This is a genomic window from Hymenobacter crusticola (assembly GCF_002154225.1).
GTDB lineage: Bacteria > Bacteroidota > Bacteroidia > Cytophagales > Hymenobacteraceae > Hymenobacter > Hymenobacter crusticola.
Genome location: NZ_MTSE01000017.1, coordinates 1 through 101,388, shown reverse-complemented (window position 1 = coordinate 101,388; position 101,388 = coordinate 1). Strand labels below are relative to the sequence as shown.

General features: G+C 51.6%; 85 protein-coding genes, 2 tRNA genes and 1 pseudogene. 49 read left to right on the top strand and 39 right to left on the bottom strand.

What is annotated here, in order from left to right:
- The coding region (locus tag BXP70_RS22455) for a phosphate acyltransferase (RefSeq protein WP_262490759.1) at positions 1-1,259 on the top strand (1,259 nt) is incomplete at its 5' end.
- Between the two features lie 65 nt (positions 1,260-1,324).
- On the opposite strand, the gene BXP70_RS22450 is transcribed toward BXP70_RS22455, so the two are convergent.
- Together BXP70_RS22450 and BXP70_RS22445 are read right to left on the bottom strand one after the other, a co-directional pair.
- A complete protein-coding gene (locus tag BXP70_RS22450; RefSeq protein ID WP_086596360.1) occupies positions 1,325-1,546 on the bottom strand; it encodes a hypothetical protein in 222 nt (73 codons plus the stop codon).
- Positions 1,547-1,808: 262 nt separating this feature from the next.
- A complete protein-coding gene (locus BXP70_RS22445; protein ID WP_086596359.1) occupies positions 1,809-2,681 on the bottom strand; it encodes a helix-turn-helix domain-containing protein in 873 nt (290 codons plus the stop codon).
- A gap of 99 nt (positions 2,682-2,780) precedes the next feature.
- Here BXP70_RS22445 and BXP70_RS22440 point away from each other — a divergent pair, with 99 nt between their 5' ends.
- Positions 2,781-3,839, top strand: a complete 1,059-nt coding sequence (locus BXP70_RS22440) for an SDR family oxidoreductase (protein ID WP_086596358.1) — start codon at positions 2,781-2,783, stop codon at positions 3,837-3,839.
- 32 nt (positions 3,840-3,871) lie between these two features.
- Here BXP70_RS22440 and BXP70_RS22435 read toward each other — a convergent pair whose 3' ends face one another.
- Entirely contained in the window at positions 3,872-4,540 is a 669-nt protein-coding gene (locus tag BXP70_RS22435; protein ID WP_086596357.1) for an NAD(P)H-dependent oxidoreductase, read from the bottom strand.
- A 96-nt stretch (positions 4,541-4,636) separates the two neighbouring features.
- Here BXP70_RS22435 and BXP70_RS22430 point away from each other — a divergent pair, with 96 nt between their 5' ends.
- On the top strand, positions 4,637-5,017 hold the full coding sequence (locus BXP70_RS22430) for a winged helix-turn-helix transcriptional regulator (protein ID WP_086596356.1): 381 nt from the start codon (positions 4,637-4,639) through the stop codon (positions 5,015-5,017).
- Positions 5,018-5,123: 106 nt separating this feature from the next.
- On the opposite strand, the gene BXP70_RS22425 is transcribed toward BXP70_RS22430, so the two are convergent.
- Positions 5,124-5,200, bottom strand: a tRNA-Ile gene (locus BXP70_RS22425).
- Positions 5,201-5,383: 183 nt separating this feature from the next.
- Between BXP70_RS22425 and BXP70_RS22420 the strand changes: the two genes are divergently transcribed.
- From BXP70_RS22420 to BXP70_RS22410, 3 genes are read left to right on the top strand one after another with little or no spacing between them, the layout of a single operon-like run.
- Positions 5,384-6,040 carry an HAD family hydrolase gene (locus tag BXP70_RS22420; RefSeq protein ID WP_086596355.1) on the top strand — a complete coding sequence of 219 codons (657 nt, stop codon included), beginning with the start codon at positions 5,384-5,386 and terminating at the stop codon, positions 6,038-6,040.
- Entirely contained in the window at positions 6,015-7,220 is a 1,206-nt protein-coding gene (locus BXP70_RS22415) for a site-2 protease family protein (RefSeq protein ID WP_245849719.1), read from the top strand. Before BXP70_RS22420 ends, BXP70_RS22415 begins: the two co-directional genes overlap by 26 nt.
- A gap of 60 nt (positions 7,221-7,280) precedes the next feature.
- A complete protein-coding gene (locus BXP70_RS22410; RefSeq protein WP_086596353.1) occupies positions 7,281-7,619 on the top strand; it encodes a hypothetical protein in 339 nt (112 codons plus the stop codon).
- 183 nt (positions 7,620-7,802) lie between these two features.
- Here the strand turns inward: BXP70_RS22410 and BXP70_RS22405 are convergent, their stop codons facing one another.
- Positions 7,803-8,996 (bottom strand): phosphoglycerate kinase, encoded by a 1,194-nt coding sequence (locus BXP70_RS22405; RefSeq protein WP_086596352.1) that lies wholly within the window; start codon positions 8,994-8,996, stop codon positions 7,803-7,805.
- 177 nt (positions 8,997-9,173) lie between these two features.
- On the opposite strand from BXP70_RS22405, the gene BXP70_RS22400 reads away from it, so the two are divergent.
- The 7 genes from BXP70_RS22400 to BXP70_RS22370 all read left to right on the top strand — a co-directional run bounded on the left by BXP70_RS22400 (position 9,174) and on the right by BXP70_RS22370 (position 17,012).
- Positions 9,174-9,791 carry a porin family protein gene (locus tag BXP70_RS22400; protein ID WP_086596351.1) on the top strand — a complete coding sequence of 206 codons (618 nt, stop codon included), beginning with the start codon at positions 9,174-9,176 and terminating at the stop codon, positions 9,789-9,791.
- Between the two features lie 69 nt (positions 9,792-9,860).
- Entirely contained in the window at positions 9,861-12,611 is a 2,751-nt protein-coding gene (locus BXP70_RS22395) for a D-alanine--D-alanine ligase family protein (protein ID WP_086596350.1), read from the top strand.
- A gap of 131 nt (positions 12,612-12,742) precedes the next feature.
- Positions 12,743-13,528 carry a PASTA domain-containing protein gene (locus tag BXP70_RS22390; RefSeq protein WP_086596349.1) on the top strand — a complete coding sequence of 262 codons (786 nt, stop codon included), beginning with the start codon at positions 12,743-12,745 and terminating at the stop codon, positions 13,526-13,528.
- A gap of 193 nt (positions 13,529-13,721) precedes the next feature.
- Complete coding sequence (locus tag BXP70_RS22385) at positions 13,722-15,560, top strand: T9SS type A sorting domain-containing protein (protein ID WP_143436631.1); 1,839 nt, start codon at positions 13,722-13,724, stop codon at positions 15,558-15,560.
- Between the two features lie 76 nt (positions 15,561-15,636).
- On the top strand, positions 15,637-15,933 hold the full coding sequence (locus BXP70_RS22380) for a rhodanese-like domain-containing protein (protein ID WP_086596347.1): 297 nt from the start codon (positions 15,637-15,639) through the stop codon (positions 15,931-15,933).
- Positions 15,934-16,099: 166 nt separating this feature from the next.
- Positions 16,100-16,549, top strand: a complete 450-nt coding sequence (locus BXP70_RS22375) for a MarR family winged helix-turn-helix transcriptional regulator (protein ID WP_086596346.1) — start codon at positions 16,100-16,102, stop codon at positions 16,547-16,549.
- 25 nt (positions 16,550-16,574) lie between these two features.
- Positions 16,575-17,012 (top strand): organic hydroperoxide resistance protein, encoded by a 438-nt coding sequence (locus BXP70_RS22370; RefSeq protein ID WP_086596345.1) that lies wholly within the window; start codon positions 16,575-16,577, stop codon positions 17,010-17,012.
- 60 nt (positions 17,013-17,072) lie between these two features.
- Here BXP70_RS22370 and BXP70_RS22365 read toward each other — a convergent pair whose 3' ends face one another.
- Positions 17,073-18,992 (bottom strand): RecQ family ATP-dependent DNA helicase, encoded by a 1,920-nt coding sequence (locus BXP70_RS22365; protein ID WP_245849718.1) that lies wholly within the window; start codon positions 18,990-18,992, stop codon positions 17,073-17,075.
- A 308-nt stretch (positions 18,993-19,300) separates the two neighbouring features.
- Between BXP70_RS22365 and BXP70_RS22360 the strand changes: the two genes are divergently transcribed.
- A complete protein-coding gene (locus BXP70_RS22360; protein WP_143436630.1) occupies positions 19,301-19,804 on the top strand; it encodes a hypothetical protein in 504 nt (167 codons plus the stop codon).
- A 76-nt stretch (positions 19,805-19,880) separates the two neighbouring features.
- On the opposite strand, the gene BXP70_RS22355 is transcribed toward BXP70_RS22360, so the two are convergent.
- Positions 19,881-20,693 (bottom strand): hypothetical protein, encoded by an 813-nt coding sequence (locus BXP70_RS22355; protein WP_245849717.1) that lies wholly within the window; start codon positions 20,691-20,693, stop codon positions 19,881-19,883.
- Between the two features lie 379 nt (positions 20,694-21,072).
- Entirely contained in the window at positions 21,073-21,726 is a 654-nt protein-coding gene (locus tag BXP70_RS22350) for an ABC transporter ATP-binding protein (protein WP_086596343.1), read from the bottom strand.
- Positions 21,727-21,953: 227 nt separating this feature from the next.
- On the opposite strand from BXP70_RS22350, the gene sucC reads away from it, so the two are divergent.
- A complete protein-coding gene (gene sucC / locus BXP70_RS22345) occupies positions 21,954-23,156 on the top strand; it encodes an ADP-forming succinate--CoA ligase subunit beta (protein WP_086596342.1) in 1,203 nt (400 codons plus the stop codon).
- Between the two features lie 98 nt (positions 23,157-23,254).
- Here sucC and BXP70_RS22340 read toward each other — a convergent pair whose 3' ends face one another.
- Positions 23,255-23,734, bottom strand: a complete 480-nt coding sequence (locus BXP70_RS22340; protein ID WP_086596341.1) for an organic hydroperoxide resistance protein — start codon at positions 23,732-23,734, stop codon at positions 23,255-23,257.
- Between the two features lie 164 nt (positions 23,735-23,898).
- Here BXP70_RS22340 and BXP70_RS22335 point away from each other — a divergent pair.
- From BXP70_RS22335 to BXP70_RS22325, 3 genes are all read left to right on the top strand, one after another.
- Positions 23,899-23,970 (top strand) — tRNA-Arg (locus BXP70_RS22335).
- 643 nt (positions 23,971-24,613) lie between these two features.
- Positions 24,614-25,105: a Panacea domain-containing protein gene (locus BXP70_RS22330; protein WP_086596340.1), complete on the top strand. Its 492-nt coding sequence runs from the start codon at positions 24,614-24,616 to the stop codon at positions 25,103-25,105.
- Complete coding sequence (locus BXP70_RS22325; RefSeq protein WP_086596339.1) at positions 25,089-25,463, top strand: hypothetical protein; 375 nt, start codon at positions 25,089-25,091, stop codon at positions 25,461-25,463. The genes BXP70_RS22330 and BXP70_RS22325 overlap by 17 nt, the downstream gene beginning before the upstream one ends.
- A 206-nt stretch (positions 25,464-25,669) precedes the next feature.
- Here BXP70_RS22325 and BXP70_RS22320 read toward each other — a convergent pair whose 3' ends face one another.
- Positions 25,670-27,343: a catalase gene (locus BXP70_RS22320; RefSeq protein WP_086596338.1), complete on the bottom strand. Its 1,674-nt coding sequence runs from the start codon at positions 27,341-27,343 to the stop codon at positions 25,670-25,672.
- A 349-nt stretch (positions 27,344-27,692) separates the two neighbouring features.
- Between BXP70_RS22320 and BXP70_RS22315 the strand changes: the two genes are divergently transcribed.
- From BXP70_RS22315 to BXP70_RS22290, 6 genes are all read left to right on the top strand, one after another.
- Positions 27,693-28,181, top strand: a complete 489-nt coding sequence (locus BXP70_RS22315) for a TlpA disulfide reductase family protein (RefSeq protein WP_086596337.1) — start codon at positions 27,693-27,695, stop codon at positions 28,179-28,181.
- Between the two features lie 865 nt (positions 28,182-29,046).
- The gene (locus BXP70_RS22310; protein ID WP_179197784.1) at positions 29,047-30,036 is read left to right on the top strand and encodes a T9SS type A sorting domain-containing protein; all 990 of its coding nucleotides are present in this window, start codon (positions 29,047-29,049) and stop codon (positions 30,034-30,036) included.
- A gap of 678 nt (positions 30,037-30,714) precedes the next feature.
- The gene (locus tag BXP70_RS22305; protein ID WP_179197783.1) at positions 30,715-31,623 is read left to right on the top strand and encodes a T9SS type A sorting domain-containing protein; all 909 of its coding nucleotides are present in this window, start codon (positions 30,715-30,717) and stop codon (positions 31,621-31,623) included.
- A 234-nt stretch (positions 31,624-31,857) separates the two neighbouring features.
- Positions 31,858-32,067 (top strand): hypothetical protein, encoded by a 210-nt coding sequence (locus BXP70_RS22300; RefSeq protein WP_143436629.1) that lies wholly within the window; start codon positions 31,858-31,860, stop codon positions 32,065-32,067.
- Positions 32,068-32,281: 214 nt separating this feature from the next.
- Positions 32,282-33,013 (top strand): fasciclin domain-containing protein, encoded by a 732-nt coding sequence (locus BXP70_RS22295; RefSeq protein ID WP_086596333.1) that lies wholly within the window; start codon positions 32,282-32,284, stop codon positions 33,011-33,013.
- Between the two features lie 106 nt (positions 33,014-33,119).
- Entirely contained in the window at positions 33,120-33,500 is a 381-nt protein-coding gene (locus tag BXP70_RS22290; protein ID WP_086596332.1) for a hypothetical protein, read from the top strand.
- Between the two features lie 66 nt (positions 33,501-33,566).
- Here the strand turns inward: BXP70_RS22290 and BXP70_RS22285 are convergent, their stop codons facing one another.
- Positions 33,567-33,848 carry a GNAT family N-acetyltransferase gene (locus tag BXP70_RS22285; RefSeq protein ID WP_086596331.1) on the bottom strand — a complete coding sequence of 94 codons (282 nt, stop codon included), beginning with the start codon at positions 33,846-33,848 and terminating at the stop codon, positions 33,567-33,569.
- Positions 33,849-34,028: 180 nt separating this feature from the next.
- Here BXP70_RS22285 and BXP70_RS22280 point away from each other — a divergent pair, with 180 nt between their 5' ends.
- From BXP70_RS22280 to BXP70_RS22270, 4 genes are all read left to right on the top strand, one after another.
- Positions 34,029-34,496 carry a hypothetical protein gene (locus tag BXP70_RS22280; protein WP_086596330.1) on the top strand — a complete coding sequence of 156 codons (468 nt, stop codon included), beginning with the start codon at positions 34,029-34,031 and terminating at the stop codon, positions 34,494-34,496.
- A 438-nt stretch (positions 34,497-34,934) separates the two neighbouring features.
- A complete protein-coding gene (locus tag BXP70_RS29570) occupies positions 34,935-35,171 on the top strand; it encodes a PID-CTERM protein-sorting domain-containing protein (protein ID WP_143436628.1) in 237 nt (78 codons plus the stop codon).
- Between the two features lie 70 nt (positions 35,172-35,241).
- Positions 35,242-35,796 carry an exosortase X gene (gene xrtX, locus BXP70_RS22275; RefSeq protein WP_086596329.1) on the top strand — a complete coding sequence of 185 codons (555 nt, stop codon included), beginning with the start codon at positions 35,242-35,244 and terminating at the stop codon, positions 35,794-35,796.
- Between the two features lie 19 nt (positions 35,797-35,815).
- A complete protein-coding gene (locus BXP70_RS22270; RefSeq protein ID WP_143436627.1) occupies positions 35,816-36,310 on the top strand; it encodes an XrtX-associated membrane protein in 495 nt (164 codons plus the stop codon).
- An 80-nt stretch (positions 36,311-36,390) separates the two neighbouring features.
- Here BXP70_RS22270 and BXP70_RS22265 read toward each other — a convergent pair whose 3' ends face one another.
- Entirely contained in the window at positions 36,391-40,761 is a 4,371-nt protein-coding gene (locus BXP70_RS22265; protein ID WP_086596327.1) for a PA14 domain-containing protein, read from the bottom strand.
- A gap of 968 nt (positions 40,762-41,729) precedes the next feature.
- Here BXP70_RS22265 and BXP70_RS22260 point away from each other — a divergent pair.
- Genes BXP70_RS22260 through BXP70_RS22240 form a run of 5 tightly spaced genes read left to right on the top strand, consistent with a single transcriptional unit; the run spans position 41,730 to position 47,496 of the window.
- Positions 41,730-42,704: a glycosyltransferase family 2 protein gene (locus BXP70_RS22260; RefSeq protein ID WP_218779842.1), complete on the top strand. Its 975-nt coding sequence runs from the start codon at positions 41,730-41,732 to the stop codon at positions 42,702-42,704.
- Between the two features lie 12 nt (positions 42,705-42,716).
- Positions 42,717-43,574 carry an ABC transporter permease gene (locus BXP70_RS22255; RefSeq protein ID WP_086596326.1) on the top strand — a complete coding sequence of 286 codons (858 nt, stop codon included), beginning with the start codon at positions 42,717-42,719 and terminating at the stop codon, positions 43,572-43,574.
- A gap of 6 nt (positions 43,575-43,580) precedes the next feature.
- A complete protein-coding gene (locus BXP70_RS22250; protein WP_086596325.1) occupies positions 43,581-44,858 on the top strand; it encodes an ABC transporter ATP-binding protein in 1,278 nt (425 codons plus the stop codon).
- A 6-nt stretch (positions 44,859-44,864) separates the two neighbouring features.
- The gene (locus tag BXP70_RS30620) at positions 44,865-46,484 is read left to right on the top strand and encodes a glycosyltransferase (RefSeq protein WP_086596324.1); all 1,620 of its coding nucleotides are present in this window, start codon (positions 44,865-44,867) and stop codon (positions 46,482-46,484) included.
- Positions 46,477-47,496 (top strand): polysaccharide deacetylase family protein, encoded by a 1,020-nt coding sequence (locus BXP70_RS22240; RefSeq protein ID WP_086596323.1) that lies wholly within the window; start codon positions 46,477-46,479, stop codon positions 47,494-47,496. The genes BXP70_RS30620 and BXP70_RS22240 overlap by 8 nt, the downstream gene beginning before the upstream one ends.
- 93 nt (positions 47,497-47,589) lie before the next feature.
- On the opposite strand, the gene BXP70_RS22235 is transcribed toward BXP70_RS22240, so the two are convergent.
- From BXP70_RS22235 to BXP70_RS22140, 20 genes and pseudogenes are all read right to left on the bottom strand, one after another.
- Entirely contained in the window at positions 47,590-48,705 is a 1,116-nt protein-coding gene (locus BXP70_RS22235) for an acyltransferase family protein (protein ID WP_179197781.1), read from the bottom strand.
- Positions 48,706-49,045: 340 nt separating this feature from the next.
- On the bottom strand, positions 49,046-49,474 hold the full coding sequence (locus BXP70_RS22230; RefSeq protein ID WP_179197780.1) for a VanZ family protein: 429 nt from the start codon (positions 49,472-49,474) through the stop codon (positions 49,046-49,048).
- A gap of 3 nt (positions 49,475-49,477) precedes the next feature.
- Positions 49,478-50,473, bottom strand: coding sequence for a glycosyltransferase family 2 protein (locus tag BXP70_RS22225; RefSeq protein ID WP_245849716.1), 996 nt, complete (start codon positions 50,471-50,473; stop codon positions 49,478-49,480).
- Positions 50,430-50,954 (bottom strand): DapH/DapD/GlmU-related protein, encoded by a 525-nt coding sequence (locus BXP70_RS30960; RefSeq protein WP_086596319.1) that lies wholly within the window; start codon positions 50,952-50,954, stop codon positions 50,430-50,432. The genes BXP70_RS22225 and BXP70_RS30960 overlap by 44 nt, the downstream gene beginning before the upstream one ends.
- Complete coding sequence (locus BXP70_RS22215; RefSeq protein WP_179197779.1) at positions 50,951-51,721, bottom strand: glycosyltransferase family 4 protein; 771 nt, start codon at positions 51,719-51,721, stop codon at positions 50,951-50,953. Before BXP70_RS22215 ends, BXP70_RS30960 begins: the two co-directional genes overlap by 4 nt.
- Positions 51,722-52,531: 810 nt before the next feature.
- Complete coding sequence (locus BXP70_RS22210; RefSeq protein ID WP_245849715.1) at positions 52,532-53,938, bottom strand: hypothetical protein; 1,407 nt, start codon at positions 53,936-53,938, stop codon at positions 52,532-52,534.
- 58 nt (positions 53,939-53,996) lie between these two features.
- Positions 53,997-55,244: a glycosyltransferase family 4 protein gene (locus tag BXP70_RS22205; protein ID WP_086596317.1), complete on the bottom strand. Its 1,248-nt coding sequence runs from the start codon at positions 55,242-55,244 to the stop codon at positions 53,997-53,999.
- Between the two features lie 64 nt (positions 55,245-55,308).
- Positions 55,309-56,175, bottom strand: coding sequence for a hypothetical protein (locus tag BXP70_RS22200; RefSeq protein ID WP_086596316.1), 867 nt, complete (start codon positions 56,173-56,175; stop codon positions 55,309-55,311).
- Positions 56,176-56,250: 75 nt separating this feature from the next.
- On the bottom strand, positions 56,251-57,378 hold the full coding sequence (locus tag BXP70_RS22195) for a glycosyltransferase family 4 protein (RefSeq protein ID WP_086596315.1): 1,128 nt from the start codon (positions 57,376-57,378) through the stop codon (positions 56,251-56,253).
- On the bottom strand, positions 57,375-58,505 hold the full coding sequence (locus tag BXP70_RS22190) for an acyltransferase family protein (RefSeq protein ID WP_086596314.1): 1,131 nt from the start codon (positions 58,503-58,505) through the stop codon (positions 57,375-57,377). The genes BXP70_RS22195 and BXP70_RS22190 overlap by 4 nt, the downstream gene beginning before the upstream one ends.
- Complete coding sequence (locus tag BXP70_RS22185) at positions 58,498-59,472, bottom strand: glycosyltransferase family 2 protein (RefSeq protein WP_086596313.1); 975 nt, start codon at positions 59,470-59,472, stop codon at positions 58,498-58,500. The genes BXP70_RS22190 and BXP70_RS22185 overlap by 8 nt, the downstream gene beginning before the upstream one ends.
- Before the next feature lies 1 nt (position 59,473).
- Positions 59,474-60,604 (bottom strand): glycosyltransferase, encoded by a 1,131-nt coding sequence (locus tag BXP70_RS22180; protein ID WP_086596312.1) that lies wholly within the window; start codon positions 60,602-60,604, stop codon positions 59,474-59,476.
- A gap of 235 nt (positions 60,605-60,839) precedes the next feature.
- Positions 60,840-61,004, bottom strand: a pseudogene (locus BXP70_RS31075) (DapH/DapD/GlmU-related protein); the annotation flags it as partial.
- A gap of 325 nt (positions 61,005-61,329) precedes the next feature.
- Positions 61,330-62,277, bottom strand: a complete 948-nt coding sequence (locus BXP70_RS22170) for a hypothetical protein (protein ID WP_086596310.1) — start codon at positions 62,275-62,277, stop codon at positions 61,330-61,332.
- Between the two features lie 65 nt (positions 62,278-62,342).
- Positions 62,343-63,647 (bottom strand): MATE family efflux transporter, encoded by a 1,305-nt coding sequence (locus tag BXP70_RS22165; protein WP_086596365.1) that lies wholly within the window; start codon positions 63,645-63,647, stop codon positions 62,343-62,345.
- Between the two features lie 94 nt (positions 63,648-63,741).
- Positions 63,742-66,045 carry a GumC family protein gene (locus BXP70_RS22160; RefSeq protein ID WP_245849714.1) on the bottom strand — a complete coding sequence of 768 codons (2,304 nt, stop codon included), beginning with the start codon at positions 66,043-66,045 and terminating at the stop codon, positions 63,742-63,744.
- An 87-nt stretch (positions 66,046-66,132) separates the two neighbouring features.
- A complete protein-coding gene (locus BXP70_RS22155) occupies positions 66,133-66,837 on the bottom strand; it encodes a polysaccharide biosynthesis/export family protein (protein ID WP_317044481.1) in 705 nt (234 codons plus the stop codon).
- An 818-nt stretch (positions 66,838-67,655) separates the two neighbouring features.
- Positions 67,656-69,767, bottom strand: coding sequence for a TonB-dependent receptor family protein (locus tag BXP70_RS22150; RefSeq protein WP_086596308.1), 2,112 nt, complete (start codon positions 69,765-69,767; stop codon positions 67,656-67,658).
- Between the two features lie 180 nt (positions 69,768-69,947).
- Positions 69,948-71,558 carry a SusD/RagB family nutrient-binding outer membrane lipoprotein gene (locus BXP70_RS22145; protein WP_086596307.1) on the bottom strand — a complete coding sequence of 537 codons (1,611 nt, stop codon included), beginning with the start codon at positions 71,556-71,558 and terminating at the stop codon, positions 69,948-69,950.
- A 12-nt stretch (positions 71,559-71,570) separates the two neighbouring features.
- Positions 71,571-74,756: a SusC/RagA family TonB-linked outer membrane protein gene (locus BXP70_RS22140; protein WP_086596306.1), complete on the bottom strand. Its 3,186-nt coding sequence runs from the start codon at positions 74,754-74,756 to the stop codon at positions 71,571-71,573.
- Positions 74,757-75,245: 489 nt separating this feature from the next.
- On the opposite strand from BXP70_RS22140, the gene BXP70_RS22135 reads away from it, so the two are divergent.
- The 11 genes from BXP70_RS22135 to BXP70_RS22085 all read left to right on the top strand — a co-directional run bounded on the left by BXP70_RS22135 (position 75,246) and on the right by BXP70_RS22085 (position 85,608).
- Positions 75,246-75,530, top strand: coding sequence for an aminoglycoside phosphotransferase family protein (locus tag BXP70_RS22135; protein WP_086596305.1), 285 nt, complete (start codon positions 75,246-75,248; stop codon positions 75,528-75,530).
- A 127-nt stretch (positions 75,531-75,657) separates the two neighbouring features.
- A complete protein-coding gene (locus BXP70_RS22130; RefSeq protein WP_086596304.1) occupies positions 75,658-76,344 on the top strand; it encodes a hypothetical protein in 687 nt (228 codons plus the stop codon).
- A 64-nt stretch (positions 76,345-76,408) separates the two neighbouring features.
- Positions 76,409-77,605, top strand: a complete 1,197-nt coding sequence (locus tag BXP70_RS22125) for a PQQ-dependent sugar dehydrogenase (RefSeq protein ID WP_086596303.1) — start codon at positions 76,409-76,411, stop codon at positions 77,603-77,605.
- Between the two features lie 131 nt (positions 77,606-77,736).
- On the top strand, positions 77,737-79,095 hold the full coding sequence (locus BXP70_RS22120; protein ID WP_086596302.1) for a dicarboxylate/amino acid:cation symporter: 1,359 nt from the start codon (positions 77,737-77,739) through the stop codon (positions 79,093-79,095).
- Positions 79,096-79,246: 151 nt separating this feature from the next.
- Positions 79,247-79,801 carry a hypothetical protein gene (locus BXP70_RS22115; protein ID WP_086596301.1) on the top strand — a complete coding sequence of 185 codons (555 nt, stop codon included), beginning with the start codon at positions 79,247-79,249 and terminating at the stop codon, positions 79,799-79,801.
- A 118-nt stretch (positions 79,802-79,919) separates the two neighbouring features.
- Positions 79,920-80,231, top strand: coding sequence for a sll1863 family stress response protein (locus BXP70_RS22110; protein WP_086596300.1), 312 nt, complete (start codon positions 79,920-79,922; stop codon positions 80,229-80,231).
- Positions 80,232-80,241: 10 nt separating this feature from the next.
- Positions 80,242-80,556 (top strand): outer membrane protein assembly factor BamE, encoded by a 315-nt coding sequence (locus BXP70_RS22105; RefSeq protein ID WP_086596299.1) that lies wholly within the window; start codon positions 80,242-80,244, stop codon positions 80,554-80,556.
- 473 nt (positions 80,557-81,029) lie between these two features.
- Entirely contained in the window at positions 81,030-83,849 is a 2,820-nt protein-coding gene (locus BXP70_RS22100) for a S8 family peptidase (RefSeq protein WP_179197778.1), read from the top strand.
- A 416-nt stretch (positions 83,850-84,265) separates the two neighbouring features.
- Positions 84,266-84,514 carry a hypothetical protein gene (locus BXP70_RS22095; RefSeq protein WP_086596297.1) on the top strand — a complete coding sequence of 83 codons (249 nt, stop codon included), beginning with the start codon at positions 84,266-84,268 and terminating at the stop codon, positions 84,512-84,514.
- Between the two features lie 120 nt (positions 84,515-84,634).
- Complete coding sequence (locus BXP70_RS22090) at positions 84,635-85,051, top strand: hypothetical protein (RefSeq protein ID WP_218779841.1); 417 nt, start codon at positions 84,635-84,637, stop codon at positions 85,049-85,051.
- 167 nt (positions 85,052-85,218) lie between these two features.
- Complete coding sequence (locus BXP70_RS22085) at positions 85,219-85,608, top strand: hypothetical protein (RefSeq protein ID WP_086596296.1); 390 nt, start codon at positions 85,219-85,221, stop codon at positions 85,606-85,608.
- 122 nt (positions 85,609-85,730) lie between these two features.
- Here BXP70_RS22085 and BXP70_RS22080 read toward each other — a convergent pair whose 3' ends face one another.
- The 4 genes from BXP70_RS22080 to BXP70_RS22070 form a co-directional block, all read right to left on the bottom strand.
- On the bottom strand, positions 85,731-87,026 hold the full coding sequence (locus BXP70_RS22080; protein ID WP_086596295.1) for a chloride channel protein: 1,296 nt from the start codon (positions 87,024-87,026) through the stop codon (positions 85,731-85,733).
- A 177-nt stretch (positions 87,027-87,203) separates the two neighbouring features.
- Complete coding sequence (locus tag BXP70_RS22075) at positions 87,204-87,509, bottom strand: hypothetical protein (protein WP_086596294.1); 306 nt, start codon at positions 87,507-87,509, stop codon at positions 87,204-87,206.
- A 256-nt stretch (positions 87,510-87,765) separates the two neighbouring features.
- Positions 87,766-88,014 carry a hypothetical protein gene (locus BXP70_RS29565; protein WP_143436626.1) on the bottom strand — a complete coding sequence of 83 codons (249 nt, stop codon included), beginning with the start codon at positions 88,012-88,014 and terminating at the stop codon, positions 87,766-87,768.
- A gap of 313 nt (positions 88,015-88,327) precedes the next feature.
- Complete coding sequence (locus tag BXP70_RS22070; protein ID WP_086596293.1) at positions 88,328-90,622, bottom strand: aconitate hydratase; 2,295 nt, start codon at positions 90,620-90,622, stop codon at positions 88,328-88,330.
- Positions 90,623-90,783: 161 nt separating this feature from the next.
- On the opposite strand from BXP70_RS22070, the gene BXP70_RS22065 reads away from it, so the two are divergent.
- Positions 90,784-92,094 (top strand): peroxiredoxin family protein, encoded by a 1,311-nt coding sequence (locus BXP70_RS22065; protein WP_245849713.1) that lies wholly within the window; start codon positions 90,784-90,786, stop codon positions 92,092-92,094.
- 79 nt (positions 92,095-92,173) lie between these two features.
- Here BXP70_RS22065 and BXP70_RS22060 read toward each other — a convergent pair whose 3' ends face one another.
- Positions 92,174-93,556 (bottom strand): cytochrome P450, encoded by a 1,383-nt coding sequence (locus BXP70_RS22060; RefSeq protein WP_086596292.1) that lies wholly within the window; start codon positions 93,554-93,556, stop codon positions 92,174-92,176.
- A gap of 262 nt (positions 93,557-93,818) precedes the next feature.
- On the opposite strand from BXP70_RS22060, the gene BXP70_RS22055 reads away from it, so the two are divergent.
- On the top strand, positions 93,819-94,130 hold the full coding sequence (locus tag BXP70_RS22055) for a hypothetical protein (RefSeq protein ID WP_086596291.1): 312 nt from the start codon (positions 93,819-93,821) through the stop codon (positions 94,128-94,130).
- A 184-nt stretch (positions 94,131-94,314) separates the two neighbouring features.
- On the opposite strand, the gene BXP70_RS22050 is transcribed toward BXP70_RS22055, so the two are convergent.
- Positions 94,315-95,295 (bottom strand): polyprenyl synthetase family protein, encoded by a 981-nt coding sequence (locus BXP70_RS22050; RefSeq protein WP_086596290.1) that lies wholly within the window; start codon positions 95,293-95,295, stop codon positions 94,315-94,317.
- A 189-nt stretch (positions 95,296-95,484) separates the two neighbouring features.
- Between BXP70_RS22050 and BXP70_RS22045 the strand changes: the two genes are divergently transcribed.
- The 3 genes from BXP70_RS22045 (at position 95,485) to BXP70_RS22035 (ending at position 100,000) form a co-directional block, all read left to right on the top strand.
- On the top strand, positions 95,485-96,354 hold the full coding sequence (locus tag BXP70_RS22045) for an alpha/beta hydrolase family protein (protein ID WP_086596289.1): 870 nt from the start codon (positions 95,485-95,487) through the stop codon (positions 96,352-96,354).
- A gap of 78 nt (positions 96,355-96,432) precedes the next feature.
- Positions 96,433-96,930: a 2-amino-4-hydroxy-6-hydroxymethyldihydropteridine diphosphokinase gene (gene folK, locus BXP70_RS22040; protein WP_086596361.1), complete on the top strand. Its 498-nt coding sequence runs from the start codon at positions 96,433-96,435 to the stop codon at positions 96,928-96,930.
- A gap of 727 nt (positions 96,931-97,657) precedes the next feature.
- Entirely contained in the window at positions 97,658-100,000 is a 2,343-nt protein-coding gene (locus BXP70_RS22035) for a T9SS type A sorting domain-containing protein (protein WP_245849720.1), read from the top strand.
- 131 nt (positions 100,001-100,131) lie between these two features.
- Here the strand turns inward: BXP70_RS22035 and fabD are convergent, their stop codons facing one another.
- Positions 100,132-101,019, bottom strand: coding sequence for an ACP S-malonyltransferase (gene fabD / locus BXP70_RS22030; RefSeq protein WP_086596287.1), 888 nt, complete (start codon positions 101,017-101,019; stop codon positions 100,132-100,134).
- Positions 101,020-101,388: the final 369 nt, after the last annotated feature.

Here is a 101,388-nt window from a genome sequence, read left to right as displayed (position 1 = left end):
AAATCAACGAGGCCATGAAGCTAGCCGCCGTGCACGCGCTGGCCGAGCTAGCCAAGGACACCGTGCCCGACCTCGTGAACAACGCCTACGGCGACAACACCCTCGCTTTTGGCCGCACCTACCTCATTCCCAAGCCCCTCGACCCGCGCCTGATTCTGAGCATCAGTCCGGCCGTGGCACGGGCAGCCATGGAAAGCGGCGTCGCGCGGCGCCCCATCACCGACTGGCTAGCCTACGACGAGGAACTGCGCGCCCGCCTAGGTGTCAACCAGAAAATTTTGAACCGCATCACCTCGGGCGCTAAGGCCAGCCCCAAGCGGGTCGTTTTTGCGGAGGGCGACAACTACAAGATTCTCAAAGCCGCCCAAATTTTGGTGGAAGAAGGCATTGCCCACCCCATTCTGCTCGGCAACAAAGAGAAAGTAGCCGCCTTGGCTCAGGCAAATAATCTCGACCTAGCCGGGTGCGAAGTCATTGACATTCTGCAACAAAACGAGCAACGCCAAGCCTTTGCGGAACACTTATTCCAAAAGCGGCAACGCAAGGGCGTCACGCTCTACGAAGCGCAGCGCCTATTGCGCGAACGGGACTACTACGGCGCCTTGATGCTCGAAACGGGCCAGGCGGACGCCTTTATCACGGGCTTGGCCAAGGATTACAGCAAGAGCATTTCGCCAGCTTTGCGCGTCATTGGGGCCGAACCTGGACTACAACGGGTAGCGAGTATGTACCTGATTCTGCACAAGAAAGGCCCGTTCTTCTTCGCCGATACCACCGTAAACATCAACCCCACGGCCGAAGATCTGGTGGATATTGTGGGGCTGACGGCGCGCAGCGTGCGCGCCTTCGGCATTGAGCCCCGGGTAGCAATGATCAGCTACTCCAACTTCGGCTCCAACGTGGGTGAGTTGCCGGAGAAGATGCGCCGCGCCACTGACCTAGCCCAGCAGCGCTACCCCGACCTCTTGCTCGACGGCGAGATGCAGGCCAACACGGCACTCAACCGCGACTTGTTGCGCGAGCAATATCCCTTCAGCCGCCTAGCCGACGCCGGTGCTAACACGCTGATTTTCCCCAATGTAGAGTCGGGCAACATTGCCTACAAAGTGCTCCAGGAAATTGGCGGCGCGGAAGTCGTAGGACCGATCTTGATGGGCATGCGCAAGCCCGTGCACATCCTCCAGATCGGGGCTTCGGTGCGCGAAATCGTGAACATGACTGCTATTGCCGTCATTGATGCCCAGAACGCTCAGAAATAGCAATACCAGAACAGGTTAAGTAAACACTTTCTGACAACCCGTATTTTGCCCTGGTGAGGGCCAGTTTACATAAACCTGTTGATGCGGCGGCCTACGCTAGAGCGAACGGTAACGGGTGCGGGGGCCGTGAAGTGGTAGTGCCCCGAGCCAACACGAACGGGAACGTAGCCGGCTTGGGGCGTATCCGTTTGCACACCTTTGGCGGCGGTTAGCAGCGGGTTTCCTTCGCGTACCTGGTCAGGGCTCCTGGCTGGCATGTACACGGTGGCCGTTGCGTTGGGTGGCACTGTTACGTCGAGGGCGAGCTGCTAGCTCACGCGGGTGGGCCTATAGTTGGTTTCGAGCTGCGCCTCAGCCCGGGTGAGGCCGCCTAGCTGCGGGCGCACCACCGCTGGTAGTGCCGGGCGCCGCTGCGTCGAGGCCCGCCACGGTGGTGTAGAGTCAGTCGCCGATGGCCCCGTAGGCGTAGTGGTTGAACGAGGTCATGGAGGGCGGGGCGAGCGTACTATCGGGGCGCACCATTGCGAACGTAAGCTCCGGCCATCCTGCTTATTTGCCTTTATCGCTAGTTTCCACCGGCTGCGACGGTCTGCGGTGGGCGCGGTACTGGCTGGGGGTTTCGGCGAGTTGGGCCCGGAAGGCTTTTGTCAGGTGGCTTTCGTCGGTGTAGCCATACTCAAAGGCCAGTTGCGACACCGTTTTGTCGCTAAACTCCAACTGTAGCTGAATGGCCCGGATGCGGCTTTTCTGGATGAACGTCTTGAGCGTCTGGCCCGTGTGGCGGCGAAAATACTGCCCGATATAGCTTGGGCTAAGATGAAAGTGCGCAGCCACGACCTCCACGGCCAGCGCGGCGGGCTCCCGCAAATGAGCGTGCAAGTAGTGAATGATGGCGGGCACCAAGTTATCAGCCGACGCGGCGAGTTGGCTAGGATATGCCTGCTGCTGACGACGCACCCTAGCCAGCAGCACCAAAATGCTCAGGACGCTGGCGTGAATGGTATTGGCGTACAGAAACTGCCGCTGCTCAAACTCACGCATGCAAAACTCTACTTGGCTACGCAGATAAGCGCGAGTGGCCGCATCGAAAGCGAAAGGGGCCGGGGCAGCGTCGGCCTCCAATAGGGGCTGCACCAGGGCAAACGTGTCGTTGGCCGCCAGCAAAAACGAGAGGTTCAGCTTGATGATACAGAAGCGGGTGGACTGGGCAATGTCGAAGCGATGCGCGTCGCGGGGGCTGCACAAGAATAGGTCGTCGGCTTGGTAAGGGTAGTGCTGCCCGTTGAGGTGGTGAGTGCCCGCGCCGTGGAGGATGTAAATCAGCTCGTAGTGTGTATGCCGGTGCAGGGGATAGCGCCACTCGTCGGCCTCCAACACGCTCACGAAAAACGGACACACCTGCGAAAAGACCTCCATCCTCATTTTTTACCGGATTATCTCAAAGTTCTACAAGGTACCACTTTGGCCCGGCCAAGACCTTTGCTGCCGAACTCACCGGGCTAGCTTAGGCCCTCGAAACACATGAAAACGAATCGTAAAGTAGCCCTCGTCGTGGGGGGCCAGGGCATCATCGGCCGCAACCTTATCGACCACCTAGCGACGCTTGATGATTGGGAAGTCATTGGCTTATCCCGGCGCGGGGGCGAAGCCAGCGGCCGCGTCCGGCACCTAGCCGTGGACCTGCTCGACCCCGCCGATTGCCAAGCCAACCTCCACGACCTGACGCACGTCACGCATCTGTTCTACGCTGCTTACCAAGACCGCCCCACCTGGGCCGAGTTGGTGCCGCCGAACCTAGCCATGCTCGTTAACGTGGTAGAGGCCGTGGAGCCAGTCGCGACTGGGCTACAGCACATCAACCTGATGCAGGGCTACAAAGTGTACGGTGCGCACCTAGGTCCTTTCAAAACGCCGGCCCGCGAAACCGACGCCGACCACATGCCGCCCGAATTTAACGTGGACCAGCAGCGCTTTTTGACGCAACGCCAAGTGGGCAAGGCGTGGAGCTGGTCGGCGCTGCGCCCCTCGGTGGTAGGCGGTTTTGCCCTCGGCAACCCGATGAACCTAGCTATGGCCATCGCCGTGTACGCATCAATGTCCAAGGAGCTGGGGCTGCCGTTGCGGTTTCCGGGCAAGCCGGGGGCGTACGATAAGCTGCTAGAAATGACCGATGCTGGCCTACTAGCGCGGGCCACCGTGTGGGCCGCCACCGACTCGCGCTGCGCCAACCAAGCCTTCAACATCAACAATGGCGACCTATTCCGCTGGAACGAGATGTGGCCGCTGCTGGCCCGCTTTTTTGAGCTGGAAGTAGCGCCGCCCCTCCCCTTACCGCTCAGCGTAGTGATGGCTGATAAGGAGCCGCTCTGGCAAACAATAGTGGCCAAATACAACCTAGCGCCGCACACCTACCAGGAAGTTTCCTGCTGGAGCTTCGCCGACTTTGTCTTTTCCTGGGACTACGACCTGTTTGCCGATGGTTCGAAAGCCCGCCGCTTCGGCTTCCATGAGTTTGTCGACACCGAGGCCATGTTTACGGACATTTTTGAGGACTTGCGCCGGCGCAAGGTTATTCCTTAACAGACGCTCACCCGTTAGCAAGGGGCGCCTTCTTAATAAGTACCTACTTCGAACGGAGCCTCGTGGGCTAGGTCTATCAAGCGGGCCGCCCAGGCCGCCAGCACCGCCTCCCGCTCTTCGTCCGACTGCCGGGCGGGTCCGTACACGACGTGGGGCGCCAGCACCGTGAAGCCCGTAAACTGCAACATGCCCCGGTGAATAGGCCGCAGAATACCAGCCACATCGCCCTGCAAACCGCCAGGCTGGTAAGCCCCTGCGGGGCCACCGGTAGTGAGCGAGAGCAGCGCCCGTTTCCCCCGAAAAAAACCAGTTTCGTAAATGTGGCCGCTCCCGTAGGCCCGGCCCATGGCAAACACCCGGTCGACCCAACCCTTGAGCACGGCCGGCACGCTGAACCACCAAAGCGGGAACTGCCAAATCATGACATCACACCAAGCTAGCTTTTGCAGCTCCGCTTCTATATCGCCCGCAAAGCCCTGATGCTTCGTCGCGTACAGCTCTTCGGCCTGCTGTTTGAAATAGGCCGCGTCGTGGGCGGCGGTAAAATTGCGGCGGTCCGAAACGGGCTCGAACGACTGGGCATACAGGTCCGACAGCTGTACGGTGTGCCCTGCCGCTTCGAGTGCAGCAACGGCCGTGCGTAGCAGCGCGCCATTAAAACTCTGAGGTTCGGGATGGGCAAAAACAAGAAGGACGTTCATTGGGTTAGTAGCTTTTTAGGTCGGCAAAACTACTTTTGTTCCTACCCCAAATGCTAGTTAGCAGCCAGTTGTGAGGTACACACAAAAAAGGAAGTAATGGCCGCCCGCAAAGAAACCTCGACCAACAACCGTAACCGCGAAGTCCTCGGCGATTTCTGCGGCATCAATTACGCCCTGAACCTGCTGGGCGGCCGCTGGAAACTGCTCATCCTGCGTAAGCTGGAATCGCATACGCTGCGCTTCAGCGAGTTGAAGCGGACGCTGCCCCACATCACCGACCGCATGCTGACCTTGCAGCTACGGGAGCTTGAGCAGGACGGATTGATTTCCCGCACCGTCTTTGCCGAAGTGCCTCCGCGCGTTGAGTACGCCCTGACGGCCAGCGGCCAGGCCCTAGCCCCTACCTGGCAGAGCCTGGAAGTCTGGGGCAATGCTCACCGGCAAGCCGCCGAAATGACGTTGACAGATAAGCAGTAGAATACTAGATGCTTATCTTCTTATTTGTCCAAAATACCAGCTCACTTGCGGGCATTGCTGCGGGCAAAAAACAAAAAACCCCTTCTACATACTGTAGAAGGGGTTTTGGTGGGCCCACTTGGAATCGAACCAAGGACCTACTGATTATGAGTCAGTTGCTCTAACCGATTGAGCTATGGGCCCGGCGCAAAACTGACCTAGGTGGTTGGTTTCGGCGCTGCAAACTACGAAGTTTGTCGGCGAATTTCCAACTAAATGGTTAAATGGCTGAGTGGTTAATTGGCTAGCTGTTGATCGTTGCGAACTTTGATTTAGCAATCTGATCAGTTGACCACTCAGTTATTTACCTATTCAACGAATTACTTCATGCCCAAAAAGCTTCCTAACCTGCTTTTCGACTTCGGTGGTGTTATTATCAACATCGATTACCAACGCACTCTGGATGCCATGCAGTTACTCAGTGGCGAAGGCAATACCATTGGCTTCACACAAGCAGCACAAGCCGAACTCTTTGACTTGCTCGAAACGGGCAAGCTGACGAGCGAGCAGTTTCGGACCGGTTTGCGCAGCGGCTACGGTCTGCAAGCTACCGACGATCAACTGGATGCCGCCTGGAATGCTATGCTATTGGATGTACCCGCCGAACGCCTTGCCCTCATTGCGGAGTTGCGAGAGCTAGGTCACGAAACGGCATTGCTCAGCAATACGAATCATATGCACATCAACGTCATCAATCAGCAACTGCAGACGCAGTACGGCTTTGAGCACGGTATTGCCGATGCCCTCGACCGGGTGTTCTACTCCCAGGAAGTAGGCTTGCGCAAACCTGGCGAGGAGATTTTTCGGCACGTATTGCGCGAAATGAACTGGAAAGCGGAGGAAACTCTTTTCATTGAAGACAGTATTCAACACATCGAGACGGCTCGTGGCCTAGGGCTGCACACGCTGTTCTTAGCCCCACCCCTTACGCTTACCGAAGCTCTTCCCGCCGCCATCCGTGCCTTCTCCCCTACCACTTCCTGAGGCGTCAGAATTCACCTCTGACGACGCCAGCTTTTTTTTACCTGAACCTGCTCCTGCGCCTCGCTGGCGTACCTATGCCTTGCATTTATTCTTGTTTATCATCACGCTCGGCACCACTACGCTAGCGGGGGCAGAGTGGATAACGGGAAAGACTTTCTTTGGACAGGTTAGCGCATGGCCCTTTACCGTTCAGCTTTCCGAGGCAGAGATGCTCAGCGGGCTGTGGTTTTCGGTGCCATTCCTGGGGGTGCTGACGGTGCATGAGTTTGGCCACTACTTTACGGCGCGCCACTACCAGGTGCGGGCTACGCTGCCATTCTATATTCCGTTTTTCACGGGCGTCTTTAACACGATTGGTACGTTTGGGGCAGTTATCCGCATCAAGGACCGTATTTTCTCGCGCAAGGAGTTCTTTGATATTGGCTTGGCTGGCCCATTAGCAGGCTTCTTGGTGGCAGTGCCGGTGCTCATCTACGGCTTTACGCATTTGCCACCCCTGGATTATCTCTTCCAGATTCATCCGGGCTACCGTTTCTACGGGGCACAGTACGCGCAATATGTGTACCGCGGCGGCGACGCACTAGCCCTAGCTAGGCCGCTCATCTACCGTTTGTTAGAAGCGTGGCTAGCGGATCCGGCCCGTCTTCCTCATCCGAACGAGCTCATGCACTATCCGGTGCTGATGGCCGGGCTGATGGCCTTGTTCTTCACTGCGCTCAACTTACTTCCCATCGGGCAGCTCGACGGGGGGCATATTCTGTATGGATTGCTCGGCTATCGGCGCTTCAACCGAATTTCGTTGGGTCTATTCATTGTTTTCATCTTTTACGCGGGCCTCGGGCTGTTTACTTTTCACAGTGGCCGCGACACGTGGCTGTACTGGAGCGTGCCGTATTTGCTCTACTTATTCCTGGTGTTCCAGCGGGCCTTGCCAACGCCGCAACGAGGTTTGTTACTTGCCCTGGGCGTATGGGCAGCGCAACTAGCTGTTGCGGTTGCCATTCCGGGTATTCAGGGGAATCCTGGCTGGCTCGTATTTGGGTTGCTGCTAGGCCGCGTAACGGGTATTTTTCATCCTCCCGCTCCCGATGAACGCCCGTTGAGCACCGGCCGCAAGGTGCTCGGTTGGGTGATGCTGGCCATCTTCGTACTGTGTTTTAGCCCGTCGCCGTTCGGCTAAAAGCGGCTAGGTTGCGTACACAGGTTGGTTTGTTTGCTTTAAGTTCTTCTTTCTGTTCGTATGCCTACTGACTGCAACACGCCCGAATACCGCTGGGAGCTAGCCGCCCGCATTGCCAACAGCATGCTCGGCGCGGGTCTTAGCCATCGTGATATCAACGAAGCCACTACCTGCGACGACCTGCTGGAGCTAGGAGAATTGCCGAAGCCGGAAGTCACCTATTTGCGTAGCCTCATCTTGCTCGCCGACCACGAAGCACGTGAGCTGTTCACGCGCCACGCCCGCGGTAAGGCCACTCCGGAAGACCCCGCCGAGTGTACCACATTCAACTTCTTCCGTCAGCTCGTCTGGATTAGCCTGTACAGCCGCCCCGATGGCGAAGATGGCCTCCCAGTGTAAAAGAACTGCACGCTACCCCGAGCAAACCTAGCCTCAGCAGGGTGCTCTGTTGGCAGCGATAATCAGTAAAAACGACAGCTCCCCAGCGAACCACACCTGACCTAGGTGTCGTCCGCTGAGGAGCTGTGCATCTATAGAAGCTGGAGTCACTACTAGTGTAGCACCCCGCTATAACTAGCTTTTCTAGCCTTCCAGTGCTGCTACGCCAGGCAAGGTTTTGCCTTCCATATACTCCAGCAGCGCGCCGCCACCGGTCGAGATGTATGATACTTTGCTGGTGTACCCTAGCTGGTTCACTGCCGCGGCTGAGTCGCCACCGCCGATAAGCGAGAAGGCGCCGTTTTGGGTAGCCTCCGCGATGGCGCGGGCTACGAACTCTGTGCCTACCGAGAAGTTCGACATCTCAAACACCCCCATTGGGCCATTCCACAGAATGGTTTTTGACTCACGGATGATAGCGGCGAACATTTCACGCGACTCTGGTCCGATGTCGAGGCCCATCCAGGTAGCGGGAATATCGAGGTTACCGGCAATATCTACGTCGGCATCATTCGCAAATCGGTTGGCAATAACGCTGTCCACTGGTAGCACCAAATTCACACCTTTATCCTTCGCCTTCTGAATCAACTCCTTGGCTAAGTCTACCTTATCGGCTTCCAGCAGCGAATTGCCGATGGTGCCGCCCTGGGCCACGGCGAAGGTGTACGCCATACCACCGCCGATGAGCAGGTTGTCCACTTTATCGAGCAACTTCTCAATGATCAGGATCTTATCCGAAATCTTAGCGCCGCCCATGATGGCAGTGAAGGGCCGGTCGGCGTTGGCTAGCACGCGGTGAGCGTTTTCCAGCTCATTTTGCATCACGTAGCCCGCTACGCGGTTTTCGGGAGCAAAATATTGCGCAATAACCGCCGTGGAAGCGTGGCTACGGTGGGCTGCCCCAAACGCATCGTTCACGTATACGTCGCCGAGCTTGGCTAGCTTTTCAGCAAAAGCCGGATCCCCTTTCTCTTCTTCGGGGTGGAAGCGCACGTTGTCGAGCAACAGGATTTCGCCGGGCTTGAGCGCGGCGGCAGCAGCTGTGGCTTCCTCACCAATCACATCGCCACCGAACTTCACTTCCTGCCCGTATTCGTGTTGCAGCGCCAACACGAGGTTGCGCAACGAGTTTTTCTTATCGGGTCCGCCCTTCGGCCGACCTAGGTGCGAGAGCAGCACTACGCTGCCGCCGTCAGTCAGAATTTTCTTGATGGTGGGCGTCGCGGCGTGAATGCGGGTGTAGTCGGTGATACGCAGCTCCTCGTCGAGGGGCACGTTGAAATCCACGCGTACCACGGCTCTTTTGCCGGCGAAGTTGTACTGATCGAGGGTTCTCATGGAATCGAAAATGGGTTGAAGGAAGTCTGTATACGGCGTTATGGCGCGTAGTTCGCCTTTTTTTGGTAGGATACAAAAAGCAAGTGCCTCAGGTTAGGTAGCGACTAGCGTTGGCTTTTTACCTTTACTACCCGTTATAACTCCTTAGACGACAAACATAGCCAACTGGCTGTTTTCATGAAACGTGAAGGTTTTTGTCTGCTTTACGCGTTGCTCATGGCGCACATGGCACTCGGTCAACAATTACGCTTCGGCGTAAAAGGCGGCCTCAACTACGCCAACTTCCGAATCAAAAACGTCGTGGGCCCCGACCGCCTAGCAGGCGTCAACGTCGGCGTAATGGCACGCTACTCTTTCGGCCCAAGCAACTTCTGGAACATCCAGTCTGAGCTGCTCTACTCGGCCAAAGGCAGCACCGATAAGTATGGCTTAACGTCTCTAGGCGGCCGTGCTATCTATAAATACCGCCGCAACTACCTGGATTTACCAATTTTGGCAAAAATTAACCTTCAGGGCCTCACCTTCGAAGCCGGCCCGCAGCTCAGCTACTTAGTGAGCGTCAGTGATACCAACGATAACCCGCTCTTCCAGCACCCCGCACGGCGCGATTATAATAGCCTACAGCTCGGCTATGCCGCTGGGCTAGGGTACGAAATACCGGTCGGCCTGAGCCTGACGGTGCGGTATGCGGGCGATGTTACCGACGTCTACAACGGCGGGGGCGCTCGAAACTCCGTGTTTCAGGCGCAGCTAGGCTATCTGTTCCAGACAAAAAGTAACGTTTCAGCGAACTAAGCTGTTAGAGGGCGAGCGATTAATCGGCAGCGCCGAGCCGCTCGAAATTCGGCTACCTTTGCGTTCCATATGAAAATAGGCATCTTCTTCGGCGGCCCGTCGCGCGAGCGGGAAATCTCCTTCGCGGGCGGCCGCACCGTATACGACAACCTCGACAAGTCGCTGTTTCAGGCCGTCCCGATCTTCGTGGACAGCCTCGGCAACTTTATCCAGCTCGACTGGCAATACATCTACAAGGGCACCATCCGTGACTTTTACCCGCCGGTATCGGCGCTGCCGGCTTCTGAGCATAAGCTGCAAGTGTACCTAGAAAGCCTGGGCGAGCTGAGCGTGGCCGAGCAAGACCAGATCATCGGCGAGGTAGGCCGGCGCGTATTGCCCCATGAGCTAGCCTCACTGATGGACTTTGCGTTCCTAGCTTTGCACGGCCCCGGCGGCGAAGACGGCGCCATTCAGGGCGTGCTCGAATGGTACGGCATCCCCTTCTCTGGCTCTGGCATTCTCCCTTCGGCGTTTGGCATTGATAAGATTGCCCAGAAAAAGCTGCTGAAAGCGCTGGGACGCCCTACGCCCGATTTCCGAGTGATAACTGCGGCGGAGTGGGACGCCGCTAGCCCCGAAGCGACCCTCGCCTACCTAGTGCGGGAGCTAGGATTGCCGCTCGTATTCAAGGCGCCGCGCCAGGGTTCTAGCATCGGCGTGAGTATTCTGCGCGAGCAAGATGTAACCAAGTTCACGGCAGCAATAGAGCGCAGCCTGTTCCGTAAAACCATGAGCCGCACCGAATGGCAAGACATAGGTGCGCACGGCCAACTTGCTTGGCTACAACAGCTTACTGATATTCGCGAGGGTATCGGCTTGCCGGTGCAGCTAGCCGTAACCAGTGACCAGCTAACTCCTGATACTGAGCTAGCTACTACCGGGCAAGCCGGTATCATCTACCACCCGGAGGTGCTGCTCAACAAGCTTAACGAGCTTTTTCAGACGGTAGAAGCCGTGCGCCTGACCAACGTGGATGGCGAGACACAGGTATTGGTAGAGAGCTTTGTGGCAGGCCGCGAGTTCTCGTGCATCGTGGTGGAAGACCCGAACGGGGAGCCCCTCGCTTTGCCGCCCACCGAAATTGTGAAAGGAGACGAGTTGTTCGACTACCGCTCGAAATACTTGCCCGGCCTAAGCCGCAAAATAACCCCGATTGACTTGCCAGAAGCGGAGATTCAGCGCATCCGGGAGGCTTGCCAGGAGATGTTTACCACGTTTGGCTTCCAGGTGTACGCACGCCTAGACGGCTTTTTGGGCAAAGACAACCAGTTGTTCCTCAACGACCCAAACACCACATCGGGCATGCTGCCGGCCTCGTTCTTCTTCCACCAAGCGGCGGAAATTGGGCTGAACCCCTCGCAGTTTCTCACTTACCTGATTCGTACGTCGTTGGCGGCGCGGCGCCGGGCAGGCATGCGGCCGGTGAAGCTAGCTTCGCTGTTGCAGCAACTCGACGCGACCGTAGCTTCGCGTCAGCAAGAAGAAAAACAACGCACCAAAGTAGCCGTGATTATGGGCGGTTACTCCTCGGAGCGCCACATTTCGGTGGAGAGCGGGCGCAACATTTACGAGAAGCTTAGCTCGTCGGTGAAGTACGAGCCGGTGCCGGTATTCCTAACGGGTTCGGCCCAAGAGCATAAGCTCTACGTACTCCCCATCAACGTGATGCTCAAGGATAACGCCGACGATATTCGCGAGAAGATCGAGTACGCCGAAGCCGGCCACGATCTGCATCCTATCCTGCAACGCATCCGCCGCGAAGCCGAGCCAATTACCAGCACCTACGCTGGCCAGCCCACGGCCCAGCCCCGTCGTATCTCGTTTGCAGAGTTAGCCGAAATGGTGGATGAGGTGTTCATCGCCCTACATGGCCGCCCCGGCGAAGATGGCGCGTTGCAGCGGGAGCTGGAGCAATACGGGCTACCCTACAATGGCTCGGGCGTAGCATCAAGCAGCGTCACCATCAATAAGTTCGAGACGAACAAGCACCTGCGCGAAGCGGGCCTGCGCGTAGCAGAGCACCGCATGGCTAACCGCCTGGAGTGGGAAGCCGATGCCGAAAGTTTCTACCGCAGCCTCGAAACGCAGTTTGCGTACCCTTTCATTGCCAAGCCCGCCGACGATGGCTGCTCATCGGCCGTGAAAAAAATTAAGAATCGGACGGAGTTGGAAGCTTTTTGCCGCCTCATGTTCCGCGACCAGGAAGACCTAGAAACAACGGCTGCGGAAACGCTACACCTAGGTTTCAAAGAAGAATTTCCCCAAAAGGACGCGTTCTTGGTTGAGACCCTGATTGAGCGCGACGGCGCCAAGCACTTCCTCGAAATCACCGGCGGCCTGCTCACCCACTGGCGCCCCGATGGCACCTACGATGTAGAAGTGTTCGAGGCGTCGGAGGCGCTGGCGACGGGCGAAGTGCTGAGCCTGGAAGAAAAGTTTTTGGCCGGGGAAGGGCAGAACATCACCCCTGCCCGCTACGCCCCCGACGTGCAGGAGCGGCAGCGTATATCAGAGGAAGTGAAGCAGGAACTGCGCCGCGTGGCCGAGGTGCTAAACATCCAGGGCTATGCCCGTATTGACGCCTTTGTGCGGGTGCGCGAAACGGGTGCGGTGGAGGTCATCATCATCGAGGTAAACTCCTTGCCCGGCATGACGCCAGCTACTTGCATCTTCCACCAAACTGCTCTCAACGGCTACACGCCCTACGACTTCATCGACCGGATTCTGGAGTTTGGGAAAGAGCGCACCAACCGCTTGCAGCTAGAAACGAAAAGCTAGACGAAAGCTAGGCTCCCTTCCCTTATTAAGGAAGGGAGCTTAGTCCTAGCTCTGCTTCTCGACAATCTAGCTTTTAGCGCTAATTTCGCCTTCTAGCTCCGTATTCCCAGCTTCTAGCTCCTTCCTAAAAAATGGCCTTTCTTAAATCAGACACCCCCTTCGACGTTGTGAAGCACCTGCTGGTGATGCTGGTGGTGGGGGCGCTGCTGTTATTTGCCTTCTTCTTTGTCTACTTGCCTATTACCACGCACCACGGCGAAACCATTGTCGTACCGAAAATAACCGGGATGCGGCTCGAAGCCTTGGAAAACTATCTGGATGAACATGATCTACGCTATTTCGTAGATGACTCCAGCTATAACCCTCGCATACAGCCTTTTACGGTACTCACGCAGGACCCCGCACCGGGCGAGCGGGTGAAGGAAGACCGCAAAATCTACATCTCGGTAAGCATGAAACGCCCACCAGTGATTAAGATGCCGAATCTCACGGAAGGCACCGAGAAAACGGCTTACATGATCCTGGAAAGCTATGGGCTAGCACTAGGCAAGCTAATAAAAGTGCCCGATCTGCGGCAAAATCAGGTGCTTCGCCAACTCGTTGATGGCAAAGAAATAGCTCCTGGCGCTCCAATTGCCAAAGGCACCCGCGTCGACTTAGAGGTGGGCGACGGCCTAGGCAACCAGGAGTTTCCGGTGCCGAATGTGGTAAACATGCCGGCCGACGAAGCGACCACACTGCTGGTGGGTCAAGGCTTGCAAGTAGGCGAGATTTTTTACCAGGCAGCTGAAGAAGGACAAACGGACGGTACCGTTGTGAAACAGCGTCCCACGGCAGGCCCCGGCGCCACCATCCGCATGGGGCAACTAGTCGACTTATGGATAGCTGGCCAGGAGCCGGTTAAGCCCGTGCGCTAAGTAATCTAATACTCTGCTTTCCTGTTAATCTTAGCTCATTAGAAGCCGTGCTACTCGCACGGCTTCTTTGCTGAAATTGCGTTTTGCGAACCTAGGTGCCATACTAAATCGTACCTCTCTGCGGTTAGGCTTAAGGGCCAAAGACACAGGTTCCGCGGCCGTCGTACAAGCTCAGCTATTCAACCACCAATTTATGCGCTATTCCAAACGACTACACCGCGTTTTCTGCCTCCTTTTCCTGTTGCCGCTGCTTAGCCAAGCACAAACAGTAACGCCGTTGACCGCTGATCCGGGTCGGACTGCGCCAACTGCTAGTCGTGAGATTCGTACGCGCGCGGCGGCCCTTGGTCTGCCTGTGTTTGATGATTTCTCGGGACGCGAGGGGCAACCCAACACGCAGGTATGGCTCGCGCGGGGCGGCACGCTGGTCAACAACCGCTTCCCGGTGGCGCCACCTTCCCGGGGCGTCGCCACGTTCGACGGCCTCAAAGCAGACGGCCAGCCTTATGGTTCGGCCGTTAGCGATACTGATACGCTCACCTCGCAGCCCATCAACCTAGGTGGCCTTGCAGCTAGTGCCCAGGTGTACCTGAGCTTTTTCTGGCAGGCGGGCAGCGTTGTCGGGGCGCCTTCCCTAAACACCAGTAGCCGCCCCGTATACTTGTCGCTGGATTTCCTGGATAATACGGGCATCTGGCGTCAGGTCTGGATTGAACGGAGCACCAGGGTACAAACAGCATTTCAGCAGCAGCTTATCCCAGTGACGGACAGCCGCTACTTACACGGAGCTTTTCAGTTCCGCTTTCACTCGTCCGGCAACCAGGCCAATACCAACGACGCTTGGAGCATCGACTACGTGTACCTGAACCGCGACCGATCGGGCACCAGTAATTCTTACCGCGACATTGCTACTAGCGCCCCGCTTTCCAGCTTGCTAAAGCGGTACACGGCCATGCCAGTGTGGCAATACAACGCAAGTTCTTCGCCGGCCAACGAGCTGAATGACAACACCGCTACGACAATCAACAACTTCGACGTAGGCCCGGCCAACACCCCCGTTACCTGGACGGGCACGCTGCAAGTGCTACTAGGCGGAGCGGCCGCCACGTATCTGAATGGCACCTCTTCCCTGCAACCTAGCCAGCAGCAGTTCGCCGTGGCAGGCAGCGTGCGCAGCATTCCCTTGCCTATTTCCGACGCGGGCAAGCGCGTGCGGCACACCATTACCCTGCTCACCAACGAATCCAATCCTCAGACGCTGCCCAACGATACGATCAGCCGTATCACCGAGCTAACGGATTACTACGCCTACGACGATGGCACGCCCGAAGCCATGGCCACGAACAGTGCTCTCAGCTATCTGGTCTACCGCTTCGATCTTAACAAGGCCGATCAGGTGAAAGGCTTACGCCTATACATGCTGCCTTCACCCACGGCGACCAGCCGCGTGCTCACCATTGGCATTTGGGATGAAAAGGATGGCAAGCCCTCGGGAGTAGCCAAGGCCACCCAAGCGTACACCGTGCCCGCGTCGCCGCCAGCTAACTACGTAGATGTCAATTTTCCTGCTCCCGTGCCCGTAAGCGGCTCGTTCTATATTGGCTACGCAGCTAGCGGCAACTTTCTTCAAGCTGGGCTGGACTACAACAGCACTGTTCCGGCCAACTACACGCTCATTTCGCAAGGACCCGTTACGGCTACCAGCAACAACTGGTCGGCGTCTACATTGCAAGGGGCTATTATGATGCGTCCGGTTCTCACCAACAGCATCGTGACAGGAACGGCAGATCCGGCTACAGCCGCCACTTTTAGCGTGTACCCTAACCCGAGCGCCGGCCTAGTGCACGTGCAGGGCACTTACCGGCGCGCTACGGTGCTCGATGCTGTGGGGCGGACGGCTTGGGTACAGCCCACTGCTCAAGCTGGGCAAAAAAGCTTAGATCTAAGTGCTTTACCAGCTGGCGTGTATGTTATCCAGCTAACGCTCCCAAATGGCTTGCTCGTAACCAAACGATTGATCTTGGCGGAATAAGGCAGAGAAGAAACGCTTCCTTCTTTCATTTTTTACGAAATTGCGTACTTAACGCTCCTTTTCTTTCCATCATTCCATGCCCGATATTACTCCTGCTGAACTCAAACAGCGCCAACAAGCTGGTGAGCAACTAACGATTATTGACGTACGCGAGCCGTGGGAAAACGCTGAAGGCCGCATCGAAGGCAGCCAGAATATTCCCCTAGGTTCTTTAGGCGAAAAGCTAGATGACCTAGAGGAGCTAAAAGGCCAAGAAGTGATTGTACACTGCAAAGGTGGTGGGCGCTCTGCTTCGGCCAAAGCCTTCTTAGCACAGCAAGGTTTCACCAACGTACGCAACTTAATCGGCGGCTTCTCTGCGTATCAGCAATAATCCTTCGACTCCCCTTCAGCGCCCGGTCACTACTTAATTGTTAGTGACCGGGCTTTTTTGTGAGCTTTTTATTTTTGTCAATCAACGACTTACGGAATTATTTTAAGCCATTAAATTGTATACAACTAAATCTTGCAAAACATACCTATCTTTGCTCACGAAGATTATGAATACGCCTGCTGCCAACAACGCCAACGAACTCCTGAAACTGGATAACCAGCTGTGTTTTCCACTTTACGCGTTGTCGCGCATGTTTACGAAGGCGTACCAGCCGTATTTGCAGGCCTTGGATATCACCTACCCGCAATACCTTGTGCTGATGCTTCTTTGGGAGCATCGGGAGCTCACGGTGAAAGAGCTAGGTGAGAAGCTATTGCTCGATTCGGGCACCCTTACACCCTTGCTTAAGCGGATGGAACAACGCCAGTGGCTTAGCCGTCGCCGCGACCCACGCGATGAGCGGTCGGTGATTATTACCTTACTCCCCACCGGCCACGAGCTCCAAGCGCAAGCTTGTAGCATTCCGGTACATCTGCTGGAAAAGCTTCAGCTCTCCCCTACCGAATTTGAAACCCTGCGCACGCAGCTTCAGCAGTTGCTGACGGTGCTGCGCTAATTTTTACTTTCCCCTACTTTTCGCCATGAAAATTGAAAAGGTGTTCACCGCACAAGCGCTTGCCAAAGGCGGCCGCGATGGTCATGTTACCACTGCCAACAATGTGCTAGACGTAGCACTTAGCACTCCGAAAGAGATGGGCGGCCCTGGCAAAGCGGGCGCTACAAATCCCGAGCAGTTATTTGCTGCCGGCTACGCAGCCTGCTTCGAAGGCGCCCTAGGTGTAGCAGCCCGGCAGGCAAAAGTGAAGCTGGAAGACGTAACGGTAGAAGCCTTCATTGGCTTCGGCAAGGCCGAAGATGGCGGCTACGGTATTTCTGCGGACCTGCACGTCAACATTCCGAACATCGAGCAGACGCAAGCAGAACAGCTTGTAGAAGCTGCGCACGGCATCTGCCCATATTCGCGTGCTACCCGCGGCAACATCGAGGTTACGCTGAGCACTACTACCAACCCTGCTTAAGTAACCTAGAGTGCAAACCAACAAGGCCAACCATCCCAGCGATGGTTGGCCTTGTTGGTTTTACGTCAACTTCCCATCGGCGGCGTAGCGCAACTCGCCCCGATCTATGAGTTCTCGCAAGAGTTCTGTAACGGTGCTTGCTTGGGCCGGGGCAAACTGACTCACCACCTGGCGGGGCGTCTGCGGCGTGGTGCGTACTAACTGCAATAGCTGCTGGCGCAAGGCCGGCGAGGCACCTGTTACATTTTGCTGCTTTTTTTGCTCCAGGCAGTAGTCGCACACCTTGCATACGGGAGCATCCAGCTCGCCGAAGTACTCAAGCAGCAGTTGCTGACGACAGCGCCCACCCGCGGCATAGCGCACCACAGCGGCCGCTTTTTGCTGCGCCAGGGCCCGCATTTCCCGCAGGTGCTTCTGGTCGAGTGGCAGCTTATCGGCGTCGTAGCGGGGCGTGGTAAACAGGGCCTGGGGCGAGTCGTGCTTCGGCTGATACTGAATGATACCCGAGCGGTGCAGGAATAGTAGCATTTTGCGCACGTCCACCACGCTCAGGCGTAAGTACTGAGCTAGGCTGTTCTCCGAGATACGCTGGAAGCTGGTGAAGATTTCTCCACCGTTAAGCCGAAGCAGGGCTTTAATCAGCTTATCGTGCTGGGCATTGGCTACCTGAAAGCGGTACAGATCATTGTGATCGATGGGAATGTGCACGCGAGCCGGATTGTTCACGGCTTCATTTACCTGGGCAAACCCTTCCCGCTCTAGCGTCCGAAGAGCGTTGTGCGCATCCACGGCCTTAAGACGATATGTTTCGGCAAATTGCTGAATGTCAAAATCAAACGCTACCAGCTCTCCTCCTCCTACGGCTGTGCGGGAGAAATTAGCCAGCGCCTGGTAGACGCGCCGCACCGTGTCGAGCGGAGGGTACGCTAGCTCGGTGCGGCGCCGTAGGTCATCGGCATCATTCGGTCCAGTGAGCAGCACAGCGAAGGCGTATTTCTCGTCGCGCCCAGCGCGGCCCGCTTCCTGATAATATGCTTCTAAGTTATCGGGCGCATCGAGGTGCACAACTAAGCGCACGTCGGGTTTGTCGATGCCCATCCCAAACGCGTTGGTCGCAACTATAATGCGCGTGCGGTCTTGCATCCAGTCCTGCTGGGTACGGTGACGCTGCTCGGCGGGCAAGCCTGCGTGGTAAGCGGCGGCGGGCAGCTGATGCTGCTGTAAGAAAGCCGCGGCGTCCTCGGTCTGCCGCCGCGTGCGGGCGTACACAATGCTGGTTTTTCCTGGCCCAACGCCGCGAACAATCTCCAGCAAGCGCCGCAGCTTATCTTCCGTTTGAAAAACCGAGTAAGAAAGATTGGGGCGGGCAAAGCTCTGCTGAAAAACCTGACTGCCGGGCCGGAAAGCCAGCTTCTCGACAATGTCCTGCTTCACCTGGGTTGTAGCTGTGGCCGTTAGGGCAATGACGGGTACCGTGGGCAGCAGTTCGCGCAAAGCGGCAATTTGCAAGTACGGTGGCCGGAAGTCATATCCCCACTGAGATAAGCAGTGCGCTTCGTCGATGGCCAACAGGTTAACGCGCATCCGGGCCACACGGGCCCGAAATAGATCGGTGAGCAGGCGCTCGGGCGATACATACAGGAACTTGACCGGACCGTACACGCAATTGTCGAGTGTTTGGTCGATTTCTTGGTGGCTCATCCCCGCGTAAATGGCCTCGGCGCGAATATCGCGGCTGCGTAGGCGCTCCACCTGATCTTTCATGAGCGCAATCAGTGGCGACACTACCACACAAATACCATCGCGGGCCAAAGCGGGCACTTGAAAACAGACACTTTTTCCTCCTCCCGTCGGCAATAAGGCGAGTGTGTCCTTTCCCGCTAATACCGAACGGATAATATCTTCTTGCAACGGACGAAATGCCGCGTGTCCCCAATGTTGGCGGAGCAGGTGTAGAATATCATCGGTCGGCGCAGGCACAGGCAGAAAAGCAGTAGCGGAACCACGAAGATAATACCAAGGCCCAGGAAAGTGGATAAGCAAGCTTCACGGATGCTAGCAGTCGGCTTCAACACCCTGAAGCCGACCTAGGCCACCTAGGGGTTCAACGCCACTAACTGCTTTTTCGAGGGATCTTACTCCTTGTTCACCGAATCAATATATAATTGGCTTAATATTTAGTAATTCAGCAGGTATTCTATCCATTACTCTTTCACAGTGAGGTAAGTAAATCCGCTCGGCATTTTTTACTCACATCGGCTTTGTCGTCTATCCCCTCCTTTTGCTACATGTCAACCCCCGACTTAAAATTATTGCTTACGACTCCAAACGTTAGCGCCTATTATGACTCTAGTAACGACTGGCTTTATTTAAACTGGCATGGCGAATTAGACCTAGATCGGCTCCGCAAGAGTTGTCTCCAAATTGTGCTGTGCCTAGTAGCAAGGCGGTACAAACGCATTCTGAATGACAACACCGACCTCACCAAAGCTACCCCCGACGTAGTACCCTGGCTGGCGACAGAGTTACTGCCCTATATGAAGCTGGTGGGCATAGAGTACATGGCGTGGATATTATCGCCAAACCTAGACGTGCAGAATGAAGCGGAAGCCGCCCTCGAAGAAATCACCAAGCCTGTCGTGGCAGTTTTCGAGGACATGGCCTCGGCGTACGAATGGCTAAGCTCTGTCAACTTTCAACCACCTGGGATGCTCACATCTTCGGGCGGCCTCGACCAGATTATGTCTGTGTTGAAGAACCGGATCATGCACCTAGGTGGTAAGATGTGGTAAGGCCAAGCAATAGGGTAAAAGAAAAGCCCGGTTCTGGATAGAACCGGGCTTTTTAGGTAGTATGATGAATGGCAACTTATGCGGCAGCCGATTCGCCGTTCTCACGGTCGTCGATGGCTTTGCGCAGCTTAGCAATGGCTTGCGTAGCACGCTCCTCGTCCAGACGGTTGATGTTCAAGAGCATCTTGGTCTTCTCCTGGCGCGTAATCACCGGATGGTTTAACAAACGGATAATCTCTTCCTTTTGCGAAGCCGTGGCGTACGTAACGGCAGGCGTTTCAACCGGAGCAGCTTCAGCAGGCACTGCCTTCATAGGGGCAGGAGCTTCGGCGGCTACCGTCACTGGTGCGGCTTCGGGCGCAACTACTAATGCTGGCTTTACCTCAGTAGTATTGCCTGCATAATCCATCTCTTCGGCTGGCGTGGGCTCGTAACCTGCTGCTCGGATGATCCAAGCGAGGATGTTGCGATATGCCTTACCGATAGCACGCGTTTGCGCCATGCTCATGATGGCAAACTCTTGGTAGAACTTCTTGCCGTTCTCTTTATTCGAGCACACGGCAAAACCGGCTCCTACTGTGTGACCTGAGCGCAGGTCAAATAGCGTCACCTTAGCCTGGTACTTCAACTCCGTTTCGGTGCTGACGTTGATGACGTGGTCAACGATCGGCACGATGCCGAGGCGCGAGCCGGCGTACTGCCAGCCTTCCACGTTCACAAACTCTTTGCCCTGCACCGTCGTCGAGAGCTTGTTGTCCTTGATGAACTTGGCTAGGTCCGTAGCCAAGTGCAGCGTCTCGTCGGAACGGGAGATGTCGTAGCTCTCAACTTTGTTCTTGCGAGCTGGCTCCTTGGTGGTTTTAATAGCTTCGTTCATGGCGGTTTCCATAAGTGTCCTGTAGTACGTTGTGATGTTCAGATATAGAACTAAAGATACTCTTGAAAGGTGCAAAAATCCATGCCTTTTTTAGTAAATTTTATCTCTGATAATCAGTCGTTTATAAATCTATACAAAAACAAACTTACTAAATTCCTTAGACAAACATCTTAAAAGTGCTGTTCTCTTCAAAAAATTGATTTAGTTGCCTTTATCAAGTAGTCAGTTAGCAAGCAAAGCTTTAGAAAAACAACAGCCGACCGCCAGGTTGCGCACCCAAGCAGTCGGCCACAGCGCCGGTCCGTTGCCATTTCGGACGCGTTCCGAAAAAGAATAAGCCTGCCAGAACCGAGATCCTGGCAGGCTTATTAACGCATTTCGTTTCAACAGGTTACTCTGAAATGTAGCCGTCCTTCATAATGATTTTGCGGTCGGCCATTTCGGCCAGCTGATCGTTGTGGGTGACAATCACGAATGTCTGCCCTAGTTCTTTGCGCAGCAAGAAGAAAATCTGGTGTAGTTCCTGCGCATTCTGCGAATCGAGGTTGCCACTAGGTTCGTCGGCGAAGATGATTTCGGGCGAGTTGATGAGGGCGCGCGCTACAGCCGTGCGTTGTTGCTCGCCCCCGCTCATCTCACTGGGCTTGTGGTCGGCGCGGCGCTCTAGGTTAAGCATACCGAGCAGTTCACGGGCCCGCACGCGGGTTTCCTTCTCCGACCGTCCTGCTAAATACGCTGGCAAGCACACGTTCTCGAGGGCCGTAAACTCGGGCAGTAGGTTGTGAAACTGAAAGATGAACCCAATATGACGGTTACGGAACCGGGCTAGGTCGGAGCGCTTGAGTGAGCTCACCGATTCTCCATCAAAGAGCACCTCCCCCGAATCGGGATTGTCGAGCGTGCCGAGGATGTGCAGCAGCGTGCTTTTGCCGGCGCCTGACGAACCAACAATGGAAACGATTTCCGACTTTTCAATAGTCAGGTCGATGCCTTTGAGTACTTCCAGCGTGTTATAGCGCTTACGAATGTTGATGGCCTGCAGCAAAGGTAGGTCAAAGTTGAATGAGCGGGACGAGACAAATCTACGGATTGTAGATGGTTGTGGGGGTAGTAGTTGCGGGATAATTGTCGGGCTGACGTGCTAATCCTTACGTTCGCACGACCATTAGGGTCGCAACCTAGCCAAACTCCGACCCCATTTTTACACTTCCGTGCTCCGTTATTATTACCTACTTTCGTGCCTAGTTACCACTTTCCACTGATTGACCCCCTATGAACATTCACGAGTATCAGGGTAAAGAAATTTTAAAAAGCTACGGCGTCCGGGTGCAAGAAGGCATCGTGGCCGACACGCCAGAAGAAGCCGTAGCAGCTGCTAAGCGCTTGACGGAGGAAACCGGCACGAGCTGGCACGTAATTAAAGCCCAAATCCACGCCGGTGGCCGCGGCAAAGGGGGCGGCGTGAAGCTGGCAAAAAACCTGGAGCAAGTAAAAGACATTGCCGGCCAGATCATCGGCATGCAGCTCGTAACCAAGCAGACGGGACCCGAGGGTCGTAAAGTGCACAAAATCTTGGTAGCCCAAGACGTGTACTATCCCGGCGAATCGGAAACGAAAGAGTACTACATGAGCGTGCTGCTCGACCGCGCAACGGGTCAGAACGTTATCATCTACACCACCGAGGGTGGCATGGACATCGAGGAAGTAGCCGAGGCGCATCCTGAGAAAATCCACCGCGAGCATGTAGACCCACGCGTAGGCCTGCAAGCGTTTCAGGCCCGCAAGATTGCCTTCAACCTAGGTTTGTCGGGGGAGGCCTTCAAAGAGATGGTGAAGTTCGTGACGGCTCTTTATAAGGCCTACGACGAAACTGACTCGGCCATGTTCGAAATCAACCCCGTGTTGAAGACGTCGGACAACAAGATCCTAGCCGTTGACGCCAAAGTAAACCTCGACGACAACGCCTTGTATCGTCATAAAGCATTTGCCGATCTGCGCGACACTAACGAGGAAGACCCCTTGGAAGTAGAAGCTTCGGAGTCGCACCTGAACTACGTGAAGCTCGACGGCAACGTGGGCTGCATGGTAAATGGTGCGGGTCTAGCTATGGCGACCATGGACATCATCAAGCTGAGCGGTGGTGAGCCGGCCAACTTCCTCGACGTAGGAGGTGGAGCCAACGCTCAAACCGTAGAAGCCGGTTTCCGCATCATCCTGAAAGACCCGAACGTGAAGGCCATCCTGATCAACATCTTCGGGGGTATCGTGCGTTGCGACCGGGTTGCCAACGGTGTGGTAGAAGCCTACAAGAACATTGGCGACATCAAAGTACCGATCATCGTGCGTCTTCAAGGCACCAACGCTGAAGAAGGCGCCCGCATCATCGACGAATCAGGTCTGAAAGTATTCTCGGCGGTGCTGTTGAAAGACGCCGCCCAGAAAGTGAAAGAAGTATTAGCTGGCCAAACGGCTTAGTCTGCCCAAAGCTAGCTCCGCAAAAAAGCCCGTCTGACGTGTCAGACGGGCTTTTTTATGCTTAAGGCCAAGCAAAGCTAGGTCTCAGAAGCAACTTATTATTGTACGCCGCCTTTTTCGGCTACGCCGGCGTTTTCTTCGGCCTCAACCGGAATACCCTCACCTTGCACACGAAGCTCTACTTCCATGTTGCCGCGCGTACCTACCGAGTAAGGACAGATTTTGTGGGCCTGACGCACCATGTCAATGGTCTTATCACGGTCGAAGGATTTTAGGTCGACGTCTAGTATGGCGGCTAGACCATAGCCTTCTCCTTCTTGGAAAAGGGTCACAGAGCACTGTACGGTTGTTTCGGGGTCAAGCTTGTCGCCAGCACGCTGTGCAATTACGAGCAGCGCTTGTTGGAAACACGATGAGTAGCCAGCAGCAAATAGTTCTTCAGGGTTAGTCGCGCCTTTTTTGCCGCCTAGCCCTTCTGGCACCGACATATCGAGGTCAATAATACCCGTTGCAGAGCGTACGTGGCCGCTGCGGCCGCCAATGGCCGTTGCATCGGCCGTATACAGATTCTTTTTCATGGTGTAGGTGGTGATATATGCAGAAGTAATTTTCTGATAAGCTTAACTGGCTTTTGCCCATTTAGGTTACCTGTTCTTTCAGGACGAATACGCAGCAGAAGTTTAAGCAAATGCGCATAGGGTTTGGCAGCACACATTTTTCTCTCTACTTTTGCGCCACTCTAGGTCGCGTCGTACAACGGATAGTATTAGAGTTTCCGAAGCTCTCGATCTAGGTTCGATTCCTAGCGCGACCACTAGCACACCATCAAAAACGCCTTCTACACTACGTAGAAGGCGTTTTTAGCTTTAGCGGGTAAAACACTGGCAAAACATCGCTTCGAGAACCCCCTCTCCTACCCTGTTGCGTGGTCAATATCAACCGCCTCGGATCCACTACTGCGTTGTAGCTCTAACTCTTGGGTAGCGATCTTTGCTACCCTATGCTTCCACCAATATTCCTAATATCACACTATACCGGTGCAGCGTGCGAACTCGCATTTCACAGAGAAGAATACGGTGGTAAAGAAATGCAGAATACGGCATTTGCGGTACAATTACTCTTTGCTAACACAATAATACCCACCATAGCGCCATCTGGCAGCATATCGAAACTTTAGTATAGATTGAAATTACAGGTGTGCTGTAGAAGTCAGTTCGTGCGCTGTTCAGCACGAATTCTACATACCTAGCCAAGCTATGCTGGTACTTGACTTTGTCCTAAGACTAGCTTTCTTGGTTTGGCATATCTAGTTCTACATCCAACTAAGCACTTCAATAATGTAGAGCCAGTGCTCTTGGTTTATTCAGCATTTGTATTTCTTCGTACATACGCTATACTTTACCGTACTTTCGTCTTGCCTAAGAGTTGCAGCACGTTAGCTTTAGAATAATCTGAATATGGAAAACGCAGTAGCCGTTGCGAATTACTTCGTGCGGAAGTCGTTGGACACCGGCGTTCCGGTGACACCGATGAAGCTGGTGAAGCTGGTGTATGCGGCGCACGGGTGGTACCTAGGCCTGACGGGTGAGCCACTCATTGCCGAGGGGGTGCAAGCGTGGAAATATGGCCCCGTAGTACCTTCCGTGTACGACAGCTTCAAGACTTATGGCGGCAGCCCCATCACAGAGCCAGCTGGCACACTGGAGCCAAATGGGCATGTGGTCTACTATGCACTTAATACCCCGAGCCTTACTAGTTTTCTGGATAAGATCTGGGACGTGTACAAAGATTATTCGGCGGTTGAGCTTTCGGCGCTCACGCACCAGGAAAATACGCCATGGTTTGAGACCTGGCACCAAAAGGGTGGGCGCGATAACCGCTCTGTAGTTATTCCCAACGACGCCATTCAAACTTATTACCAGGAGCTAGCGAGTGCCAACGCCGCCTGATACCCCGCGCCTACCCGACCTGAGCGCTATTCGAGGAGAGAAGCGCCCGGCCCGCAAAACAAACCTAGCTACTGCCGAACAGGATTGGTTTGAGCAAGACAAGCGCAAAGGGGCCCACAGACGTGACCAACGCGCCAAAAATGTAATTCATTACACGGTGCTTAGTCTCGTTGTAGTGGCAGGTATCTGCTTGGCTGTAGGCATCGTTATCCGAGTTTGCCACCTCATTTTACCCGCCGACCAACTTTGGCTCACCAAGGAGCAAACTGATTTCATCGACCACCTAGCCCAATTAGCGGGCTCTGGTGTGCTAGGTGGATTATTAACCAAGTATCTGAGCCGCAATATCGAAGCTTGAACTCTCAGTTGGCATGTATGATCGTAGCCTATGTTATTATTCTGTACTTGGCTTGTGTCACGGCTCAGCGCCCAAAGTCTACGCTATACAAGAGCTAGGTTACCTTTTACTTCAGTGGAGCTTGAAAATAAATAACCCCATACCTACACTCTATCGAGGTAGATACGGGGTTATTTAGTAGCTAGAATTGCTTCTAATACCTAGCCTTAATAAGGCTTCGCGTCGTGAGCAACTTCTTCAGCTTGCTCTACAGCGGCGTCGGCTTGGCGCTCGTTGTATTGATTGCCACCTTCAGCTTCAGTATTGGCGTTTGCAGCTTTGATGCCGTCGGCCAAACGCTTGCCCCAATCTGGGTCGCAATTGGTGCAAAGCTCGATCATCTTGTCCTGAATTACCTTTTCGGCATCGGCTAGCGCACCCACCATATTGTTGATGAGGTCGTCGCGTTCCCAATCTTCGTGCAGACGATACCGCTCGCCAGCTTGGCCGAAGTTATTGGTACGGTCGATGGTCTGGCGTACCAGACGGCCCGTGTAGGCAGGCTGGTGGTCAGGACCAGGAGCCGGCGATTCTTTCAACCCATTCAGGCTGCTCGGCTCGTAGTTTACGTGCGGGTTTTGGCCCGGCGCCGCGTCTACGTGATACGTCATCTGGCCATCGCGCTGGTTTGTAGCTACGTGCTTTTTAGGCGCGTTGATGGGCAGCTGCAAGTAATTAGCGCCTACGCGGTAACGCTGGGTATCGGAGTACGAGAACGTACGGCCTTGCAGCATTTTGTCGTCGGAGAAATCGAGACCGTCTACAAGTACGCCTGTTCCGAAAGCAGATTGCTCTACTTCGGCGAAGTAGTTCTCGGGGTTCTTGTTCAGCGTCATCATACCCACGGGCAGGTGAGGGAACTTGTCTTCGGGCCAAATCTTGGTGTCGTCAAGCGGATCGAAGTCGAGCTCAGGATGTTCGTCGTCCGACATGATCTGCACGCGCAACTCCCACTTGGGGAAATTGCCCTTCTTGATGTTGTCGAACAGGTCTTGGGTAGCGTGGTTGAAGTTTTTGGCCTGAATGGCTTCGGCTTCAGCAGCAGTTAGGTTTTTAACGCCTTGTTGCGGCTCCCAGTGGTATTTTACCAGCACGGCTTCGCCTTGCGCGTTCACCCACTTGTAGGTATTCACGCCTGAGCCTTGCATCTGGCGGTAGTTAGCCGGAATGCCCCAAGGCGAAAATAGGAAGCTCACCATGTGCATGGCTTCCGGCGTGTTGGCGATGAAGTCGAAGATACGCTGGCCGGTCTGGCGGTTAAACACCGGATCGGGCTTCTGCGAGTGAATTAGGTCGGGGAACTTGATGGCGTCGCGGATAAAGAACACCTTCAGGTTGTTACCTACTAGGTCCCAGTTGCCATCTTCGGTGTAGAATTTCACCGCGAAGCCGCGTGGGTCGCGCAGAGTCTCAGGCGAGTGACCACCATGGCCTACCGTGGAGAAGCGCACGAACACTGGCGTTTCTTTGCCTTTGGTGTTGAACAGCTTCGCGCGTGTGTACTTCTCAATAGGCTCGTCGCCTACCTTGCCGTACGCCTCGAATACGCCGTGCGCCCCAGCACCCCGGGCGTGTACCACCCGCTCCGGCACCCGCTCACGATCGAAGTGGCTGATTTTCTCAATGAACTGGTAATTTTCGAGCGTAGCTGGTCCGCGGTTGCCCACAGTACGCAGGTTCTGGTTGTTCGATACGGGGTGGCCTTGGCGGGTGGTCAGAGTTTGCGCACCTTCGCCGGCAGCCGTACGCTGATCTTGGGAGGTACCGGCGCCGGTTACGGCCGTACCAGTGCCGTCGCCCGAAACGGGTTGGGCGCCATTCTGATTCTGATCTTGGCTCATAAGGATGGGGACTTTGATTGTTGATGTTTTGCTGCTTATACCCAGTAGCTAGCACAAGCGTTTCTCAAATTAACGCTGCTTTCGGCAGATTATGCAAACACCTTGTAGCAAACGGAAGGTAAGGGAGTAAGCACGGAAGCTTGCTTTTTGTTTGTACCTAGGTCGCTTTTCCACGCCAAAAACGGCTTAAAAGCCGCTGCCAGTTTGTAAGATACGTACTTCCGATGCCCAGCTTCATTGGAAGGACTGCGAGCAACGACAACCTCCATTTAAACTAACGCCACTATTTTACACGTATTCGCAGCAACCTCGGTCGATAACAAAGAACCTAGGGTACCGTTTTATAAGCATGCATTATCTAAAAGTCCTCGCCCTGGGCTGCTGTTTGGCGGCCGCTAGTACCACCTATGCTCAGCAAGTAGCTGTTATCAAGCTGCCTGATTTGCAGAAGCGCCTCGCGCGGCCTAGCGACACTACATACGTTGTGAACTTCTGGGCAACCTGGTGCGCTCCGTGCGTGAAGGAGTTACCCAACTTTGAGCAGCTAAATACTACCTACGCGAAGCAAAAGGTGAAGGTGCTACTTGTGAGTATGGATAACGCCTCACAGCTTGACAAAAAGGTTAAGCCCTTCGTGGCTAAACGCGGCCTGAAGTCGGAGGTGGTATTGCTCAACGAGCCCGACCCGAACTCCTGGCTCAGCCAGATCGACTCGAAATGGACGGGGGCCATCCCCTACACGCTTATAGTGAACAACCAGAAGAAAAAGCGGACCGGCTTTGAGAAAGAATTCACGCAAGCCGAGCTGACGGCCCAAGTACAGAGCTTCTTGAAGTAAGTTGGTAAATGGCGAGCATGGGCGCTTTACGTCAACTCGCCCTCGTTTTGTCATTTCATCTAGGTCAAGCATTCTTGAGCCGGACCAAGCGTCCGGCTCTTTTGTTTCTGGTAGCTTGTCATCCAACGACTTTCGCCTAGGTTTCCGCCCTGCACTTGCTGAGCCTTATTAGGGCTGACTGCTACTACCAGCTAGCTCATCATGTGTGATCACCTCAATTCTATTAATATATAACAAATTATATTTTATTCAATCATAATTATATTAATTCAATAATTATATAATAATTCCTGTAATTTTTAGTATTAAATTTTATTAATATTGCATTACACTCCATGGAATGAGTTACTTTTGGGCATTAACTAAATAAGTCCTACTCATTCCTATTAAAGTTATGCAGTATTCTGCGGCGCTCCGTTTTCTTCAGCCTTATTTGCCCTCTCGTTTATTGGCAGTCACCCTGCTTTCCATTCTGCTCAACCTCCCAGTAATCGGTTGGGCTCAGTGCGGAACGTGTAATAGAACTATCAACTCGAATGCAAACGATATTACCATAGGCTCTAACGAGACGGTTTGTATTGCGGCTGGGGTGGTATTCACCAGAAACATCAATTGGAATGGCTCTGGCAGCACTCTTTGCAACAGTGGTACTATTACTTCTAGTTTTAACATCAACAGTACAGGCAACACCTTTATTAATAATGGCACCGTCGACGCTAGAAGCTTCTCAGTTAATAGCGGCACCAGATTCATTAACGCCCAAGGAGCAAGAGTTACGCTTGAAGATTTAAGTTTAAATGGTGGCGGCATCGTCAACAACAGCGGTACTATAGATATAAATCCAGGTAATAACCGGAACATACCTTTGAGCGGCACCATTACGAACGCTGTTGGTGCTACATTTACCATTGCTGCGTCTGTTAACTTTAACTCTGGCGGGCAGTTAAATAACTTAGGCACGTTCACGGTTAGTGATATTAATAATAATGCAACGATTATCACTTGCGGTACTTTTCGGCAAAGTGTGGCAGGAGGCACCTTCCAGAACAACGGCAATGGTCTAGTCTCAAACTATGGCCTTTTCGATATCATTGGCAGCTTTGTGAATAACGGGGTTTTTGACGGGGCTACGCAAGGCGGCGTGGGTATTTTACGGGTGACACGGAATAGTGTACAAAATGGTGGTGGTTCATTTGCGCCTACCGGCCGACTAAACTTTTGCAGAGGATTTGATAGGGACAATGGCACAACTAACACAGCTAACGTTACTTGCTCAACCAGCCAAGCAACTGCCGGTTGCGCCAACAGCCCCCTGCCAGTAGAACTGACCAGCTTTGAGGCAAAGCTTAGCAAAGGCAGCGTATTCCTAACGTGGACCACGGCCTCGGAAAAAGACAACGAGAAATTTGTAGTGGAGCGTAGCGCCAATGGCGAGTCGTTTGAAGCCTTCACGGAAGTAGCAGGCCACGGCACCAGTTCGAGTGGCTTCTCGTACAGTGCTACCGACCTAGCACCGTTGCCAGGCACCAGCTACTACCGCCTGCGTCAAACTGACTTTGATGGCACAACGGCTTATTCACCGGTTATCACCATCCAGCATGCTAGCACGAACGCAACCAACAAGCTAGGTGTGTACCCTAACCCCGCCACCGATTACATCACCCTAGACCTGCCTAAGGGAGTTAAAGAAACGTACGAGGTGCGCATCAGCACAGTAAATGGCAAGCTTGTACGCCGCTTGAACTTGAGCGGCAGCAACCCTCAGCTTGATTTGCACGCTTTACCCGCAGGCACGTATCTGTTGGAAGTACGCGGCGCAAACACCCAAACCGTGCAACGCCTCATCAAGCAGTAATTGGCAACGTAACACAGCAGCTTGCCTAAGTGCAAAGCTAGCTATCCGCTAAAATTTGTAAGCGCGACCAGATCATGGATCTGGTCGCGCTTTTTTGTTAGCATTTTGACTATCAAATAGTTACCCTAAGCTTATTAAACAAGGTTTTTTTGATAGCCTTACAATCAAGTAAGCCATATATAAAAATATCTACCTTTTTTTGTCTTACACCTTGACATATTACAAAAAGATAGTAAGTTTATACCAAAATAGAATTGTCCATTTTTTTCTCTGCTATATCCAAACCGACCTCTACCCATGCGTTTTTCCTTACACTCTCATATTGGCAGAAAGCTAGCTTCTGCCCGAGTCCTAGTCGGGGCCTCCTTGCTGGCATTAAGCCCCGTGTTAGGCTGGGCCCAGACTGCCACTCCCTATACCACATCACAGAATTTTGAGGCTGCTAACCGAGGAGGAAATCTACACTATACTGCAACTAACACAGGCAACAATCCTGGTTCAGCTAGGCTGTACAACTTGTCGTCAGACAATAATGACTCTCCTGCTGAAAGCCCGCAATACGTTGGCGCAACAGGCAATTCATTTGGTATTGAGAATCCTTCTGCTAGCAATAGCTTGAGGACAACTCAGATAACATTTGACAATGTGCAGCTTTCCAGTTCAGCTATTACGAGCACTATGGTCTTTCGCTTTGCTGCTTTTGCAACAGGTAAGAACGGCGGACTTGACAACACAGGTTCACTAGTCGTGAGCATCAATCCAGATAGTGCTAAAAGTGAGAATGCACCTAGCGCTTACCAGGATGTATTGACGGTGCGTGGTAGTGCTGATAATAGCGGAACATATTGGAGCTTCAATAACAATAACGCTCTGATTCCTGCAAGTGGTGGTTATAATAACCCTCAAGTTTATACCGCGACCAGCCAACTCGCCACGCACTACACCGAAATACGAGTAAATCTCAACTCCGGCTTGCTATCACAAGCTAAAGTGCGTATAACTTTGAATGCTAATGCGAAAACTAGGCTTCTGATTGATGAAGTAAGAATCTCCAGCTCTAGCCCGCTTCCTGTTGAGCTGGTCCGCTTTACTGGCGAAGCCCAGGAAAAGAACGTAGCGCTGCACTGGATTACGGCTTCTGAAAAAAACAGTGACTATTTTGAGGTGCAGCGCAGCACCAACGGTGAAACGTTTGCCGCTATTGGCAAGGTGCAAGGCGAAGGCACCACATCCAGCATTTCCAACTACCTCTTCACCGACCGCGCGCCAGTAGCAGGCCTAGCTTACTATCGCCTACGTCAAGTAGACCTAGATGGCACGGAAAGCTACTCGCCCGTGGCAGCCGTGGAGTGGAAAGGAGCCGCGCTAGCTTCCTTCTATCCCAACCCAAGTGCCGAATCCATCACGTTTACGGGCCCCGACGGTGTGTTGCAGTATCGTATCTATAACGCCAAAGGTCAGCAAGTGACGATGGGCGAAGCAGCAAGCGGCAGCACCGTAAACCTGAGTGCCGTACCGGCTGGCATGTACTTACTAGAGTTGAGCAACAAAGGCCAGCGCAGCGTACAGCGCTTTGTGCGACTCTAGGCTCCTACCCACAACCGCACCACTCCTGAGGAACTTCACTATTACTTTCAGCAAACGGCACCCTAGCTAGGGTGCCGTTTGTCGTTGGTAGCCAGAGGGTAACTAATTGGCGAAAAAGCCGCAAGACCACATATAGTCAACCTTAACGAATAGATGTACGTACTGGAAACCGACAATGCTCGAGCTATGAGCTAGGTTGAGCAACGTCTCTCTCCAACTTTCACTGCTACTCTCATGATGAAGCGAATGTTTTCTGCGGCCCTGCTAGCCCTAGCGCTGACGGCCGCTGCTGCACCTGCTGTGCTAGCCCAAGGTGACACCACCAAAGTAAAATCGAATAAGAAGCACGCCAAGGTGAAAACCGAAGACGGCAAAGCGAAAATTGATAAGAAAGACAAGAAAGCCAAGATAAAGGGCGACCAAGTACAGTCGGTAACCCCATAGTTTGCTGCTTAAGCTATTTTAAAAGCCTTTGCTAACCGCAAAGGCTTTTTTTATATTGAAGCTGTAAGAGAAAGCCATAAGCCTTCGTGTGCTTATACAAAAGCAGTAATTCTGTTACGGAATACTGATCCTTACCCGCTTTGCGTTCGTATACACAGCAGCGCGGCACCGTTGAGTTTGCCAAGCGCCCTACGTTCCCTCCCACCTGACGATCATGACCAAATACTTTTTCTCTGCGCTTACCCTAGCCCTAGCCCTGAACCTAGGTACCGCTCCTGCGACGCTTGCCCAAAACAAGACCAAGGAAAAATCGGATGACGAGAAGACCAAGGTTAAAGAAGACGGCGTGATGACTAAAACAAAAGTCTCGAAAGACGGCAAGATCAAAGTAAAAGGCAAAACCGATGATGGCACCAAGGTAAAAGGCAAAACGCAGCAGCCAGCCCCCACCAGCTTTATCGGCGCGCCCGCCGAAGCACCAGCGGGTGTGGTAGTGGGCGGCGCGCTCATGACGCCCGACAAAAACATTGTTGCCAACGCCGTTAACTCGACGGAGCACACCACGCTAGTGGCCGTTGTGGAAGCAGCGGGCTTAGCTAAAACGCTGGAAGCGGCTGGCCCTTTCACCGTGTTTGCGCCCACCAATGCCGCCTTCGACAAGCTCCCCGCTGGTACGGTAAACTCTTTGGTGCTGCCTGGTCATAAGAATAAAGTCGCGTCGATCTTAGCCTACCACGTTGTGCCAGGTCGCATTACCGCTGCCGATTTGCAGGATGGTCAGACGCTGACCACAGTAGAAGGCGAACAGCTGACAGTAGTAAAAACCAAAGACACTGTGATGGTGCGCGACGGTAAAGGTAGCGTAGCCAACGTTACTATTCCGGATGTGCTCTCCAGTAACGGCGTGACGCATGTAGTGGATGCAGTGCTGATGCCAGCGAAGTAGCCCTGCGTTTCGCTTATTTTTACGCCTTAGGCAGCAACTGCCGGGCAAAATTTCGTAAGAGCAGGTGTCCGCTTTGGGCACCTGTTCTCATTTACTCCTTTCTACCATGCAAGACTCCGCGCCAAACACCGCCCAGAATCCTGACGAAAACCCGCCTCGTCGGGAAACCCAGAACCAACCGGCCACGAACGCCGATCCTAATTCGTACTTCGAAGGCACGCAGGACGAGCACCGGCCAGGCGATAACTTGTTCACGTTGCCCGAAATGCAGGAGCCACAGCCACGCAATCCGCCCAAGCCCCAAGACGAGCAACCCGACGCGCCTCAGGAAGTAGAAGCGCCCTCCATGCTAGACCGCGAAACGCACGGCCAGCTCCTGGATGAGCCCGCCCCCGACGGCACATCTGGCGTGAAAGACAGTGTACTGCGCCCCATTATTGCGCAGTCTAGCAACCTCGACGACAATAACCGCGGGGAAGGGTCCTAGGCTTAGAACCTAGGTTTCCCCTGTTGTGAGCCAACAGTCCTTATTGGCAAACTACCGGAAGCGCCACTACGCTAGTATGTCCTCATACTCGGCGTGGTGGCGCTTTACGTAAGCAGCCATAAACTCGCAGCTCGTATGCACGCGCAGTTGGTGCTCGCGAGCATAGGCTAAGCCGGCCTGTGCCAGGGCTTCTCCTACGCCTTGGCCGCGCAGGTTTTCATCAACATATGTGTGTACAAAGTCAATTTGGCCATGGGTGGGCTGACTGTAGGCTAGCTCCGACTCGTAGCCGTCGAGTGTAGCGTAGAAGGTTTGATCGTCTTTGCTGTGGCGGATGGTAGGCTTCATTCGGGAAAGATGCAAGGGAAAGTATGTCGCAGATTACGCTATGCGTTTGCAGCAGAATACGGGCTTGCTTGGAAAAAGGCCGGAGTTTTTTGGCGCCCCTCAGCATAGCCAGAATGAAAGGCTTTGCGTAGAAAGAAAGCGTTAGCGCTTTTTTGAATCTTACCTCTACTCCGAAGCTCTATGAAAACCCCTGAAAACTCTTCCCGGTCTGACGATAACTTTGATTTCAGCAACGCCGCTGATAATCTAAAAATTGGCAGAGACCTAGGTAAACAAGATAACGACGCCGGCGAAGGGCAAAACCCGCACATTGCTGGTGAAGATGCAGTGCCTAATACAGCTAGCCAAACGCCCCAATATGGCACTTTCGGGGTGGCACCTGCCACCACAGAAGTACAAGATAGCGCCGGCAATAACCCTGGTGGTACGGCAGCGCCCTCTACGCCGGAGCCTAGCCAACGCGGCAACGTAGCGCAGAACCAGAACAACGCCGACGTGCTCGACCATGTGGATGATAGCTACGAGTCCCAACGCGAATCGTATCGGCGCGACGATCCACGCTACGGCGGCGGCACTAGCAACTGGCCCACCAACGAACCCGCCAACCACACCACCGACGGCCCCGATCAGAATAACGATAACTTGTAACCCACGGGTTCGAGCGATTGTTGGACTTTGTGGCTTATAGCTAACCGAGTAAACGCCTTCTCATGATTGGGAAGGCGTTTTGTTTTTAATGAGTCTTATACGTAATAGGCGTTGCCCATTCCTGCCAGCAGTCGTCGTTTGGTACTTAGCAGTATTTCAGCCTGAACTAGAGCCTAGAAGCTACCCTAACGACAATTTTTACCTATCTGAGCTCCTGCCATTCTGTGCTATGCAAGGGTTGCCGGTATCTGCTACTAAGCTTATGCCTGTGTGCAAAGAAGCAACAGTAGCAAACAGAAAATATTTCTTGGACAACACTATAAATATAACTAAAAAGTGTTTTACTTGCATATATATGCAGCAGGATCAAATAAATACTTAATAAAATATACTTACCTGCTTGGCGGCACTCCTTATCTCTTTTTTACTTCCTTTTTCATGAAAAAACTTTCCACTTTGTTCCGCTTAGGCGCAGTGCTTTTTATTGTGGCCCATGCTTCTCCTCCAGCTCAGGCTTTGAGCATTTTCCATGATGGCCTCGGACCCGACCATGGCGCTCACAACCATGGGCAGCCTGCCACAGGCGCACCTATTGACGGCGGCGCCTCAATGCTACTTGCCAGCGGCGCTGCTTACGCAGTGCATCGCATACGCAGAAATAGAAAGAAAGCCTAGGTTCTAAGCTGATCCAAATAGCCCTGCCGACTTCGCAGGGCTATTTATAGCGCTACTACGCTTACTGTTTATGCCATCCTCAACTATTCATCCGCTGCTACGCTTTACTTTGCTAGCAGTTGGAATCTATCTTCTTTGGTTCTTCGGCTACGAGCACTACCTAGCTCCAGAGGGGAAATTGGATGCCACTTTATCTCAGAACATTGCTGGCGCCAGCGCTACGCTGCTACGACTGTTTGGCTTTCAAGCCAGTACTGCTAGCAATCAGCCTAATTTAATTCTCTTAGATGGCTATCCTTCGGTGTCCGTTTGGCCGGCCTGCAATGGCATGGTACTTTACGCCTTGTTCGGCGGCTTCATCCTAGCTTTCCCAGGAGCATCTAGGCATAAGCTGTGGTTCATTCCAGCAGGTATTGCTGTCATCTACGGCATCAACGTGCTGCGCATTGCCATTCTGTGCATCAACCACCTATACTCTCACCAAACCGTAGACTTCAACCACCATTATACCTTCACGTTCGTGGTGTACGGGTGCATTTTCCTTTTGTGGATGTGGTGGGCTACTCGCCTGGCCAACCGGCCCTCACTCAAAATGCCTAGTCCTTCGGTTCCTAGCTACAAGTAAAGTGTTTACTTATAAGCCGATGTCTCTCGCTTGGATTCAGCTACTTCGCATGGGAGCCAGCTTGATGCTAACGTTGCTGTTATTGTGTGCAACACTTTACAACGAAGCAGCTTACGCAGTTTTTGATTCTGTTTGGCAGAAGGCAGCAGTTGTTGCGGGGACTAACCACTACCTAGCCATGTTGTTTCACGCCGATAGCGTCATCGGTCAGGTGATGTATCATCCGCACAGCGTGCCGGCGGTTGTTGCTTATAGCTTGCTTTATATTGGCCTATGCATAGGGCTGTGCTTTTCACTCCTTCCCTATACCACCCAACGGCGGCTGGCGCTTCTTCTCTATGGTTTGGCTTGTTTGACCTCGTTTTTCCTATTGGTGGGAAGCAAGCTAACAGGTGCTCTTTTGCTAGTAACCCTCAGTAGTCAACTGATTCACTTTATTGTATCGCCCTTACCTGTCATTGTCTTTGTACCGCTGCTACGGTGGTACTTACCTTCTGCTACAACGGTGCATTAGCTCCAAAAACAGCAAGGCCTCACAAATTTTGTGAGGCCTTGCTAGGTTACTTGCTTGCTAAGCTAGGTTGTTGGTGGCACTTACTGCTTAGAGAACTTGGCTGTGCTTGTTGAAAACGCTGTGCTGTAGTGAAGTATGTATATTCCGGATGGTAAAGAAGCAATGTCAACCGAAGCAGTTGTACTATGGGGGTCGATGCTGATGCGCTTTACTATCTTACCGCTTGCTGTAATAATTTCCAGGTAGCTAGCTTCTTCCGTAGCAGGATAAGTTACCTGCAAGGCACTCTGCGCTGGGTTTGGATAAACAGTGATGGGATCGACAGCGAGAAGCTTACCGTCGACAGACTCTACGGCGCTGTAGGCAAATGAACCGTCGTCATCAACCATCTTCAGGCGGTAATAGCTGGTTTCGTGGAATGGCCTTCCATCAACTAAACGGTACGAGTTGTTACCCACGTTGTTGTTTGCGCTAACAGTGCCTATACTGCTGAATAAGGACCCGTCCTCGCTTCTTTCGACCACGAAGTGGTTGACCTCTACTTCGTTGGTCGTGCTCCAGGTGATAACGACCCGGCTACCTGCACGCTTGGCCTTGAATGAAAGCAAGGTTAAGGGCATGGGCGCACCCAAGTCAATTGTAAACTCAGGGCTAGCCGCCGGTGCGCTGGTAGTAGCGGCAACGAGGGTTTTCCGCTTACACTTCCAGTAGCCCAACGGCCGGTCCACGTTGCCCACCTGAATTTCACCCGTGTAGGGCACATAGGCACCGTCGTTCTCACTGATCAGAATTTCAGAGTTGCTTACCGTGCTCTGAACACTCAGCGTATTTGCCACGTCGTCGGCGACAAAGGCTAGCTCGCTTGTTGGATTGCTACTGCCACTTCCTTTGGTGAAACGCATTTCGGCAATGTCCACAATGTGCTCTTTATCGCCCTGACTGTAGAAGAGGATCTGTAAGGTTTTAGGGCGACGCCAGTTGCTGCTTGAGTCTAGCACCGCGGTAGTAACAGCTGGCAAACCTGCGTAGCTGAAGGTAATGCCTGCTGGATCAGCCTGGATGCGAAGAGATTGCGCCACAGTGCCTAGCGCGTTGATAGCATCTCTATCGGCTTGTAGCAACAGTGCCTTGTTGCCGTAGAGACGATAATCATTGTACATATTTACCACCTTCCGTCGGAAACGTGCTATTACCTTGTCGTTCTCGTCTAGCACCTGGAAGTAGGCCATATCGCCGGGATAGTCACTATCATCGCTAGGATACTTGATGGTGCCACTGATCGCCCACTGGTCGATATCTGTGGTAGGAACACCGAGGGAGCGGTCAACAGTCGTCAGGGTTGGGGTAGTGCTGGCTTGTTTTGGGCGGAGGTATACCTCAATATCGGGAGCTACCTTACTGAGCGTGTGCACGTTGGTACGCACGTACCAGCGGTTAAAGTAGTCTTCTTCCCCGCCATAGTTCTGCGCCGGGTTGCGCGTCCAGCCGTACAAGTTGTTTTCGAGCGGTGCGCTTGCCGGTAAATCAGCCAGCAGGTTCAGGCCGTTGCTATCATCCGGCAACGACGCAGTGTAGAGGCTGGTGGCCGGAATTAACTGTTTTTCTTGACTTAGGCTTGACCAAGAAAGCGCCGCGCTGCCTTTATTGATTTCTACGCGCAGAGCAGCCCGTTCGCCGGCGACTAAGGAAACGGGCGCACTCGCAAACTCGGCGGGCGCGGCATTTGTCCATTGGTCAATTGCTAGCTTATCGTTTATCCATACTCTTACTTTCTGGTTGGCCGCCACGTGAAAAGCGTAGTCTTCGGAATAAGCCGGTTGTACAAAGCCCGTCCAGCGCACTGAGCTGCTTTGGTCGGCTAGCTGCAAGGTTTCCACCTGCTGCGAGTTGGTTAGGTTGGCGTTGTTGAGGTCGTCACTGGCGAAGCGTTGCTGCGCTAGCCCATGCTCGCTGGTCAGTGTTACCGTAGCCGCCACCTGCTCCTGAATGGTGTTCAGGCCGCTTATCTTCCAGCGGTGTATTCCTCCATGCGCATTTTCATCACAATGGTACAGGTAGATATCGTCGCCTACTTTCACGAACGTACCGGACGTGGCGTTGCCAGCCATTCCTGCGCCTGCTTCGTCGCGGGGCCCTCCGGCGTAGCGCACCTCGCCGAACTGTCCTACAAAGAGGCCATTATCTAGATAATGGTTGTACTTGTTGGTTTGGCCGCCCTGCCAGAACTCGCCCCGGTAGCCCCAGAAGAAGCTCCGGTCTACAGCCTGCGAGAAAGTACCACCGTAAATTACGTAGTTGCCAATATCGTAGGCTCCAGTGGCCGGATAGGGCCCGCTGTAGGTTTTGGCGGTGCTCGGCGACGTCTTCCACTGCCACTGGCTGGTGCCCGCCTTCACGCCGCCCAGGTGCCAGCCCGCCCCACGGGTATTAGTGCCCGACGGAATATCTAGGTTGAATGTGCCTATAACATTGGTGGTGGTTACCTGATTGCGCTGGATATAGCCGTCGATAGTCAGTGGGTCTTGCTCCGTGGTAGGCGGGGTCGTTGCAACGAGTTCGTCCTCGCCCCACTGCGGATTGTTATTGCTGTCAAAACCTAGGAGTGCGCGCTTTTTCCAGGTTCCAGGTTTTCCCAGCTCATTGGTTCCGATCGACCACAAAGAACCATCTGAAAAAAGCTCGTAGTTGTTTGTGGGCGTTTCAATTCCCGTAAAGCGCAGCTGCCCACTCGGGGGAAGCTCTACGATGTGGTAGCGGAAGCGGTCGGTGAGGTGCAGGGCCAGGGCATACGTTCTGCCGTTCGACAAGGTAGTGACCGACTTGAACCGCCGGAACTGATCATCGAATTCCGGCTTTATGCCCTTGCTCCAGTTTCGCACGAATTTCCAAGAGCCATTATCAGGCGCGAGAGGCTTCGAATAATCGACCTTGAACTCCAGGTAGTTGGCAAACACCCGTGTCGGGTCGTTGATGTCTGCGACGGCCGAGTAGAAGTAACCAATGTACTGAAGAGTGTTCAGGAAAGTAAGATTGGCTGCAAAGTGTTGGGAGCGAAGGTTGCCACAATCACCCACCCAAAAGCTGCCATCTGGCTGGTAGCATAAATATGGCACGCCTGCCCCGTAGCCAATGTCTTCCTGCTTAAAAACCTTGGTGTTAGCAAAGTAAAACTTATCATCGGCTACGTTGGGGTCGGTGGCGTAGCCCCCGGCCTGACCTAGGGTCCAGCGCAGGGCGCCGGTGGCAGTATCAAACCCCTTTACTTGTTGGTTAGCCCCCGCGTCAATTACAGCCACGGTGTTACCATCGGGGGAACAACTAATGGCCAGGGGTTCCAGCAAGCCGTCGAGGCGAATGCCCGTGGCCGTCAGGGTACCATCTGGGTTGATGGCGAACTTCTCAATGGTCGTGTTGTCGTAGGTCACCCACAGACTGTTATCGCCACTAAGAGCTAGCTCCCGCACATTGGTAACAGCCAACGTCTGTACCAATTCGCCCGTACCTTTATTGAGCGTCCGGATTTGGTTTAAGCTCTTATGAGCGGCAAACAGATAGTTACCGTCTTTCTGCACAGCCATGCCAGTGAGCAACGAGTTTACTACGTTGATGCCGCTTTTATAATATCCCTTCAGGGTCTGCACTCCTACGCCCTTTTCAAACAGGTAATCGGTATCATCTGCCACCTTGCTGGCACTGATAAAGCTGTTGATTTCGTCACTTTGCCCGCCCCAGTACACCCGGTTGCCGTCGGTAGCCACAAAACGAACCGACTGACCATCGCCGGCTGAAGCATTAGTTTTTACTTGCGGATTGGCAGTATCAAACTTTAAGCGAGTAACCGCGCCTTCGGTGTACCCTACCGCGTAGTAAGCGGTGTTTCCCGTCACGGCCATGCTAGTGATAGGCTCATTCGCGTGGTGCACCGTGGGGCCGGAGAAGTTCTGCGAGGTGTTGCCCAGTACCCCCTCCCACTCATACTGCACGTTGTTGGAAACCACTTTCACTTGGTAGCGTCCGTCGCTACTTAAGTGGCCCTGATCGTTTATGCCATCCCACACACCTTTGTGTGTACCCGCCTCGTATTTCACGCCGCTCCAAAGCGTTTTTACCAGTATTCCCTCACTGGTAAAGACCCCAGCGCTCGTTGTAGCAGCATTAGGTAGAGAGAATGAAAAGGGAAGTTGGTGCGCCGACTGCCCTTTTACCAAAATAGGTAGAGCGAAACACAGCAGTAATAGCGAAAGAGCGAGAGCAGGTAGTCTGCGCAAACCACCTACTCGTGCACTGGATTGTGTGACTAGTTGCTGGCTGAACGAGCTACTAGTATGGTAGCTTTTCTCATAACAGAAGTCTGCGCAGGGATAAAGGCAGTTTACTACAGCCGTGTAGCTCTTCGTTCGCTTCAGATTCTGCAGTCTGCGGTGGAGTACGGGGGTACTAATTTGAAACATATATCGCTGTTTGCATTAAACGAGGAATCAATTTTATGCCGTTGTTGCATATTCCTCCTGCCTTAGATAAAAAACCTAAGAGCAATTTCTACTTTTCACAGGCACTAAACTCAACAGTACGTTACCTCTTATTGAACTTATTCATTCAATAGATAAGAACACCGATTTTTCTTGAAGGAATAAATATCATTCCTCGAAATGTAAGATTCAACTAAGTTCTTCTTTATTTTCTAAAATAGAAGAATATTTCAACCATAAGCTCTTATAATTCAAGACAATATACAAGTCAATCGCCCATAAAAGACAATAACGTATATACAAAATCATAAGATTTATTATAAATATGAAAACTATTTTTAATTATACTTTTCCATTAACAACGGCAAGTAATAGTAAACAGAAATATTTACACCTAGACAATCAAAGTTACCCACTCACTTTCGTCGGTAGCAAGAGCATTATGTAACTTTTTAAATACGAATACCACCTAAATATCGCTACACCCTACTATATATCTAGGCAATTGGAGACCATAATTAATTATTGGCAGGATGATATTTAATGATGAGCTGTCAGCTATACTACTTAATGTAGGTGTAGTGAGAGGTTGTGCATTGTATAAGATTTGTTCTTGCTTAGCTACTGCGCTGATCCTGGTTCTCGCTACCTCTTAGGACAATAGCTACTGCATATTTTAATCTGTTTCTTAGATTTTATTGCATAAAATGCATAATTTCACTGCTGCATTTAGGTATAAAGAAGATTTTGACTGTTGCGCAACGCGCCCGATGCTCGTCGGTTATAAAGGGTAATCTTAGTTCCTGACAGCTACTATCTCCACTTAAGCTTTATCAATTAAGAGAAAGATGTTTGCCGAGGACACTACTACTATAGCCGAGCGTGTACCTAGCACCCCGCCTGTAATTCCTCCTGTTGCGCACTCACGTAACCGTCCTCTGTGGTCGGTTATGATTCCAACTTACAACTGCCTTTCCTATTTACCGGAAACCTTGGCCAGTGTGCTAGCCCAAGATCCAGGGCCAGAGTACATGCAGATTGCCGTCGTTGACGATTGTAGCACCGACGGGGATGTTCGGGCTTTGGTCCAAGCCATAGGCAAAAACCGCGTGGAATATTATCAGCAGGAAAAGAACCTAGGCAGCCTGCGCAATTTTGAAATGTGCCTGAATCGCTCAACGGGCCAATGGATACATATCCTGCATGGCGACGACCTAGTAGCGCCAGGCTTTTATAGCGAAATAGAACGGCTCTTTCGTGAGTACCCTGAAGCAGGCGCAGCCTTTACGAATACAGGCAACCTCTTTGCCGGCCAAAAGGAAGTGGTAGCCCGTACACCGCTCGCAAGCAAGCCGGGCGTGTTGAAGAATTTTCTGTTGACAATAGCGGAATGCCAGCAGCTTGAAACTCCCGCCATCGTTGTTAAGCGAAAGGTTTACGAACACCTAGGAGGATTTTTCGCCGTGCATTATGGCGAAGACTGGGAGATGTGGACGCGCATCGCTGCCCACTACCCAATTGCCTATTCGCCTGAATGCCTAGCGCATTACCGATATCTAAATAACACTAGCATCACGCACAGGTCGGTGCGGAATGGGCAGAATGTGCGGGACATTATTAAAGTCTGCGATATTATTCAAGGGTACCTGCCCTCCGATCAGCGAAAGAGAATCAGGCAGAAGGCCTCACGTCATTACGCCTTCTACTGTATTTCCATGGCAAACGCCTTGTACACCACGGAGCTAGAGTCAGCCCTCATACAAGCCAAAGGTGCCTTGCGGTTGAGCAAAGACCCCGAAGTACTTTATCTAGTACTGAAGCTTTACTTGAAAATGCTGCTAAATGGAGGCTTCACGAAATATTTCACAGAAGACACAAGCAAGAAGCAACACAAGGTCAGGCACTTGTTCGGCTCTACCCATTAGGAAGACTACTAAATGGCACTAAGTACTGATAGAAAATGGGATTGGGAAATCAAAGCTCAAACTAGTTGGTGGGGCTCCAGTCCGCAAGAACTTTGGTCGTACCGTCACTTACTGATTGGCTTGGTCAGACGTGATTTTCTCTTAGGGTATCAACAAACTATCCTAGGTCCGCTTTGGGTGCTGCTGCAACCCATCACGACCATGCTTACTTACGTGTTGGTGTTTGGGAAAGTCATCGGAATTTCCACCGGGCAGGTACCAGTTGTGCTGTTTTATCTCGCTGGAGTCGTCCTCTGGAATCTATTTAATGATTCTTTTACGGGCACCTCCTCTACTTTCCGGGATAATGCCCATCTGTTCAACAAGGTGTACTTCCCCCGCCTTATCATGCCGTTTGCTCAGCTTAGCGGCTTCCTGATCAGCTTTGTTATCCAATTTCTATTCCTGTTGTTGGTGTGGGCTTATTACCTACTTTTTACCTCTTGGCATGGTCCATCCATTAGTTGGCTATTAGCTATTCCCTTTGCTGTTATATTACTCGGCATGCAAAGCCTCGGGCTAGGGCTTCTCTTTTCGGTACTTACGGGTAAGTACCGAGATGTCAAATTTGTAGTAGGCCTAGGGGTGCGGTTGCTCATGTTCCTGACACCTGTAATCTATCCGGTTCAATATGTGGCCGCAAAGTGGCGCTGGGTGGTGGAGCTCAACCCGCTGACCCCGTTGTTCGAACTCTTCCGCTGGGCCCTACTCGGCCAAGGTACGGTTACGCCGGGGCAACTTCTCTATAGCACCCTCTTCACCCTAACGCTGCTAGTAGCCGCCCTCCTGATCTTTAACAAGCAGGGAGATAAGTTAATTGATGTAGCCTAGAAGCTTATGAGCGAAGTAGTTATTCAAATAGAAAAGCTTTCGAAGCTTTATAGGCTAGGTACGATTGGCACCGGATCGTTGCGGCAAGATCTACAGCGCTGGTGGACGACTACTATTCGCAAGAAGGAGGATCCTTTCTTCCAATTAGACTCGACCACCGCGCCAAACCAGGCACTCTGGGCCCTGCAAGACGTGAGCTTCGATGTGCGGGCCGGCGAGGTATGGGGTATTATCGGCAACAATGGCGCCGGGAAGTCCACCTTACTAAAGGTAATCTCCCGCATTGTTCGTCCCACTCACGGCACGGTGCGCGGGCGAGGCAGCATCAGCAGCTTGTTGGAGGTAGGTACCGGATTTCAGCCTGAGCTCACCGGGCGCGAAAACATCTTTCTGAGTGGCTACATTCTCGGGATGAGCAAAGCCGAGATTCGCCTAAAGTTTGATGAGATAGTAGCCTTTTCGGGTATTGAGAAGTTCATTGATACTCCCGTAAAGCGCTATTCCTCTGGCATGTATGTACGCCTTGCCTTTGCCGTAGCCGCCCACTTAGAACCTGATATTCTCATCCTTGATGAAGTGCTGGCGGTGGGAGATGCCGAATTTCAGAAGAAGTGTTTAGGCAAAATGCGTGAGGTTTCACAAAGCGCTGGCCGTACTATCCTGTTTGTGAGCCATAGCATGCAGGCCGTGACCAATCTGTGCGACAAAGGTGTTTGGTTACAACAAGGCAAAGTGCAGACGATTGGCGCCGTTGATACCGTTGTCAACCAATACCTAGCTCACGCGCAACAGTTCAAGCTCAAGCAAAGTTGGGAAAAGCCAGCCGATGCTCCCGGTAACAATGCCATTCGTTTTAAGGAAGTAGAGCTTGTTCCGCAACTGCTTGAACCTAATGCACCACTTGATATTCGCACGCCACTCACGGTGAAGTTTCAGTTCTGGAACTTCACAGAAGATGCACTCATCAGTATTAACCTGGTGCTTTTTTCTTATGGCGGCGAATGCATTTTTGATGTACCCTCTGCCACTAGAGTTTGTCAAAAAGGCCTCGTCGCGGGCGAGTGCACCATTCCAGGTAATTTTCTCAACGACGGTTCTTATTACATTTCACTCTATGTAGTAAGAGACACTACTACATCGCTCTTTGATTATGAAGAATGCCTAGCTTTTGACTTAGAAGATTATCGTGGCGACATAAAATGGTACGGCAAGTGGTGGGGAGCAGTGCGCCCATCTTTTCCCTTCCGACTCACGCAGCCACAAACTGAACTAATGCTTCAGTAATAAGCCATGCCCACTACGATTCCTTTAGTTTCGGTAATTATTCCATGCTATAACTATGGGTGTTTCTTAGCGGAAGCTATTGAAAGCGTGCTCGGGCAATCCTATTCAAACAAGGAAATAATTGTAGTGGATGATGGCTCTACTGACACAACCCGGGAGGTTGCTTCTCACTATCCCGAGGTTATTTATGTTTATCAGGAAAACCTAGGTTTATCAGCCGCTCGGAATACAGGCATCCGCGAAAGCCAGGGAGAATACCTCATTTTCTTAGATGCTGACGATTGGCTACTGCCAGACGCTATTACTATTAATACGCAGCATCTACAACAGCAACCTAAGGCGGCATTTGTAGCCGGCAGCCATGCATTTATTTATGATAATTCAACACGAATAGAAAGAATAATTCCTATTGCCGAAAATCCTTATCAAACTTTACTAGCTCAGGGCAACTATATCGCTATGATTGCCGCTGTCATGTTCGCACGTTGGGTCTTCCAGGAATTTGTGTACGACTGCTCCTTGACTAGCTGTGAAGATTACGATTTATACTTAAAAATCACTAAAAGCTACCCTGTTGTTCAACATCAGCAGCAAATAGCAAACTACCGTATTCATAGCGCCGCTATGTCCACCAAGATACCTACGATGCTGGCAAGTGCTTTATCTGTATTGAGCAAGCAGAAAGAAGCGCTGCAAAGCAAAGAGGAACAGCAAGCTTACCGAACTGGCACACGTTTTTGGAATAACTATTATTGTGGTTTATTACACTACTCGCTAGTTTGCAAACCAACTCCCTACTCCAAAGAAGCACTTTTCTTTTTACTAAGTAAGTCTCCATCACTAGGCTTTAATTACGCAGCACACCTTACGTATAGAACCTTGCAAAGAACTGTTAAAAATAATTTGGTATCACTTGGCAAGCAATTATTGCGTCAAGCAGGTATACTTCAGAAGAGTGCCCCCGGAATTGGGGAAGTAGCTCGGGGGAGCTTCAAGCAGTTATCGCCTTTCAGTAATGAATTCGGTTATGACAGAGGCGGCCCCATAGACCGATACTATATAGAATTATTTCTACAGAAGGCGGCCGGTAGTATTCAAGGCCGCGTGCTAGAGATAGTGGACAACGAATACACTAGTAAATATGGAAAAGGGAAAGTAGCACAGAGCGATATTTTAGATATCGAATCAGATAATTCCAAGGCAACGTTCATCGGTGATTTGAGTGCGGCTCCTCAAATACCCGATAATACCTTCGATTGTCTCATCATTACGCAAACACTGCACTTGATTTATGACTTTAAAAGTGCTTTACAAACTTGCTATCGAATCTTAAAACCGGGTGGCGTTTTACTTCTTACAGTTCCGGGCTTATCTCCTATTGATAAAGGAAAATGTCAGAATATATGGTATTGGTCTTTTAGCGCCCAAGCCTTGCACCGGCTCATGACAGAAATATTTGCCGCAGGAAGTTTTGAAGTAAATTCTTTTGGCAACGTGAGTGTTGCCTCGGCTTTCTTATACGGAATGGGCCTGCCTGAAGTAAGCCCAAGCGAACTAAACTATTATGACCCCCAGTTCCAAGTAATTAACGCCGTAAAAGCAGTAAAGCATTCAAGTCTTGCTTAAGCGTATCGCCCGCGGTATCCGCAACCATTTTGAGCACAAAGCCCTCGTGCTAATGTATCATCGTGTAGCAGACCTAGAATCTGATGTTTGGGACTTAGCAGTTACACCAACCCATTTTGAGCAGCATTTACAACTGCTAAAGCAGTTTGGCAACGTTATGCCGGTTGCGGAACTAATACAAAACCTGCGAAGGAAAACGCTACCGAAGCGTAGCATTGCCATTACATTTGATGATGGCTATGCGGATAATTATCTAGCTGCCAAGCCGCTATTAGAGCAATATCAATTGCCCGCCACCTTCTTTATTGCTACCGCCACGATTGATCAGGACCAGGAATTCTGGTGGGACGTATTAGAGTATATCTTCTTGTGTGTAAACCCCTTACCTAGCTTGTTCTCTTATATTATCAGCGACTGCAAGCTAGCATTTGATCTTAGCGCTGAGCAACACTTAACTCCCGAATTACAACAAAAGCACTATCAATGGAAAGCAGTTTCCATGCCGCCACCATCCCAACGAGCTACCTTATTTTATGAAATATGGCAGTTATTAAAGCCATTGCCCTACGCCACCCAACAGGAGCACCTTCACCATATTCGAACGTGGGCAGGTGTAGCCGCTTCAGCTCGACCGAACCACCGAAGTATGACTCTGCACCACTTACGCGATTTGAGTCGTAATAAGCTTTTTACGCTAGGTGCGCACACGCTTACTCACCCAGCGCTAAGCAGCCATACATCGCAATTTCAAACGCAAGAATTATGCGCGAGCATGCAGTATTTAACTCAAGCTAGCGGTCAAGAAATAAACTTAGTAGCTTACCCTTACGGTGATTACAATAACCAAACCACAGCTGTAACAGCTACTATAGGATTTCACGCTGCTTTTACCACCTCTGCAAGACCTATTACCAAATCTTCTGATATTTATCAGCTAGGGCGTTTTCAGACACCCAACTTCAACGCTCAAGATTTCGAAAAATACCTAGACCATTGGTTTAAGCACCAGTAATAACAGAACTATCTTAACAACTTATTATTTTATTAATTTGTATCTTACAATAACACTTGATAGTAGACTAATTTAGCAGCGCCATATTCATAGCTAGAGCTCTACTGCGTAAACTTGTTTCTCCTTTTTTACTTGCGCTGAACGTCCTGGCGCAATTCGATCTTTGAGCTTTAAGAACGGCTTTTCTACGAGATAATAAGAGCAGCAGGCAGCAATATAAATTAAACCCAACACGAAGACGAAGTTTAGCTCATAAAATACTTTATTAGATATAAATAATTGTTGCCACAAGTATATACTATAAGACAATTTACCTATATGATCCACAAAACTATTATTCAATATTCTATACCAAGTATTCCCAGTGACAACAATAGAAAAGACAATAACAAGTGCAATTAATAAATTAGTAAACAATCCTATATTACCGAATAAACCATAACATATTGATGCTAAAATCAGAACAGGTTTAGCGGCAGGCCCATTAAGCAACACAAAGCTCAAGTACTTATTAGCCAATACTGACAATATCAAACAGCCAACAACTGCATAGATCAACTTCTTTCGCTTTTCTATCCAGGCAACAAGTTCTTTCTGTTTAATTGCAAATAAGCAGCCGACCAACAGCGCATCTCCTGTACTAAACACTGTATTCATAATAGAAGGCGACTTATACATAAGCATACGCGTTAACACTACTAAAAATATTACGCTTGCTATAACATACACACTCATCTTTCTCGTCTTCACAAAGAGTAACGGCCAGGCAAGATAAAAAACCTCTTCAACTGATAACGACCAAAGATGGCCAGTTTCATGATTAGTACTATTATAGAATTGCTTCATAAGAGTACCGCTAGTGAGCCAGTCAAGAGCATCTAGTTGCAGCCATCCTAGTAATTGCAATAGAAGATATGTTGATAGCAAAAAATAATAGGCAGGGAATATTCTTACTATTCTTCTAATATAGAAACCTTCTAGTGATATACTTCCAAACCGATTTTCCTCGTTTAATAGCAAAGTTGTAATTAAAAACCCGCTAACGATAAAAAATACGCCTACCCCAAGCGGGCCATTAAATACTAAGGCGCTTACGTATTTTACAACTTTACTATCCGGGCAGGCTCTATATTGGTTAAAATGATAACCAATAACCATAAAGATGCTTATAGCACGAAGCCCATTTAAGCTAGGTATCTTGTTTTTCACAATCATTTTTTTAAATCATGAAATATGGCGATAAATAACGCGTACTACCAAGTACACCATTATGCAAAAAACACCAATGACATAGTTATTGGATCATCTATTCAGCAAGAGTAAATATTTGTAGTATATTTTAAAATAATACAGTACTTAATTAATAAAATTAGAATCCCAATTTTATTCAGCAACTATCATTTCAATGACAGCTAGATAGAGTGTTGTGAGAATAGTATTCAGAAATGTATAGACACAGTTGACCATGCTCAATAAAAAAGAGCAACCTTGCAGCTATATAACTATTTGTTAAATAACAAACAGATATATAGTCAACGTCTTTTTTAAATTACGCATGAATATTCAATCTGCCTATTCCTCTCATTAGCGCTACCCCGACTATCGCACCGATAGTATTAAGTAAAATATCATCTATATCAGCTACGCCTACTTTGAAAGTATACTGCATAATCTCAATAAGCAAACTCGTGAAAAATGAGATAAAAATGAACTTATAAGACTCATTTACTCCTATAACCAGAAATATAAGAAGAGGAAAAGGAACAAATAAAGCAATGTTACCAAACAAATTTAAGTAGAAGTTATACCATTCTTTATCAAAATGCGGGCTTAGCTTAGCCAGTTCAACAAGCTTGTATTTAATGGGAACTACATTTAGAAACCGCTCACTAAGACCTCGTCTTCTCCTAGCAAAGAATACAATGTAAATAGTAACCGAACAGTAGCTTACAATGAAAAAGTCCTTTAATAACTTCATCAATTAAGCATTGGCAACAGAAGACAAAATAGATTTTTGTTGATGTTGCTTATCACTACTTTTTCGGTGTTCTCTAATTTTGCAATACACCTGCGTAAAGTATGACATCTTTAAAATTGCAAAAGCCAGCCCTTTCGAGCCGTCACGAAAACCACCTAGCAGGAAAAAACTTCCGCAGAAATAAGCTGGCCCAATTAATACGCTTCGCATCAAACGATACTTTACTCGCTGCTTCCACGTCCAATTAGTAGAGACAATATTGACTGCTACTTCCTGAAACCTAGCAGCTTCCCAAGCAGAATAGTCATTGTGCTTCACTACATAATGCGATACACCACGATAATCGCGATGATCAATTCTGCTACGAATAACGCCCACTTCTCCTTCTAGTACAGGGTGCTCGTGCACTTCCATATCTAGCCGGCTCCACTGTGCCTCATCAATGCGTTCGTATTCTCCGGCACCTACCCGGAAAAGGGCTAGCTTACGCATCGGATAGCCGCCCTTTAGCTGTTTACCCAGAAAATAGACCGTGTAATTCAACCAGTAGCCTGCCTTGTCACTAGTAGTTAGTGTTTCACGCAGTTCTGCTTTAAATTCTTCTGTCAAGTATTCGTCAGCATCCAGAAAAAAAACCCATTTCGTAGTTGGCGTATAATTTCGCAGGTACCAATTACGTTTTTTAGGAAATTTACCGTTCCACGTAAAATTTATTACTTCAGCTCCAAACCTTTTGGCAATTGCAGCCGTATTATCATCACTGTTGGAGTCAATCACCACAATTTTACTTGCTAGATCGGTACCGATTGCTTCCAGACAACCGGGCAAGTTTTTTTCTTCATTCCAAGAAGGAATGACAATGGTCAAGTCAAGTGCGGGTAGCATAATAGGTTTATTTGAGGTATTGAGATAGGTTTGACTCAGAGCTTCGGAAAACTGCTTTTCGTTGTGCTGATTACCTAGCAGGGTTTCCTTTGACAGTGGCGTAGGGTAGTACATCTTTTGTTACCAGGCTGCAAGCGCCCACAATTGCATGTTCGCCAACTGTAACACCGGGCAAAATAAACGCTCTGGCACCAACGAAAGCATGCGCTCCAATGGTAATAGGTGCAGTAACTAAATTCTTCGCAGGTTCGTGAAAAGCATGCGTCCCGGTGCAGATGTAAGCTTCCTGTGCTACGGTAGCATGTTCATGAATCTCAATTTTACCTAGTGAATAAGCATGCGCCCGGTCACCTAGAGCAGACCGATCATGCATTATTAAATTCCAAGGGATTTGAATACGAGCACGCTGATGCACGAAAGGTTGTCCAAATATTTCAGCGCCGAACACTTTCAGCCAGAAAATACGCCATTTGTTAGCCGGTTTGGGCGTCCAGGCGCACAAGAGTAGCCAGGCATATTCCCACACGAACATTTTTATTCGCTGGTTTAATGTCCAAGGGCTGGTGTAAGGACTTGTTTGGTAATGAAGATTCATACCGTAGCTAGCTTGTTAATTCCTTGCTCTTGAATGATGCGCTCAAACTCCTGAATGAACTGCGACGCAATACAGGAAATAGAATGGCTTTGTCTCACGTCGAGGGCACGCGTGGCTAGCTCAGCGCGGAGCGCTGCGTCATGCTGTAAACGCTCAATTGTTTTTCCCAGCAAACTGATGGCGTCATTAGCGCGATGGTCGAAAATTAAGCCATTGTGCTCATGCTCAATGAAGTCGTGGAAGCAAGCTAGGCTCGAAACTACTGGTACGCAGCCCCAAGCCATGGCCTCTAATGGAGCCAAGCCAAACGTTTCTCCTTGCTCAGCTACCGAAGGATACACAAAAATGGAGGCTTCAGCATAATATCTGTTTAGCAGTTCCATGTCATATACTGGTCCCGTAAATTCAATATTAGCGTTTCCTGCTAGTTGCTTCAAGGATGCCAGATACGCTGTGCCGCCACCGCCAGCGCTTGTCTCTGCAGGCCCGACAATCTGAAGCTTCCAGGTGGTCGGCAATTTCTTAAAAGCGCTGATAACCAGTTCTAAACCTTTCTCAGGATGTATCCGTCCGGCGTAGAGCACTACCGGTTGTTTCTGGGCTAGGTTGACAGTAGGTGGCTCCTGAAACGGCAGCGGATTAGGAATCATGACCACCCGTGGATGTTGATCGGTGGGCAGTTCCCGGCAGATTGCTTCTGCCACTGGCGTAGAGTTGGCACGCAGACGCACTGCTTGGTTGTAAAGCCGCATCTGGCCCTTTGGCATTCGCTGTACGTCAGGTATAGAACGCCGGCGAAGCTTGGCCGGTAACACGACGGATGCCCAAAAGGTATTAGTCACAACTATGTCAGAATCAGCAGGTACCATTGCTCTGACTCGCAAAGTATACAGCAAATCAAGCCACTTCAGATGCAGCCCCGAAGCAGGCGTAGCGTACCCTCGTACTCGCTTGTGCAATACGCCGTTAATCCATTCCTCAGTGGGCATATCAGCATACCGTCTGGAAACCTGAACTACTTCGTGTCCTTGCTTAGCAAAGCTTTTTCCGAGTGCAAACCACATCTTTTCCACTGCTCCACCTAGCTTGGGTGGAACAGGTAAAAAAGCGCCCTGTATTATTGTGATTTTCAATGCTTTTTTTGTTTAAAAATAAGACATCTGCATAATTAAAACAACTTAGATCCAATTTTTTCAAAGAATAATTATTGTTGTAATAACTCAAAGGAAAAAGCTTGTTCACAAAACAGAATTTTCACCTTGGTCCTAAAAATTTATTATTGGTTATTTTAAACTTAGAACAACTGTACTGTCTTCTACAGACGCTTTCTTCTAGTATAATTATATTCCTAACAAACTACTAAAGGCAACCACCTACTCATCTGATTACCAAGGCTTTCACACTACTACGCAGCCTTGAGCACCTAACTATTCCATCCGTTTACCTTCATTCAGGAAAGTAACAAGCTTGGCATGCTGCTTACACAAGTCCACATTGGGCTTGGTCGTCCGTTCGGACAGTAGTATTCGGGATTTAAGAACCTATAATAGGTCTCTCCTACCAAGCATATTGCTGTACTATGAATTAGTAGCTAACGTAAGCTGTTGGTAGTTCCGACTTTCTGGGGCGGGCGACCGTAATGCTGCTAACATCAGTCCTCCTATTAAGGTACTAAAACCCAGGGAAGTTGGTTGAGCCCACTGTGCCTGTGGAACGGCCAGCAGACCAGCGCTCAGCAATAGCCAAGGCAGTAGATCGTTGAGGGCTAATCGGTGGTAGCTAGCTAAAGCTATTTTTAAACTTAAGCCTAGCCGGATGAAAATCACGGTTAAGCCCATTAAGGGGCCTAGCTCGCCGACTAACCTTCCCCATTCCCCCTCAGGTATGACGGAATACAGGCTACCATCGCCCATGCCGAGCAAGGAGTTAGCGACATTAGTACCCATCCCGATACCATGCCCGAAAAACGGCTGTTGGAACGCTTCGTAGATAGGCTGTAACAGTCCACCTAGGTAGCGGTTACCTAGCGTTCCTTGCAGCCCGCCTTCATGTTCACTGCCCGTTTCAAAGCGCGCAAGGAAAGCTTCTGTTGCGGTTTGAAAGAAGCTGGTTTTACTTAAGATGAGCAGTACCACCACAGTTCCAATACTTGCCGCTAGCATTTTGCCTAGGTATTTTGGCTTCCTCGCAATAGCCAGTACGGTAAAGATTAAGGTGGTACCAACTTGGAAAAATAACCCCCGGCTAATGGAAAGTGGAATAGCCGCTAATAATGCCACCGTGGCAGTTAGGAGCAGCAGCCGGTTGATGCCTCTTTGATTTAACCAGAAGTACAAGACAAATGGCGCCAGCAGACTGTAAAACAGTGTCAGGCCATTGGTGAATGCAAAGGTGCCCGGAGGGCGGAAGTAGTCGCCGGATCCACTAAAACCTGCGCCTTCCATGTTGCCTCCCACGCCCCGGTTTACCCAGGCAGACTGGGGGCTATAGAATTGTAAGGCAATCAGCACCGTCATGGGTACGGCTATCCACAACAGCGCTTTGCCCATGCGTATGACATCTTCCTGATCGAACAACCGGCCAATCACAAACATCAACGGGAAGTGGAACAACAGAATACGCGCTCCGTACAACGCAACCGGCAAGCTGCCGTGGCCGAAGAAGACTGCCGTGAATACTCCTAAAACACCTACCACTACTATTCCGGATAGGTACGGATTAGCTGGGAGCAGCCCTCGCCGCCAAGTCATAACAATGAGCCACACGGCAATTGGATCACGCACGAGTAGCAAGGGCGAGGCCAGGCCCGGCAGAAACCACTTGCGTAGAGCGCCTTCGAAAATCAGTAGAAGAAAATATGCCCATATTCCTTTTTTGAGCAGCCGGTTCGGATCGGCGGCTATACTAGGGGGCGTTGCTACCGCTCCCTGCTGCGCAGGATCTGTGTAGTTAGCAGTAGGAGCAGTAAATGAGTGGAAAGCCATAAGCTTTTACTTATCATGTAGAAAGTACTCGTGCGTACTATAGCAGGGTCTTCTGGCCCTAAGAACTGAGTGATTCAACAATTTGAGCGCCGTAGTTTTCCCAGGTATAGCTAGCGGCGTGTTCCTGCGCATTCCGGCCCATCTCCGGAATCTGCGCGCGATTTTCTAGAAACCAAGTGAGTTTGTTTGCAATTGCCTCTGGAGAACGGATGGGCACCAAGAAGCCAGTCTTTCCTTCCTGAATTAGGTCGGCGCCACCGGTGTTGGGAGTGATGATGAGGGGCAAGCCCTGACTCATGGCCTCCTGCATCACCAGGGCCCGCCCTTCCACAATAGACGGGAGACAAAACACGTCGCATGAACGCATCAAAGCCAATACCTGCTCATTCGAACGGCCAGGCTCGTGCGTAAAGTTTGGTAGCGCCTCGTGGTAAAACTCCATGGGAGCGAGCAACGAGCCCATCACTACTAGCTCGATGTCGGAACGGTTGAGCAAGCGCACCGCGGCAAACAAGTCGCCCAGTCCTTTTCGCTGCCCCATAGCCCCAGCAAAGAGCACGCGCAACGGCCGATTGCTCTTGCCTTTTTCTGCGGACTCGTTCGCCTCCATCGGGTCCAGCTTTCTGGGCGAGCCGAAAGGAGCCATGACCAGCTGCTTACCTTTTGCCCAAGGCGGCAACGAGTTCAGCACAAATTGCCCGGGCCCGACGACGACGTCGGCCAGTTCTAACTCGCGCGTTTTACGCTCTAGCTTAGCGGGCGAATCTAGGATACCACCGCCCAGAGTAGGCGCCCAGCCTGGCAGCCGCTCCGCTTCTTCGGTCAGTAAGCGGCGGGTCGTTTCCCAAAAAGCAATGGGCAGATCATACACGCAGGTCATCCCTAGCTGCTTGGCCTGGGTGAAGGTAGCCAGGGCCCCATCTTCGTACGCATATACCGCGTTGGCCTTGCGCTTTTGGGCGAGTCGTGGTAGCCGGCGAGCCGCCGCCCGATCTAGCTGATGATAAACTGCGTCCAGACTTGCCCACCCGTGCTCATGCTCGGCGCAGCTGCGCCAACCTAGCTTCGGGAGAGCAATGCGGGCTATTTCCAGTAAGGGTGAAGTCCAGATCTGGTCGGCAGGAACCGGGAACGTGCGACGCAGCCACTCCTGGCTCATACCTTTCGGCATCAGCTTCAGCCAGCTAGCGGCAGGATCGGCAGAAAGTGTAGTATTAAATTCGGCCAGCATACCGGCACTCGCCAGTCCCTCCATAACCGCCCGCACATTGCGATTGCCGGTGGGATGCAGTAGAATCACTTTCATAGGTTTTCGTAGTAAAGAATTTCTACTTCTCTTAATAACAGCAACCTCAACTTGTTCTTGCTCGCTACTTGCTGTTGCTCGCTAGCCGGTGAATATTTTGGTTGAAGTAAGCTAGGTATTGGTACACGCTTTTTTCGAGTAAGTGCACGCCATCGATAGTTGCATAACGACCTAAAGTGTCGGGGGCAACCCACTTTATTTTTTTATCAAACACCTGTTGAAGCGCATATTTTTCCGATTTCATCTTTGGGTAATTAGACAGCTGACGATCTACTGGCATTTCAAAGAAGAAAATCTTACAGTTCTTTGAGGATAAGTAATTAAGGTAATATTGTAAGCTATCTAAATCTTGACGCAGCCTGAGCGAGTCGGGGAGCACTTGGTATTCCTCTTTGAAATGCGTCAACTCCTGCGAATACTGCGGCTCGGGGTACCTAGCTAATTTGAGCTGTCTGATTTTGCTAGGTTTAATCTGTTCTTTCAGGAATGAAAATACTTGATGCTTTTCCTGCAAAGCGGGCAGCGCAAACCTAGCTTGGTAGAGCCCCGGCCGGAACACATCCTCAAGGAGTTGCTGATCAAAACCCTTATATAGATAATTCGTTTCAACAAATAATGTATCCGGTATTTTATTAGACAGCGCAATTACTTTTACGCCAGTGCAACTCCCGCTGTACGGAAAAAACAAATTAAAATAATTTGACCTCCTAACGGATGCCGGGCTAAAATCACCTATTAAACCGGAGCCTACAAAAATAACCGAGTATCGTTGCTTTGAATAAACAAATTCTTCTGCTCGTTCCTTGTTATCGTATATGATTTCTTTCTTCAGAGGATAGAAGTACAGAAATACGTTGTAAAGAATAAAACTCACAAAAGCTATTATCACGCCTTTTGTAGCTGTTATCCACCAAGCAGCTTTACGTTTCATAGCTAGTAGTTTTTTACTATCGCGAAATAGAAGTGTGGGTTTGGAAGCTGTAATTTTCCTCTGCGGCTCTAAAGGTTAATGCACCAACTCTGCATTTGCGGGAGCTGCGTTTGCGGCCGTTGGGTCAGTTGCCGGATCAAGACCTAGGGTTGCTCGCCAACGCGTCACGAGTACGGGCGACGAGAACATTTCAGCGTACAGGGCTTTCTGGGTATCGGAGGATACTTTGCCCTGCTGAATATCTTCCGCCAGCCCTGCAATAGCCGCTTTCATTTCCTCGTAGGACGAAGCCGTTGGAATAACTCGCGTGGCCAGTGGATCACAAGCAATATCGGGTACTCCTCCCCGATCGGTCGCCAGCCAAGGCAAGCCAGCGCTCATTACTTCCAGCAAAGCAATAGGCAGCCCTTCAGGGTTAGTGGAAAGCAGCAGGTAGGCATCTAGGTTCGTCAGCACCTTCTGTAGCTCGCTACGCCCCGCAAAGGCACCATGATAGCATAATCGCGGGTAGTGCTCAAAAAAGCTAGGAGGATATACCTCCCCATCTCCCCAAATGTGAAACTCAATGTGTTGTAGCGCCTGATCCTGGCTTAACCGGCATAGCACATCGATGCCTTTCTCTGGAATCAGGCGGCCGTAGTAACCAAAGCGTAGCTTCTCCCCGCGCTTTGGCGCGCTTGCCAGCAGCTGCCGAGAAAAACACGGGATGCTCTGCACAGGGCGGCCCAAAGCGGCCTGAATATCAACAGCATTGCGGCGCGAACAGGCAATGACGGTGTCCGTCGCGCGTAGTGCCTGCTGGTACCCGTTGCTCCAGGTTGCACGATCATCTGCGTCGCCTGCGGTATGATGGTGATGCACCCAGCGCCCGCGCCGGGGCAAGAGTTTGGCGAAGAACCCGATGCTATTACCCTGCCCGTTCGTGTACAGGGCGTCGTAGCTTCTGACACCTAGCTTTGCCGCTATCCAGGCCAGCCAATAGATGCGGCGATTGGAGCGGCCGTTTCCGCCTAAGTATACTCGCCGACAGATGCGCCGAAAGAACGCTTCGGCCTCGGGGGGCATAACCGAGTTGGCAATAACCAGGTCAATGGCAACGCCAGACTCGGCTAGGTGAAAGCAAAACTCGCGCAGGTGGCTTTCGATACCTCCCGTTGGCATGTACTGCGTGGCAAATACGACGATAGAAACAGGTTGGCTCATTGAATCTTAGGTGATAGTTCTAGCTGGAGAGCTAACCGCTTCAGGTAGATTTTGCGCTGCTGGTGTTGCAACAAGCCTTGGAAGAACCGGACCCAAACGGTTCGTTGCTTTTCCAGCAGCACACCGATGATGGCAGCCAGGATCAGCACCGTGCCCAGGGCTTGTGCTAACTGCGTGGCATCATACAGATGTTGCGCGAAAAGCGCCCGCCACAAGACTAGCAAGGGAAAGTGCAGCACATAAATCGGAAATGTTAGATCCGCCACCTGGCGAAACTGGCCTATCCATTTTGGTGCTGCCTTCGAAGACCTAGGCGACGGTAACATCCAAAGGGCCACTGCCATGCACAGGCCAACCACCCAATCCGTCAGAAACTGGCTCGCGAAAAACCAAGGAACACGTCCCAGCCCGTAGGGCAAAGGCAATAGATAGACTACCATAGCGCCGGCAGCGCAGAGGCTACCGGCCACGAGCAGCCAGGCGGTCAGGGCCGGTAGTTGCGGCCTAGGTAAGCGGTAGGCTACCACACCGACCAGCCATACTGGCATCATTACCAGAATCTTAGGACCAGCGATCAGGCAAGCGCAGGCAGGCAAAAGCAAGCCCCGAAAACCGGCACGCCGGTAAAACCACAAGCCAAATATGACGTAGTACCAGAACTCAAAGCTAAGCGACCAGAGCGCCTCGTTGAGGGGCGGAGCAGCGGACAGGAACCAAACTTCGTTTAGAAAACCAGCCGTTAACAGATAACGTGGCCAGGCTAGCCCCCGGCTGTATTCAGCCACCAGGGCGGGGCTAAGCCACAGTAATAGCACTTGAATCACAGCCGTGAACACTAAGGCGGGCAGCACCACCGAGCACAAACGGCTCAGGCGCGCCTGAGCATATTGTAGCGGCCCCCGGTTATTGCCGGCCGTGGTGTGCGCAATAACATAGCCCGACAAAACAAAGAAGACGACAACAGCAGCGTGAGCGATGTCGCCTGGCTGGCCAATCGGATGCGCCATGGCAGGATACCACATGACTAGTGCGTGCCTGTAGAAGACGATCAAGGCCGCGCCCAGGCGTAGGCTATCCAGCAAGATGCTAGCTGCTCCAGAAAGTACACGAGGCGTAGAATCACTCATATTGTCTGGGACAAGATTTCAGTAAGTCCATAAACTGCCTCGATAATTGCGCTCGGCGTGTCGCGTCTTTCACTAGCAGGTTGGTTCCTACTAGCTCCACGAAATGACGCAGCAGCAACATGCCTGGCCAAACGGCAAATACGCCCAGGGGACTATGCCGCTGAAAGTATCGCAAGCGCCCTCGGTTGTTCTGCATAGCGCGCGATTTTGACCAAGCTGAAAGCGCCTCCCGGTTATCATGGATGACTGCGTCGGAGCGGATTACGCCCATGCGCCAACCTAGGTCGCGCAGGCGCCGGGCCCAATCCACGTCGCAATCGGAAAAGGGGAAGCGCTCTGTGTCGAGCCCACCCGACGCTTGCCAGGCGTTTACCCGAACAAGCAATGGGCTAGTGTACACCACATCCACCTCGCTAAATTCCACTCCTTCAGCGTCCTTGTGCCAGTGGTAGGGTATTTTCTCGAGCTGTAAGCGATGTACTAGGTTCTTCCCTAGAGCAAAATTCATCAGCGTCGGGAAGGGCTGCCCTACTCCGGCCGGACTGCCGTCGTGGCGCCGCACCGTGAAGCCACAAGCCCCGACTTGCTCCCGCTGAGCTAGCTGCTCCAAGGCTTGCGCAAGCGGGGCCGGCTCCAGGATCTGATTATCGGTTTCGTAAAAGAGCAGGTACTTGAGTTGGGGAAATTTAGCTTCGGCATATGCCACCCCCGCATTCAGCCCGGCCGCAAACGAGGTATCGTCGCCCGGCTTAGCCACCAATACTTCCACAGGGAAACCGAGCTCTTGCGCTTCGCCTTGCAACCATTCGATGCTGCCATCGGTGGAACCCGCCTCATACACCACCGCCGCGCACCGACCAGCGAAGATCGATTCGGGAATCCACGCGTTCAGTACCTCCAGGCACGGTTGCAAGAGCGTGCGCCGATTGAAAGAATTGATAATGATTGCAATGTCTACCTTATCCATATTACTGGCATGTTAGATCTTCTACAAAGGTTTGGGCAACAGATGAGATGTGAATGGCACCTTGCGCAAGTCGAGCTGACGCTTGCGCTGTTTTAAAGCGCTGGATATCAGGATCGAGCAAGATAGCGGCGCGCAGGTTAGGGGTAAAAAAGCCAATGTCTGCTGCTTCATATTCCGGATGAACGTTGGGGGCAGCCACTGGAATACCATGTTCTAGAAAAGCCGCCACGCTTCCGCTTTTGCCCAGAGCATGCCGTGGCACTGGCGTTAAGCCCAGGCTACACGTGCGTAAGACTTCAGACAGCTGATGAGACTCCAGGAAGCCCGTGTAGCAAATCCGATTTTGCAGGCTAGGTACCTCTTCTAATGTCGCTCCTAGCTGCCGCATCTTAGCCGCGTCTCCCCCAATCAGCATCACCTGGAACTGCCTTCCTTGCCGGACTATCTGCTCAGCTAGCTGGGCCAGAAACTCGACGAGCGGCACGCTGCTATCTGCCTGGCTAAAAATGCCTACCCGGAAAATCCCTGTATCCGCTTCGCTCACTGCAGCCTCCGTCAGAGGAATATTCGAAAACAGAAGCAAGTTTCGTGTCTGCCAACCTAGGGCCTCTATCTGCGTTCGATAAGTTGGTAAATGGGTGTGCAGCACGGTGGGTTGTAATGAGACGAGAATGTTACCCACTACTGTCTTCTGAAGCGCCGAAATCAGCCGACGTTTAACACTAGCTCCTACCCCTGCTCCCAGCCAGCTTTCGTGAAACATCAGGTGCACACGTCGGCCTTTGATCAAGTTTTGTAAATGCTTACCTAGGAACAAAGGCAGCCCCTTCGAGTGAAAAGCATAAGGCACAAATTGCAGGCTAATCCAAGCCGGGTCGAATTGGTTAACCCAGCTTTCTGCCCTGCTAAACCGCTGTCGTTCTGACCAGCCAGCGGGTAGCCTAAGTACCGGTATTTGCACTGCCCCACATGGCTGCGACCCATCCAGTTCCTCGCTAAGATGCGCGTCGTTGACCGCCACTATGGCTGTTTGATGACCTTGACACATGAGTTCCCCAGCTAACCGGCGTGTGTAATCCCCTACGCCGTCGCGGCCAGGCTCAAGGGAACCGCAGAGGAAGACAAGTTTCATGAGACAGTAGGTGTAGTAATTATGTGGGCTGGGTATATTTATTATTTATCTCGAAAAATTTAACTACGAATGCTATCTATCAAAAAATAAGCAATTCACAGAAATATCAGATTTTACGTATGTATTTTTTTAAAAACATACAAGCAATTTTTACTCATTAATCGAATCAAATTAAACAAGATGCTATTTATTGAAATAAGCGCTCATAATTAGGCGAATACTCCAATTGATTAGCTCTCATTTTAGTAAGTCTAGCCGGTACACCTGCAACAATCGAAAAGGGAGCAACATCTTTCGTAACTACCGCGCCAGCGGCTATTACGGCGCCTCTTCCTATGGTCACCCCTGGTAGAATCATTGCTCTTGTACCAATCCAGACGTAGTCTTTAATAGTAACCATCCTATCGCGACCAGCGAAGTCAGAAGCATTTGCATCGTGGTCAGCAGTCAAAATTACTACCTCTTGTGAGATTGAAACTTTATCTCCAATAATTATCCCTCCTCTGGTATCAAGCCGACACTTTGCATTAATAACGGAATCACTTCCAATTACCAACCCTTTGGTGCAATCAAAATTACAATGCATGAACACACTGCTCCGATCGCCGATAGTAAATTTCATAACACCCCGATAGAACGACCTTCTAAGTCTATGACTTGGAATTGTTGCTACCCATTCGTTGCACAGATATAAGCGCAATTCGGAAATAATTTTCCTAATCATATCAATAACGCCGATAAAATCTGCCGATAAATGCCGAAACTAAAATACTAGCCCGCTTAACTCTGACTTCTTGTTTACCATGACAAATAATGGGCCCTGCTACATTCAACCAAAAGGCACGTTCTGCTAATGAAGGAGGGTTGCCTTTTAATGCTGACAGTAAGAATTTTTTCTTCCAAGGTTTAGGAGAACCTACCGCGTGAGACATTGTCCACCCCCCATTAATAAAGTCCATTCCGTCCGGACCTATTTCACTAATTGGACATTCGCAGCACATAGCAGCGATATTGAGCGCATCTTGGTCAGCACCATGAAATATATGCGTCCGATCAAAGGGAATAAAGGTTTTTGAATCCAGGCCATAATGCTCTACTGCTGTGCTTATGATAGTAGACCACAGCTTAAGAAACTCCTTGTGGTTGCTTGTCAACCCACAAAACCCAGCATTGATATAAGAACGTAGCTCTCGATTATTCTTTTTACCTATTCTGGCAATTACCTCCTGCCACTCAAGCCGTAATGGATGAGACGAGGGCATATCATTCGCAATAACTTCATGCACCAATGCTACTCCCCGCGTAATCCATTTATCATAAAACTTCCATTTGCATTTCACAACAATATCAGGATCGAAATAAACCATGCCCTGAGTGTCCTTTGCGGGACCACTCCACAAGCGGAGCATGAAGTCGGGTTTGTAGTTTGTTAAATGATAATTGACCTCGACTGGCAAAAAGTGAATCTGTAATCCCTCCGCTACTTCGAATGTCTGGCTACCAGGCCAGCACGGACTAAGATTTTCTGTTGCGGCAGCAGCCCATTCTGGTAGCGCACCTCTATAACCAGCGTAAATTACTCCACGATACCCTTGCTGGTAAAGTGAATTGGTTAGCGCCGCCAGCCCGTAGTGATAATGCCCCTCGAAAAGTGTGCAAACAACTGAATTCATGACAAACAAAGGTACATTCAACTAAATCTTGAAGAGGATTTATGCTAACTACTCCGCTGATTTTGCTAATAAGAATTTTGCAATCTGATCTTTGTAATATTTAACAGACTGTACACTACATACATAATAACTTCTATACTACTCACAAATATATTTAGTGTTAAAATACCTAACAATGAGCTAATATTAAACAGAAAAACTCCGCAAATGATAGCTACAATAGTGACAGGTATAGAAATCAAAGGATGGATAGCCCAGCCTCTGCTAGTACAGATAGAAAAGGACGCTCCAGCAATTAATCCCAGACAACTATTGATAATATTTAATACAACCGCACTTTCCAGATTAGCATAATCTTTCCCTAAAACCCAAAGTATTTCAGAAGGAAACAACCAAACTATGCCTATAATTGAAACACTTATTATGATTAACAAGGCTTGTATTTGCAGATAGCGGCTGAGTAGCAGGTTTATTTTATCGGGCAAACGGGCGAAACGAGGCAGAACCAACGTATTAAATAACACACTAAAGAGGCTTAGCATCATTGCCAAACGACCTAGCGCCCCAACTTGCGCCACAGCAGTGGTAGTGCCGAAAAAGGAAATTAGCCACGTGGTAATCTGCCCAGAGAGGCAGTAGTAAATGGAACCTGGTAGAATGCGCTTAACGAAAGCGAGGATTTCGCGTCGGACTGCCGGATCTGTCTTTTGATTCCAATCGGCGTAACTAACCGAGATTTTACGCAATTCGCGGTTCGCCCATATCTGGGAGAGCCCACTAGCTAGAACGGCCACAAATGCCAATGGGAAGGTGAAAAGCGTCAAAGCCAGCATAGATAGCCGGCCTAGGTTAGCCCCAACCTGGATTTTCTGTAATGGTGCTATATCCTGCCTCAGTTTAGGTGCTACTTCCAGCAGCGTTCCCGAAAGAGCCGTAATAAATGCAGGCACGAGGCAAACAATGATAAGCCCAGCCGTTAGCCAGCTAGCTCCATGACTACGGAGCAGATATAGCAAGACAGGAGCAGCAAGCAGCAAGCTACCAATTGCAAACTTTCTCCTTAAATCTAAGCCAGTCACAAGTACTACGCCTAGCTTCTGTTTGTCATTCCAAACCTTGCCACCTTGTGCCAACACGCCTGCCGAGATGCCTCCGTCCGCCAAAATAATCATGGCACCCAGCATCGTGTTTGCGAGGGTATAAAGGGCGTACTCGCGGGTCGGTAGCAGCCGAATAACTAAAATGCCACCAATTAGACCAAGAGCTTGCACAAACGCCTGGGCCCCTCCCGTGATGGTAACCAGCTTCCCCCACTCCAATACCCTCGCGTACTGTGGACTGGTAGACAAACGTTGTACAAGCACCTTCATAGTGAACTGTATCTGAAAAAGCACGAGGCTCAAGCTATTAGTAGTTCCTTATGCTTTCAGCTGAGCAAAAGAACCTAGGTGTTCCACTTATGCTTTAGAGTAGTGCTTTTTTCTTCTTGACGTATTTTTTACCGTAGCCATAGCCGTAACCATAACCGTAGTTATTACCATTTGCTTCTTTTGCGTCATTTATCACAATCATAGGTTTACTCAAAGTATTCTCCTTGCAGATGTTTTTAATTATATTCAATTGCGCTTTGTAGGTATAATTATAGCGCACTAAATAGATTGTGAAATCGATAAAAGACCGCAGAGCAAAAGCATCAGCAACTTGCCCTACCGGGGGAGTATCGATGATGATATAATCAAAATTCTCTTTGAGCTCTTGTATCAGGTGACTGAACTTAGAACTCATTATTAATTCAATAGGATTGGGTGGTATCGGTCCAGAATTAACAATGAATAAATCAGAAACTGCTTCCGAAGGTTTAACTATGTCATGAATCGAGACATCACTAGAAACCAAATAATCAGTAATACCTAGGCTTTCCGGTAAGTTTAGCTCCGTTGCAACTTTAGGGTCTCGTAAGTCCAGATCTAGAAGCACAACGCGCTTGCCTGTTAGTGCCAAGCTAGCTCCCAGGTTAATACTAAAGAAGGTTTTTCCTTCTCCGCTCATACTGGAAGTAACCATCATGACTATATTTTTCTTACCAAGCGCAGCAAAATGTAAGTTCGCTCGAACGAGCTTAAACATTTCTGCAATTGGAGTACGATTACTCTTTGTAACTACTAGTGTTTCACCCTTCTTATTATGGGCAATTTCACCAATAATTTGAGCATTTACTACCTTAGTTATATCATATTGAGTTTGAACTTTGTTATTCAGAAGAGTGCTGATATATACCCCAGCAAATGGAATACCTAACCCTAGCAGCAACGCCATTAAATAAAGCGTCTGTTTGTTAGGACTTATTGGAAATCCCCCTCCTCTAGCATGATCAATTACCCTAGCAGCAGAAGCAGTAGCTGCTAACGTCAGAGCAGTTTCTTCACGCTTCTGCAACAAATACACGTAAATATTCTGTTTTATCGATTGCTGACGATTTATCTCTAACAATTGCCGTTCCATCTCAGGAACTCTTTTAATTTTAGATTGAAATTGGCCAGAAGTACTCCTTAAGTTATTACTAGTAATCTGAAGACCTTTTTTTATGTTGCGCAGGTTTTCAAGAATATTAATTCTGAGATTAGCAAGTTGTTCGTTTAAATTTTGAACGAGTAAACTTGAAGGTTGGGTAGTACGTAAGGTCCTCTCTCTTTCTAATTGCAATTCATTGAATTTACCGATAAGGCCCAACAACGTTTCATCTTTTATACCTAGGGTGCTTGGCACCATAGAATACTGACCATTCGTTCGTTTCAGATAGTTTTCAATAGACTCTAACACATCTATCTGAATTCCCCACTCTGATAGTTGCTTGTTATAATCACTTGCTTGTGCTGTATAGTCAGAGGCCTGGGTACTTATGTCGGTTAAGCCATTCACACTTTTGTACTTCTCTACCCCTTTTTCTACCCCAGATAGCTCGGCAGTTATATACTTCAAACGTTCATCCAAGAACTTCAAGGTGCTGGTAGCCATTAGGTTCTTATCTACAACAGCTTCGTCGTTGTAGACTTCCATCAGTTTATCAAGAATATCTTTCGCCTTTTCTGGAATAGGATCTACCAGACTCAAGCTTAACACACTAGCGCTCTTACCAACAGGCTGCACTGCTATGGCCTTGTTGTAGTGGTCAGCTACTTGGTGAATATCTTGGAAAGACACGATAACCTTTCTGTCGGCAGTGTTCCCGCCCGACGCGGCTATTATTGTAAATAGACCATAAGGCTTGGCTATCTGTTGACCGAAGCTATGAGAAGTAACAGTTCCATCATAATCTTCTAACTGAAACGAATTATCTGGATGCAAGTGTAAGGTTATCGATTTACCTATGGCAGTAGAATCAAGCTTGTCTATTAAAAGTTTCGCGGGCAATTCCCTGCCATATATTTCTCTATTAACGAATTTTCCTTCAACATAATAATTAGCGACCAAATTTAGCTCGCTTACTACTTTCTCCATCAAGCTCTCCGACCTCAGTACTTCAATTTCATTATCAATATTTCTAGCCGATTTAAGCATCGTTAAATCGCTTAAAGCCTCAGCGTTAGAGACGGATTGACCGCTTTTATCATCTTTAACAAGCAGCGTGCTATATACATGATACTGAGGAACGGCGTAGTATCGTAGATAAAAATAGGTAATACCTAAGCCTATCATCCCTCCAAGCAGAAATAGGTACCAGTAACGTATGTACTGCCCCACCATTCGCTTTATATCTTTTTCTTCCACCTGCTCTGAGTTTAATGGAAACAGTTCCCTAGTATTCATATCTACTCAATTATTTAATCATACAAAAAAACAACCAACACTTACTTTTTATTTGAATATTATTATAACTAAGCTCAAAATAGAAACAGCTGCTGATATGAGCGGTACATAGAAGGTGCTTGAGCTACTCTGAAGCTGCTTTATTCTAGCAGGCTCTACATATAATATATCATTCTGTTGCAAATAAAAATACGGTGAATTTAATATGTCTTTGTTCGTTAAATCTACTTTTACAACACTCCTAACTCCTTCTTTTTCTCTTATAATAAGCATGTTTTCCCGCTTACCATAAGCGGTCATATCTCCAGCCAAGCCTAATGCTTCTATTATATTGATTCTTTCATTAGGAATTGTAAAAGTAGAGGGATGAGTAACCTCCCCAATAACTGTAATTCTGAAATTTATAAATCGTATATTAACAATAGGATTTTTGACGTGATTTTTAATTTCACTCGTCATTTTTTCTATAGCTTGCTCTTTGGTCAACCCTCCTAGCTTTACTTTCCCCAAAACTGGGAAATTTATACTACCGTTTTTATCAACTAAGTATCCTTCGTTTGCTTTACTACTAGCAGCTAAACTATTAGTAGTACCTGACTGTATGGTGCCATTATTGAATAATATATTAGCTTCAGGGTTCAAACTACTTACTGTAATACTCAATAAATCATCAGGATAAATCTTAGTGTCAACTTTGTTTTTTATTTCCTCGTCATACTCTCTAACATTTTTCAGATCACTCAGATAAATCAAATTTCTAGAAGTAGTGCAGGATGCAAAAATTAAACAAATCAAGAAACACCAATATTTACTACTCTTTAGCACTAACTGTGTTGCTCTGTTCACTTGGTTTTCGAAATGAGATGTATGAAGTATTACCTGCTCTCATAGCAGATAGGCACTAAGCGGCTTTATTCATCTGCCATTAGAATGCAGATGAGAGATTAATAAGCGTAGTTTTTCTTAAGCAGGGCCCTATGCATACTAGGAGCAACTTACAACTGCACTTAATCAATAAATATTTTAACTAATCCCGTAACGATATTAGTGAATTTATATTAATGCACAAAAAAAATGTCATAATTTTTTCTAAAATCATGCAATACGGCTTCCAAGCTTCAGTAACCTTATTGGTTTCATGCTCGTATAAGATTGCCTTTTGCTCACAAGCTAAGCTTATCAAAAAGCCCTTATCCTTTCTTATATTCTTGTATTACAGATAGTTACATCTTAAATATAGAGATGTGCTTCTTACACCGACAATAGCGCAGAGTGGCATCCGGGTCACGTGCAACTCCTAAGGGTTACAGTTTGCTTGGCGAAGCCTTTGCTATCAGCTCAAAGTACACTTGGTTCCGGCAGAGGCATCCTAGATGATTCTGCCAAGTTTTACTCGTTATAAGAATTAGGGCAACGTAATTCGAACGACAGACCTAAATATGTTTTCGGTTACCACAAATTGGCAACTGAAAATTTATTATTAGCTCAAAAACAAAAACGCCATCCTATTGAAAAGATGGCGTTTTTGCTTGTACGAATATGCATTCGCACCATTCGCTCGAATCCGTGTTCTAAATTTTCCAGCCCAAGGTTGCCCCCGCGTAGTAGTTGCGGCCTGGAGCAGGCTGAAAATAGCGGCTTCCGAAGGCATTCAAGTCGTTGCCTAAGCTATAGCGCCGGTCTAGTGCGTTTTCAATACCCGCATAGATATCAGTCTCGAGGTGGCCTAGCACTGTACGATGCCAGCCAGCGCGCGTGCCAAAGGTCCAGTAACCAGCGGCGTACGCTGTGTTGGCGTCATTGAGCGGAATGCGGGCCTGGTGGTTAATGGTTGGACTGAGGTAGAAGCCGATGCGTAGCCCCGCATCAAGGCCCGCCGTCAGAGTCTGGGGAGCCGTGCCAGTCAGGCGCTTGCCGCTGTTGTCCTGATCGTTATTTTGGTAAGCCCCAAAGCGAAAATGGTTGTAAGCAAAACTACCCCACGCCCGCAGCCCAGCTAGTTGGGTAGAACCTAAGGTTGTGGCTTCGGAAGTGGGACGCCAGAGCCAGCCGCTCACAGCGGCTTCTACGCCGCGCTGCCGAGTGTTGCCAGAGTTGAAGAATACACTGGTACCCGCATCGGTAGTGCGCGTTACGATGGTTTGTCGCAGCCGAAAATCAAACAAGGCTAGGTCGAAGGTCAGGCGGTTGTTGAACGCATTCCCTTTTGTACCCAGCTCGTAGCTCGTGCCGCGCTCCGCTTGCAAGGCCCGATTTAGGCTGCCATCTGAGGGGCGAATTTCCTCGTCGGTGGGCGGCGAAAAGCCACTGCTCACGCTAGCATAGGCGGAAATGCGGGGAGTGAGTTCTTTGAGCAGCGCAACTCGCGGCGAAACCTGCGGCCGGAAGTTGCGCTCGAACTGATAGCTATCAGGTTGCGTGGCGGCATCCGAAATTCGCGCAATGCGGTAACGCTGCCGGTTATAGCTAGCTGCCACAGTAGCCAGAAGGCCAGCGGGCAATTCCAACTCTGCCTGCCCAAACACAAACCCAGCCGCTGTCCGAATCTCGTCGTCGTAGCGCAACGTGCCGGGCACACCGGCTAGGTTTCGGTAACTCCGTGCGTCCTCGAAGCTGTTTTGAAGCTCCGCCCCGGCACCTAGCCGCAACGTACGCCCTGCCAACGTTGTACGATAGTTGAAACTCGAGCGCCCGCCCCAACCCACGCCCGTGTTCCGCTCAAAATCCACCAAGTAAGGCGTTTGGATGGAAGTGGCCGAAGTATACAGGGTGGTTTTGTTGGAGAAACGGTCGGAGAAACGGTACTCGTGACTCACGCCCAGCAGCGCCGTGCGCGATGCATACGACGCCTTTTGCGCTACCGTGCCGGGTGCCGTAGCTGTCCCAGGTCGCGCCTGGCGTGGGTTCTGCTCGTATTGTGCCCGCGTGAGACCACCAGGTAATTGATAATAGATATCGGTGTACAGGCCATGTACCGCAATGGTGCGCTTGTCGGAAGGCGTGAACTCGCCATCTAGGGCAAATACGTCGCGGCGCAGGGCGCTCTGGTCCCGGTAGCCATCCACGGATTGTCGGGCGTATTGCGCGCGCAGATAACCCGTTGCCGTGCCGCTTTCTGCCACTACGGAGTAGCGTCGCAGACCGAAGCTGCCGACCGTAAAGCCCACTTGGGCTCTGGCTTCGTCGGGCCTAGGTTTGCGGTTTTCAAATAAGATGACACCACCCGTGCCCGCTCCGTACACACTACCAGCAGGACCTTTGATCACCTCGATGCGCCCGATGATGGCTGGGTCGAGCAAGTTAAGCTGTGTGGTGCCGGCGGCCTCCGTAAAGGGGATATCATTGTAGTACACTTTCACGTTGCGCACGCCAAAGGGTGAGCGCAGGGTGCTGCCCCGCACACTAATGCGGTAGCTAGCGGTAGCTCGTTCTTCCAACCGCACACCTGGCAGCGTATTTACCGCCTGGGTAAGAGAGGTTTGGTTGAAACGCTCGATGGTCGCCGCGTCGACCACGCCGATGGCGGCAGCCGTACGGCGCAGAGGCAAACGTGTGCCGTAGCCCGTCACAGTGGCTTCGGGCAGGCGCACGGTGCGGGCAGTATCGGAGACAGAAGCTAGGTTTTGGGCGTAAGCAGGCAGCTGCACCAAAAGCAGCAGCGGCAAATAGTAGCGCTGGGGCATGAAAAAAAGTAAATTGACTCTTGCCCAAACGGGAAAGCAGCCCGGATGTTTACTTGAATGCGTTTGGGCAGACGGCAAATTGACTGGGTGCCCATCTATTTTTCGAAACGCTTCCCTTAACAACACAAAAAAAGGAGGTTGACGAGTCAACCTCCTTTTTTTGTAGCTCAGACCTAGCTTTTAGTCCAGTACATCCCAGAAAATTTTGGACGTAAACTGATTGATATCTGCTGGGATGTTGGCACTGTTTGTACTCACCTCCGTTTGCGGGTATAGCAGACGTAGCGGCAGCTTGTCGGCGCGCGGCGAGACGGATTGCAGCGAGGGTGGAAACTTAGGATATGCTGTCCGACGGTACTCGTTCCACGCTTCAATAGATGTTACCGTGTTCATTGCCAAGTACTTCTGGTAGATGATTTTTTCCAATTTGGTAACAGCACGCGGGTTGCTTCCAGTCGGAACGTCTAACCTAGTGGTAGCTGCATCCCAGCTTACTAAACCATTGGAAGAATTGGCGTCCAAGTACTTGGTGTAGTCTGACATGGCATTAGCCGACACGTTGTTTGTGCTACCAGATTGGCTCGGAGCAGGCGTATAGAAGTACACGAATGAGGTCCGAATGCCGTTGTTGTAGTCAGCTTTGGCGCCAGCGTCGCCTCCGGTTAGGTAGCCGCGCGACTTAGCCTCCGCTTGCAGAAAGTAGCTTTCGGCCGCTAGCAGCAGTGGCACTGGTGCATCGAACCCCTTTAGGATGCCGCCATAGTCTTTCCAGCGCGAAATCTGGGTGCTACCCGGCAGCGGGTTTGGGTCGCCGAGCACTACACCCTTATAGGTCCCGTTGAATGCTCCTGCCGTGGCCTTCACATAGAGTTGCGATACCCGCGGATCGTTATTTTTGTCGTACTGATCAATGATGTACTGCGTGCCATTTTGGTAGTTGCTCTGGGCAATGCGCGAGCCAGCAGGATTGGCGCGGTAAGAATTCCAGAAAGGGTTCTGCTTACCCGTTGATTGGATATAGCCAGGCTGTACTTGCACGTCGGTAGTTACAAAGCCATCGGTTGCCGTTGTTTGCAGCTTCGCCATCTCGGTGCGGATGTAACTATCCAACGATGGTACAAAGGACTGACGGAGCAGAATACGAAGCTTGAGTGTGTTGGCAAACTTCACCCAATTAGTCATGTTGCCCGTGAAGACAATATCTTCGCCGCTCACGGCCTGAGTGGTAGAGGGCGCTGTTTTGATGGCAGCCACGGCCTCATCCAGTCGCAAAATCAAATCTTTGTAGATGTCCTCAGCCTTGTCGTACTGGGGCGCGATGATAGGGGTAGCCGCATCGGCCTGTAACGACTGCGTGTAAGGAATATCGCCGTACTGATCTACCAGCAACTGGTAATTGAAGGCCTTCATGATCTTGGCAATAGCCGCATGGTAGAGCTGCCCCTGCGCGGAGGCGCTTTTCTCGATACCATCGTAGTCCTTCAAATTATCATACGTATTGCCCCAAAAGCCTTGATAGTAAGTGGCGCCGTACGTGTAAGTACGCTCCTCATTGTAGCCATTCACGGTACCGGTCTTACCCCAGTAACCAACCGTCCAGCTACCGTAGCCATTCAGGGTCAGGCCGTAGGTGTCGCCGGTTACTTTCAGGGCCTGGGCCAGGATGGCAGAAGGCACCACCTTATCCGGAGTCACGCTGTTTGGGTTGTCGTTGATGTCGTAGAACGACTCGCAGCCGGTTGCCAGCGACAGGAGCGCTGCAGCCACGAAAAGCTTTGCTATATTTTTCATCACTGATGCGAATTAAAAGGTGGCCGATAGGCTAGCGCCGTAGAAGCGAGTAGGCGGTGTCTGGCCCACGTCGTTAATGCCGATGGCATTGCCACTCTGGTTACTGAATTCCGGATCGGTCCATTGGTTTTCCTTGGGCACCCACAGGAACAGGTTACGACCGTATAGATTGAGGTTCAAACCCTTGATAAACTTCGCCTCACCTAGTAGTGTGGTAGGTACTGCGTAGCTCAACGACAGCTCCCGCAGCTTGAAGAAGTCGCCCTTGGTGACGTAGTTGGCGGCAATATTGCGGTTGTAAGAGCTGTTAGCCCAAAACTCGGCCCCACCAGGCGTCAGGTTGGTGGTGTTGGCCTCGTAGTTTACGCCGTCGGCAGCAAGTACTGAGGAGTTTGGCATCACAAAGGGCAGGCGACCGGTAGATGCACTACGCGCCGAGGCTCCTGTGAAGTCCATAGTAGAGGCTACGCCGTGGTAGATATAGTAGCCCGTACGGTACTCAGCCTGCGCCGCGAGCGTGAGGCCTTTGAACGATACGCTGGTGTTGAAGCCGTATTTGTGCTTAGGCAGCGAGTTGCCGTAATTAGTCAACTGGCTCGCCTGCGACGGCACCCAACCTTGCCGATCGTACTTAGTGCCATTGGCGGCTGTTCCCTGACCTAGGTTGATGTAGGAGAGAATCACACGACCCTGGCTGTCGCGGTTGTAGTCGGTACCCTGAATAACTGGATAGGGCTGCCCAGCAATGGCGTATATCTGTGCTTGCCCATTGTCACCGGTCGTGGACAAAGCCAACTGCTGCGTCTGGTCCGTAATCTTGAGCACTTTGTTGTTGTTGTAGTTGTAGTTAGCGCCCACGCGCCATGTAAAACCACTGCGGCTCTCGATAGGCGTGAAGTTTAGATCTACTTCTACCCCGTTGTTTTGCACACGACCCGCGTTGAGCAAATAGGAGCTATAGCCGCTGGCAGGGGCAATGCTCGCCGCAATGATCTGGTCAACGGAGAGTTGGTAGTAGTACGTAGCCGTCAGGCTTGCACGCTGCCGCAGGAAGCTCAGTTCGGTGCCCACTTCTGTAGAGTGCGTAAATTCTGGCCGCAAGCCAGGCTGCACAACCTGGTTGCTGAGCGTAAGCGACGCTGTAGAGCCGAATGGAAAGCCGCTGCCCGTGTTATACGCGGAAGCTAGGCTGTAGGCGCCGTACGTGGTAGCTACGCCGGACGAGCTGTTGGGAAAGTTCACCTGGCCCACCTTGGAGTAGCCGCCACGCAGCTTGCCGTAGTCGAAAAAGGACAGCTCCTTCAGCGCGGGTATGGCTTCAGAAAGCACCAACGAGGCATCTACGCTCGGGTAGAAGTAGGACCGGTTGTCGGGGTCAAGCGTCGAAACAGTTTCCTGGCGACCGGAGCCGTGCAGATAGATTAAGTCCTTATACCCTAGGGTAAGGTCGCCGAAGAAGGCACCCTGACGGTAGCGGAACTGCGCCTGCCCTCCGGTCAGCTCTCCAATGCGGTTGTTAACGTTGAACACGCCTGGCACGAACAGCGCATTGGCGGCTACGCTCTGGTAGTTGGCGTTATTCACCTGCACGTTGTTGCCTAAAATAGCTTTCACCGAAATCACCCCGAATTTCTTGTCGAAGTTGAGGAACAAGTCGGAGTTGAGGCGGTTCACGGCACTGGACAGATCAGATACTGCTCCTGGAATGTTGGTGCGGGAGTTGATCGGCCGGGTGAGCGTATAGTTCGAGTACGTAAATTTCTCCTGCCAGCTCTTATTACCCTCGGTGATGGCCGTGAGGCCTATGCGGTACTGCGCGGTCAGCCAGCTCGTAATCTTGTAGCCTAGGTCGATGTTGCCAACTAGCGTGTTGCGGCGGATGCTGCGGCGGTTGTCGTCAAGGTTGAAGTAAGGGTTGGCAAAGTACTCGTTGTAATAGCCGTTGGGGTTAGCATATACGTCGGTCTGCCAGTTCTTGTACTGTGTAAGCGGAATCAGCGACGAGGTGTTCAGCAGTTGGTTGTAAACGCCACCAGTCGTTTGGTCAACTTTGTAGGTAGTGTACGACACGTTTACGCCAGCCGAGAGCTTGCCCATCTGGCGCGAAGCGTTCGTACGGAAGGTATTGCGGTCATACTCATCCTTCGGTAAGATGCCTTTGTTGTGCGTATTCTGGTACGAGACGTAGATTTTAGTATCCTTGTCGCCGCCTGAAAACGACACGTTATTCTGCATCTGGTAACCAGTATTGAAGAAATCTTTGCGTTCGTTCGGCCGTGACACGTACGCAATCTTTTGTACATCGCCTACTTCTGGCTTGTACCCTAGGTCACGGATAGTGCCGTCGAAACGGGGACCGTACTGCTGGTTTTCGTAGGGTGTGTATTCCTGAATCCACTCCGACGAGCCGGGGCCAAACTCGTTCTGGAGCTTGGGCCAGAAGCTGATCTGCTCTAGCTGCGAAGTGTGGGTGAAAGTAACAGCAGGCCCGTTGCCGCCTTTCTTAGTAGTAATAATCAGGGCGCCGTTTGTGGCTTGCGAGCCGTAAAGGGCGGCAGCATTGGCGCCTTTCAGAATAGTTATGTCAGCAATATCGTCAGGATTCAACGAGGTTAGCACGTCCTGCGTCGTCTGCACGCCGTCGATAACCACCAAAGCCTGGTTTTCACCTGTGAGCGAGCGAGTGCCGCGTAACGTAACGCGTACGCTAGGATTGATGCCGTTGTTAACGGTTTGAATCTGCAAGCCCGATACTTTACCGGCTAGGCCGTTGGTCACGTTTGTTACACGTGCCTGGTTAAGTTCCTTTGAGCCAATGGTTGAAGTAGCATAACCTAGCTCTTGCGCCTGGCGCTGAATACCGAGGGCACCAGTTACGACTACTTCCCCAAGCTGCTTGGTATCAGCACCTAGCGAAACGTTGATGCTAGTAGCCGAGCCAATGGGCTGCTCGACGGCGGAGTAGCCGATGGAAGAAAAAGTGAGAACCGAGGAAGTTGTTGGGACTGTAATCGAGTAGCCGCCATCGGCATTAGTAGAGACGCCGATAGTCGTGCCTTTTGCCAGCACCGTGACCCCTGGTAGCCCTTGCCCATTGGTTCGGTCTGTGACCCGCCCCGAAATTGCTCGACTCTGCGCTGCTACCTGCTGCAACAGGCCAACAACCAAGAGAAGTGTTACGAGTAATTTTTGTTTCATGTAGTTGCTTTTAGTGATTTTTTGGTGAGCTGAACAACATCAATCCACAAGTATACAGCGCAAGTCTTATTTTGATACCAATGATTTCATTTTGAGAAATTATTATTTTTCTCGACTTTATATGCAAACGTTTCAGTTAATACCGCTTTGCATTGACATATTTTCTATTTTATTCCTTTTATGATTGTACATAATCTTGCTCACCACAACCTACTTTTTAGTCTCATAAAATTCTAATAATTATATTTTAACAAATAATCAACACTGTTAATACCAATTTAATACTATTAAAGTGCAATACTAAAGCATTGTCTAATACACATTATATTGTACTTATCAAAGACAAACATCACATTGTCGCCTAGCTATTGATACACCCAGACGCTTCCGCAGTTTATTTGACCATTGGATGATTTTTCTTGCAAAAACATCCGAGAGGATACGTACTTATCAGTACCCGGCACCTCAAATTTTTGCTTATCCCTTTTTATGAAGCAGTACCTCACTCCACAAGTGCTGGCGGCTCTCCAGCAGTTGCCCTCTTCCGACGCGCCAGTTCCTACTACCCTAGCTACTACACCCGAAGAACTCCACCAACGCGCTGTGGCCCTCGACGACAAGTTAGCCGACCTTTCTCTGGACCAGATCGAAGCCCAACTGCAAAGCATCTTCGACGATGATACCTGGACCCAGCAACAACTCCCTGCCGTACCCGAGCAGGTGCAACACCGCTACACGTATGTGTATGTGAACCAAGCGCTGCTAGGAGCCTAGGCTAGGTATAGCTAAGTGACACCACTCGGCGAACTTGTTTTTGCTGCTTAGCCTAGCAGCCGTGTGGAAAATGACGAGGACGGGCATCATCTAGCTGTCTAAAGCCAACCTCATTACTTCCACGCTTATGCATGTACCCCGCCGTTATCGTCGCAAGTTGTTGTTTCCCCCGGGGCTGTTGGCGCTCGGGGTTTTGTTACTGCTTGGATGCATGCAGATAGCCAGAGACCAGAGGTTTCTACCTCAATATGTTTTGCAGTTCAATACCATGCCTGCCGATGACAGCCTTTATAGCCGCTTGGAGGAAGATTCTGGGTCGCGCTGGTACTATACGCAACGAGAAATGGAAGCATTGAGACTGTGGCGTGACTACCGTTTTACTAATGATGCATTTCACAACTGGTGGATAATTCAAGCATCACAACCAGCCCTCGACAGACTTCAACGGTTTCCTAATTCTGTCGATGGTATTCGATTGCGCTTCCATTCAAATGCTTTTTACAGTGATGTAATCAAAGTGCTAGATCTACTGGCGAAGCATGAGAAGAACAGATGCCTCGTTGATGCTAAGGGTCAAGCACTCACTATTTATGCTTTTACGGAAGAGCCTGCTCCAAAGACGGTTGCAAACTGTGTTGACTCCTACGGGTTTCTCGGCGAATGCCGTCTTATATTACGTGTCGCGTCGGAGTTACCTGGGGTTCTTCCTCTCCAACAATTGCTGCTTGACCCAGCCTGGCGTAATTCCCTGTATTTACTCCTGCTACTAAGCATAGTCTCCATCTGGAAAATGACGCGACCTAGCTTCTACTAAGCTAGCCCGGCAACCCTAGCGGCAACTCCACAGTTGAACAAGGCACACCTAGCCTATTCATCTTATGCGCCTGCTTACGCTTTCTCTTGCCTGCCTCGCTGCCACTACCACGATTGCCCAAAACGTGCCGCCCGAGGCGACACCATTCAAAATGACAGGCAACATCTATTTGCCTTCTAAGCTGCCCGTAACAGATGCGCGCGTGGCGAGTTTGAAAGTGCCAGCGGGTTTCACCGTCACCAAATACGTTGATGGGCTCGATATGCCGCGCATGCTAGCCGTTGCGCCCAACGGAGATGTGTACGTATCGAACCGGGTGAAAGGGACTATCACGCTTATTCGCGACGCCAATAAGGATGGCAAAGCAGAATTAACCAAGCAGGTAGCTCAACGCGCCCATTTGCACGGCCTAGCTCTCAAAGACAACAAGCTCTACATTGCCGCCATTCGGGAGGTGTACGTGGCTGATGTGCAGAAAGACGGCACCCTAGGTACGCTCAAAACCCTCTACAAGGATCTGCCCGATGCTGGCCAGCACGCCAACCGCACCTTACACTTTGGCCCCGACGGCAAGCTTTACTTATCGGTGGGCAGCACCTGCAACGCCTGCGACGAGGATAACCCCGAAAACGCGACGCTGCTGCAAATTAATACCGACGGCTCGGGGCGGCGCGTGGTCGCACGCGGCTTGCGCAACACCATCGGCTTCGACTGGCACCCAACTACCAAGGCGCTGTACGGCATGGACCACGGCATCGATTGGCTCGGCGACGAAGACCAGCAAGAGGAGTTCAACCAGATTAAGGACGGCGCCCACTACGGCTGGCCTTCCATCATCGCCGACGGCAAACACTATCCTGCCAACAAACCCAAGAGCGGAGACTCCTACGAGCAGTTCGACGCCAAAACGCAGCGCCCGTTGCTGCTGTACAAGGCTCACTCTGCCCCGCTCGGCTTAATATTTTACAACGGAGCACAGTTTCCGGCCGAATATAAAAACGACGCTTTCGTGACCATGCACGGCTCTTGGAACCGTGCGCAGCCTTCCGGCTACAAGATTGTGCGTGTGCGCTTCAACGCCCAGGGCCAGCCCCAGCAGTTTGAGGATTTCCTAACCGGGTTTCTAGTAGAAAACGACAAATCGGAGTTTGGGCGCCCGTGCAGCATCGTGCAAGCCCCCGACGGCGCCCTACTCGTGTCGGACGACGATAACGGGGTGATTTACCGCGTGGCATACACGGCTAGCACGAAAAAAAGCTAGGTTAGCTAGCTGCACGCCGCACCCCTTACTGTTTTGGCGGCATGTCTAGCTTGCCACTCCTGCTGCCTAGCAGCCTTTCGCTTTGTTCGCTCGTTGCATTATACTATTGGTGAGGCTGCCTGCTCCTACTTATGAAAAAACTTACTTCCAACCTCACCTTTCAGGTTCTCACCGCCATTGCCCTCGGTATCGTCGTCGGGGCGCTGTTCCCGGGCTTCGGAGCGGCGCTCAAGCCTGTCGGCGATACATTTATCAACCTCATCAAAATGCTCATCGCCCCCATCATCTTCCTGACGGTCGTGCTCGGTATTGGCAGCATGGGCGACATGAAAAAGGTAGGCCGCGTAGGCGGGAAAGCACTGCTGTACTTTGAAATCGTGACTACCCTAGCGTTGGTAATTGGCATCACGGCGGCGAACCTAGCCAAGCCCGGTCACGGCATCGACGCACGGGCTTCGGTGGCGAACCAAGGCACGGCGCAAGCGGCCGAAGCAGCCAAGTACACGACACAGGCCACTACAGGCGGCATGGATTGGGTGGCGTTTTTCACGCACATCGTACCGCACAATGTGGTGGGCGCGTTTGCCGAGGGCGAAGTCCTGCAAGTCTTGCTGTTTGCGGTGCTGTTCGGCGTGGCTGTCAGCCGCTTGCCAGCTAGCTATGGGCAGCCGCTCATGCAGACCTTTGATCGGCTGTCGCACGCCATGTTTGGGGTGCTGGCCATCGTGATGAAGCTCGCCCCGCTAGGCGCTTTTGGCGGCATGGCCTTCACCATTGGCAAATACGGCATTGCCACGCTACTGCCGCTGGCCAAGCTCATGGCTGTGGTGTACGTGACAATGTTCCTATTCATTTTTGTGGTCCTCAACCTAATTATGCGGTTCTATGGGCTGAGCCTGTGGCGCTACCTAGGTTTTATCAAAGAAGAAATTCTACTGGTGCTCGGCACCTCCTCGTCGGAGTCGGCGCTGCCGCGCATGATCGATAAGCTTGAACGGCTTGGCTGCTCGCGCTCGGTAGCGGGCCTGGTCATCCCAACGGGGTATTCCTTCAACCTCGATGGTACGTCTATCTACCTATCTATTGCCGTTATTTTCCTGGCGCAAGCTTTCGATATTTCATTGTCACTCAGCCAAGAATTGTCGCTCATTGGTATTCTGATGCTTACCTCGAAAGGAGCAGCGGGCGTCACAGGTTCAGGCTTTATCGTGCTGGCCTCGACGCTAGCCGCTACCAAAGTCATTCCGGTAGAAGGCGTGGCGTTGCTGCTGGGCGTCGACCGCTTTATGAGCGAGGCGCGTGCCATCACCAACGTTATCGGCAATGGCATAGCGACGCTGATCATTGCCAAAAGTGAGGGCGAATTTGACGAGGCGCGGCACCAACAGGCCCTGCAAGGCCTAGCCGTTCCGGCCGAACAGGTGCCGGAAAAGCTAGGAGACAAGACTAACCCACGGCTGGAAGAATATCAGTTTCCGCAGGAGAAATAAAGCGCGTTTTTGTGTTTACCTAGCTAGTAGGAACGCTCCGTGGCGCGTCCGGCGCTTGCCTTATTTATGTCGCAGCTGTCCATCTAGCTGATGGACAGCGCTGAAAATGCGGTGGCGCGTTTCTACTGCTTTGGTTTGTCTCCTAGTTCCTATGCCGACCCTCTCCCCCGATCTGCGCAAAGCGTTACTCAACTTACCCCAGAAAGAAAAAGACCAACTCCTCATCCGCTTGGTCAGTCAGGATGCGGTGCTCACGGAGCAGCTAGCTTACCGTTTGCTGGAAGGTCCGGATGCTTTAGAAGACCGCCGGCAAGCCCTGCGCACCCAAATTGACGACCCCGTGCGCGGCTTTCACCAAACGCCCAACGACCTACTGGTGATTGTGCGGCAATTGCAGGCCCGCATTGGCTACCACGCCAAAATAACCGGCGACGCCTTTGGGGAGGTAGAGCTAACAGTGCGCTTACTCAGCCGTGTGTTTGAGCACCAGCCCGCCGCCGTTGCGCGGTTACATGGCCCTACCCAACCCTTGCTCCAACACCTAGCCCGGCGCACCCATGAGGCATTGCGGCAAGCTGATAAGCTACACCCCGACTACCACGTGGAGCTAGCTGAATCCGTCGCAAGACTATTGCAGCATGTGTGGCAATCGGCAGCGGCTCCCCTAGCCCGCGAGCTAGGTGTGCCGCGCCAATGGGAAGCCTAGGGTCTGGTATTCCACGAAGTAGTGGCATCTTTTCGCGGTCAAAAGCAGTACAACAGCTAGACTTCTTTTCCGCCATGGAAGCGGCGCTTTTTGCACCGTTTCCCTAGCTATTTCCGCCATGACCTACACTCCACACCCCGAACACATGCGCGCCCCACAACTCAACGAGCACGAATTGCACCAAGCCCTCGACGAGCTTACGGCCAAAATCAAGATTCTTCAGAATCGCGCCCACACAACTACCGCCCACTCCGAAGCCACTTACCACGAGCACATTGCGGCGCTGGAAGTGAAGCGCGCGCAGCTTGAGCAGCAGCTAGGGTCGGCGAAGGACGCCAAAGCTGACTCTACGCAGCACGACTCAAGCGTGTGGGACGAAATTCGCCGGGGCGTTGACAACCTGCGTAAGGATCTGCAAAACCTGTTTTAAGCCTTCCTTCATGCGCAACTATATCCTCACGTTTTCTCTGGCAGCCAGCTGCTTGCTCACTGCCTGCACGGCTCAAGAAAGCTACAAAAATGCCGAAGCATGCGAGAAAGTCCAGATGGGGATGACCCAGGAACAGGTTCGTCACCTGATGGGCGAGCCAACCGGCCAAGACGACAAAAGCGGCAATGGCACTACATGGTCGTACTTGTTCGGCAGTGCCACTGATACCACGCCTATCCGTATCGAGTTTGGTGCCGATGGGAAAGTACAAGCCAAGTCTTGTGCGCCGCAGGCCTCTGGCAAAGAGCGCCCAACTGGCAACTAACCCCCTTGGCTGTGCGCCACGCATGGTCAGAGGTATAAATTCTATCTTCTTCAAACGCCCCAGAGCCACCTAGCTTTGGGGCGTTTTGCTATTAAGCACCGCAGTTAGGCAAGTCGTCCTGCACCTTGCTTTGCTTGCGCAAGTGTTCTTATTCTACTAGACTTCTCACGCGGTGTACGCTCGCCTTGGCGGGAGCACAACGACCTTCTCAGATTCTTACTACGCAAATAGAAAATTGTACCGTTTTGAGAAAGACAGTCCAACAGCTGATCCTGCACCATGGCAAAAATATATATAATTTTATATTTAAAATACTTTACCAACTTTGAATTATACCTTTAAAATCCAGCAATTGGGTAGAACATAGGTATACTTGGAAGAAAGCATGAGAATTGTATAAAACGGAGCGCACGGCACGAAAAATGTCTTTTGCAGCAGTATTAACTGTACTGCTATTCTTTTTCAGCCCGCGTATGAACCGATTACTACGCACCCTTACATTAGTACTATTTCTTTTACTCATCCAAGCAAACACCTTGCTTGCACAGTCGACACCTGAGAAAAAGCCTGGTACTCTCGTGCTTAAGCTCAAATCGACTTATACAACTTTAGCAGGTTCTGATCAGCCAACGATTCCTGTGCTGACTAATGTACTGGAGCAGCTAGGAGCGACCAATGTGCGCCGCAAGTTTCCCCATTCTTTGTTTCCCGACCCTGACCAACACGGCTCAGTTAACTTGCAGATGGTGTACCAGGTTGACTTAGCATCCGACTTTCCGTTGGAGAAAGCCTGCCGGGCCCTGATGCAAACGGGTGTGCTAGAGTACGCCGAACCGCTCTATCGCCGGGGGCTCCTCTCCCAGCCTAGCGACCCCCTCGCTGATTCACTAACGGGCCCGCAGTACCACCTGAAGAACATCAAAGCTTATCGGGCTTGGGATGTCACGAAGGGCGACACATCTATCGTCATTGGCATCATCGACACGGGCACCCGCTTGCAGCACGAAGACCTGAAAAAGCAGCTCAAATACAACTACGCCGACCCCATCGACGGCATCGATAACGACCACGATGGCTACGTAGACAACTTCAACGGCTGGGACCTAGCTGACCGTGACAACGACCCCACCTCTAATCCGCTAATTAGCCAAAAGGTTCATGGTATTCTGGTAACAGGTGCTGCCGCCGCCAGCACCGACAATGGCCTCGGAGTAGCCGGTGTCGGCTTCCGGTGCAAGTACCTGCCAATCAAAGTATATCCGAGCACATACGCTGGCGACTTCGCTGGTTACGAAGGCGTGGTATACGCTGCCGACCACGGCTGCCAGGTAATCAATCTTTCATGGGGCAACGAGGGAGGCCGCTCACAGTTCGAGCAGGACGTAATTACGTATGCCGCCATCAACCGCGACGTAGTGATTGTAGCGGCGGCTGGCAATGGCACCACCGAATCAGATTACTATCCTGCTAGCTACGAGCATGTTATATCAGTTGCTTCCGTAAAGCAAGATGATGTTAGGGGTACTAATAGCACGTACAGCTACCGAGTTTCCGTAGCGGCGCCGGGCTATGGCATCTGGACCACGCGAGGCGACCAGCTTAACGATTATAACAGAGTAGATGGCTCTTCGTTTGCTTCTCCCATTGTGGCTGGTGTAGCGGCATTAGTTCGCTCGCGTTTCCCCAACTACAAAGCCGATCAGGTAGCCGCGCAGCTACGCCAAACTGCCGACAACATCAGCACCGTCGCGGGCAACACGGCTTACGCGGGCAAGCTAGGTACGGGCCGCATCAACGCCTACCGCGCCGTAACGCTCACCGACCGCCGCGAAGTACGCATTGTGCACAGCACCTTCACGCCTGCCCGTGAGGTATTTCTGGCCGGCGACGCGATGAGCCTCATCATGGAGGTACAGAACATGCTGCTGCCCGTCGAGAACTTGAAGATAACGCTCACCACCCTCTCCCCTTACCTCACTATTCGCCGGAATACATTCACCGTAGGCGCGCTGAGCACGCTGGAGCACCAAACCAACGATGCCGCGCCCTTTCTGGTTTCTGTGCAGTCGGGTGTGCCGGCCAACACGAAGGCCATTCTGAAGTACCACTTCACGACTGCCGACGGGTACGAAAGCGACCAATATTTGACGCTGCTGCTCAACCCAGGCTATGTGCTGCTCGACGCGAATGATCTACATATGACGCTCACCACCCGCGGCAATATTGGCTACGATGGCCTAGGCTCTTACTTGGGCGAAAGCATCACATACAAAAACAGCGGCTTGTTGTTATCTGAGGGCGGCCTAATGGTAGCCACTAGCCCAACCCGGACTTCTGACCGTGTCCGCGAATCACCTTACAGCAGCCGTACCGACTTCTTCTCGGTTGCTCAGCTTGCCATGAGCGAAGCACCCTTGCGTGCCACCCAAGAGGCCACAGGCACCTTCCGCGACTCGCTACCAGGCTCAGTGCGCAAGAATAGTGTGGGCCTGCGTATCAAGCAACATGCTTACGCTTGGTCAGGTGCTGGCCAGCGCAACTACGTGATAGTAGAATACAGCCTCACCAACGTGACGCCCGACACGCTGCGCCCCCTGTACGCTGGCTTGTTTATGGACTGGGACTTACCGCTCACCGTTACCCGCAACGCCGCTGCCTGGGATGCAAGCCGTTCGCTGGGCTACGTCTATTCGCCAGTAACAAGCAGCATCTATACAGGCGTGAAAGTACTAACTGGCGGCACCCCTACGGTATACTCCATCGACAACAATGCGCCTACAGCCTCTCCGGTGTATTTGCGCGATGGCTTCAACCGGGCCGAAAAGTTTACGGCCCTAAGCAGCGGCACGAGCAATGCCACGGCTGGTCTTCCTAACGGCTCGGACGTATCGCAGGTAGTAGGAGCGGCCGTTGGCAAGCTAGCCCCCGGCGACTCCGTAACGGTAGCCTTCGCGGTACTAGGTGCTGGCTCGCTTGCCGAACTACAAACCTCCGCTACCAATGCCCAGCTTACCTACAGCGGCAAGGTGCTTCCTACGCGCGAAGCAGCTACAGCGGCTCAATGGCAAGTATATCCGAACCCAACGGCAGGCAAGGTGCGCATAGACGTTCCACATGCGTTCGTAGGCCAGCAACTGCGCATCCTAAATGCGCTCGGTCAGTGCATTCGCCAGCAGCCTCTGCGAAGCACCAATACCGAGCTTGACCTAGGTGATTGCACCGCCGGAATGTATATACTTCAAGTGCAAGGCCCAACGACTACTCTTGCTCGCCGCGTGCTAGTGCACCCCTAGTTTAGATAGCTTTTTCACATAACCCCCTAGTACCTAGCTTACCTAGCTAGTTACTAGGGGGTTGTTGTTTGTTAGCTACAGGACGGTTTGTTCTAATAGAGCCCTACCCTATCCACCAGCAACATACTTTAACTGCTGCCGGCAGCTACCTTTATTCATGCCAATACCCTGGCAATTAGCAAGTTAATTTTCTTTTTAAGTGATTTTACTAAATTATTTAGCCCATACACTCCCATTATGGCACTGTAACCGTAGGCATGCATAATAAATTTATGCTATATAGCTTTCAAAGCTTGACTGTTAGTTAAAATCTCATTAAAAACTTGGGGGTGATTTTCAGCGATTAATCAGTGGTCTTATGCCAAATATAATTGGCTAACATTTTTAGTTTTCGACGGATATTGGTATCTTTGTATATGTCGAAAGTAAAGCTTCCTACTCCGCTTCCTGTGCAGCAATATGCCCGCTGCGTGAATGACAGCAGCCAGCCCACCGACTACATCGGTGACTGGCCAGTAGCTGGCAAGGTGTACCCCGTGCGTGTGTTGCCCAATGCGCGCACCGGTGAGCCCCAAATTCACGTACTAGGTTTTTATGCTGAGCGTCCTTATGGTGCTTTCGCCCGCCACCGCTTTGAGCCGGTGGCTGAGGTGTGGCTGAACTAACTGCTGCTTCGTTTCTAGGTCAACCGGTTTTCCCGGCTTCTTCCGTTTCCCACACGGAGGTAGCCGGGTTTCTTTTTTACTACCCGTTGCACTGAGTAGATTTGGCTTTACGCTTTTCGCATGAAACCAACCCCCGAACCCGAAGAAGTATACAGCATTCCGGTCGAATACCGGAAAATGGAAAACATGCACATCTTGTTCTGGCTGATAAAAGATATCAGCTGGTGCATGGTCTGGAAGCCGCTGGGCTTGCTCATGATCTTGCCTACGCTAGGTATTGCGGTTGTAATTTGCTGGCGCACTCGCACCATCAAATCAGAGCTAGCCCACAACCTAGCTATTGTGTTCTGGATTACGGCCAACTCCTACTGGATGATCAGCGAGTTTATGGGCTTCGATACGCTCCTTATTGGGCACACCATCGAAGGCAAACATCTCGCTATTGTTCCGTTCCTGATTGGCTTGCTCATCTTAGCTTACTATTACTTGGTGCAGAAGCCACGAGAAGAAAATCAAGAGCAGGTATCGACACTCTGACTTATCCAGTACATGCCTTTCAGCAGTGCTGGACCTGTAATCACCATTTTAGCGGTTTCCCACTGAGCGTTAGTAGGAAAGCAGCGTTTCAAAGGCTTACGCCAGCCGAAACAGCATTAAGCCCGTATAATGGTTGAGTTACTCAGTTGTCTCCTTATTCTTTTGTCATGGAAAATACGCCTCAAGCTCCGCAATCTGCCCCTGAAAATGTTTCTGGCAATGAAGCCCCCCGTTATGGGGAGTTTGGCACTGCTGATGCTGCTAATCAGCCTAAATCAGGTTTCGCTAGCGCCTCAAATGATGGCTCAAACGACAACCCAGACGAATTCAGTGAGTTTCGCAAAAAACGTCCAAACAGTACCGAAGACTACGGCCAAGTGAGCAAAAACGCTGACCCAGCCGAACAACGCGGCCACGTTGAACAAAACCAGAACCCAGATGCTGTCGTTGCTGCCCAGGATAGTGACGAAGGTACCCGGCGGGCTGCCTATGCGGCCGATGACCCTCGTTACGGCAGCGGCAGCTCCTCAACTTGGAAAGAAGACGAGCAAGCCTAGCGCGCATAGTGTGTTTTGTGAGCCGAACAGATACTCTGTTCGGCTTTTCTTTTTCAACGCACAACCTAGGTTACCTCTTTGTCATTGGCTGTTCTGTAGGCCTCTTTCTTCTACTGTAGTAGCTATAAGTCACCTAAGCGACTCCCCTGTTGCCGTCCGAAACGCAGATGTTTGGCTTGTCCAATCTGTTGCGCCGAATAAATACCTGTATGGCCGGAGAATAGATATGCTACTACGCAAGCGAGGGCCAAGTACACGCCAGCCTGCACGCCAAACAGTTCTAGTCCCATCAGCGTGCATGCAATGGGGGTGTTAGCAGCTCCCGCAAACACCCCCACAAAACCCATCCCCGCCAGCAAAGCAACGGGTAAAGGCACGACCCCTGCTAATGCGCTACCGAGCGTCGCTCCGATAAAGAACAGTGGCGTAACCTCCCCACCCTTGAAACCACACCCTAGGGTAAGAGCCGTTAGCAGCAGCTTCAAGGCAAAATCGGCTGGACTCAGCGACAAATGAAAAGCTTCTACAATCACGGGCACGCCCAGCCCGATGTACCGCGTAGTACCTAGGGCCCACACACTGGCTGCCACCAGCACGCCACCTAGCACCGGCCGCAACGGCGCGTAAGCAATGCGCCCAAACAACTGGCTGATTCTGTGCACAAGCGCTGCGAAGCTACGCGCTACTAACCCAAACAATACTCCAGCTATCAAAGCGTACAAGATGGTAAGTGGCGTGATAGGTAGTGAAGCTAGCTGCGGATAATGCGTGTGCCCCACGCCCCAGGCTCTGGTAACAAAATCAGCGCTAACCGCGGCCAAAAAACTTGGCAGCAAGGCATCGTAGCGCATCGAGCCGAGCAGAAATACCTCCAGTCCAAATACAGCACCGGCCAGAGGCGTCCCAAAAACGGAGGCAAAACCAGCGCTAATGCCCGCAATGAGCAGCAAACGCCGGTCGCGTGGCCGCAGCTTCAGCAGACGCGTAAGCTGATCGGCTAGGGCTCCTCCCATTTGTACTGCCGTGCCTTCGCGCCCGGCGGAGCCCCCAAACAGGTGGGTGAGCAACGTGCCTCCTAATACCAACGGCACAAGACGCAAAGGAATCAACTGACGCGGCGCATGAATCTCGTCCAAGATCAAGTTATTCCCCCGCACAACCTGGTTGCCGAACAGATGATAAGCCAAGCCGATAAAGAAGCCGGCTACCGGCAACAGCGCAATTAATACCAGGTGCGTTTCTCGCCAGTGGGTTACCCAATCCAAGGACACCAAAAAAATGGCGGACGCCGTACCGGCTAGCCCTCCTATGAGCGTGCTGATAACCACCCAACGCAGCAAAAAGAGCACGTAAGCAGTTGTTGGAACAGCTCGCAAGCGAGCAGACAACCAATAAAAAGAAGAGAACTGACGAGCCATAAAAGCGAACGGCAAGATGAACTACCTGATGCGGCCTCCTCGACCGTCCGTTCCATAAGAATCATCAGCGCAAAGCGGTACGCTTCGGCAGTTCGCAGTGGCAATCCATCACCGTATGCAAGCAAAGATAGGCAAGGACACGCCGTCTTGAGTTGCGGCCCTCACTTTCTGCGTAGACTAAGGCTGTTGAATAAGCCAGTTAGCAGCGGCGGCTTCATCAGCAAAAAGCCGGTACGTAAGCGGATAAGTATTAACCTCTCGAATTAAAGCCGCTATTTCCAACCGTACCATCACGTTTTGAGGCGATATGATAGCTCCATAACGCAACCCTGAGCGCACAGCACGCGGAAACCAATCGAGCAATATCCAAGCTTGGTTTTCGGTACTAAAGAGCGGCAACGATCGTTGATCGCCTAAAAGCTTGTGCCAATTGTGCTGCTCTAATTGCACTAGTGCTTGTTCCAGTAATTGACGCCACACCATAACTGAAGCGGGCTGTGATGCCCAGTTCAAGCGGACATACGTGCCTGCGGGTACAACGTGCACTGATCCGGCTGCGTTATCAAACTGGGGAGATGGCTCAGATGATATAGATGCTGGAGCAGGCATAACAAATGGCTCTGTTTGGAGGCGAAAAACTACGCAAGCTGGCTAAAAGTATTGTATTTTCTATACGTAATAGAACGAACTATGGATGGGTTGACTTGTAAAATACAATAGCGCTACTTCTATAGTTCACCTAATTCAAGCCAGGTAGCTCACTCACCGACCAACCTGCCATTGCAAGCATCGCTAACAGGTGTCGTCCGTGGCTAGCGCTTCCTCCTACTAGCCCTTGTGGTCCTTCTATCAAAATGCCACTACCCGAGCTGTTGTGGCGTACCCGCACCGGACCCTGAGCAGTATCCTGCTGATACGTATTGGGGGTACTGTCAGGGCGGAAACCTAAAAGCTGCAAAAAGTTTTCAATTTGGGAAAGCGTCATCATCACACTGGCAAATAGGATAGAGAGAAAAGCAGAACAGTACGCAAAAATACGTAACTGTAAATTAAAATATATTAATATTTAATAATAAACATCGGTCTTAGCATCATGCTTTCGTCTGCTTCACTTTCCTTGTTCGTCCAAATCTGAGAAATATGACCTAAAATGACAATTCAACCTTTTACGCTTTTTGCATTCGTCAAGGTTCCGCTCCTGCCTGTCCAATAGCATTTAGCTTCAGTATTTTTCCTGAAGCCATAAAAAACGGCCGCTTCCTTTTATGGAAGCGGCCGTTTTTAGAAGGATCAAACCTAGCTTACTTCTGCGAAAGTTGAGCACCACTCGTTTCGCGCAAGCGAATCAGGTTCAGAGCCGAGCCAGCTTTAAACCACTCGATCTGCCCTTGGTTATACGTGTGGTTCAAGTAGATGAGGTCTGTATCGCCATCGGTGTGGTGCAAGCGCGCTTGTAGCTGCTGACCCGGAGCGAACGTTGCCAAACCGATGATGTCGATGGTATCGTCTTCCTCAATCAGGTCGTAATCAGCCTTATTAGCGAACGTGAGCGCCAGCATGCCTTGCTTCTTGAGGTTAGTCTCGTGAATACGGGCAAATGACTTCACAATCACGGCGCGTACACCTAGGTGGCGCGGCTCCATGGCAGCGTGCTCACGCGACGAGCCTTCTCCGTAGTTTTCGTCACCAATTACTACTGAGCCTATCCCTAACGACTTGTACGTGCGAGCCACTTGTGGGACGGTGTTATACGGCGTGCCCTGGGTCAACTGGTCTTTCACCGCGTTAGCTTCACCGTTGAAGGCGTTGATGGCACCGATAAGCATGTTATTGGAAATATTATCCAAGTGCCCACGGTACTTCAACCACGGACCAGCCATCGAGATGTGGTCGGTAGTGCACTTGCCCTGCGCTTTAATGAGCAGACGCAGACCTTGCAGATCGGTACCTTCCCAAGGCTTGAAGGGCTCCAACAACTCCAGACGATCGGATTCTGGATCAACGAGAACCTGTACGCCCGAGCCATCGGCGGCGGGAGCTTGGTAACCAGCATCTTCTACATCGTAGCCACGCGGAGGTGCTTCCACGCCTTGAGGAGCATCTAGCTTCACTTGCTGACCATCTTTCGTGGGCAGCGTGTCGGTGAGCGGGTTAAAAGTCAGGTCGCCGGCAATAGCGAAGGCTGTCACGATTTCGGGCGAGGCCACGAAAGCGTGCGTGTTCGGGTTGCCGTCGTTCCGCTTGGCGAAGTTACGGTTGAACGAGGTGATGATCGAGTTGCGACGCTTAGGGTCGTCGGTGTGACGCGCCCACTGGCCGATGCACGGACCGCAGGCGTTAGCCAACACCACGCCGCCCATCTGAGCGAAGGTATCGAGTAGGCCGTCGCGCTCTACAGTGTAGCGCACAAGCTCCGAGCCCGGCGTTACGGTAAACTCGGCATTCACCGTCAAGCCCTTCGATACGGCTTGCTCAGCAATGCTAGCAGCACGCGTGATGTCTTCGTACGAAGAGTTGGTGCACGAACCGATCAGACCTACTTCTAGTTTCTCGGGCCAGCCATGTTCTTTCACGGCCGAAGCAAACTGCGAGATTGGCCAAGCAGCGTCGGGGGTGAAAGGACCGTTTACGTGCGGCTCTAGCTCCGAAAGGTTGATTTCGATCAGTTGATCGAAGAAGTTCTCAGGGTTGGCGTACACTTCGTCGTCGGCGCGCAGGTGAGCAGCTACGCCATAAGCTAGGTCAGCCACATCAGCACGGTTGGTGCTGCGCAGGTAATCCGCTTGCTTCTCATCAAAGCCAAACACCGACGTAGTAGCGCCGATTTCAGCACCCATGTTGCAAATGGTAGCCTTACCCGTAGCCGACATGCTTTCGGCACCTTCGCCGAAGTATTCTACGATGGCACCGGTGCCGCCTTTCACGGTCAGGATACCTGCTACTTTCAGGATTACGTCTTTGGGAGCTGTCCAGCCATTGAGCTTGCCGGTCAGTTTTACGCCAATTACTTTCGGGAACTTCAGCTCCCACGCCATGCCGGCCATTACGTCGACGGCATCAGCACCACCTACCCCGATGGCAATCATGCCGAGGCCACCCGCGTTAGGGGTGTGGGAGTCGGTACCGATCATCATGCCGCCGGGGAAGGCGTAGTTCTCGAGCACCACTTGGTGGATGATACCAGCACCGGGCTTCCAGAAGCCGATACCGTATTTGTTTGAAACCGAGGCTAGGAAATCGTACACCTCCTTGTTTTCGGAGTTAGCTTCGGCGAGGTCTTCGTTAGCACCAATGCGGGCCTGGATAAGGTGGTCGCAGTGTACGGTGCTAGGCACGGCGGTTTTGTCTTTGCCGGCTTGCATGAACTGCAACAGCGCCATTTGGGCCGTGGCATCCTGCATCGCCACGCGGTCGGGGGCAAAATCGACGTAGGAAACGCCCCGCTCGTACGCACTGTTGACTTGGCCGCCATACAAGTGAGCGTACAGAATCTTTTCGGTTAGCGTGAGCGGACGGCCAACGGCGGCACGGGCGGCTTCAATGCGCTGGCCCATACCGGCGTACACGGCCTGAATCATTTCTATGTCAAACGCCATAATAGAGAAATGGAAAGAGTGAAAAAGTAAGCTGCTTTTTGAACAGTACGCAAATATAAGCGCGCCTTGTTGCGGTGCCCAAACTTTATATTTGCGCGTTTCTTATATAAACTAATTCCAAATTAGAGTAGTTTACTTGAGCACCCTTTTCTTCTGAATCTATGACTTTCCCTTCCGCCATGCGGCAGATCGTAGCCGGAGCTAGCCTCGCGCTGGTGGTAGCCGGCTGCCAATCGAACCCTTCTGAGCAACAAGCGGCCGGTGCGACTTCTACCCCGGATGCCAATTACCTGCAAGCGGGCACCTGGCGTGGTGTGCTCTCTACACAGGGGCAAGAAATTCCGTTCTTGTTCGACGTCGAGACAGGCAACAACAACCAGCCGGTGGCCGTGTACCTGCGCAACGGTGCCGAGAAGTTGAAGCTCGACGAAATAACTGCCGCCGGCGACTCCACCACCCTTAAGCTAGGTGCCTTCGACGCGGCGCTGGTCGTGCGTAAGGACGGAGAGAATAAGCTTAAAGGTGCTTGGGTGAAGTATGACGCAAAAGGTCCGTACCGGGTGCCGTTCTCGGCTACGCACGGGCAGCAGGAGCTATTCCCCCTACAGGCCAAGCCTACTAGCGACGCCAAGGAGATGATAACTGAAAGCACTTATCGCGTCGAGTTTAAGGATGAGGAAGGAAAAACTTACCCGGCGGTCGGTATTTTTAAACAAAGCTCCGAAACCGGCGAGTTGACCGGCACCTTCCTCACGACCACTGGTGACTATCGCTACCTAGCCGGGCAAGCAGCCGGAAACTTACTGCGCCTATCAACTTTCGATGGCAGCCATGGCTTCTTATTCACAGCTACCAAAGGCCCCAATGGCACGCTGAAAGGCGACTTCTACAGCGGTAAAAGCGGCCATGAAACTTGGACGGCGGTGGAAGACCCGAAGGCAAAGCTCCCTGATGCCAACTCGCTCACCTTCATGAAACCGGGTGAGAAGAAGCTAGCTTTCAAATTTCCCAGCGTTTTTGAAGGCGGCGCGGTTTCACTTTCCGACCCCAAGTACAAAGGGAAGGTGGTTGTGGTGCAACTGCTAGGTTCGTGGTGCCCAAACTGCATGGATGAGACAAACTTTCTGGCGCCGTGGTATGAGAAGAACAAGAGCCGCGGCGTGGAAATCATTGGCCTAGGATACGAGCGCAGCCCCGAATACGCCAAAGCTGCCGAGCGTCTGCGTAAGATGAAAGACCGCTTTGGCGTCGGCTACGACCTAGCTGTAGCCGGTGTGGCCGATAAAGACGCCGCCGGCAAGTCGCTGCCCCAGATCAGCAAGGTACTGGCGTTTCCTACTACCATCATCATCGACAAGAAAGGCGATGTGCGCAAGATCAATACCGGGTTCTCCGGCCCTGGCACGGGCAAATACTACGACGAGTTAGTCGCTGATTTCAACCAGACAATTGACAAGCTGGTGAAGGAGTAAAAAGCTAGGTTGCTAAAAGCAAAAAAGACCGTCATGCTGCGCTGATCGAAGCATGACGGTCTTTTTTGCTTTTAGCAACCTAGCTTCGTGACCGAAACCGCAGCCGAATTTCCTGGCGCGGGCGAAGCGTGATGAGGGGTTGCAGCTGAATAGGCGGTTGCTCGACCCAATCGATGTCGAAGCGACGGAGCATTTCGAGTAGCACTAACTGCATTTCCGTTAGGGCAAATTGGTTGCCGATGCATAGGCGCGGACCGCCGCCAAACGGAATGTACGCGTACGGCGGTTGCTGCTTCATTTGCTCGGGCGCAAACCGCTCGGGGCGAAACGCTTCGGCATCTTCCCAGAGGCTAGGTGCATGGTGGATGCCAAGCAGGTAAGCCGAAATCATGGTGCCTTTGGGCAACCTGATGCCATTATAGGAATCGTCTTCCTGCGCGACGCGGTCCACAATCCAGGCGGGTGGGTAAAGGCGCATGGTTTCCTGCACTATTTGCAGCGAATACCCTAGGTTGGGCAAGTCGGCGAAGGCAGCAGAACGGTCGCAGAGCACCTGCGTCATATCGGCGCGCATCTGGGCCACTACGGACGGGTGCTGGGCCAGCAGATACCACATCCACGACAGGGCATTGGCGGAAGTCTCGTGCCCGGCAACGAGCAAGATCAGCGCTTCATCAACAACCTGCTCTTCGGTCATGGGCGCGCCGGTATCTTCGTAGCGCACGTCAAGCAGCATTTGCAGCAAGTCGTCGTAGGAGTCGTCGGTTTGCTGGCGCTGCCGAACGTAGCTGCGCACCATTTCGCGCAGCTCGGTAGCTAGCTCGTCGTGCTGACGAAACTGGTTACGCAGCGCCAGCCACGGCCGCAGGTACGGCTGCCGGATGCTGCGCACGTAGAAAGCCTGGATAGCCGTGAGCAGCGCCGACATGCGTTCCAGCTTGGCATTGTCGAGGTTAGTACTGAAGGTGGAGCGCGCAATGATGCGGAAGGCCGTAGTGGTCATCAGTCGGTGCACTTCTACTTCCGTGCTGCCTCCCTCCTGTGCTAGCTGCCGTTTGAGCGGCTTCAAACACTCGTTTATCTCGGCTTGCATCAACTCTACCAGGCCCGCTACCCGCTGCCGGTGAAAACCAGGCTGAATTAGGCGCCGCTGCTGGAGCCAGTAGCTACCCTCGCTCGTGAGCAGGCCATGACCTAGGTAGCGCGCAATACCATGCGAAAGCTCCGACTTCGGATAATTGCGGTGGTTTTTCTGCAAAATATGCTGCACCAAGCCAGGGTCGCGGGTAAGCAGCGTGGGACGTACGCCGCCGATGTACATTATTAGGGTATCGCCGTAGGTGTTCAGGTAGCTATTAAGGATCGGGATGGGGTTAGCGGCGATCAGCATGGAGCCGAGCAGCGACCGAAAGCGCGGCACGACGGGGATTTTTTTGGTTGCTGCAGCAGTGGCAGTAGACATAAGCGGTAGGTGTTAGAGCAGCTTCAAGATACTACAGGGACTTGGACACCATCAATACAGGGCTGTTGCCGAACGGGCAAAGCGCTTGAGCCTAGCCGGCGAGGCTACCTATAAATTTCCGGCCTAACCAGAGCTCATTAGACCTTTCTCTTCCTCAAAACACAACACAAAGCTAGGTTTCGTTCGTACACCCCCAACGGGCCAGCAGCAAGCAGCCCGCAACCGATACGGCCTACTCTCCCAAAACCAACCTTTACCGCTTATGTGGATTCAACAAAAAACCGATACCCTAGCTCCGCTCGAAGAATTACAAGGCCGCACGGTCGGCCTTAAGTTTGAGTGTAACCAGTGTCATACCGAAGTATTTACCGATCTGCTTGGCGTACCTGCCCCGGATTCTGATGCTCCGGCGCTCGACGAAACCGATCAGTATGAAACGGAAGAAATCAAGTGCCCCGGCTGCGACATGATCCACAGCCTGACCGTGAAGAGCACGTTCGACGGCGTGAAGTTCGAGGTATCTGAAGTAGCGGCCGACAAAGTGAGCTATCAAATAGCCGAGCCCGAAGCCTAGGTCCCAGACCACGGATTCGACGGACTACTCGGCTGCCACGGATTTTGTGGACAACCAGTAAAGCAAAGCGGCATCCTAAGATAGGATGCCGCTTTGCTTTGGTAATACATTCCGAACAGTGTCAAGGAAATCGTCCACAAAATCTGTGGCAGCCGAATAATCCGTCGAGTCCGTGGTCCCGGAATTACTTCTCCCGCTCGATGGTATAGTTAATCAGCTGCTCTAATGAAGCGCGAGCCGGCGACGCGGGGAAGGTGTAGAGCAGTTGCAGGGCCTCGTCGCGGTACTCCTCCATGCGGCGCACCGCGTAGTCGAGGCCACCGGATTGCTTCACGAAGTCAATAACGGCCTGCACCCGGTCTTTGCGGCCGTCGTTGTTCTGCACGTTGAAGATGACGCGACGCTTGGTAAGCCAATCAGCCTGCTGCAAGGCGTAGATCAGCGGCAGCGTCATCTTTTTCTCTTTGATGTCGATGCCCACAGGCTTGCCAATTTCATCGGTGCCGTAGTCGAACAGGTCGTCTTTGATCTGGAAAGCAATGCCTACTTTTTCCCCGAAGAGCCGGGCGCGTTCAATCGTTTCTAGATCGGCACCTGTGGAGGCAGCCCCCACGGCGCAGCACGAAGCGATGAGCGAAGCCGTTTTCTGACGAATAATCTCGAAGTACACGTCCTCCGTGATGTCGAGGCGGCGGGCTTTTTCAATTTGCAGCAGTTCTCCCTCGCTCAATTCGCGCACCGCATTCGACACGATTTTGAGTAACTCAAAATCGTTGTTTTCCAGGCTCAGCAGCAGTCCTTTGCTCAGCAGATAATCCCCAACGAGTACCGCAATCTTATTCTTCCAGAGCGCATTGACGGAGAAAAAGCTGCGGCGGTAGTTGGATTCGTCCACCACGTCGTCGTGCACGAGGGTGGCCGTGTGCAGCAGTTCGATGAGGGCAGCGCCGCGGAACGTTGCCTCGGGCAAGGTATCGGCACCGCTGATTTTGGCCGTGAAAAACACGAACATCGGCCGGATCTGCTTGCCTTTGCGCTTTACGATGTAGTTCATGATTTTGTCGAGCAGGGAAATCCTACTCTGCATGGACGCGCGGAATTTGTGTTCAAATTCCTCCATTTCGGCCGCAATTGGGGCCTTAATAACGTCCAGGGTAATTTTCATGCGTAAAGCTTGAGCAACTCAAGGCGCCGCAATGATACGGCGAGGTGGGGCGGTTTCCTAACCAGTAAACCTAGCGAAGAGTTTGGATATTGCAGCAATACGCACTTGCTCGTTGCGGCGGCATTCCTAGCGTACTTACAATCGGCCAGTTGCTTGCTTACTTTTGCTTCTCTTACCTAGCTTTTCCGTATGCCTGCCCCGCTTACTACCGTTGAGTTCTTGCTTACCAACCCAGCCCATCCCCGTCCGTTCGCAGCCGATGCGCATTACGTAGCGAATGGACAACCCAAAGCCGTTGTGGTATTTGTGCACGGGTTTAAAGGGTTCAAAGATTGGGGCCATTTCAACGTGCTGGCCGACTACTTTGCCGAGCGTGGCTTTGTTTTCGTGAAACTCAATTTGTCGCATAATGGCGTCGTGCCCGGCGGCACCGGCGACTTGGAGGACATGGAAGCCTTCGGACACAATAACTTCTCTATCGAGCTCGACGACCTAGGTACCTTGCTCGACGCTCTGCACCAGCCTGGCGCCACGCCCCTGCCCGCCACCGAACTCGACCTAGGTCGCTTGTTGCTGATTGGTCATAGTCGCGGGGGTGGCTTGGTCTTGCTGAAAGCCGCTGAAGATGCCCGCGTAACGGCCGTAGCTGGTTGGGCCCCCATGAGCGACTACGACCAGCGCTGGCCTGCCGAAGTAATGCGCCAGTGGCAAGCCAACGGTGTGCAGTACATTGAGAATGGCCGCACTGGTCAGCGCATGCCACTTTACTATCAGCTAGTCGAGAATTTTCAGGCGAACCGCGAGCGGCTTGATATTCCAGTAAATGTGCGCACCAAGCTGCGCCAGCCCCTGCTCATCATTCACGGCGACCAGGATGAAACCTTGCCCCTCCAAATGGCTCACGACTTGAAAGGCTGGAAACCCGACGCGGAGTTAGTAATCCAACCCGGCGTCAACCACTCCTTCGGCGGCAGCCATCCGTGGCCGCACCACACACTACCCGTACATGCGCAGGAAATAGCCGACCGTACGATTCTCTTTTTCAATAACCTAGGGTAGCTTCTGCCAGCCTATTATTCAGGAAGCCTAAGCGGCAGGCATCAACGGCACTTGTACGTCTCATACTTTACTACGCTCTTGGCCTCATCCGAACTAACCGCTTACTTACTACTAGGCAGCAATTTAGGCGACCGGATTGCTACGCTCCGCACGGCTGTCGAGCGACTACAGGTAGTGGCTGGGCGCGTCACGGCGCAGTCGGGTCTGTATGAAACGGCCGCTTGGGGTTTGGAAGAGCAGCCTGCGTTCCTGAACCAAGCCATACGCCTCGAAACGCACCTAGCTCCTGCGGCGCTGCTAGATGCTTGTCAGCAGGTGGAGCAGCTAGCTGGGCGTGAGCGTCTTGTGCGCTGGGGCGCTCGTACCCTCGACGTCGATATTCTGCTGTATGGCGCGGTCGTGTTGGATACCCCTAGGCTGCAAGTGCCGCACCCACGTCTACCAGAACGCCGCTTTGCGCTAGTGCCGCTGACCGAAATAGCAGCGGATGTGGTGCATCCTGAGCTAGGCCGCACAGTAGCCGAATTACTAGAAGCGTGTGCGGATAAGTTGCCCGTGACACGCGTCAGCAAATAAGAGTAGCGCATCAACAGAATTAACTCGGCTGGTAAGTTAGCAGGAACTTGCATGCCTAATCAGCTGCCTCCTGCTGCTACTTTAAAACTTGCTCCTCTCGGATCTCCTTCTCTTCTAGGTAGGCCTAGGTTTGCAGCCTTCCAAACAATTGATGATTACTAGCTGGCTGCGTGCTAGTTACTATTTGGATGGCTAGAGAATAGGACAATTCTGTTTCCAATGAAATAGCACAGCAGTATAGACGCCGTCAAATATTGTCGAAGCTCCAACGGAATAAGAAGAATAATATTTTATCATCGCTTTGTATACAATCGTTTCCGGGAACGATTCCGATCCTTTCATTTGCCTCTCCTGAGGAAGACGGCTAGATCCGCTCTTGACGCCTACTATCTTCCATAGTAAATGGCGCTCTATGCTTACCAAGGGGCTCCAAGGCCATATGTACCTTCTCTGTAGTCGAAACTTCTGCAATTGCATTTTCATCGGAAACGTTTGCGAAATCCTTTCAGCTACTACTCCCTTGTAACGTTCGCCCATGTTTTTCTTTACCCCTCACCTGACAAAATCCTGCCTATGAAAATGCACGCTTGACCTACTACCCTTCCCACAACCAAACTAACCCATTATGAAAACAATGTTCTCCTTTCCCACAAGTAAATTATCAACGCTGCTAGCGTTGCTTCTGAGTTTTAGTTGCTTAAACGTGTTAGCGCAAGCGCCTCCTTTGGTGTACACAGTTGAGAACACAGGAGGAAGCTGCACCGCGCCGCCGCTTCCTAGCTTCGACCAATTACCTGCTATTCAACCTTTAACTGACCCATTTATGTGGTCGGATGGCCGCGGGCGCTCCACGAGCTTCAACGACTGGGAGTGCCGACGCAACGAAATAAAAGCCGAGATTGAGAACTACGAAATAGGCCGCCGGCCTAACCGCCCCGAAACCATCACGGCTAGCTATGCTCCCGGCACGGGCACCGGCAATGGTACACTCACCGTGAATGTGACAGTAAATGGCAAAACGATTACGCTGACTTCCCCCGTAAGCCTACCAACGGGCCCTGGCCCTTTCCCAGCCATTATCGGCATGAATAGCTTGTCGGGGAGCGTACCGGCCGGGGTTTTCACCAGTCGCAACATTGCCCGCATCCAGTATAATCATAACAATGTCACGACCTACGGCAATCCGCAGCTGACTGACCCTTACTTCCAGCTGTACCCGGATCAGAACTTAGAGAACTCAGGCCAGTACGCAGCCTGGTCTTGGGGCGTGAGCCGCCTTATTGATGGCTTGGAGCTGGTACAAGCGAGCTTGCCTATCGACCTGAAGCACATCGGCGTGACCGGTTGCTCGTACGCCGGCAAAATGGCCTTATTTTCCGGTGCCATGGATGAGCGCATCGCGCTGACCATCGCGCAAGAATCAGGCGGGGGCGGCGCGCCGGCTTGGCGCGTTTCCGAGACCCTAGGTGCCGTCGAGAAGCTAGGTGCTACGGACTACCGCTGGTTCAAGGATGACATGAAGCGGTTTTCCGAAGCGAACGTGGCTAAACTGCCGGAAGACCACCACGAGCTGATGGCCATGATTGCGCCCCGCGCCCTGCTCGTAACGGGCAATACGGATTTCGAGTGGCTCGCTAACCCCTCCGCGTATGTGTCGGCGCGGGCTGCGCACGAAGTATGGAAGACCTTCGGCATCGGCGACCGGTTCGGCTTCTACATTGATGGCGGCCACAACCACTGTGCCGTACCTGCTACCCAGCAGCCGGCCATGGAAGCTTTCGTCGACAAGTTCCTGCTAGGCAACACCAGCGTTAACACCAACATTACCGTAAACCCTTATGCTGGGTTGTATTACCAGCGCTGGTTTAAGTGGTGGGGCACCAATAACCCCGTGTTACCAGCGGAGCCCCTTGGCAAAAGAACCTGGCTGGAAGCCGAATGCGCCGCGGTAGGTTCGAGCTGGGATGTAGTGACGGACCCGGAAGCTTCTAACGGGAAGTATGTGAAGGTGAAAAGCGGTTTGAGCAGCCCGACAGCGCCACCCACTGATGCATCTGCTTACCTAGTGATGCCATTCTCGGTTGACAGTACCGCCAATTATAATTTTGTTGCCAGGCAAAATGTCCCCGTTGGGGAAGATTATGGCTACTGGTTAAAGATCGACAACGGTGATTTCCAGAGTGTAACGAGCGAGTTGGTAACGAACGGTGGGTTTGAAGTTGGAACTGGGAATACGTTAACGGGATGGAGCGTTCTTAACGGAGGGGCTGCCGTCACTGCTACTACTGTGCCTTCTGAAGTTCATAGCGGGAGCCGTGCCATGAAAGCGGTAAACGCTACCGCACAAACCGACTATTGGAGAGTACAAGTGTCGAGTGCAGGGATTCCGACTACCATTGGCAAGCAATATGTGATTTCTTACTGGGTCAAAGCCCTTGCGCCAAACGGATCTATCAGGATTTCTACCGGGACTAGCAATTCTCAGTTCCAGCCAGACCAAACCATTGGTACTGAATGGCAGCAAGTTTCCTGGACGATAACGGCGAACATTACTACTACTACCTTCTTGTTCGATATGGCCAAGGTAGCTAACACGTACTACATTGATGATGTCAGCATAAAAGAAGTGAATACTGGCAGTGGCTGGGGCTGGATCAAGTTAAAAGAGGCTCCCCTTACCGCAGGATCGCACACGCTGACCGTTGCCTACAATGCGGGTGGCGGCACGAAGCTAGACAAAATGGTAGCTGCTACCTCTTTGGCTTCCATTAGCGGCCTAGGTGCTCCCACTACTTGCGGCACGGTTACAGGCAACACAAATGCGTTGGCCAACACCGGCATAGAAGTTTACCCGAATCCTGCCAAAGACAAGATCAACATCAACCTAGGTCCTAACCAGCTCAATGTGAGAAGCATCGATGTGGTAGATGTAGTAGGCAGAACTTTGTCGCAGGTAAGCGTAGGCAAGCAAACCACGCTGAGCATTCCGAGCGATAAGCTAAAGCCGGGTGTTTATATCATTCGTTTTAAAGGGGATACCACCAAAACCCAGCGCGTAGTTATTCAGTAACGCAACAAGAAAGAAGCCTCGTACTGAGGCTTCTTTCCAACAAGTTTTTGGTACGTTACTGCACAATAAAAGGCCCCGGCTCACTGTATTTTCAGTGGCCGGGGCTTTTGCTGACCTTAAGAAAGCTTAGCCTATACCGCTGCTGAGCTAACGGCTACGGCTGGCACAATCTTCTTTACTAAGCCTTGCAACACCTTGCCCGGTCCACATTCCACGAATTCGGTAGCGCCATCGGCGGCCATGTTTTGCACCGATTGGGTCCAGCGTACGGGGGCAGTGAGTTGACGCACTAGGTTCTGGCGAATTTCGTCGGGGTCACGGTGTGGGGCAGCGTCCACGTTCTGGTAAATGGGGCAAATGCCAGCGACGAAGGGCGTCTGCTCGATGGCACGTGCGAGGGCGGCCTCAGCCGACTGCATCAGGGGCGAGTGAAAAGCGCCGCCCACGCTGAGCGGCAACGCGCGCTTGGCACCCGCAGCTTTCAGCTGTTCGCAGGCAATTTCAATTCCGCGCTGGCTGCCAGAGACTACTAGTTGGCCAGGGCAGTTGAAGTTGGCGGCCACTACCACATTGCCGGCCTCGCTGATTTCCTGACAGATGCGCACCACCGTATCGTCGTCCAGACCTAGGATGGCGGCCATTGTGCCGGGCTGTTCCTCGCAGGCAGCTTGCATGGCTTGGGCGCGCTGGGCTACCAGTTGTAAGGCATCTTCAAACTTAAGCACCTTCGCTGCCACCAGCGCCGAGAACTCGCCCAATGAGTGACCCGCTACCATAGCCGGCGCTAAGTCGGGCAGGCTGGCGGCCAGCGCTACTGAGTGCAGGAAAATGGCGGGTTGGGTAACGTTCGTCTGACGCAAATCTTCGTCGGAGCCGGTGAACATTATGTCGGTCAGGCGGAAACCTAGGATGTCGTTGGCCTGATCCATGAGTTGGCGAGCGGCGGGTTGCTGCTCATACAAGTCGCGGCCCATGCCGCTAAACTGGCTACCCTGGCCAGGAAAAATAACTGCTTTCATTGTCTGAACCACGGATTTGGTAAACGATTTCGACGACTTACGCGAAAAGTGGCGCAATCTGCGCAATCTATCGGCAAAAGAAAAAGGCGCATAGGAGTGCGCCTTTTTCTTTTGCCGATAACCTAGCTAACTGATAATCGAGCTCCCGCAAGCTGAACGTCCGCAAAATCTGCGTAATCCGCCGAATTCGCGGTCCAGCTTACCGGTTGAGTTGCACCCAGCCTTTGAAGGTTTTTTTGGTGCCGTTTAGGTCGGCAAACTCCACCTCCGCTTGGTAGTAGTACAACCCATCAGAGACTTTGCCGCCTTTCGCACCTTCGAGGTCCGTCACATCCCCCGTCCAGTCGATGAGGGGATTGTTTTGGCTCT

Bases quoted from the DNA above. Each gene is read 5' to 3' on its own strand.
- BXP70_RS22445 (WP_086596359.1), bottom strand. From the start codon at position 2,681: ATGAGGATGGAGGTCTTTTCGCAGGTGTGTCCGTTTTTCGTGAGCGTG.
- BXP70_RS22440 (WP_086596358.1), top strand. From the start codon at position 2,781: ATGAAAACGAATCGTAAAGTAGCCCTCGTCGTGGGGGGCCAGGGCATC.
- BXP70_RS22435 (WP_086596357.1), bottom strand. From the start codon at position 4,540: ATGAACGTCCTTCTTGTTTTTGCCCATCCCGAACCTCAGAGTTTTAAT.
- BXP70_RS22430 (WP_086596356.1), top strand. From the start codon at position 4,637: ATGGCCGCCCGCAAAGAAACCTCGACCAACAACCGTAACCGCGAAGTC.
- BXP70_RS22420 (WP_086596355.1), top strand. From the start codon at position 5,384: ATGCCCAAAAAGCTTCCTAACCTGCTTTTCGACTTCGGTGGTGTTATT.
- BXP70_RS22410 (WP_086596353.1), top strand. From the start codon at position 7,281: ATGCCTACTGACTGCAACACGCCCGAATACCGCTGGGAGCTAGCCGCC.
- BXP70_RS22405 (WP_086596352.1), bottom strand. From the start codon at position 8,996: ATGAGAACCCTCGATCAGTACAACTTCGCCGGCAAAAGAGCCGTGGTA.
- BXP70_RS22400 (WP_086596351.1), top strand. From the start codon at position 9,174: ATGAAACGTGAAGGTTTTTGTCTGCTTTACGCGTTGCTCATGGCGCAC.
- BXP70_RS22395 (WP_086596350.1), top strand. From the start codon at position 9,861: ATGAAAATAGGCATCTTCTTCGGCGGCCCGTCGCGCGAGCGGGAAATC.
- BXP70_RS22390 (WP_086596349.1), top strand. From the start codon at position 12,743: ATGGCCTTTCTTAAATCAGACACCCCCTTCGACGTTGTGAAGCACCTG.
- BXP70_RS22385 (WP_143436631.1), top strand. From the start codon at position 13,722: ATGCGCTATTCCAAACGACTACACCGCGTTTTCTGCCTCCTTTTCCTG.
- BXP70_RS22380 (WP_086596347.1), top strand. From the start codon at position 15,637: ATGCCCGATATTACTCCTGCTGAACTCAAACAGCGCCAACAAGCTGGT.
- BXP70_RS22375 (WP_086596346.1), top strand. From the start codon at position 16,100: ATGAATACGCCTGCTGCCAACAACGCCAACGAACTCCTGAAACTGGAT.
- BXP70_RS22370 (WP_086596345.1), top strand. From the start codon at position 16,575: ATGAAAATTGAAAAGGTGTTCACCGCACAAGCGCTTGCCAAAGGCGGC.
- BXP70_RS22360 (WP_143436630.1), top strand. From the start codon at position 19,301: ATGTCAACCCCCGACTTAAAATTATTGCTTACGACTCCAAACGTTAGC.
- BXP70_RS22355 (WP_245849717.1), bottom strand. From the start codon at position 20,693: ATGGAAACCGCCATGAACGAAGCTATTAAAACCACCAAGGAGCCAGCT.
- sucC (WP_086596342.1), top strand. From the start codon at position 21,954: ATGAACATTCACGAGTATCAGGGTAAAGAAATTTTAAAAAGCTACGGC.
- BXP70_RS22340 (WP_086596341.1), bottom strand. From the start codon at position 23,734: ATGAAAAAGAATCTGTATACGGCCGATGCAACGGCCATTGGCGGCCGC.
- BXP70_RS22330 (WP_086596340.1), top strand. From the start codon at position 24,614: ATGGAAAACGCAGTAGCCGTTGCGAATTACTTCGTGCGGAAGTCGTTG.
- BXP70_RS22320 (WP_086596338.1), bottom strand. From the start codon at position 27,343: ATGAGCCAAGATCAGAATCAGAATGGCGCCCAACCCGTTTCGGGCGAC.
- BXP70_RS22315 (WP_086596337.1), top strand. From the start codon at position 27,693: ATGCATTATCTAAAAGTCCTCGCCCTGGGCTGCTGTTTGGCGGCCGCT.
- BXP70_RS22305 (WP_179197783.1), top strand. From the start codon at position 30,715: ATGGTCTTTCGCTTTGCTGCTTTTGCAACAGGTAAGAACGGCGGACTT.
- BXP70_RS22300 (WP_143436629.1), top strand. From the start codon at position 31,858: ATGATGAAGCGAATGTTTTCTGCGGCCCTGCTAGCCCTAGCGCTGACG.
- BXP70_RS22295 (WP_086596333.1), top strand. From the start codon at position 32,282: ATGACCAAATACTTTTTCTCTGCGCTTACCCTAGCCCTAGCCCTGAAC.
- BXP70_RS22290 (WP_086596332.1), top strand. From the start codon at position 33,120: ATGCAAGACTCCGCGCCAAACACCGCCCAGAATCCTGACGAAAACCCG.
- BXP70_RS22285 (WP_086596331.1), bottom strand. From the start codon at position 33,848: ATGAAGCCTACCATCCGCCACAGCAAAGACGATCAAACCTTCTACGCT.
- BXP70_RS22280 (WP_086596330.1), top strand. From the start codon at position 34,029: ATGAAAACCCCTGAAAACTCTTCCCGGTCTGACGATAACTTTGATTTC.
- BXP70_RS29570 (WP_143436628.1), top strand. From the start codon at position 34,935: ATGAAAAAACTTTCCACTTTGTTCCGCTTAGGCGCAGTGCTTTTTATT.
- xrtX (WP_086596329.1), top strand. From the start codon at position 35,242: ATGCCATCCTCAACTATTCATCCGCTGCTACGCTTTACTTTGCTAGCA.
- BXP70_RS22270 (WP_143436627.1), top strand. From the start codon at position 35,816: ATGTCTCTCGCTTGGATTCAGCTACTTCGCATGGGAGCCAGCTTGATG.
- BXP70_RS22265 (WP_086596327.1), bottom strand. From the start codon at position 40,761: ATGTTTCAAATTAGTACCCCCGTACTCCACCGCAGACTGCAGAATCTG.
- BXP70_RS22260 (WP_218779842.1), top strand. From the start codon at position 41,730: ATGATTCCAACTTACAACTGCCTTTCCTATTTACCGGAAACCTTGGCC.
- BXP70_RS22255 (WP_086596326.1), top strand. From the start codon at position 42,717: ATGGCACTAAGTACTGATAGAAAATGGGATTGGGAAATCAAAGCTCAA.
- BXP70_RS22250 (WP_086596325.1), top strand. From the start codon at position 43,581: ATGAGCGAAGTAGTTATTCAAATAGAAAAGCTTTCGAAGCTTTATAGG.
- BXP70_RS30620 (WP_086596324.1), top strand. From the start codon at position 44,865: ATGCCCACTACGATTCCTTTAGTTTCGGTAATTATTCCATGCTATAAC.
- BXP70_RS22230 (WP_179197780.1), bottom strand. From the start codon at position 49,474: ATGAAGTTATTAAAGGACTTTTTCATTGTAAGCTACTGTTCGGTTACT.
- BXP70_RS22225 (WP_245849716.1), bottom strand. From the start codon at position 50,473: ATGTACTACCCTACGCCACTGTCAAAGGAAACCCTGCTAGGTAATCAG.
- BXP70_RS30960 (WP_086596319.1), bottom strand. From the start codon at position 50,954: ATGAATCTTCATTACCAAACAAGTCCTTACACCAGCCCTTGGACATTA.
- BXP70_RS22215 (WP_179197779.1), bottom strand. From the start codon at position 51,721: ATGCCAAAGGGCCAGATGCGGCTTTACAACCAAGCAGTGCGTCTGCGT.
- BXP70_RS22210 (WP_245849715.1), bottom strand. From the start codon at position 53,938: ATGGCTTTCCACTCATTTACTGCTCCTACTGCTAACTACACAGATCCT.
- BXP70_RS22205 (WP_086596317.1), bottom strand. From the start codon at position 55,244: ATGAAAGTGATTCTACTGCATCCCACCGGCAATCGCAATGTGCGGGCG.
- BXP70_RS22200 (WP_086596316.1), bottom strand. From the start codon at position 56,175: ATGAAACGTAAAGCTGCTTGGTGGATAACAGCTACAAAAGGCGTGATA.
- BXP70_RS22195 (WP_086596315.1), bottom strand. From the start codon at position 57,378: ATGAGCCAACCTGTTTCTATCGTCGTATTTGCCACGCAGTACATGCCA.
- BXP70_RS22190 (WP_086596314.1), bottom strand. From the start codon at position 58,505: ATGAGTGATTCTACGCCTCGTGTACTTTCTGGAGCAGCTAGCATCTTG.
- BXP70_RS22185 (WP_086596313.1), bottom strand. From the start codon at position 59,472: ATGGATAAGGTAGACATTGCAATCATTATCAATTCTTTCAATCGGCGC.
- BXP70_RS22180 (WP_086596312.1), bottom strand. From the start codon at position 60,604: ATGAAACTTGTCTTCCTCTGCGGTTCCCTTGAGCCTGGCCGCGACGGC.
- BXP70_RS22170 (WP_086596310.1), bottom strand. From the start codon at position 62,277: ATGAATTCAGTTGTTTGCACACTTTTCGAGGGGCATTATCACTACGGG.
- BXP70_RS22165 (WP_086596365.1), bottom strand. From the start codon at position 63,647: ATGAAGGTGCTTGTACAACGTTTGTCTACCAGTCCACAGTACGCGAGG.
- BXP70_RS22150 (WP_086596308.1), bottom strand. From the start codon at position 69,767: ATGCCCCAGCGCTACTATTTGCCGCTGCTGCTTTTGGTGCAGCTGCCT.
- BXP70_RS22145 (WP_086596307.1), bottom strand. From the start codon at position 71,558: ATGAAAAATATAGCAAAGCTTTTCGTGGCTGCAGCGCTCCTGTCGCTG.
- BXP70_RS22140 (WP_086596306.1), bottom strand. From the start codon at position 74,756: ATGAAACAAAAATTACTCGTAACACTTCTCTTGGTTGTTGGCCTGTTG.
- BXP70_RS22135 (WP_086596305.1), top strand. From the start codon at position 75,246: ATGAAGCAGTACCTCACTCCACAAGTGCTGGCGGCTCTCCAGCAGTTG.
- BXP70_RS22130 (WP_086596304.1), top strand. From the start codon at position 75,658: ATGCATGTACCCCGCCGTTATCGTCGCAAGTTGTTGTTTCCCCCGGGG.
- BXP70_RS22125 (WP_086596303.1), top strand. From the start codon at position 76,409: ATGCGCCTGCTTACGCTTTCTCTTGCCTGCCTCGCTGCCACTACCACG.
- BXP70_RS22120 (WP_086596302.1), top strand. From the start codon at position 77,737: ATGAAAAAACTTACTTCCAACCTCACCTTTCAGGTTCTCACCGCCATT.
- BXP70_RS22115 (WP_086596301.1), top strand. From the start codon at position 79,247: ATGCCGACCCTCTCCCCCGATCTGCGCAAAGCGTTACTCAACTTACCC.
- BXP70_RS22110 (WP_086596300.1), top strand. From the start codon at position 79,920: ATGACCTACACTCCACACCCCGAACACATGCGCGCCCCACAACTCAAC.
- BXP70_RS22105 (WP_086596299.1), top strand. From the start codon at position 80,242: ATGCGCAACTATATCCTCACGTTTTCTCTGGCAGCCAGCTGCTTGCTC.
- BXP70_RS22100 (WP_179197778.1), top strand. From the start codon at position 81,030: ATGAACCGATTACTACGCACCCTTACATTAGTACTATTTCTTTTACTC.
- BXP70_RS22095 (WP_086596297.1), top strand. From the start codon at position 84,266: ATGTCGAAAGTAAAGCTTCCTACTCCGCTTCCTGTGCAGCAATATGCC.
- BXP70_RS22090 (WP_218779841.1), top strand. From the start codon at position 84,635: ATGAAACCAACCCCCGAACCCGAAGAAGTATACAGCATTCCGGTCGAA.
- BXP70_RS22085 (WP_086596296.1), top strand. From the start codon at position 85,219: ATGGAAAATACGCCTCAAGCTCCGCAATCTGCCCCTGAAAATGTTTCT.
- BXP70_RS22080 (WP_086596295.1), bottom strand. From the start codon at position 87,026: ATGGCTCGTCAGTTCTCTTCTTTTTATTGGTTGTCTGCTCGCTTGCGA.
- BXP70_RS22075 (WP_086596294.1), bottom strand. From the start codon at position 87,509: ATGGTGTGGCGTCAATTACTGGAACAAGCACTAGTGCAATTAGAGCAG.
- BXP70_RS29565 (WP_143436626.1), bottom strand. From the start codon at position 88,014: ATGATGACGCTTTCCCAAATTGAAAACTTTTTGCAGCTTTTAGGTTTC.
- BXP70_RS22070 (WP_086596293.1), bottom strand. From the start codon at position 90,622: ATGGCGTTTGACATAGAAATGATTCAGGCCGTGTACGCCGGTATGGGC.
- BXP70_RS22065 (WP_245849713.1), top strand. From the start codon at position 90,784: ATGACTTTCCCTTCCGCCATGCGGCAGATCGTAGCCGGAGCTAGCCTC.
- BXP70_RS22060 (WP_086596292.1), bottom strand. From the start codon at position 93,556: ATGTCTACTGCCACTGCTGCAGCAACCAAAAAAATCCCCGTCGTGCCG.
- BXP70_RS22055 (WP_086596291.1), top strand. From the start codon at position 93,819: ATGTGGATTCAACAAAAAACCGATACCCTAGCTCCGCTCGAAGAATTA.
- BXP70_RS22050 (WP_086596290.1), bottom strand. From the start codon at position 95,295: ATGAAAATTACCCTGGACGTTATTAAGGCCCCAATTGCGGCCGAAATG.
- BXP70_RS22045 (WP_086596289.1), top strand. From the start codon at position 95,485: ATGCCTGCCCCGCTTACTACCGTTGAGTTCTTGCTTACCAACCCAGCC.
- fabD (WP_086596287.1), bottom strand. From the start codon at position 101,019: ATGAAAGCAGTTATTTTTCCTGGCCAGGGTAGCCAGTTTAGCGGCATG.